This is a genomic window from Streptomyces sp. NPDC018000, from assembly GCF_044328025.1.
Taxonomy (GTDB): Bacteria; Actinomycetota; Actinomycetes; order Streptomycetales; family Streptomycetaceae; genus Streptomyces.
In genome coordinates this window covers 1-82,517 of record NZ_JBIRGM010000022.1, presented here as the reverse complement: position 1 = coordinate 82,517, position 82,517 = coordinate 1, and the positions used below count along the sequence as shown (strand labels likewise).

The 82,517-nt window shown below is 69.7% G+C and carries 72 protein-coding genes and 8 pseudogenes; 45 read left to right on the top strand and 35 right to left on the bottom strand.

All coding sequences use genetic code 11. From position 1 onward, the window contains the following. Positions 1-1,723: pseudogene (locus ACH4EW_RS28330) on the bottom strand (hypothetical protein); the annotation flags it as partial. A gap of 509 nt (positions 1,724-2,232) precedes the next feature. On the opposite strand from ACH4EW_RS28330, the gene ACH4EW_RS28325 reads away from it, so the two are divergent. From ACH4EW_RS28325 to ACH4EW_RS28270, 12 genes are all read left to right on the top strand, one after another. Then, on the top strand, positions 2,233-3,303 hold the full coding sequence (locus tag ACH4EW_RS28325; RefSeq protein WP_398261674.1) for an ABC transporter substrate-binding protein: 1,071 nt from the start codon (positions 2,233-2,235) through the stop codon (positions 3,301-3,303). A gap of 2 nt (positions 3,304-3,305) precedes the next feature. Next, the gene (locus ACH4EW_RS28320; RefSeq protein ID WP_398261671.1) at positions 3,306-4,388 is read left to right on the top strand and encodes a FecCD family ABC transporter permease; all 1,083 of its coding nucleotides are present in this window, start codon (positions 3,306-3,308) and stop codon (positions 4,386-4,388) included. Continuing rightward, on the top strand, positions 4,385-5,236 hold the full coding sequence (locus tag ACH4EW_RS28315) for an ABC transporter ATP-binding protein (RefSeq protein WP_398261669.1): 852 nt from the start codon (positions 4,385-4,387) through the stop codon (positions 5,234-5,236). Before ACH4EW_RS28320 ends, ACH4EW_RS28315 begins: the two co-directional genes overlap by 4 nt. Positions 5,237-5,323: 87 nt before the next feature. Further along, on the top strand, positions 5,324-6,769 hold the full coding sequence (locus tag ACH4EW_RS28310; protein WP_398261667.1) for an MFS transporter: 1,446 nt from the start codon (positions 5,324-5,326) through the stop codon (positions 6,767-6,769). Positions 6,770-6,842: 73 nt separating this feature from the next. Then, positions 6,843-8,669 carry an asparagine synthase (glutamine-hydrolyzing) gene (gene asnB, locus ACH4EW_RS28305; RefSeq protein ID WP_398261664.1) on the top strand — a complete coding sequence of 609 codons (1,827 nt, stop codon included), beginning with the start codon at positions 6,843-6,845 and terminating at the stop codon, positions 8,667-8,669. 13 nt (positions 8,670-8,682) lie between these two features. Then, entirely contained in the window at positions 8,683-9,957 is a 1,275-nt protein-coding gene (locus ACH4EW_RS28300; RefSeq protein ID WP_398261662.1) for a cytochrome P450, read from the top strand. A 275-nt stretch (positions 9,958-10,232) separates the two neighbouring features. Beyond that, entirely contained in the window at positions 10,233-11,171 is a 939-nt protein-coding gene (locus ACH4EW_RS28295; protein ID WP_398261660.1) for an L-tyrosine/L-tryptophan isonitrile synthase family protein, read from the top strand. Between the two features lie 105 nt (positions 11,172-11,276). Beyond that, positions 11,277-12,065 (top strand): hypothetical protein, encoded by a 789-nt coding sequence (locus ACH4EW_RS28290; protein ID WP_398261658.1) that lies wholly within the window; start codon positions 11,277-11,279, stop codon positions 12,063-12,065. 153 nt (positions 12,066-12,218) lie between these two features. Continuing rightward, the gene (locus ACH4EW_RS28285; protein WP_398261656.1) at positions 12,219-12,815 is read left to right on the top strand and encodes a sigma-70 family RNA polymerase sigma factor; all 597 of its coding nucleotides are present in this window, start codon (positions 12,219-12,221) and stop codon (positions 12,813-12,815) included. 279 nt (positions 12,816-13,094) lie between these two features. Beyond that, entirely contained in the window at positions 13,095-13,355 is a 261-nt protein-coding gene (locus ACH4EW_RS28280; protein WP_398261654.1) for a hypothetical protein, read from the top strand. Continuing rightward, positions 13,355-15,634 (top strand): heavy metal translocating P-type ATPase, encoded by a 2,280-nt coding sequence (locus ACH4EW_RS28275; protein ID WP_398261652.1) that lies wholly within the window; start codon positions 13,355-13,357, stop codon positions 15,632-15,634. Before ACH4EW_RS28280 ends, ACH4EW_RS28275 begins: the two co-directional genes overlap by 1 nt. A 70-nt stretch (positions 15,635-15,704) precedes the next feature. Beyond that, positions 15,705-16,217, top strand: a complete 513-nt coding sequence (locus tag ACH4EW_RS28270; protein ID WP_398261650.1) for a copper chaperone PCu(A)C — start codon at positions 15,705-15,707, stop codon at positions 16,215-16,217. A gap of 62 nt (positions 16,218-16,279) precedes the next feature. Here ACH4EW_RS28270 and ACH4EW_RS28265 read toward each other — a convergent pair whose 3' ends face one another. The 6 genes from ACH4EW_RS28265 to ACH4EW_RS28240 form a co-directional block, all read right to left on the bottom strand. Beyond that, positions 16,280-17,302, bottom strand: a complete 1,023-nt coding sequence (locus ACH4EW_RS28265; protein WP_398261648.1) for a proline racemase family protein — start codon at positions 17,300-17,302, stop codon at positions 16,280-16,282. 141 nt (positions 17,303-17,443) lie between these two features. Next, complete coding sequence (locus ACH4EW_RS28260; RefSeq protein WP_398261646.1) at positions 17,444-18,136, bottom strand: GntR family transcriptional regulator; 693 nt, start codon at positions 18,134-18,136, stop codon at positions 17,444-17,446. A 186-nt stretch (positions 18,137-18,322) separates the two neighbouring features. After that, entirely contained in the window at positions 18,323-19,504 is a 1,182-nt protein-coding gene (locus tag ACH4EW_RS28255; protein WP_398261644.1) for a cytochrome P450, read from the bottom strand. 31 nt (positions 19,505-19,535) lie between these two features. Further along, positions 19,536-20,906: an NAD(P)/FAD-dependent oxidoreductase gene (locus ACH4EW_RS28250; protein WP_398261642.1), complete on the bottom strand. Its 1,371-nt coding sequence runs from the start codon at positions 20,904-20,906 to the stop codon at positions 19,536-19,538. After that, on the bottom strand, positions 20,893-21,105 hold the full coding sequence (locus tag ACH4EW_RS28245; RefSeq protein WP_398261640.1) for a ferredoxin: 213 nt from the start codon (positions 21,103-21,105) through the stop codon (positions 20,893-20,895). The genes ACH4EW_RS28250 and ACH4EW_RS28245 overlap by 14 nt, the downstream gene beginning before the upstream one ends. A gap of 102 nt (positions 21,106-21,207) precedes the next feature. After that, positions 21,208-21,348, bottom strand: coding sequence for a hypothetical protein (locus ACH4EW_RS28240; RefSeq protein WP_398261638.1), 141 nt, complete (start codon positions 21,346-21,348; stop codon positions 21,208-21,210). Between the two features lie 113 nt (positions 21,349-21,461). On the opposite strand from ACH4EW_RS28240, the gene ACH4EW_RS28235 reads away from it, so the two are divergent. The 3 genes from ACH4EW_RS28235 to ACH4EW_RS28225 all read left to right on the top strand — a co-directional run bounded on the left by ACH4EW_RS28235 (position 21,462) and on the right by ACH4EW_RS28225 (position 25,256). Further along, entirely contained in the window at positions 21,462-23,309 is a 1,848-nt protein-coding gene (locus ACH4EW_RS28235; RefSeq protein ID WP_398261636.1) for a glycoside hydrolase family 15 protein, read from the top strand. Positions 23,310-23,383: 74 nt separating this feature from the next. Then, entirely contained in the window at positions 23,384-24,223 is an 840-nt protein-coding gene (locus ACH4EW_RS28230; RefSeq protein WP_398261634.1) for an SDR family oxidoreductase, read from the top strand. Between the two features lie 142 nt (positions 24,224-24,365). Next, positions 24,366-25,256: an NAD(P)H-binding protein gene (locus tag ACH4EW_RS28225; protein ID WP_398261632.1), complete on the top strand. Its 891-nt coding sequence runs from the start codon at positions 24,366-24,368 to the stop codon at positions 25,254-25,256. A gap of 198 nt (positions 25,257-25,454) precedes the next feature. On the opposite strand, the gene ACH4EW_RS28220 is transcribed toward ACH4EW_RS28225, so the two are convergent. Beyond that, positions 25,455-25,757, bottom strand: coding sequence for a hypothetical protein (locus ACH4EW_RS28220; RefSeq protein WP_398261682.1), 303 nt, complete (start codon positions 25,755-25,757; stop codon positions 25,455-25,457). A 357-nt stretch (positions 25,758-26,114) separates the two neighbouring features. Here ACH4EW_RS28220 and ACH4EW_RS28215 point away from each other — a divergent pair, with 357 nt between their 5' ends. The 4 genes from ACH4EW_RS28215 (at position 26,115) to ACH4EW_RS28200 (ending at position 31,048) form a co-directional block, all read left to right on the top strand. Then, entirely contained in the window at positions 26,115-27,611 is a 1,497-nt protein-coding gene (locus ACH4EW_RS28215) for a Y4yA family PLP-dependent enzyme (protein ID WP_398261630.1), read from the top strand. Then, the gene (locus ACH4EW_RS28210; RefSeq protein ID WP_398261628.1) at positions 27,608-28,945 is read left to right on the top strand and encodes a pyridoxal-phosphate dependent enzyme; all 1,338 of its coding nucleotides are present in this window, start codon (positions 27,608-27,610) and stop codon (positions 28,943-28,945) included. Before ACH4EW_RS28215 ends, ACH4EW_RS28210 begins: the two co-directional genes overlap by 4 nt. Beyond that, positions 28,942-30,168, top strand: a complete 1,227-nt coding sequence (locus ACH4EW_RS28205; protein WP_398261626.1) for an aminotransferase class V-fold PLP-dependent enzyme — start codon at positions 28,942-28,944, stop codon at positions 30,166-30,168. Before ACH4EW_RS28210 ends, ACH4EW_RS28205 begins: the two co-directional genes overlap by 4 nt. Before the next feature lie 79 nt (positions 30,169-30,247). After that, on the top strand, positions 30,248-31,048 hold the full coding sequence (locus tag ACH4EW_RS28200; protein ID WP_398261624.1) for a class I SAM-dependent methyltransferase: 801 nt from the start codon (positions 30,248-30,250) through the stop codon (positions 31,046-31,048). A 102-nt stretch (positions 31,049-31,150) separates the two neighbouring features. Here the strand turns inward: ACH4EW_RS28200 and ACH4EW_RS28195 are convergent, their stop codons facing one another. Then, positions 31,151-33,490: a collagenase gene (locus ACH4EW_RS28195; protein WP_398261622.1), complete on the bottom strand. Its 2,340-nt coding sequence runs from the start codon at positions 33,488-33,490 to the stop codon at positions 31,151-31,153. A gap of 347 nt (positions 33,491-33,837) precedes the next feature. On the opposite strand from ACH4EW_RS28195, the pseudogene ACH4EW_RS28190 reads away from it, so the two are divergent. Beyond that, positions 33,838-33,966, top strand: a pseudogene (locus ACH4EW_RS28190) (flavin reductase family protein); the annotation flags it as partial. A gap of 125 nt (positions 33,967-34,091) precedes the next feature. Here the strand turns inward: ACH4EW_RS28190 and ACH4EW_RS28185 are convergent. The 8 genes from ACH4EW_RS28185 to ACH4EW_RS28150 form a co-directional block, all read right to left on the bottom strand. Continuing rightward, positions 34,092-34,340, bottom strand: a complete 249-nt coding sequence (locus ACH4EW_RS28185; protein ID WP_398261620.1) for a hypothetical protein — start codon at positions 34,338-34,340, stop codon at positions 34,092-34,094. Positions 34,341-34,433: 93 nt separating this feature from the next. After that, on the bottom strand, positions 34,434-35,957 hold the full coding sequence (locus tag ACH4EW_RS28180; protein WP_398261618.1) for an aldehyde dehydrogenase family protein: 1,524 nt from the start codon (positions 35,955-35,957) through the stop codon (positions 34,434-34,436). A gap of 105 nt (positions 35,958-36,062) precedes the next feature. Next, on the bottom strand, positions 36,063-37,313 hold the full coding sequence (locus ACH4EW_RS28175; protein WP_398261616.1) for a GAF domain-containing protein: 1,251 nt from the start codon (positions 37,311-37,313) through the stop codon (positions 36,063-36,065). 105 nt (positions 37,314-37,418) lie between these two features. Further along, positions 37,419-38,012, bottom strand: a complete 594-nt coding sequence (locus ACH4EW_RS28170; RefSeq protein ID WP_398261614.1) for an N-acetylmuramoyl-L-alanine amidase — start codon at positions 38,010-38,012, stop codon at positions 37,419-37,421. A 24-nt stretch (positions 38,013-38,036) separates the two neighbouring features. Then, a complete protein-coding gene (locus ACH4EW_RS28165) occupies positions 38,037-38,231 on the bottom strand; it encodes a hypothetical protein (RefSeq protein WP_398261612.1) in 195 nt (64 codons plus the stop codon). Positions 38,232-38,463: 232 nt separating this feature from the next. Further along, positions 38,464-39,813, bottom strand: coding sequence for an esterase-like activity of phytase family protein (locus ACH4EW_RS28160; RefSeq protein WP_398261610.1), 1,350 nt, complete (start codon positions 39,811-39,813; stop codon positions 38,464-38,466). A gap of 188 nt (positions 39,814-40,001) precedes the next feature. Further along, positions 40,002-41,369, bottom strand: coding sequence for an SWF or SNF family helicase (locus ACH4EW_RS28155; RefSeq protein WP_398261608.1), 1,368 nt, complete (start codon positions 41,367-41,369; stop codon positions 40,002-40,004). Continuing rightward, positions 41,366-44,260 (bottom strand): DEAD/DEAH box helicase, encoded by a 2,895-nt coding sequence (locus tag ACH4EW_RS28150; RefSeq protein ID WP_398261606.1) that lies wholly within the window; start codon positions 44,258-44,260, stop codon positions 41,366-41,368. The genes ACH4EW_RS28155 and ACH4EW_RS28150 overlap by 4 nt, the downstream gene beginning before the upstream one ends. 354 nt (positions 44,261-44,614) lie before the next feature. Between ACH4EW_RS28150 and ACH4EW_RS28145 the strand changes: the two genes are divergently transcribed. Then, on the top strand, positions 44,615-45,517 hold the full coding sequence (locus tag ACH4EW_RS28145) for an oxygenase MpaB family protein (RefSeq protein ID WP_398261604.1): 903 nt from the start codon (positions 44,615-44,617) through the stop codon (positions 45,515-45,517). A gap of 24 nt (positions 45,518-45,541) precedes the next feature. Here the strand turns inward: ACH4EW_RS28145 and ACH4EW_RS28140 are convergent, their stop codons facing one another. Then, on the bottom strand, positions 45,542-45,733 hold the full coding sequence (locus tag ACH4EW_RS28140; protein WP_398261602.1) for a hypothetical protein: 192 nt from the start codon (positions 45,731-45,733) through the stop codon (positions 45,542-45,544). 106 nt (positions 45,734-45,839) lie between these two features. Between ACH4EW_RS28140 and ACH4EW_RS28135 the strand changes: the two genes are divergently transcribed. The 4 genes from ACH4EW_RS28135 to ACH4EW_RS28120 are packed head-to-tail and all read left to right on the top strand — an operon-like array spanning position 45,840 to position 50,221. Continuing rightward, positions 45,840-46,718, top strand: a complete 879-nt coding sequence (locus ACH4EW_RS28135) for an MHYT domain-containing protein (RefSeq protein ID WP_398261600.1) — start codon at positions 45,840-45,842, stop codon at positions 46,716-46,718. A gap of 56 nt (positions 46,719-46,774) precedes the next feature. Continuing rightward, on the top strand, positions 46,775-49,330 hold the full coding sequence (locus tag ACH4EW_RS28130; RefSeq protein WP_398261598.1) for a nitrate- and nitrite sensing domain-containing protein: 2,556 nt from the start codon (positions 46,775-46,777) through the stop codon (positions 49,328-49,330). Then, positions 49,327-49,764 (top strand): roadblock/LC7 domain-containing protein, encoded by a 438-nt coding sequence (locus ACH4EW_RS28125; RefSeq protein ID WP_398261596.1) that lies wholly within the window; start codon positions 49,327-49,329, stop codon positions 49,762-49,764. The genes ACH4EW_RS28130 and ACH4EW_RS28125 overlap by 4 nt, the downstream gene beginning before the upstream one ends. 22 nt (positions 49,765-49,786) lie before the next feature. Further along, positions 49,787-50,221 carry a DUF742 domain-containing protein gene (locus tag ACH4EW_RS28120; protein WP_398261680.1) on the top strand — a complete coding sequence of 145 codons (435 nt, stop codon included), beginning with the start codon at positions 49,787-49,789 and terminating at the stop codon, positions 50,219-50,221. Between the two features lie 276 nt (positions 50,222-50,497). On the opposite strand, the gene ACH4EW_RS28115 is transcribed toward ACH4EW_RS28120, so the two are convergent. Both ACH4EW_RS28115 and ACH4EW_RS28110 read right to left on the bottom strand, forming a co-directional pair. After that, on the bottom strand, positions 50,498-51,073 hold the full coding sequence (locus ACH4EW_RS28115) for a TerD family protein (protein ID WP_189280859.1): 576 nt from the start codon (positions 51,071-51,073) through the stop codon (positions 50,498-50,500). A 168-nt stretch (positions 51,074-51,241) separates the two neighbouring features. After that, positions 51,242-51,414: pseudogene (locus ACH4EW_RS28110) on the bottom strand (twin-arginine translocase TatA/TatE family subunit); the annotation flags it as partial. A gap of 250 nt (positions 51,415-51,664) precedes the next feature. Here ACH4EW_RS28110 and ACH4EW_RS28105 point away from each other — a divergent pair. Further along, the gene (locus tag ACH4EW_RS28105) at positions 51,665-53,092 is read left to right on the top strand and encodes an LCP family protein (RefSeq protein WP_398261593.1); all 1,428 of its coding nucleotides are present in this window, start codon (positions 51,665-51,667) and stop codon (positions 53,090-53,092) included. A 64-nt stretch (positions 53,093-53,156) separates the two neighbouring features. On the opposite strand, the gene mgtA is transcribed toward ACH4EW_RS28105, so the two are convergent. After that, positions 53,157-55,865 (bottom strand): magnesium-translocating P-type ATPase, encoded by a 2,709-nt coding sequence (gene mgtA / locus ACH4EW_RS28100; RefSeq protein ID WP_398261591.1) that lies wholly within the window; start codon positions 55,863-55,865, stop codon positions 53,157-53,159. Beyond that, positions 55,858-56,223 carry an ArsR/SmtB family transcription factor gene (locus ACH4EW_RS28095; protein ID WP_398261589.1) on the bottom strand — a complete coding sequence of 122 codons (366 nt, stop codon included), beginning with the start codon at positions 56,221-56,223 and terminating at the stop codon, positions 55,858-55,860. Before ACH4EW_RS28095 ends, mgtA begins: the two co-directional genes overlap by 8 nt. 347 nt (positions 56,224-56,570) lie before the next feature. Here ACH4EW_RS28095 and ACH4EW_RS28090 point away from each other — a divergent pair, with 347 nt between their 5' ends. The 4 genes from ACH4EW_RS28090 to ACH4EW_RS28075 all read left to right on the top strand — a co-directional run bounded on the left by ACH4EW_RS28090 (position 56,571) and on the right by ACH4EW_RS28075 (position 59,947). After that, positions 56,571-57,197 (top strand): GTP-binding protein, encoded by a 627-nt coding sequence (locus tag ACH4EW_RS28090; RefSeq protein WP_398261587.1) that lies wholly within the window; start codon positions 56,571-56,573, stop codon positions 57,195-57,197. A gap of 143 nt (positions 57,198-57,340) precedes the next feature. Next, positions 57,341-57,739 carry a roadblock/LC7 domain-containing protein gene (locus ACH4EW_RS28085; RefSeq protein WP_398261585.1) on the top strand — a complete coding sequence of 133 codons (399 nt, stop codon included), beginning with the start codon at positions 57,341-57,343 and terminating at the stop codon, positions 57,737-57,739. A gap of 311 nt (positions 57,740-58,050) precedes the next feature. Next, positions 58,051-58,539, top strand: coding sequence for a GNAT family N-acetyltransferase (locus ACH4EW_RS28080; RefSeq protein WP_398261583.1), 489 nt, complete (start codon positions 58,051-58,053; stop codon positions 58,537-58,539). Positions 58,540-58,873: 334 nt separating this feature from the next. Beyond that, positions 58,874-59,947, top strand: coding sequence for an enoyl-CoA hydratase/isomerase family protein (locus ACH4EW_RS28075; protein ID WP_398261581.1), 1,074 nt, complete (start codon positions 58,874-58,876; stop codon positions 59,945-59,947). A 47-nt stretch (positions 59,948-59,994) separates the two neighbouring features. Here ACH4EW_RS28075 and ACH4EW_RS28070 read toward each other — a convergent pair whose 3' ends face one another. Next, entirely contained in the window at positions 59,995-60,222 is a 228-nt protein-coding gene (locus ACH4EW_RS28070; protein WP_398261579.1) for a hypothetical protein, read from the bottom strand. 1 nt (position 60,223) lies between these two features. After that, on the bottom strand, positions 60,224-60,517 hold the full coding sequence (locus tag ACH4EW_RS28065; RefSeq protein WP_398261577.1) for a hypothetical protein: 294 nt from the start codon (positions 60,515-60,517) through the stop codon (positions 60,224-60,226). A 143-nt stretch (positions 60,518-60,660) separates the two neighbouring features. Between ACH4EW_RS28065 and ACH4EW_RS28060 the strand changes: the two genes are divergently transcribed. The 4 genes and pseudogenes from ACH4EW_RS28060 (at position 60,661) to adhP (ending at position 64,540) form a co-directional block, all read left to right on the top strand. Then, positions 60,661-61,506, top strand: a complete 846-nt coding sequence (locus ACH4EW_RS28060) for a pentapeptide repeat-containing protein (protein WP_398261575.1) — start codon at positions 60,661-60,663, stop codon at positions 61,504-61,506. 157 nt (positions 61,507-61,663) lie between these two features. Next, entirely contained in the window at positions 61,664-63,013 is a 1,350-nt protein-coding gene (locus ACH4EW_RS28055; protein WP_398261678.1) for a radical SAM protein, read from the top strand. 128 nt (positions 63,014-63,141) lie between these two features. After that, a pseudogene (locus ACH4EW_RS28050) lies at positions 63,142-63,333 on the top strand (muramidase); the annotation flags it as partial. A gap of 193 nt (positions 63,334-63,526) precedes the next feature. Next, entirely contained in the window at positions 63,527-64,540 is a 1,014-nt protein-coding gene (gene adhP / locus ACH4EW_RS28045) for an alcohol dehydrogenase AdhP (protein WP_398261573.1), read from the top strand. 143 nt (positions 64,541-64,683) lie between these two features. On the opposite strand, the gene ACH4EW_RS28040 is transcribed toward adhP, so the two are convergent. Then, positions 64,684-65,220, bottom strand: a complete 537-nt coding sequence (locus ACH4EW_RS28040) for a hypothetical protein (protein ID WP_398261571.1) — start codon at positions 65,218-65,220, stop codon at positions 64,684-64,686. Between the two features lie 1,254 nt (positions 65,221-66,474). Here ACH4EW_RS28040 and ACH4EW_RS28035 point away from each other — a divergent pair. The 4 genes and pseudogenes from ACH4EW_RS28035 to ACH4EW_RS28020 form a co-directional block, all read left to right on the top strand. Further along, the gene (locus ACH4EW_RS28035) at positions 66,475-66,636 is read left to right on the top strand and encodes a hypothetical protein (RefSeq protein ID WP_398261569.1); all 162 of its coding nucleotides are present in this window, start codon (positions 66,475-66,477) and stop codon (positions 66,634-66,636) included. 360 nt (positions 66,637-66,996) lie between these two features. Beyond that, positions 66,997-67,335: a TetR family transcriptional regulator gene (locus ACH4EW_RS28030; RefSeq protein ID WP_398261566.1), complete on the top strand. Its 339-nt coding sequence runs from the start codon at positions 66,997-66,999 to the stop codon at positions 67,333-67,335. Continuing rightward, positions 67,296-68,117: a BTAD domain-containing putative transcriptional regulator gene (locus ACH4EW_RS28025; protein ID WP_398261564.1), complete on the top strand. Its 822-nt coding sequence runs from the start codon at positions 67,296-67,298 to the stop codon at positions 68,115-68,117. Before ACH4EW_RS28030 ends, ACH4EW_RS28025 begins: the two co-directional genes overlap by 40 nt. Positions 68,118-68,135: 18 nt before the next feature. Continuing rightward, a pseudogene (locus ACH4EW_RS28020) lies at positions 68,136-68,675 on the top strand (ScbR family autoregulator-binding transcription factor); the annotation flags it as partial. Positions 68,676-69,051: 376 nt separating this feature from the next. Here the strand turns inward: ACH4EW_RS28020 and ACH4EW_RS28015 are convergent. Beyond that, positions 69,052-69,624 (bottom strand): signal peptidase I, encoded by a 573-nt coding sequence (locus tag ACH4EW_RS28015; protein ID WP_398261562.1) that lies wholly within the window; start codon positions 69,622-69,624, stop codon positions 69,052-69,054. Continuing rightward, positions 69,621-70,211, bottom strand: coding sequence for a hypothetical protein (locus ACH4EW_RS28010; RefSeq protein WP_398261560.1), 591 nt, complete (start codon positions 70,209-70,211; stop codon positions 69,621-69,623). Before ACH4EW_RS28010 ends, ACH4EW_RS28015 begins: the two co-directional genes overlap by 4 nt. A gap of 172 nt (positions 70,212-70,383) precedes the next feature. Between ACH4EW_RS28010 and ACH4EW_RS28005 the strand changes: the two genes are divergently transcribed. Next, positions 70,384-70,596, top strand: coding sequence for a hypothetical protein (locus ACH4EW_RS28005; RefSeq protein WP_398261558.1), 213 nt, complete (start codon positions 70,384-70,386; stop codon positions 70,594-70,596). 40 nt (positions 70,597-70,636) lie between these two features. Here ACH4EW_RS28005 and ACH4EW_RS28000 read toward each other — a convergent pair whose 3' ends face one another. Beyond that, positions 70,637-71,815, bottom strand: a complete 1,179-nt coding sequence (locus ACH4EW_RS28000; RefSeq protein WP_398261556.1) for a DUF418 domain-containing protein — start codon at positions 71,813-71,815, stop codon at positions 70,637-70,639. A gap of 448 nt (positions 71,816-72,263) precedes the next feature. Between ACH4EW_RS28000 and ACH4EW_RS27995 the strand changes: the two genes are divergently transcribed. Beyond that, complete coding sequence (locus tag ACH4EW_RS27995) at positions 72,264-73,544, top strand: peptide ligase PGM1-related protein (RefSeq protein WP_398261554.1); 1,281 nt, start codon at positions 72,264-72,266, stop codon at positions 73,542-73,544. 72 nt (positions 73,545-73,616) lie between these two features. On the opposite strand, the gene ACH4EW_RS27990 is transcribed toward ACH4EW_RS27995, so the two are convergent. Beyond that, positions 73,617-74,087 (bottom strand): heavy metal-responsive transcriptional regulator, encoded by a 471-nt coding sequence (locus ACH4EW_RS27990; protein ID WP_398261552.1) that lies wholly within the window; start codon positions 74,085-74,087, stop codon positions 73,617-73,619. A gap of 29 nt (positions 74,088-74,116) precedes the next feature. Here ACH4EW_RS27990 and ACH4EW_RS27985 point away from each other — a divergent pair, with 29 nt between their 5' ends. Then, positions 74,117-74,485, top strand: coding sequence for an alkylmercury lyase (locus tag ACH4EW_RS27985; RefSeq protein WP_398261550.1), 369 nt, complete (start codon positions 74,117-74,119; stop codon positions 74,483-74,485). Positions 74,486-74,487: 2 nt separating this feature from the next. After that, positions 74,488-74,670, top strand: a pseudogene (locus ACH4EW_RS27980) (IS30 family transposase); the annotation flags it as partial. Between the two features lie 57 nt (positions 74,671-74,727). Here the strand turns inward: ACH4EW_RS27980 and ACH4EW_RS27975 are convergent. Continuing rightward, positions 74,728-75,327, bottom strand: coding sequence for a helix-turn-helix domain-containing protein (locus tag ACH4EW_RS27975; RefSeq protein WP_398261548.1), 600 nt, complete (start codon positions 75,325-75,327; stop codon positions 74,728-74,730). Between the two features lie 92 nt (positions 75,328-75,419). Here ACH4EW_RS27975 and ACH4EW_RS27970 point away from each other — a divergent pair, with 92 nt between their 5' ends. Both ACH4EW_RS27970 and ACH4EW_RS27965 read left to right on the top strand, forming a co-directional pair. Continuing rightward, on the top strand, positions 75,420-76,457 hold the full coding sequence (locus tag ACH4EW_RS27970) for an NAD(P)/FAD-dependent oxidoreductase (RefSeq protein WP_398261546.1): 1,038 nt from the start codon (positions 75,420-75,422) through the stop codon (positions 76,455-76,457). A gap of 362 nt (positions 76,458-76,819) precedes the next feature. Next, positions 76,820-77,599 carry an SDR family NAD(P)-dependent oxidoreductase gene (locus ACH4EW_RS27965; protein WP_398261544.1) on the top strand — a complete coding sequence of 260 codons (780 nt, stop codon included), beginning with the start codon at positions 76,820-76,822 and terminating at the stop codon, positions 77,597-77,599. Positions 77,600-77,729: 130 nt separating this feature from the next. Here ACH4EW_RS27965 and ACH4EW_RS27960 read toward each other — a convergent pair whose 3' ends face one another. The 3 genes and pseudogenes from ACH4EW_RS27960 to ACH4EW_RS27950 form a co-directional block, all read right to left on the bottom strand. Continuing rightward, positions 77,730-78,608 carry a class I SAM-dependent methyltransferase gene (locus tag ACH4EW_RS27960; protein ID WP_398261542.1) on the bottom strand — a complete coding sequence of 293 codons (879 nt, stop codon included), beginning with the start codon at positions 78,606-78,608 and terminating at the stop codon, positions 77,730-77,732. Between the two features lie 162 nt (positions 78,609-78,770). Further along, positions 78,771-79,178: a hypothetical protein gene (locus tag ACH4EW_RS27955; protein WP_398261676.1), complete on the bottom strand. Its 408-nt coding sequence runs from the start codon at positions 79,176-79,178 to the stop codon at positions 78,771-78,773. A 12-nt stretch (positions 79,179-79,190) separates the two neighbouring features. Then, positions 79,191-79,301: pseudogene (locus ACH4EW_RS27950) on the bottom strand (helix-turn-helix domain-containing protein); the annotation flags it as partial. A 131-nt stretch (positions 79,302-79,432) separates the two neighbouring features. Here ACH4EW_RS27950 and ACH4EW_RS27945 point away from each other — a divergent pair. Beyond that, positions 79,433-79,764: pseudogene (locus ACH4EW_RS27945) on the top strand (response regulator transcription factor); the annotation flags it as partial. Here the strand turns inward: ACH4EW_RS27945 and ACH4EW_RS27940 are convergent. Together ACH4EW_RS27940 and ACH4EW_RS27935 are read right to left on the bottom strand one after the other, a co-directional pair. Then, on the bottom strand, positions 79,754-80,308 hold the full coding sequence (locus ACH4EW_RS27940; RefSeq protein ID WP_398261540.1) for a hypothetical protein: 555 nt from the start codon (positions 80,306-80,308) through the stop codon (positions 79,754-79,756). The pseudogene ACH4EW_RS27945 and the gene ACH4EW_RS27940 sit on opposite strands and share 11 nt — an antisense overlap. 786 nt (positions 80,309-81,094) lie before the next feature. Continuing rightward, a complete protein-coding gene (locus ACH4EW_RS27935) occupies positions 81,095-82,240 on the bottom strand; it encodes a PP2C family protein-serine/threonine phosphatase (RefSeq protein WP_398261538.1) in 1,146 nt (381 codons plus the stop codon). Between the last annotated feature and the right edge of the window lie 277 nt (positions 82,241-82,517).

The window sequence follows — 82,517 nt, the reverse complement described above, 5'->3', positions numbered from 1 at the left end:
GGAGCGGGGCCTGGTCGCAGAGCACCTCCAGGTCACCCATCGAGGCGCCCTTGCCGAACGCGGCGGCCTCCCCGGGTGGGTTGAGGCGCAGGCCGAACTTCGGGTCCTGCTTGCCATCACGCTGGAGGAACGACGTGCCGTACCCGAGGGCGGTGTGGTTGGGGTCGAAAGCGGAGGTCGCGATGGTGTTCTCGACCTTGGAGAGCGCCATGCCCGCGAACGCCGTGTTGCGGTGACCACCCCAGCTGGTGTCGAAGAACCGGGTGCCCCGAGGGGACAGCCCGCAGCCATTGTTGGTGTCCATCACATACATGCCGTCCACCGGGCACGCCTTGTTCAGGTCACCGCCCGACATGACGACGGCGGCGGAGCCGGGCGTGGGGCCTGCCGGCGCGCGGTCGCCGAAGCGGTCGCGGAACGCCAGCAGCATTGAACCGTCGGTCTCGAAGGCGATCTCGCCCAACTCCGGTTCGGGGTTGGCGATGGTGGAATTGCCGCACGGACGGCCGTTCTGCGAGACCGGGTAGGTGCTCGTCCACGGGAACCAGCCCGCGCCGTCGCACGGGCCACCGCCGACCGTCGAGCCGCGCGGGTAGTCCAGCGGCTGGTTCAGCACGGCCGTCTGGAAGGCGCCGGTGGCGAGGTCGAAGGGCATGACCACCGCGCGCAGGTCCGAGACCTTCCCGGTGGACTCGCCGGAGCACACCCCGCCGACGTAGCCGATGCCGTCGTGCAGGCCCAGGCCGAACGGGCGCCAGTCCACCGCTGCCGGACAGCCCGGGTCCGGGATGGCGGTGACTTCCTCGGGCGCCGCCGCGGTCGCCGCCGTGGCGTCATAACGGTAGAGCTTGCGGTTGTTGAGGTTGACGACGAACAGGTCCTTGCCGTCGTCGGTGATCTTGATGCCGCCCAGGCTCTCCTTGCCGGGCACGGCGAGGAAGGCGTCGTCAGTACCCGGGCCGTGCGCCGTTGTCCCCGCGTCCGGGACGGTGGTGAACCGGGTGGTCTTCTTCTGCGCGAGGTCGGTCACATAGATTCCGCCGGCGCCGCCCGGACCGTAGTCCGTGGTGCGCTTGGCCACCGCCGAGGAGAACACCCGCTTGTCGGCCTTGTTCCACGCGATGCCGTACAGCGTGCCGGTCTCAGTGTTGGTGGCGATGTTCGTGACGTTGACGTCGACGCCGTCCTGGCCGCGCGCGCTGTACGGGAAGGAGACCAGCGTCCGCTGGGTCCCGCCCTCGCGCGTGGCGGGCTGACAGGTCGTCACCAGTGTTGCGTTCTTCTGGCAGTAGTCACCCGGACTCCACAGCCCGGTGGTGTACGCCACGCTCTTCCCGTCGGAGAGGTCGACGAACTCCTCATTGCTGCTCAACTGGTTGGGGGCACCGTCCAGCCCCTGGCGCGAGGCGAAGGCCGGGAACAGCACACCCGGCTTCGGATTCACCACCTGCACGCGGTACTTGCCGTTGGTGGTCTCACCCGCCGTCGGGGTCAGTGTCACGGTGCCGTCGGCCGCCGTGACCCCCTCGACGCCCACACCGGCGTCGTCGGTGAGGGTCACCTTGACGCCCGCGATGCCCGGTTCCAGTGCGGGCGTCCACACGCCGCTGGTGTCCACGGCCCGGATCACCCGGACCGTCACCGATCCGTCTCCCGCCTGCGAGTACGCCGAAGGCGCCGCGGCTAACGAGCCACTGCCGATTCCCAAGGCGAGCGCGAGCACGCAGCCGACGGTGCGGCGACCGAGCACGCCCAAACCACGCTGACGCGGCTCGGGCGCGGCTCCCTTCGCTCTTTCATGTGTAGAAGTCATCCCCTGCTCTCAGCGTTCAAAAGGGCCTGAAGCCCTGCTCGTGAGGGAGTAGATAGAGATGCGGAGAACCGCCTTGTCAGCGATCTTAAAGGGGCTTTAGGCGAGATCGTGACGGAATGGCGAACTCGTCCTCCGCCAAACCCTTGTGCAACGGCCCCTGCGCGCATAGCGGTTGGGCTGGCGAGGCGGCTGGCGAGGCGCGCACGCCTGCCGTACTGGTCGCTGCAGACGCAAACGCCCTCCGGGTTCTGGTCGAACTCGACGACGACCTGTACCCCGCACGACCCGCCCACGTGTCCGACGGTTTCGCCCCGCCGATTTCTCGCGGGGCGGGAACTCGGGCCCCGTGCGCCGCGACTACTGGACCGGGTGGCAGACGGTCCACCCGTGCACCGAGTGAACATTCCGGGAGAGTGATGATGCGTTCTCGCATGTGGTGGGGCGGCACGACGGCTGTGGTGCTGTGCACCCTCCTGGTGGCGGGCTGCGGTGACGGCGACGGGGGTGGTGACGAGGCGAGCCCCGCCGGGAAGCCGGCCGCAGTCGACTACCCGGTCACCGTCACGGACTGCATGGGTGCCAGGACCACGTTCTCCGAGGCACCCGGGAAGATCGTCACGAGCAACGCCTCCAGCCTGGAAATGCTGCTCCGCCTCGGTGCCGGGGACAAGGTGATCGGCACCGGCTTCCCGCCCGGCAAGGGCAGCCTGCCCGGCGAACTCGACGCGCAGGCGCAGAAGGTGAAGGTGCTCAGCCAGTCCGTCATCCCGAAGGAGAAGCTCCTCGGCTCCGGCGCCGACCTGTACATCGACACCTTTGCTTCCATGAACATGGGCGGCGGCATGGGCGACGCGCCGACCGAGGAGGAGTTCAAGGCGGCCGGGATCAAGCACATCTACCTGAAGTCCACCGCCTGCGCCGCGCAGAGCGAGAGCCCGATGACCGACCTGTCCGCCGTGGAAGCCGACATCACCTCCCTCGGCGAGGTCACCGGCACCGACGCCGAGGCGAAGGAACTCGTCGACGGGATGAAGGAGAAGGTGGACGCCGTCCGGACGGCCGTTGGCGAGACGCCCGAGAGCGAACGCCCGACGTACTTCTTCTTCGACTACGATGCCGGCACCAAGCAGCCGACCGCCGTCTGCAACCGCCAGATTGCCAACGCGGTCATCACGCTGGCCGGGGCACGCAACGTTTTCGCCGACTGCGACGGCGACTACAAGCAGGTCGGCTGGGAGGACGTCATCTCCAGGAACCCGGACTGGATCCAGCTCGGTGTGCGCGACCGGGGCAGTGAGGCGGCCAACGACAAGGCGTTCGACGAGGCCCGGAAGTGGCTGGAGAACAACTCCGCCACCAAGGGCCTGAAGGCCGTGGAGGAAGGCCACTTCCTGCGCATCGGCTCCGAGCGGACCACCATCGCCGGTGTCGAGAACGCCGACACCGTCGAGGAGATCGCGAAGACCCTCTACCCGGGCAAGGTCGGCTGACCGTGCTCGACACACCGGTGAGCCGGAAGGGCACGGACGCCGCGACCGCGCGGGCGCGGCGTTCCGTACCCGCCGGCCCCCTGTCGCTGCTCCTCGCCGCCGTGCTCGTCGCGGCCGTCACGGCGGCGGTCGCCTGGGGCTCCACGCCGATCCCGCCGGGCGAGGTGTGGAGCGTGGTCTGGAACAGACTGAGCGGAGAGGCCCCGAAACCCGGCACCGACGACCTGATCGTGTGGCAACTGCGCCTGCCCCGGGCGCTGCTGGCAGCCCTGGTGGGCGCGGGACTCGGCCTGGTCGGCACGGCGGTGCAGGCCCTGGTCCGCAACCCGCTGGCCGACCCGTACCTCCTCGGTGTCTCCAACGGCGCCTCCCTCGGGGCCGTGGCCGCCATCGTGCTGGGGCTCGGCAGCGGGGGCGCGCTGGGCCTCGGCCTGTCAGGCGCCGCGTTCGCGGGCGCCCTGGCCACCTTCGCCCTTGTCTGGGCGGTCGCCCGGCGCGGCGGCGGCTTCGCCCCGCTCAGACTGGTGCTTGCCGGGGTGGCGATCGGGCAGTTCCTGTCCGGGTTCACCAGCTATCTGGTGCTGCAGGCCGGGGACGAACAGCAGACCCACAGCGTGCTGTTCTGGCTGATGGGCAGCCTCAGCGGCGCGAACTGGCCGCTGCTGGCCGCTCCCGCGGTGACGGTTCCGGCGGTCTGGCTGCTGCTACAGGCGCGGGCGCGGGGACTCAACGCCCTGCTGATGGGCGACGAGACCGCCGCCGGCCTCGGCATCGACGTCGTACGGCTGCGCCGGGAGCTGTTCGCGGTCACCAGCCTCCTCACCGGCGTCCTGGTCGCGGTCTCCGGCGCCATCGCCTTCGTCGCGCTCATGGTCCCGCACGTCTGCCGCCTCGTCGTCGGCGGCGACCACCGCCGCCTGCTGCCGGTGTCCGCGCTGTTCGGCGCGCTGCTGCTGGTGGTCGTCGACATCGTGTGCCGCACGGCCATGGACACACAGGAACTGCCGGTCGGTGTCGTGACCTCGCTGATCGGCGCGCCGGCACTGCTGTATCTGCTGGACAGACGCCTGGGGAGTGGCAGTTGAGGATCGACATCGAGAACCTGCACGTCGCCTACAGCGGACGCACGGTCGTGGCCGGCGCGCACCTGATCGCGGCCGAGGGTGAGATCACCGGCCTGGTCGGCCCCAACGGCAGCGGCAAGTCCACGCTGCTGCGGACCGTGTACCGGCATCTCAAGCCCGTCGCCGGGCGCGTCCTGCTCGACGGCACGGACCTGAGCGGGCTGCGCCCGGCGCGGTCCGCCCGGCACATCGCCGCCCTCCCGCAGGAGCGGGGCGGGGACTTCGAGCTGACGGTGCGTGAGGTCGTCACGATGGGCCGTACCCCCTACAAGCGGGCCTTCGCGGGCGAGGACGCCGACGACCGGGACATCGTGGCCCGGGTTCTCGCCGACGTCGGCATGACGGACCACGCCGAACGCCGCTTCACGGAACTGTCCGGCGGAGAGCGGCAACGCGTCCTGCTCGCCCGCGCGTTCGCCCAGCGGACGGACGTCCTGGTCCTGGACGAGCCGACCAACCACCTCGACATACGTCACCAGGTCGAGCTCCTCGCCCTGTTGCGCGGCCGGCACCGCACGACCCTGGTCTCCCTGCACGACCTCAACGCAGCCGCCTCCGTGTGCGAGCGGCTGCATGTCCTGCACGACGGCCGCGTGGTCGCCTCCGGCGCGCCCCGCGATGTCCTGACCCCCGGCCTGCTGGCCGAGGTGTTCGGCGTGCGCGCGGCGGTGACGGAGCATCCGCTGACCGGCGACCCGCTGATCGCCTTCGACCACCGCCGGCCGGCGGGACGGAAGGAACTCCGGGCGCCGGACACGGGCGAGGGGGAGCCGGCTCCCGGAGAGGCGAGCGTGTGTCCCGGCCCGTGATACAGGCCCCGGGAACTCACCCACCGACTTGCCCGACTTCTGATACGAGGCCGCTCACCGGTGGCCACCGAGTGGGGGAGGGAACGAGTGACGGACCATGGCTCCGGTTCGGAGCAGGCCGGGGACATACCCGAGGTGCGGGACCGCTGGCTGCTGGTGGCCGTGGCGGGCGTGCTGTCGTTCGTGGCGATGCTCGACATGAACATCGTGAACGTGGCCGTCGCGGACATTTCCGCGGGGCTGGGCGTGCCGGCCGAGACGGCCCAGTGGGCGGTACTCGGCTACCAGCTCCCGGTGGTCGCGCTCCTGCTTCCGGCCGGCCGGCGACTGGACGGAACGGACACCCGGACCGCGCTGCTGGTGGCCACCGGTGGCTTCGCGCTGTGCAGCGCGCTGGCCGCCGTCTCCCCGTGGATGTCCTGGCTAATCGCCGCCCGGATCGCGCAGGGTGCCTGCGGCGCCGTGCTGTTCGTCCTGATGCCGGTGCTGGCCGTCCGCTCGGTACGGCCCGAACTGCGAGGTCGGGCCATGAGCGTGCCCGCCACCCTCGGCCCGCTGGGCGCGGTCACCGGCCCGGCGGTCGGCGGACTGCTCCTCGACCACCTGGGCTGGCGCTGGATCTTCCTCGTCAAGGTCCCGTTCTGCCTGCTGGTCGTTCTGATCGTGGCGGTGCGGGTGCCCCGCGGCGGGACGGCGGGAGCCCGGCCGGCGCCGAGTCAGGGCAGCCGCGCGTCCACCGCCGGCCGGCGGGCGCTCGCCGACGCCGCGCTGGTCGCCGCCGGTGTGGCGGTCCTGCTGCTGTCGCTGACCCTGGCCGCCTACACCTCCGCGTGGCTGGCGCTCGCCCCGGCCGCCGCGGTGCCGCTGTGGTGGTGGCTGCGTGGGCCGGGCGGCCGACCCGTGGCCGGTGTGCTGCGGGCGGCGGGCCTGCTGCGCGCGCACGGCGCGGTGCTGGCACTGGCCGCGGGCTTCGCCGCCGCGCACTACGTGATCGCCCTGCACCTCCAGCGAGACGAGGGCGTCAGCGCGACCGCGACCGGCCTGGCGGTGCTCGCCTTCCCGCTCGGCATGGGCGTGGCAGGCCCCCTCGGCGGACGGCTCGCGGACCGGTACGGCGCCAGGCCCGTCGCCCTCACCGGCGCCGCGCTCACCGCCGCCGGCCTGCTGCTGCTCGTCCCGCTGGGCGACGGCTGGTCGCCGGCCGACGTGGCCTGGCGGCTGGCAGCGGCCGGCTTCGGCATGGGCCTGAACGGCGGCCCGGTCCAGGCCCTGGTCATGGGGGCCGCCCCGCCGGACCGGGCCGCCACGGTCGGCTCGACCGTCCAGCTCGCCCGCAGCCTCGGCTTCACGCTCGGACCGGCCCTGGCCACCGCCGCCTGGGGCCTGACCGGCCCGGACGGCGGCGCACGGGCGGGACTGGCCCTGGCAGCCACCGCCGCCTGTCTCGCCGTACCGCTGCTGGCCCTGCCCTCCCGGCGACCTGCAGCTCCGTCCGAGGAGACCACCGACGCGGCATCCGCCGCACCCCGTTGAGCCATCCCGACGCCATTCCCGCCGCACCCCCTTGAGCCACCGTGCTCCACCGCCACCCCGAGGAGTCCTACGCATGTGCGGAATCACCGGCTGGGCGTCCTTCCATCAGGACGCCCGCACCCAGGCCCCGGTCATCGAGGCCATGACCGCGACGCTCGCCCCGCGCGGCCCCGACGCCGGCGGCGTCTGGCTCGGCGAGCACGCGGCGATCGGCCACCGCCGCCTGGCGGTCATCGACCTGGCCGGCGGGGCCCAGCCGATGACGGACCGGCCCGACGTCCCGGCCACCGTGCTGACCTACAGCGGAGAGGTCTACAACCACCACGAACTCCGGGCCGAACTCCGGGGGCGGGGACATGAGTTCCGTACCCGCAGCGACACCGAGGTGGTGCTCCGCGCGTATGCCGAGTGGGGTGAGGCGGTGGCCGACCACCTGGACGGCATGTTCGCCTTCGCCGTCTGGGACGAGCGCGCCTCTCGGCTCCTGCTGGTCCGCGACCGGCTCGGCGTCAAGCCCCTGTTCTGGGCGCACGTCGACGGTGGCCTGGCCTTCGCCTCCGAGCCCAAGGCGCTGTTCGCCCACCCGGAGATCCGGCCCCGGGTTGACGCGGACGGGCTGCGCGAGGCGTACAGCCTGCTGTTCAATACCGGGCCGACCGTCTGGTCCGGGGTGCGCGAGGTCGAACCCGGCGGACTGCTGGTCCTGGACCGCGACGGCATCCGCGAACGCCGCTACTGGCAGCTGGAGGCCGGCCCGCACACCGACGATCAGGAGGAGACGGTCGCCCGCGTCCACCACCTGGTGAGCACCGCCGCGCGGAGCCAGCTCGAAGCGGACGTACCCCTGTGCTCCCTGCTGTCCGGCGGTATCGACTCCACCGTCCTGACCGCCCTGCTCGCCGACGAACTCCGCACGCGCGAAAACCCGGACGCCCGTATCCGCTCCTACGCGGTCGACTACAGCGACCAGGCCGAGCAGTTCACCGGCGATGTTCTGCGCACCGGCCACGACACCCCGTACGCCACCGAGGCGGGCGCCTTCATCGGGACCGACCACTCCACCGTCGTCCTCGACCCCCACGCGCTTCTCGACCCCGAACACCGCAAGGCCGTCGTCGCGGCCCGCGACTCACCGATCGGCGTCGGCGACATGGACACCTCCCTGTACCTCCTCTTCGGGGAGATACGGAAGCACTCCGCCGTGGCCCTGTCCGGCGAGGCCGCCGACGAGGTCTTCGGCGGCTACCCCTGGTTCCGCAACCCCAAGGCCCTCGCCGCACCCACCTTCCCCTGGCTGCTGGTCACCGGCGACGAGGCCGCCATGCCCCTCAATCCGGAACTGGACCTGCGCATCGGCGAGTTCCGCGACGACACCTACCGCGACGCCCTGGCCGCCGTACCGCACCTCGACGGCGAGACGCCCGCCGAGCACCGGCAGCGCGAGATGCAGCACCTGTCGCTGACCCGCTGGCTGCGCCAGCTCCTGCACCGCAAGGACCGCCTCAGCATGGCCCAGGGACTGGAGGTGCGCGTCCCGTACTGCGACCACCGGCTGGTCCAGTACGCCTTCGCCACTCCCTGGGCGCTGAAGAGCTTCGACGGCAGGGAGAAGAGCCTCCTGCGGGCGGCGGGCACGGGCCTGGCGCCCGACTCGGTGCTGCACCGCCCCAAGAACCACTACCCGGCCACCCACCACCCCGACTACAACCGCGGCCTGCAGGGCCTGGCCCGCGACGCGCTCGCCGACGAAACGGTCCGTTCCCTCGCCGACGAGACCCTGATCAAACCCTGCCTCGACACCGCCCCCGATCAGCTCCAGTGGGGCCACCGGCTGCGCCTCGAACGCGTCGTCGACCTCGCCCTCTGGCTCGACCACCACCAGCCCGACCTCGCCCTGTGAGGAGCACGCCTCCATGACCCTGCACGAGCGGCTGCCCGCCGCGGACACCGACAGCACGCACGAACCCCTGCCCGACCCGGTTCCGCTCATGGGCTGCCCGTACAAGGCCGACCCCTACCCGCTCTACGAGCGGATGCGCGAGGCCGGCCCGGTCCACCGCGTCCTCTTCCCCAGCGGCGTACAGGCGTGGCTCGTCACCGGCTACGCGGCCGCCCACTCCGCGCTGAACGACGACCGCCTCGGCAAGAACCACGACCGCGGCAACGACCGCTGGCGGGAGCGCGCCTCGATCATGCCCGAGCCGCAGCATTGCCGGCTCCAGGTGCACCTGCTGCACCAGGACCCGCCGAAGCACACGCGGATGCGGCGCTTCGTCACCGATGCGTTCACCCCGCGCCGTGTCGAGCGGCTGCGGCCCCGCTTCCAGGAACTGGCCGACGCCCTCGTCGACGCCCTCCCGGAGGCCGGCCCCGCCGACCTCGTGGCAGGGTTCGCCGCCCACTTCCCCTTCCAGGTCCTCGCCGAGGTCATCGGGCTCCCGGCGGAACTGGCGGCCCGCTTCGACCGGGACTGGGGCAAGGTCGTCCAGCCGGTCGGCCCCGCCGACCCCGGACGGCCGCAGTACGAGGCCCGGCTGCACGGCCTGCAGAGCTACATCGCCGACGTCGTCGCCCACAAACGCGACCACGAGGACGACGATCTGCTCAGCAGCCTGGTCGTGGCCCGCGACCGCCGCGAGTTGTCGCAGGAGGAGCTGGACTCGATGATCTTCCAGCTCCTCGTGGCCGGCCAGGAACCGGTCACCAACCAGATCACCACCGCCCTGATCACCCTCTTCCGCCACCCTGCCGACCTCGCCCGCCTGCGCGACGACCCGGACCTCATGCCCCGCGCGGTCGACGAACTCCTCCGCTACGACAGCGCCTTCGAGCTGACCACCTGGCGCTTCTTCGACCAGGACAGCGACCTGCAGGGCCGCGAGGTCCCCGCCGGCGACTCGGTGATCATCTCCCTGTGCGCCGCCAACCGCGACCCGCGCCGCTTCCCCGCCCCCGACACCCTCGACCTCGGCCGCACGCCCAACCCCCACCTGGCCTTCGGCCACGGCATCCACTTCTGCCCCGGCGCCGCCCTCGCCCGAACCGAACTCCAGATCGCCCTGGGCACCCTCTTGGCCCGCCTGCCCGGCCTGCGCCTCGCCATCGACGACGAGGACATCGAGTGGATCCCGGCCGTCCTCGGCCGAGGCACCGATCACCTGCCCGCCGACTACGACCGACGCCTCTGAGAACGGTCCGCCGCCGACGAGCTGAAGCCGGTTCGGCCCGCGCGAGGTCACCGGATCCGGCCCGCCGCCCGCCGGAGACCCTCCACCCGGCCCGACCTGTCCCGGACCGGAGAGCCGGACCGACCCGGCCCCATGCTTCACCCACGCGCGGAGCGCCCCTCCGGCCGGCCGCCCCACATCGACCCGCCGGCGCCTCCGGCATCCCACGCCGAGGCGCCATGCGGCCATGCCCGCGTGCCCGCGGCACGCAGACCCCTCAGGGAGGACCCCACACCATGCCGCTCACGACCGCACCGGACACCCGTTCTCCGGGCAGCACCAGCGCCGCCGTGTTCGACCTGCTCCTGCCCCACCACCGGAGCGCCGATCCCTCGCACGCCGCCCCGGAGACGTTCCGGCTCCCACTGCGCCGGATCACCGACTTCGTCCGCGCCGACGAACCCGTGGTCTTCACCCTGCCGGCCTTCCCGTGCAAATCCCCCAACGCCGCGAAGGTCCTGGGCCACCTCCCCGACCAGGGGGAACACCTCTCCCTCACCTTCCTCGACACCCTGTGCCGCGACATCGAACGGATCCACGCGCCCGGCGCCCGCGTGATCATCTGCTCCGACGGCCACGTCTTCGGCGACCTCATCCGGGTCCCCGACGAGCACATAGACGCCTACTCCGACCACCTCAGAAACTACATACGGGAGGCGAACCTGGACCGTCTTGCCGTTTTCGACCTGCGCGACGTGTTCGGAAACCTCCCGCACGACGACAAGCGCGCCCTGCTGCACGCGCGGTACGCCCCCACCCTGGAGGCACTGCGCGCGGAGGTCCACGCCGAGGACCACACCCTCGCCCTGTACCGGGGCATGACCCGCTTCCTCGTCGAGGACACCGCCGACTGGAACGGCACCCGCTCCGCCCTCCAGCGGGAGTGCCGCAGGCGTGCGTACGGCGTCATCCAGCGCAGCCGCGCCTGGGGCACCCTGGTGGCCGAGCACCATCCCCGGTCCGTACGGCTCTCCATCCACCCCCAGCCGGCGGACTCCGCCAAGTTCGGCATCCGGCTCCTGGACACTCCCGACGCCTGGACCACGCCCTGGCACTCCGTCGCCCTGCGCCGCGGCGACGGCACCTGGACGCTGATGCCCCGTGCCCGCGCCGAGCGGTACGGGCGCCTCGTCCACCGGCACGGCAGACCGAGCCACTTCGAGGAACGGGCGTGAGCGGGGCGGCATGCCCGTCGTACGACCCGTGCCGATCCGGCCGATCCGGAAGACGCCCGGCACCGGGGTGCCCGGCCCGTCCGGCGGGTGCCAGGATGGGGTGTCATGTCTGCCGGCGGATTCTTGCGCGCACTGCGGGCCGCGATGTTCGCGGCCGTCTGTGTCGTGCTCGCCGCCGTCGGCCACGTGCTGATGTCCGGGGCCGGTCTGCCCTGGTGGGTGCTGTTGTCCGGCACCGCCGCGGTCGGTGCCGTCGGCTGGGTCTTCGGCGGCCAGGAGCGCCGGCGCCGTACGGTGGCCGGTCTGACCGTCGCCGTACAGACGGTTCTGCACCTCGGTTTCACGCTCGCGCAGTCCGGCGGGCAGCAGCCCTCCACATCGGCGGCGCACGGCCCGCAGACCGTCCAGCAGTGGGACCCGTACCTGCTCTGCGGCGCGGACCCCACGCCGGCCGAGGCAGCCCGCGCCTATGACATCGCGGTGCGGGCCGGCATGACGCAGCATCCGCACCACGCGTCCGGGCCGGACACCGGCGCCATGACCTCCATGGGCCATGACATGGCCGCCATGACTGAAATGTCAGGGATGGCGGGTATGCACGACATGGGCCACACAGCGGGTACCGCCTACTGGGGCATGCTCGCTGCCCACCTGCTGGCCGCCGTCCTGAGTGGACTGTGGCTGGCCCAGGGGGAGCGCGCGGCCTTCGCGCTGGTGCGTGCCTGCGCGGACCGCGCGTTCGTACCACTGCGGCTCGTGCTCGCCGTACTCGTACCGCTGCCGCGTCCGCCCGCTTGTCGGCCCTCGCCGCGGTCCCGGCGGCGCTTGCGGCAGCTCGTGCTCGTCCACACCCTCACCACCCGGGGGCCTCCCGGGGCGATCGCTGTCGTCTGACAGCCGGATCACCGCCGTCGCGCTCGGCGCGGCGGCGGTCTCCCGTGCGCGCGTCCGCGCGGACGGATCTCCCCACCCGTACGGCGGCCGATGGTCTCCCGGACCCTCCTCGGTCCGGCCGTGCGGGATCTTCCGAGGAAGGACCACGGGACAATGAGCCCTGCCCTGCCTGCCGTGACCGACGAGACGGTCACCGCGTGGGCGCTCGCCGCCGCCGGCGGCGACAGCGAAGCGGTCGACAGCTTCGTGCGCGCCCTGCAACGCGACGTACGCCGCTATGTGGCGCACCTCGCGGATGACGCGCAGGCCGCCGACGACCTCACCCAGGACACGTTTTTGCGGGCACTGACGTCGCTGCACCGGTTCGAGGGCCGTTCCTCGGCCCGCGTCTGGCTGCTCTCCATTGCCCGCCGGGCGGTCGCCGACAGGCTGCGCCGTGCGGCCTGCCGCCCGAAGGCGGCCGACACGGTCGACTGGGAGGGTGCCGCAGAGCGCGCCCAGCCGAGCGGCCTGCCGGGTTTCGACGACGGTGTCGCCCTCATGCAGCTGGTCGACTCCCTGCCGCGCGACCGGCGTGAGGCGTTCATGCTCACGCAGGTGTACGGACTGCCGTACGCGGAGGCCGCGAAAGTGGCACGGTGTCCGGTCGGTACCGTGCGCTCCCGGGTCTCCCGGGCCCGGCTGAGCCTGGCCGAGATGATGGCGGACGAGGCCGGTACCACCTGCCGGGTCGAGGCCGTCGTGGCCTGACGGCACGACCGGGCCGCAGTTCCGGCCGGTGGCCGTCGCCCGGTGGCGCGGCTCCGGCCGGAACGGGCGGAGGGGTCCGCGCCCGCATGCGCTCCTTGGGGGCGCGCCCGACTGGACGGTCGCGGCGCTGGACTCTTCGGTCCCGTCGACATCCCCGAAGCACCCCTGTGACAGGGGTCACGTTTGGTGCCCGGAACTCGACCGTCGATCACCCCGACTCCTCTACTGCTACGGCTCGGTCTCGCGGAAGCCGTACCACGTGATCGGGAGACATGACAGATGCCGCAGACTCGGCGACCCGCTTCCCGTCCGGCGACCGCTCTGCTGCGCGGAGCTCTGCCGCCTCCCGCCCTGTGCGGATTCCTCCTGCTGCTGGTGCTGGTGTTCGCCGCCTCCTACGCCGTCGGGACCGGTGTGGGGCCCGTCGCGCCCGGTATGCACCGCACCGGGACCACCGATGGCGGCCCGTCAGGCGGCCACGACGGCGGCGGAATGGACATGGACATGGACATGGACATGCGCCACGGAAGCGGGGGCTGATGACCGCCGAACCAGCATCCGTGCAGGTCGTCACCGACATCGCCGTCGGCGGCATGACGTGCGCGGCCTGCGTCAAACGCGTCGAGAAGAAGCTGGCCGAACTCGACGGGGTCACGGCGAGCGTGAACCTCGCCACCGGCCGGGCCCGGGTGCACCACCCGTCGGCGACCAGCCCGGACCAACTCGTCGCGGCGGTGGAGCAGGCCGGCTACACCGCCGCGCTCCCCGAGCCGCCGCGGCGAGAAGCGGGTGAGGACGGGGATGAGGTGAAAGACACCGGCCAAGACCGCGACCGGCTGCTCATCACGGCCCTGCTCGCCGTCCCGGTCCTGGCCCTGTCGATGGTGCCCGCCTGGCAGTTCCGCAACTGGCAGTGGCTGTGCTTCGTCCTCGCCGCGCCCGTCGTCGTCTGGGGAGCCTGGCCCTTCCACCAGAGGGCGGCACGCGGGCTGCGGCACTCGGCGGCGACCATGGACACCCTGGTCTCCCTCGGCGTGGTCGCGTCCTTCGCGTGGTCCTCCTACGCCCTCTTCCTCGGTGGAGCCGGCGTTCCCGGCATGCGGATGCCGTTCAGCCTGGTGCCCTCCGCCTCGGAGGGCGCCGCCCACATCTACCTGGAAGCCGCGGTCGGTGTCCCGCTGTTCGTGCTGGCGGGCCGGTACCTGGAGGCGCGGGCCCGACGGGGCACCGGCGCGGCTCTGCGTTCACTGGCCCGACTGGCAGCCAAGGAGGTGGCCGTACGGGACGGCGGTGGTGAACGTCTCGTCCCGATCGAGGAACTGACCGTCGGCCAGGTCTTCGTCGTCCGGCCCGGAGAGCGCGTGGCCACCGACGGCACCGTCACGGACGGCAGCTCGGCCGTCGACCTCTCCCTGGTCACGGGCGAGAGCGAACCGGTCGAGGTCGGCCCCGGCTCACCCGTGATCGGCGGCGCCGTCAACGCCGGCGGCCTGCTCCTGGTCCGCGCGACCGCCGTCGGAGCCGACACCCAGCTGGCCCGCATCACTCGCCTGGTGACCGAGGCGCAGGCCGGCAAGGCACGCGCTCAGCGCCTCGCCGACAAAGTCGCCGGTGTCTTCGTACCGGTGGTGCTCACCCTGGCCGTCACGGTGCTCGGGTTCTGGCTCGGCGCCGGCGCCGACCCGCAGGCCGCGGTCACCGCGTGCGTGGCCGTCCTGGTCGTGGCCTGCCCGTGCGCGCTGGGACTGGCGACCCCCACCGCGCTGATGGCGGCGACCGGCCGGGGCGCCCAACTGGGCGTCCTGGTCAGTGGCCCGCAGGCGCTGGAAGGGCTCCAGCACATCGACGCCGTGGTGCTCGACAAGACCGGCACGCTCACGTCCGGGCACATGAGCGTCGCCCGGGTCACCGCCGTACCGGGCGGCCTGGGCGAGGACGAGGTGATCCGGCTGGCGGGCGCGGTCGAGCAGGGCTCGGAGCATCCGCTGGGACGCGCCGTCGCCGCCTACGCCCGGCGATCTTCCGCCCTCGAGGAGATCCCGGCCGTGACCGGCTTCGCCGCGCTGCATGGACGCGGCGTGCGCGGTCATGTGGAGGGTCGGCTCGTGGAGGTACTGGCCCCGGACGATGCGCTGCCCGCACTCCTGGCCGAGGCACTCCTGCCCGCCGACACGGCCGCCCACACGCCGGTCATGGTCCGCGTCGACGGCACGGTCGAGGCGCTGATCGAGGTCGGGGACGTACTGCGGCCGGGCAGCTACCGGGCTGTGGACCGGCTCAAACGCCTGGGCGTACGGCCGGTGCTCGCCACCGGCGACCGCGAGGCACCCGCCCGAGCCGTCGCGGCCGACCTCCGTATCGAGGACGTGCACGCGCGCCGCACCCCCGAGGGCAAGGCCGACCTCGTCCGTGAGCTGCGGGAACAGGGCTACCGGGTCGCCGTCGTCGGCGACGGGGTCAACGACGCGGCGGCCCTGGCCGGCGCCGACCTCGGCATCGCCATGGGCACCGGCACCGACGTGGCGATCGGCGCCGCCGACGTCACCCTGGTGCGCGGCGACATCGAGGCGCTGGCGGACGCTGTCCGCCTCTCCCGCAGCACGCTGGCGACGATCCGCGCCAACCTGCTGTGGGCCTTCGGCTACAACATCGTGACCGTCCCCCTGGCCATGGTCGGCCTGCTCAACCCGATGCTCGCCGCTGCCGCGATGTCCGTCAGCTCCCTGCTCGTGGTCGGCAACAGCCTGCGACTGCGCGTCTGGCAGCCGTCACCGACGGGACGACGATCCGCGCCTGCGTCCGGCCGGAGGCCATGGTGACGGGCGAAGCCGGCACCGCGCGGGCCGGCGACCCGCTTCTCGTACCCGACTCCGGCATGGAGCCCGCCCGATGACATCGCACGCCTGGATCCCCACCCGCCGTCGCCTCGCGGACACCGCGTCGGCCGCCCTCGCGCCGGTCTGTGCCTGCGTCCTGGCCCTGGGCGGCCTCGCCGTCTGGAGCGCAACGGGCAATGCGGGCAGTCCCGCGCGCATCAGCGTCACCGGCGCACGGCTGTACCTTCCCGCCGGGGGAGTGCCGGAGACGGCCGCGTTCTTCCGGATCGCCAACACCGGAGGGTCGGCCGACCGCCTGATCTCGGTGACGTCCTCGGCGGTCAGCGGGGACATCACCCTGAGCAGGCACCGGATGACCGCGGGCGGAGCGGCCTATCGGCAGGTCGCGGACTCCCTGGCCGTCCCGACGGGCGGCACCCTCGACATGTCCCCGTTCACCAGCGACGTGACCGTTCCGGCCACGCCACGCCGACGGGCCGGGGACCTGGTGCCCTTCACCCTTCACTTCGAACACAGCGGGCCGGTCAAGGCTCTCGCCGTGGTGGTCCGCCCCGGGACGGAGTGAGGGAAGGGACGGACCGCGGCAGCCACACCCCACAGCACCGTCCCGCCCACACGCCTCATGGCTCAGCGGTCGGCTGCGGTGGTGGGGAGCAGGAAACCGGTGGGAAGTTCGTCGCCGGGCTCGGCCACGAACGTGTTGTAGCCGGTGAGGTAGGCGGTTCCCGTAACCTCCGGGATGATCGCCGGACGCCCGGCGATGGTGGTGGTGCCGGCCGCACGGCCGGTGAAGACGGTGTCGATGATGCTGCGGTTGACCAGTTCTCCGGTGCCGAGTTCGCCGCGGCCGTGAAGGGTGGCGAGGCGGGCGCAGGTGCCGCTGCCACAGGGGGAGCGGTCGACCTGGCCGTCGGCGAAGACGGTTACGTTGCGCTCTTCGATCCGTCCGTCCTCGGTGGCGAGGCGGTCGTAGAAGATCACGCCGTAGAGGCCGTTGACACGGTCGTCCTCGGGGCTCGCGAGCTGATGCCGGGCCAAGATGTCGGCCTTGATCTGGGCGCTGAGTGTGATGAGGCCCGGCAGGTGGGCGGGGGTGACCTCCTGTCCGAGGCTGCCGGCCTCGACCATGGCGTAGAAGGCGCCGCCGTAGGCGATGTCGGCGTGCGTCGTGCCGTGTGTGGTGGAGACCTTGACATCCTTGGCGTGCAGGTAGGAGGGGATGTTGACGAAGCGCACGGAGGGGCGGCCGCCTACGTCGCTGATGTGGCAGGTCACGCGGCCGGAGGGCACGTCGAGGACGAGGGTGCCGTCCTCGCGCGGGGCGGCGTAGCCGGTGGTGCAGGCCCAGACGGCGGCAGCGATGGAGCCGTGGCCGCAGGCGGTGCTGAAGCCTTCGCGGTGGAAGAAGATCAGACCGAGGTCGGCGCCGTCGTCGTCGGGTTCGGTGACGAAGCAGCCGTACATGTCCGCGTGGCCGCGCGGCTCCAGGGTGAGCAGCTGGCGAACGTCGTCGAGGCGCGCGATGGCGTCGTCGCGCTTGTCGAGGATGGTGGCACCCTGCGGGGGACGGACACCGCCCAGCACGATCCGGAAGGGTTCGCCGGCCGTGTGGTAGTCGGCGGTACTGATCATCTTGGGCTGCCCGGTCATGGCCGTCTCCTTGTGCAGTGCGTCTCGCCGCAGATTGCTGCTCGGTTACCAGTGATTCAGGCTCTCTCACCGTCGAGGGTTAGGTGTAATACATTACCCATCGCCCGTCAATGCCGGTGCGACGCACATGGGTACTACATCTCAGGAGGCGGGCTCCGCGCGGCCGGCCCAGATGCCGCGACTGTGGGCGAGGTGCTTGCGCATCAGCTCAGCAGCGAGTTCGCCCTCCCCCGCCTCGATCGCCTCCACGAGCGTGATGTGCTCCTCGCCGGACTCGGTCAGCTCGCCCTGGTCCGCCAGCTTCTGCAGCCCCTGCATGCGGGCCTGGTCGCGCAGTTGGGCGACCATCGTCACCAGGCGGCCGTTGCCCAGCAGCTCCAGCAGGCCGAGGTGGAACTGCCGGTCCTTGTCCAGGTACGTGACCAGGTCCCCTTCCCGGGCCGCCGCGGCGATTTCCTCCGCGAGCTGCCGGAACTGCGGTACGGGTGCGCCGTCCAGGACCCGGACGACGTCAGTCATCGCCGGCGCTTCGAGCAGGGTGCGGATGAGGAAGATCTCGTCCAGGTCGTGCTCGGTCAGCACCGGCACCCGGAAGCCGCGGTTGCGCATGACCTCCACCATGCCGTGGTTGGCCAGATCGTTCACCGCCTCGCGTACCGGCGTGATGGAGACCCCGAGTTCTTCGGCGACACTGATGACGCTGCGCACCTCCCCGGGCTCGATCTGCCCGAGAACGATCTGGGTACGCACCGCCTCCCGCGCCTGCTCGCGCAGGCTCACCGCCTTCAGGCGGACGGTGGGCTTGCCGGCTGGGGTGGAGCGGGAAACAGTCACACGTCATGCATAACACAGAACCGCCCCGAGAAATGTAAGGTGTAATACCTTAAGCCGCGGTGACCGCTAGCCCGCCAAAGGTATCGATTCTGGCCAGGCCCGGTGCGTAACCATCGCGCAGCCTCGCCCGGGGCCGGCAGGGTGACCGCGTCGTGCTTGCCCGATCACATGGGCATCGGCCGGAACTCAGAGCTGAATGGGCAGGTGGCGGGGACCGCGAAGCATGGCGTTCTGCCGGTAGGGAGGCGGATCCTGGAGCAGGCGCGCCGTGCTCAGGTAGGGAAGCAGCGCGCCGAGTGCGGCCTGGGCCTCGATACGGGCCAGGGGACCGCCGTAGCACAGGTGAATACCGCTGCCGAAGCCGAGGTGCTGGTTGTCCTGGCGGGTGGGGTCGAACCGGTCGGGCTCGTGGAACCTCATCGGGTCGCGGCTGCCCGAGGCCAGCGCAAGGATCACGGATACGCCTGCGGGGATCGTGGTGCCGGCGATATCGATGTCGGTGTGGGGGATGCGTTCGCGCATGTGGACGGGGGGTTCGTAGCGCAGCAGTTCCTCCACGGCTCGCGGCAGCAGGCCGGGGTCGCGGCGCAGGTGGTCCAGGTGCTCGGGCTGGCGCAGCAGGGTGAGCACCCCGTTGGTGATCAGGTTGACGGTGGTCTCGTGTCCCGCGATGAGGAGCAGTACGGCCGTCTCTGCGAGTTCTTCCCGGGTGAGCCGCAGGGCAGGATCCGGCTCGTTGACGAAGGCGGAGAGCATGTCGTCGTCCGGACTGCCGCGGCGTTGTTCGGCGAGGTTGACCAGGTATCCGCCCATCTCGATCCGTGCCTGGTCGCCGGCCTTGAGCGTCTCGGTGTCCTGGCCGGGCCGGACGTCGGCGGCCGCGACCAGAGCGTCGGACCAGGCCCGGAACAGCGGCTCGTCCTCGTGGGGGACGCCGAGCAGGCGGCAGATCACTGTGACGGGCAGCGGGTAGGCGAAGTCGTCGACGATGTCGATCTGCCGCCCCGCCTCGAAGGATGCCAGCAATTCCTCGGTGATCCGGTCGATCTCGCCGCGCATGGCATCGACCCGGCCCGGACTGTGCGGCGGCCCGAAGGGCCGCATCGCCAGTGTGCGCAGCCTGTGGTGCTCCGGGTCGTCGAGCCGCAGGAACGGCGGCTTGTGTGTCACTTCGCCACGGGTGCGGGGGTCGACACTCATGCGAGGGTCGTGAAGCAGTGCGGCGATCTCGTGGTATGTGCCGATCAGGTAGCTGCCGTCCGCCTGCCGTACCACGGGACCGGCCGCGCGGAGCTCCGCATAGAGCGGGTAGGGGTTGGGGCGGCTGGCGTAGTCGGTTATCCGTGCCAGCAGAGTCTCGGAGGCCATGGTGGCTCCTCGTCGTGGGACGGGACGTGGATCAGCGCGGGGGCTGCACCACGGTCAGTCGGCGATCGGGCAGGTATCCGGTGAGCGCCACGGTGGGGCCGTGGGACAGCCCCTTCGGATCCGGTACGTCGGACGGAATCGTGACGTCGGCCGCGAACGCACGGTCCAGCGCGCCGGGCGGGGGCGGGAACGGGGCCGCGGTCTCGATCAGGTGCCGGTAGTAGTCGAGCGACTTCGCCATGTTGATGGTGACCGCGGCGGTGACCCGCCCCTGGTAGCCGTAGACCAGCGCCAGACGGCGCGCCTCCAGAGAGCCCTGGGCGATGACCACGTGGTCGGAGAAGATTGGTACGCCCACGGACTTGATGTTGAGCCCGAACTGGGTCGACCAGAATGTCGGTATGGCCAGGTGCGGGCGCTGCCTGGGCCCCGGGTTGATCATGTTGTGGGCTGCCACTTCGGCCTGCTCGACCGCGTTGCCCCAGTGCTCCAGGGAGAGCATCTGGTAGCCGAAGAGCGGGTGGGGGAAGCGGGAGACATCGCCGGCCACGAAGACGTCGTCGGTGACGATGCCGTACATGTTGAAGGCGCGGCACCCGGCGTCGCAGGCGATCCCGCGCGGGCCCGCCGCCAGTCCGGAGTCGGCCAGCCATTCGACGTTCCGGACCGCCCCCAGTGCCACGACGCACACGTCCGCGTCGACCCGCGTGCCGTCGGACAGGTCCGCGCCGGTGAAGCTGCCGTTCCCGCGCATGGCGGTGACGGTGACCCCGCAGCGCAGGTCCACGCCGTGGTTGCGCTGCATGACGGCCGCGAGTTTCGACAGGGTGCCGCCGAGTGCGCCCACCAGGGGCGCGGGGCCGCGTTCGGCAACCGTGACGTCCAGTCCGCGCTCCCTGCAGGCCGAGGCGATCTCCGAGCCGGCGAAACCGGCACCGATCACCAGCACCCGCTTAGGCCCGGCGTCCAGGCGCTCGGCCAGTCCTGCGGCATCCTCACGTGTGCGCAGCGTGAACACCCCGTCCAGGGCGCCCTCTGCCGCGTTGGGCCAGGGCCGCGCCCGGGTCCCTGTGGCGATCAGCAGCCGGTCGTACGGCAGCGACTCTCCGTCCGCCAGCAGCACCCGCTTCTCCAGAGGGTCCAGCCCGGTGGCGGCCGTTCCCAGCCGCCAGTCGGCGTCCGGGTCCCGGCGCATCGGCAGTTCGGTGGTGCCCGCCGTCGCCCGGCCGAGCAGTACCTGTTTGGACAGCGGCGGCCGGTCGTAGGGCGGATGGGGTTCGTCCCCGACCACCGTGAGGGAGCCGGTGAAGCCCTCCTCGCGCAGCGTCTCCGCGGCCCTCAGCCCAGCCAGGGACGCACCGACGATCACGATCCGGCCCTCCCGAAGATCACCGGCGGTCATCGGGGTTCACCTCTTCACCGACGAGGATGGCCTGGACCGGACAGGCCGCCGCAGCCTGGCGCACGTGCTCGGCCTGGTCGTCCGGGACGGCCGTGGCGTACAGCAGTCCTTCCTCGCCGTGCAGTTCGAACATCTTTGGTGCGAGGAACACGCACTGTGCATAACCCTGGCAGCGCGTGAGGTCCACAACGGTTCGCATCCGCACCACTTCCCTTGTCGCCACAGCCCCCTTTTCTTCCAGCATGAGCCGAGCACCGCCGACTCGCACGGCGACTGCTCACGGGGCGTTGCCGGTCAGTTGTCAGTCCGTGGCCCTGTCGCGGCCGAACCCGGCGCCGATGAGGCTCGGGTGTGCGAACGCCTGGGGGAATACGCTCAGTTGCTCTGCGGTGTGGCTGGTCTCTTCGGCGTACAGGCCGAGATGGATGGCGGAGGTGAGCATCTTCTCGAAGATCCTGAGCGCTGCCCGCGTACCCGGCCCGTGTGGTGCTCCCCTGGCGTCCCTGGCAGTCCAGGACGACAGTGGAAGAGGGGCTTCGGAAAGGCGACAGAACGATGGACCGGTACCCGCCCATCGCCGACCACGGCATCGTCGGCGACCTGGAGACCGCTGCCCTGGTTTCTTCGCAGGGGGTCATCGACTGGTTCGCGGCCCCCCGGTTCGACTCGCCCAGCATATTCGCCGCCCTGCTCGATCATGATCGCGGCGGCCATTTCCTGTTCGCTCCGGAGGCCAAGGGCGCCACGTGCAAGCAGCTTTACTATCCCGACACCGCGGTCCTGGTGACGCGTTTCCTGTCGCCCGACGGGGTTGGGGAGATATTCGACTGCATGCCGCCGGGCCGAACCGGCAGGGCCACCGACCGGCATACGCTGATCCGCGGAGTGCGGGCAGTACGTGGCACCATGCACTTCGTGTTGGAGTGCCGCCCGCGGTTCGACTACGGCCGGGCCGACCATGAACTCGACCTCCGGGACGGCACCGCCACCTTCCGGGCTCCGGGTCTCACCGCGTATGTGCAGAGCACGTTCCCCCTGCAGCAGGACGGCAGGGACGTGCGGGGCGCCGTCACTTTGAACGCGGGGGAGGTGGCCGCCGCGGTGTTCACCGTCGACACCGTGGACAGCCGGCCCCCGGTCCCCCCGACACCGGACGGCGTGATCGGGCAGTTCTGGGACGTGGTGGGATTCTGGCAGCGCTGGATCCGTGCCTCCCGGTACCGTGGGCGCTGGCCGGGAGTGGTGCACCGATCGGCCATCACTCTCAAACTGCTCACCTACGCTCCGACGGGCGCTCCGATCGCCGCAGCCACCATGGGTCTGCCCGAGCAGATCGGCGGGGAACGCAACTGGGACTACCGGTACACCTGGATCCGCGACGCCTCTTTGTCGGTGCGGGCCCTGCTCGACCTCGGGTACGTCGAAGAGGCGGCGGACTTCACCCACTGGCTGGGAGACCGCTTCCGAGCCCGTGAGGGCATCGGAGGTGAACCGCTGCAGACCATGTACCGCGTCGACGGAGATCCTCAGCTGCCGGAGGAGGAGCTCACACACTTCGAGGGCTATCGCGGCTCGTATCCGGTGAGATCCGGGAACGGCGCCGCCGATCAGTTGCAGCTGGATATTTACGGCGAGGCGCTTTACGCCCTGGCCGAGGGCGGCGATATCACCATGCGGGCCGGCTATCACGGCTGGAAGAACGTCGCCCGGACGCTGGACTGGCTTGCCGACTCCTGGGACCGGCCCGACGAGGGCATATGGGAAACCCGCGGCGGACGCAAGGACTTCACCTTCAGCCGAGTGATGTCCTGGGTGGCCTTCGACCGCGGGCTGCGCTTGGCGGCCGAGTACAGCCGTCCCGCCGACACCGTGCGGTGGACCGCCTCTCGTGACGCGATCCTCGAACAGGTGATGCAACGTGGCTGGAACGAGAAGGACCAGGCTCTCGTGCAGCACTACGGAGGCGAAGTCCTCGATGCCGCGCTGCTGCTCATCCCCCGGGTCGGCTTCATGACTCCGAAAACGGAGAGCTGGCTGTCCACGCTCGATGCCATGGAACGCACCCTCGTGTCGGACAGCCTTGTCTACCGCTATGACCCCGAGGCATCCCCCGACGGACTGCGCGGCTCCGAAGGCACCTTCAGCCTGTGCACCTTCTTCTATGTGGACGCCCTCGCCCGCGCTGGGCGCTTGCGCCCGGCGCGTTACGCCTTCGAGAAGATGCAGACCTACGCCAACCATGTCGGTCTTTTCGCCGAGGAGATAGGCCCCAGCGGTGAGCAACTGGGCAATTTCCCGCAGGCGTTCACTCATCTGTCGTTGATCATGGCCGCCACTACTTTGGACGATGCCCTCGACCGGCAGCGCCTGGAATCCTTCGATGCCCCCTTGGAAGAACGGTGAGCCACGGTGCCCCGTCTTGTGCCCGGCTCAGTCCTCGAAACCGCCAAGAGATCAGCACAGAGAGGGAGAAGCCGATGGGCAGCAGCGTCAGCGAAGGGGGCCGGAGCAGCTCGTATCCGCTGCTCAAGGGGCAGAAGGCGCTGGTCACCGGAGCGAACTCCGGCATTGGCAGGGCCACCGCCATCGGCCTGGGAAGAATGGGCGCCGATGTCGTGGTCAACTACGTCTCCGGCGGCGAAGCAGCCCAAGACGTAGTGCGGCAGATCGAGGATCTCCGCGTGCGGTCCTACGCGCACGAGGCGGACGTCTCCCAAGAGGACCAAGTGGTCGAGATGGTCTCCAGGATGGTCGACGAACTCGGCACGATCGACATCCTCGTGGCCAACGCCGGCTTGCAACGCGACGCCGCCGCGATCGACATGACCACGTCCCAGTGGCAGAAGGTTCTCGACGTCAACCTGACCGGCCAGTTCCTGTGCGCCCGCGAGGCGGCAAAGGAGTTCCTGCGCCGTGGCGTCGTACCAGAGGTGTCCAAGTCCGCAGGGAAGATCATCTGCATGAGCTCGGTCCATCAGATGATTCCCTGGGCCGGGCACGTCAACTACGCGGCATCCAAGGGCGGTGTCATGATGATGATGGAAACCCTGGCTCAGGAACTCGCACCCCACAAGATCAGGGTCAACGCCGTAGCTCCTGGGGCGATCCGCACCCCGATCAATCGCAGCGCCTGGGATTCTCCTGAGTCCGAAGCGGGCCTGCTCCGTTTCATCCCCTACAACCGCGTCGGCGACCCGGAGGACATTGCCACAGCCGTGGCGGCGCTGGCGTCCGACCTCTTCGACTACGTTGTGGGCGCGACGCTCTACGTCGATGGCGGCATGACGCTTTTTCCCGGCTTCGCCACGGGCGGGTGAGGCCGGTCTCGCGGTTGCCGACGCCCGACGGGTGGACGGCGTCCAGCAGGCCGTTCGCAGGGCTCCAGTTGCGCCGTAGCCGTGCGCATCGCAGGCTGCGACTATGAACCGCACCCGAGAAGCCGGCGTGCTGCCCATTCTGGTGACGGGCGCGGCGGGCAGTGTCGGCGCTGTCGGACGATCTGTGGTCGAAGGCCTTCGGCGACGGGACCTGCCCGTCCGGGCGATGGTGCGTCGAGACGACGAGCGGGCACAGGCGCTGCGCATGACCGGTGCCGAGGTCGTCGTCGGAGACCTGACGCGCGCGGGCGACATCGCCGATGCCCTGGCCGGCTGTGCACGCATGTACTTCGGCATGGGTGTGTCGGCGCAGTATCTGCAGGCTGCCTTGACGGCGGCGGCCGTCGCGCGTGCGTACGAAGGCCTGGAAGCATTCGTGAACATGTCGCAGTTGACTGTCTCCGAGATGGACCTCACCAGCACCTCCGAGTCCGTGCAGCAGCGGCAGCAGTGGCTGGTGGAGCAGGTCCTCGGCTGGTCGGGCCTGCCAGTTGTCCAGCTCAGGCCCACCGTGTTCATGGAAAACCCTCTGTTTCGTGCCGGCTTCTCCTCGATCGCGAAGGACGGAACCATCAGACTGCCCTTCGGCCAGGCGAAAACCTCCCCTGTGGCGGCCGGTGACGTCGCCGCGGTCGCGGAGGAGATCCTGGCCGACCCGGCCCCGCACATCGGCAGGATCTATGAGCTGACCGGCCCGCGTTCGGAGGACGTCGCCGCCATGGCGGCGGAGTTCTCCACAGTTCTGGGCCGACCGGTTGGGTACACCGACATTCCCCTGCAGGAATGGATCGACGACGACCTCAGGCCGCTGGGGCTGCCCGACCACGTCTTCCAGCACATCACCACCATGGCTCGCCTTCACGCGGAGAATCGATACGACCGCAAGGCAGAAGGGGTCGAGCAGGTCACCGGGCGATTTCCTTCAGGGGTGGCCGAATATGTCCTTAAGAATCCCAGCCTGTTCAGCCCCTGAAGCCGCTCAGGTCGGGCTCGGCGGGCCGCGGCTGCGGGGGCCGGGTGCAGATCGCCGAGGCCATCCAGTACCTGGGTTCCGACAAGGCGAGCTACCTCACCGGCCACCGTCGACGGTGGACTCACGCAGGCGGGCCTCTGCTCCCGAACTCGTGAACCGCGAACCCGGGTAGGCAGGTGATGATGATTTCCGGTTGCGTCAGTGGTCGTCCCAATGCCCCTCATGGGCGGCGTGGCGGTGGCCGTCGTGTACATAGTCGACGTGGTCCTCGTGGGGCACTGCAACGTGTCCGCACCCCTCGCCGTGCTGGTGGCCGTGACCCTCGTGGGTGGTGTGTCCGGCGGTCACGCACTCGTCGACGTGGCCATCGTGCGACTTGTGCAGATGCCCGTCGTGCACGTAGTCGGTGTGGTTGCCGTGCGGGACTGCGACGTGGCCGCAGTCCTTGCCGTGGGTGTGGTCATGGTTGCCGTGGGTGCGGTGTTCGGCGGCAGTGGTCATGTGCTGCTCCTGGGTGTGCCGTTCGGCGGTCTGCGGGCGGTGCTGACGCAGGCCGTCCATCGTGAAGTCAATATATGACAATTCGTGTATGTGTGAGGGGAATGTCGCGACAGCAAGCGCAGCTGGTGGGAGACGGCGGACCGCTCCATGGCGACGGCAGGGCCCGCCGTACGGCTCACGCACGGAACCGCACGGGTACACATCCGGGAGTTCGGCGCACCGGTTGTTCTGGCAGCAGAGCGCGATGGCGCTGTTCCGGCCATGGGCCGGTGAGGCTTAGCGGCGGGTGTAGCTGGAAACCAATATTTCCGAACGATTGTCGCAGCGACGGTCGGCCGACAGGGGGAGGGGTCTCACGTGGATGCGCCCTTGTATCTGAGGCCGCGGGTGGATCCGCCGCTCGCCTCGCTGCTGGGGGCCGCACCGTTGCTCCACTCGCTCGTCGACGCGCTGGGGTCTCCGCTCAACGTCCTGCTCCCCGAGATCATCGCCGAGAACGCCGCGCGCTTCCGTGCCGTCTACCGACGCCACCATCTCGCCGGGCGCGTGTACTTCGCGCACAAGGCGAACCGGTCCAGCGCGCTGGTGCGGAGACTGGCGGCAGAGGACGTGGCCGCCGTCGGTGTCGACGTCGCCTCGCTGGAGGAACTGCGGCACGCTCTGAGCTGCGGATTCACCGGTGACCGGGTCATGGCCACCGGCCCCAAGGACGCGGAGTTCCTGTGGCTGGCGGCACGGGTGGGAGCGACGGTGAACCTCGACTCGCTCAGCGAGCTGGAACAGCTTTCCAGCCTGGTGCGTACGCACGGTCTCGGCCGGGTCGCCGTACTGGTGCGCCTGTCCGGATTCGAGTCGGCCGCCGGTCACGGGGGAGCGGGCACACGGTTGCTCTCGCGCCGCAGTCGCTTCGGTACCCCGGCGCGGGACGCGGAGGTGCTGCTGTCGGCTCTCGAACGGAACGCGGACGCCGTCGAGATGACCGGTGTCGCCTACCACCTGGACACCACCGGTGTGGAGGAGAAGGTCCGGGCCCTGGAGCAGTGCGTGCTGTTCATGGACGAGTGCCGGGCGCGTGGCCTTGCACCACGTGCCGTCGACATCGGCGGTGGGTTCGGAATCGGATACGTCGCCGAGGCCGGGGAGTGGGAACGGTGGACCACCGCGCTGAGCGAGGCGGTCCTCGGTCGCCGCCCGCCGCTGACCTGGCGCGGTCATGGTTACGGGCTGCGCAACGAGGGCGGCACGGTGCGCGGAACCGCGGCGCTGTATCCCGGCCACCGTCCCACCGCCGGCCCCGGCTACCTCGATGAACTCCTCTCGCTGTCCGCACCGGTCCTGGGCCGGCCGCCGGCAACCCTCCTCCTGGAACACCTCCACGACCTGTACGTCGAACCCGGTCGTTCCCTGGTCGACCAGTGCGGACTGTCGCTGGCGCGGGTGCTGGACGTGCGGCCCGCGGATTCGGACTCCGGGCAGTACCTGGTACGCCTCGGCATGAACGCGGGGGACATGAGCCTCGAGGAGCACGGCGTACTCGTGGACCCCGTGCTGCTGCCGCGCGGGGAGCCGGGAAAGGGTGGGGAAGGACCGGTCGGCGTCTTTCTCGCCGGCAATCTGTGTCTGGAGGCCGATCTGATCACCCGCCGCCTGGTGCACCTTCCCGAGCTGCCGCGCACGGGCGATCTGCTGGCCTTCGCCAACACCGCCGGCTACGCGATGGATTTCCACGCGCACCGCGCGCAGCGACAGCCGCTCGCCAGAACGGTCGCGGTGGAGTGGCGAGGCGACTCCTGGCACTGGTGCCTGGACGAGGACTACTGGCCGATCACCTCCCCGAAGGGAATGCCCGCATGAGGTACGACAGCATCACGGAAGCCATCGGCAACACACCGCTGGTGCGCATCGACCCCGCCGTGCACGGGCTGCGCAACATAGACCTCTACGCGAAGCTGGAGATGCTCAACCCGTTCGGGTCCGTCAAGGACCGGCCCGCCTGGCACATGGCCCGCCCCCATTTGGAGGCCGCGGCCGACGGCGACGGGACGGTCGTGGAACTCTCCAGCGGCAACACGGCCAAGGCCCTCGCCCTGCTCGCCGGCATGCACGGGCTGAAGTTCAAGAGCGTCACCAACCGGATGCGTGTGCCCGAGATCAAGGAATTGCTCCTGCTCCTCGGCGCCGAGATCGAAGAGCTTCCGGGGCGCAGCGAGTGCCTCGACCCGACCGACACGGACGATCCGCTGACCCACTTCCACCAGGCGCTCTCCGACCCCGGCAGCACCTACCTGCACACCGATCAGTACTTCAATCCGCGCAACGTCGAGGCGCACGCGGCGGGCACCGGACCCGAAATAGTGAAGGACCTCGACGGGCGGGTGCCGGACTGGTTCATCGCCTGTGTGGGCACGGCCGGTTCGTCGACCGGTGTCGCCAGGGTCCTGCGCGAGCACGACCCGCAGGTGTGGGTCCTCGGCCTGGTCGCCCACAAGTCGGACTTCATACCCGGCATCCGCACGATCGACGAGGTCCACCAGGTCGGCCTGTTCGACCCGGCGACTTACGACACCATTGAGTCGGTGACCTCCAGCGAAGCCATCGACGGGATGATCACGCTCATCCGCCGCTGCGGACTGCTGTCGGGACCGACCGGAGGCGCCGCGTACCAAGGGGCGGTACGGCATCTGCGGCACGTCGACACCGAGTTGAAGGACACGGGGAGGCGCCGGACGGCGGTCTTCATCGTGTGCGACCGGGCCGAGAGCTACCTGAGTTACGTGCGCCGGCGCCGCCCGGAAATCCTGGGCCGGGCGGACCGGGGGCACTCCGCCTCGACTGTCACGGACACTGAGGCCCGCGCGTTGGCCCGCGTCATCGATGTCGGCGATGCCCGGCGCTGGGCGGCGGCGGGCGAGCCCCGGCCGCTCGTCGTCGACCTGCGGAGCCCGCACGCCTACGCCGCCCTGCACATCGAGGGTTCGGTCAATATCGTCGACGAACTGTTCGAGGACCTGCTCCGGGGCGGGCTCCCCTTCAGCAAGCGGACGCCCGTGCTGCTGGCCTGTCCCGTCGGCGAGAAGTCGCTGCGCTACGCCGCTGTGCTGACCCGGATGGGGCACCCGGACGTAAGGAGCCTGACCGGCGGAATAGTCGCCTGGCGGGACGCGGGCGCTCCGCTGGTGCGCGAATGAGCGCCGGGCAGCCGCTCCCTGGTACGGAGCGGGATACGGACACGCTCTGGCAACGGGAGTTGAGGGAACAGTTCCCGATCATCGGCGCTCATCCGGAGCTGGCATATCTCGACAGCGCGGCCACGTCCCAGAAGCCGCGAGCCGTACTGGAGGCCGTCCAGGCCTACCTGACGACGTCGAACGCCAACGCCGGCCGCGGAACCTATCCCTGGGCCAACCGGACCACGCAGCTGGTGGAATCGACCCGGGAACGGGTCAAGGAGTTCCTCCACGATCCCGATCCCGACCGCTCTGCCGTCCACTTCACCGGCGGAACCACCGAGGGACTGCGCACCATCGCCCGTGACTGGCTCGTCCCGTACCTCAGCGACGGAGACGAGATCCTCGTGCCGTTCGCCGACCACCGCGCAAACCTGGAACCCTGGCTCGAAGCCCGGCGGCTGCTGGTCGAGCGCGGTATCGACGTGCGCGTACGGGCACTGCCCTACCAGGAGATCTCCGGCGACTACGGCCACCGTGCCCTCGGGGACGTCGTGGGCCCACGAACGCGCTTCGTGGCCGCCACCCACGTCCACCACGTTTACGGCGGTGACATGAACGTGCACCGCATCCGCGCGGCGGTCGGTCCGCAGATTCCCATCTGCCTGGACGCCGCACAGAGCATCGGCCATCTGCCCGTTCACCTCGACGATCCCGCCCTCGACGTCGACTTCGTGGTCTTTTCGGGGCACAAGGCGATGGCCCTCCCCGGTACGGGGGTGGTGTGGGCCCGCAACGTGCGGGGACCGCTGTACCGGCCGGCCGGCTGGCAAGGTACGCCCAACACCGTGGGCATCGTGTCGCTGCGGGCGGCGCTCGACTGGCTGCACGCGGTCGGCACCGACCGAATCGCCCGCTGGACGGCCGGTCTGACGACCCGGCTGACCGACCGGCTGCGGCACCTCGGTCCGTACGAGATAGTCGGCTGCCCCTCAAGCCTGGCCGCCGACTCCGGGCTCCCGGTCTCCCAGCGCCGGCACGGCATCGTCACCTTCCGGCACCGTGACATCCCGTCCGACGACCTGGGATTCATCCTTTACAGCCACGGCTTCATGGTGCGGGCCGACAGCCTCTGCCAGGCCGGTGCGGGCAAGCAGGACGGATCGGTGCGGGTGAGCCTGCATGTGTACAACACGGCGGAGGAGATCGACCGCCTGCTGACCGTCCTCGCATCACTGACGTGAATGGCAGGTGATAACCGTTTCCACTTGTAGGTTCGTGGTGTCCACGGACAGGTGAGAGACGGAAGAGGTGGCGCCAGCGATGGGCGTGAGCATGGCGACGGCCAGGGCGTGGGTGGAGCGCTGGGAACGGCAGCAGAAGCGGTACGCGCTGGACCGCGAGGAGCGGTTCACCGTGATCGCCGATGTCGTCGAGCACGTCACGGCCGGCCTTTCCCGGCCGCTCCTGCTCGACCTGGGCTGTGGCCCTGGTTCCCTGGCCGCCAGACTCGCCGACCGTCTTCCGGACACGGAGATTGTCGCCGCTGACATGGACCCCCTGCTGCTGGAGCTGGGGCGGACCCATTACGCCGACGCCGCCCGCTATGTCGACACCGTCATCGGCGAAGAGGGCTGGGCCGAAGCCCTCGGGCTGGAACGTCCTCTGGACGCCGCCGTCTCGACGACCGCCCTGCACTACCTGCCCGAGCCCGTGCTGCTGTGTACGTACCGCCGTCTCGCCGCCCTGCTGCGCCCCGGCGGCGTTCTCGTCAACGGCGACCACTTCCCACCGGACGGAGCACCGTGCTCGGACATCACCGCGTACGTGGGCCGTCGGCGGGCAGAGCGGACGGGCGGCCACAACCACGAGGACTGGCGGTCCTGGTGGCGCGCGGCGGCCCGCGACCCGGAACTGGCCCACCTGTTCGACGAGCGCGAGCGGCGTCGGTCGGCCCGAGGTGGGGGCGGGGGCGGCGGCCACCTGAGCGCGGGCCGCCACGCCGAGTTGCTGCACCGGGCGGGCTTCAGTCATGTCACGCCGGTCTGGCAGTTCGGTGACAGCGCCGTGCTGGTGGCGGTCATGGGCGACGGGCCCGGAGCCGCTGCCGTCGGCCGGCCATGAGTCCGCGCGGCGGTCGGGCGGCCGCGCCGCGCCCCGCCGCCGGGCCTGGTGGGCTCGGGGGCGGGGCGCGGTGGTGGGCAGAGGGTTCTCCGGTGGAGCGGCCTACTGGTACTGCGTGGTGACGCTCACGCCGCCGAAGTCCTGCTGTCCGGCGGCGAGGCTGAAGTAGACCCAGCCGGAGGGCGGGTTGTTGATGGTCAGCGTCTCCTTGTTGCCGGCGTTGGTGGACTTCGCCTGGTACGAGGTGGTGGTGGCCCAGCTGGTGCCGCTGTAGTACAGGTCGGCGTTGCCGGTGCCGCCGGTGCTGGTGATGGTCAGTTGCTGGACGCCGGCCGGCAGGTACAGGAAGTGGTAGCTGTAGTTGCCGGTGGTGGCCGCGAGGTTGTCCCGGCGGCAGTTCTTGTCGAACTGGCGCGGGTCGGCGATGGTGCAGAGCGGAGTGGACGGGGCCTCCGGCAGGGGGCCGCAGTCGTCGGTCGCGCAGGTGGTCGTCAGCCAGGTGGCGAAGTCGGCGTCGTAGCTGGTGCCGATGGTCTGCTTCAGGAAGGTGCGGGCACCGTTCCAGTCACCGGTGCGGTACTTGCCGAGCACGGTCTCGACGTCCGCGGGGTGCGCCTGCAGCATGTAGCGGACCGCCAGGAAGCCCCACCGGTAGACCCTGGCCGAGTTGACGTCGGGGTCCTCGTCCTGCCCGTAGACGGTGTCGAACAACTCGCTGAGCTTGTAGGTCTTCTTGCCGGCCTCGGCGATAGCGCCGGCGTTGCGCTCCTGGCGGTAGCCGTACGAGACGTTCTCGGCGATGCCCTCGACCCACCAGATGGTCGGCGTGGTCTGGCTGGCCTCGAAGTCGCCGTACATGTTGTAGCGGCCGTCGAGGTAGTGGGTGTACTCGTGGTTGAGGTTCCAGATCTCGAACCTGGGGCGCAGCCAGGACGCCTCGTGGGCGATGAAGCGGGCCTGGTTGCCCGGCTTGGACGGGTCGCCCTCCTCGTACATGCCGCCGTTGTCGACGTCGATGTCGTAGATGGCCCAGGCGTACAGCGAGTACTGGGTGTAGTCGTCGAAGACGACGACCTCCAGGTTGGTGTTCACGTCACCGGCGATCGGGCCCTTGTCGCCGATCACCCGGTGGAAGTAGTTGTCCTGGTTGATCAGGCTGGTGCAGGTGGTGGCCAGCTGTCCGGGGGACATGTCCTGGGCGCGGATCTTCAGGTCCGGGGTGCAGGTGTGCTGGATCGGCAGGACCACCGGGAGTACGCGGCTGCCCAGGTCGCAGATGGCATAGGCCTGGCAGTTGCCCTTGTCGTACTGGCGCGTGGCCCAGCCCAGGTTCATGGTGATCGGGGCGGTGGGGCCGACGTTCGGGTAGCGGTTGATCAGGTCCTTCAGCAGCGGCCGGACCCGGTCCTTGAGCTCGGGGACATCGAGGGCGTAACCGAGGAAGCGGCCGATGTTGCTGACGGTGTCCCAGCGGTTCAGCTGCGCGTCGTTGCGGATGATGAAGTCGGCCCAGGTGTTGAGGATGGCGGGATCGGCCTTGAGCGCTGCCCGCCAGCCCCGGCCGTCGTTCTTGGCATTGAAGCCGTTCTCGACGACGCGCTCGGCGTTCTCGAGGGAGAGGGCCATCCGGCTCGGCCAGGTGGCGTCGTAGCCGGCGAGCAGCCACTTGACGACGCCGGCGTACCGGCCGGCCTCGTGGGTGCTGTCGATGAGCGTGACGACCTCGTTGAGGGTGTCGCCGTTGGCGTCGGTGATGTCCTTGCTGTGCGGGGCGGCGAAGAAGGCGTCCAGCGCGCCGCGGGCCGAGGTCTGCAGCGCCGTGCCGTAGTCGCCGACGACATCCCCGTGGTTGTCCTGCACGTAGTAGCCGGCGCGCAGGAACATCACCAACTGGCCCACGGAGGTGCTGTTGTCGCCCGGGTAGGTGGCGGAGGCGTCGCGCAGCGCGTTGGCGACGGTCACCATCTGGGGCTCGCGGAACGTCTTCCCGGCGTCGGCCCCGGTGAGGTTGAACAGCGGGTAGGTGCAGGTGACCCTGGGGAGGGCCTTGAGCTGCTGGATCAGCGCGCTGCCCGTGGCGTTGATCACTCCGGACAGGTCGCCGCATTCGTTCCCGTCGGCGGCGGCCGAGAACTGCTTGCCGGCCTTGCCGGCCTTGCCGGGTTCGGCGGTCGGGGCGGCGGCCGGGGCGGACTCTTCGAGGGAGTCCTGTGAGGAGATCTTGAAGCCGGAGCCGTCGGTCGTGGCGTCGGGCGACTTGGGGACCGGGATCGACCGCGGTGCCGGGGCCGCGGGTCCGGCGGCGTTGGTGCCGACCGGGGCCGCGGCGCCGGCGGGGGTGGCCTGGCTTTGCGGCGTGAACAGGCCGAGCGCGATGAAGAAGGCCGCGCCGAGCGCAGGGAGTCTGCGCGCGTTGGCCGTTGATATCCGGAATGGACGCATCTGCGGGGGCCTCCGGGGCCGTCGTGGCCGCACGTTGGGGCATGCGACCTACTGATGTGTGACATGTAAAATGGCACACGCTCCATCACGCGGGAAGATTCCGGATCGGATTGCCGCCCGTCGCAACCGAAACGTTGCGAGAGCGGCGGTGTGAGGGTTCGTAGTTGGTGCGCTACTGAGCTGGCGGTCGAACAGGTCAAGTCGTGGTCGCAGTGGGTGGCTGTCGGCAGGGAGCGGGGAGCCACGGTGCGTTCGAGCGCCATCGCGGCGAGGTGCTCGATCAGCTCGGCGACGCGCGGACCGGCCGGACGCACGTAGCAGTGACGGCTCTGCCGTTCCTCGGTTAGCTTGTCTACAATGTCCGCCACTACTTCGGACTTGGCCCGGAACTCGGCCATTCCTACCGCACCCAGACACCCCGCAGCTCGCAAAGGCCTGTCGCAGAGCCTGCGCTCGACGGCAACGCGCCCAACTGAGTTCAGGCGGCCTGGCCGAAGCCGGAGGTCAGGTCCCTGAGCGTGCGGTCCTCGCCGGTACGGTCGGGCGCCTGGGGATTCAGTGCGAAAACGCTGCTGTCCATGAGGGCCTCCTCCGTGTGTGCTCAGTCGGGCAGGAGGGTGGTGGGTGCGAAAGCCACGGGCAGTGCCACCGCGCAGGGGATGCCGCGTTCTTCCAGGTAGTCCGCCACTGGGAACGTCCTGTCCGGGCTGCGGGTGTCGGCGATGAGCAGTGCGCCCAGCGCCTCCTCCGTCATCTCTTCCATCACCGGGAGGAACCGCCCCTGTCCCGGCAACCCGAAAAGGTACAGAAAAATGCCATTGGTCGACAGGGCGATGCGGCCGGAATCCATCGCGACCGTGATGGTGCGCGGCGATCTCCGAGCGGGTTGAACGAAAGGCGCCTGACGGGTGAAAACCCAGGTCAGGCGCCTTCTTTCGTGCGTCTAGAAGAAGCCCAGCTTCTTCGGCGAATACGACACCAGCAGGTTCTTCGTCTGCTGATAGTGCTCCAGCATCATCCTGTGGTTCTCGCGGCCGATTCCTGACTGCTTGTATCCGCCGAAGGCGGCATGGGCCGGGTACGCGTGGTAGCAGTTCGTCCAGACTCTGCCCGCCTGGATGGCGCGGCCCGCCCGGTACGCGGTGTTGATGTCGCGGGTCCATACGCCCGCGCCGAGGCCGTACAGCGTGTCGTTCGCCGTTCCGATCGCGTCGTCGAAGTCCGAGAAGGGCGTCACCGCCACTACCGGGCCGAAGATCTCCTCCTGGAAGACCCGCATCCGGTTGTCGCCCTCGAGGATGGTCGGCTGGACGTAGTAGCCGCCTCCCAGTTCCCCGTCGTACTCGATCCTTTGACCGCCCGTGAGGACCTTCGCACCCTCCTGCTGGCCGATGTCCAAGTACGAAAGGATCTTCTGCAGCTGGTCGTCGGAGGCCTGGGCGCCGATCATCGTGTCCGTGTCCAGCGGGTGTCCCGGCACGATCTGTTCGGTGCGGGCGATGCCCGCCTCCAGGAATTCGCCGTAGTGCCCGCGCTGGATCAGTGCGCGCGACGGACAGGTGCAGACCTCGCCCTGGTTGAGGGCGAACATGGTGAAGCCTTCGAGGGCCTTGTCGCGGAAGTCATCGTCCGCGTTCCACACGTCGTCGAAGAAGATGTTCGGCGACTTGCCGCCCAGTTCGAGCGTCACCGGCTTGATGTTCTCGGAGGCGTACTGCATGATCAGCCGCCCTGTGGTGGTCTCGCCGGTGAAGGCGATCTTCGCGACGCGCGGGCTGGAGGCGAGGGGTTTGCCGGCCTCGGCGCCGAAGCCGTTGACGATGTTGACGACGCCGGGCGGAAGGAGGTCGGCCACCAGCTTCAGCCATACGTGGACGGAGGCCGGGGTCTGTTCGGCCGGCTTGAGCACCACCGCGTTGCCCGCCGCGAGCGCCGGGGCCAGCTTCCAGGTCGCCATCAGGATGGGGAAGTTCCACGGAATGATCTGCGCGACGACGCCCAGCGGCTCGTGAAAGTGGTACGCGATCGTGTCGTCGTCGATCTCGCTGAGCGATCCCTCCTGGGCGCGCAGCGCACCGGCGAAGTAGCGGAAATGGTCGATCGCCAGGGGGATGTCGGCGGCCAGGGTCTCGCGTACCGGCTTGCCGTTGTCCCAGCTCTCGGCGACCGCCAGTTCCTCCAGGTGCGCCTCCATCCGGTCGGCGATCCTGTTGAGGACAGAAGCGCGGTCGCCTGCCGCGGTGGCTCCCCATGCGGGGGCCGCTGCGTGTGCCGCATCCAGGGCACGTTCGACGTCCTCGGCACTGCCGCGGGCGATCTCGGTGAAGGGGCGGCCGTTGACGGGGCTGGGGTTCTCGAAGTACTGGCCACGGGCGGGCGGGACGTACGCGCCGCCGATCCAGTGGTCGTAGCGGGACTCGTACGAGACGATGGCGCCCTCGGTGCCCGGCGCAGCGTAACGGGTCATCTCTGTGGCCTCCCGGATCCGGTGCCGCCCGCCGTTGGACGGCCCTCGGTTCGAGAATACGCAGCGCCACGTTGCAACCCCGTTGCGTGGGCTTCGGGGGAGTGGCTAGCGCTGCTCGGCGTCCAGCGCCCGTGCCCTGGCGAGGAGCGCGGGTCGCTGTCCGGCGGGTACGGCCGCGGCGAGCGCCTGCCAGACCGGAAGATCGTCCTCGCCCCACGGGCTGTGGGCCCAGTCGGCCAGCAGCCCCGGGTCACCGCGTGCGATGAGCGCTGTCCGCAACTGCTCGTCGAGCCTGCGCCGCAGACGGATGACAGAGGGTGCCTGCGAGCCCGGCAGCAGCGGACCCGCGTAGGCCCTGAGTGCCGCAGCCACTGCGCCGGATGCCAGTCTGCGTGCCACCGTGTCGAAATCGGCGTCGACCGGCGCGGAGAGACGGTAGGGACGGGAAAGGAGGAGTTCGGGGCCGAGCAGTCGCCGCAGTCGGGAGAGCTCGGCCCGCAGAGTTACCGGGGTCACCGACTCGTCCTCGTACAGTTCGACAAGGAGTTCGTCGCCGCCGACGCCCTCGGGGCGGCGGGCCAGCGTCACCAGGATCTCGCTGTGCCGCCGGCTGAGCGGGATCTTGCGGCCTCGCGCGACGAGCAGGGCCTCGTCCCGGCCGAGCGCACTGAGCTGTACGGTCTCTCCGGCGGGCGAGGGCGCGAGGAGTGCGAGCTGCGACTCGGCGGCGCGTGCCACCGCCTGCACGAACGCCAGGCTGTGCGGATGCGCCAGCCGGTCCCCTCCGGTGATGTCCACGGCGCCCAGAACCCGTCCCGTGTGCGGGTCGTGGAGCGGCGCAGCCGCGCAGGTCCACTGCTGGACCGGCCGCAGGAAGTGCTCGGCGGCGAAGACCTGCACCGGCCGGTCCACGGCGATGGCCGTACCCGGCGCGTTCGTCCCGGCCACGGACTCGGCCCAGCAGGCGCCCTCCACGAAGTTCATCCGGCCCGCGGCCCGTCGGGTCGTCGCGTGTCCTTCGACCCACAGCAGTCTGCCGTGCGCGTCGCACACCGCGAGAAGATGTTCGCCGTCCGTCGCGTACGCGCTCATCAGCTCACGGATCAGCGGCATGGCAGGGGCCAGGGGGTGCCCGTCCCGGTAGGGCCCGAGGTCGTCCGTACACAGCTCGACCCTGGCCGCGCCGTCCGGGCTGACCCGGGCCCGGGCCGATCGCCGCCATGACTCGCCGACCACCGGACGCACCGGCCTCTCCAGCCGTCCGGCCGTGGTGAACACCTCGTGTGCGTGCAGCAGTTGGTCGAGTCTTTCACCGGGGTCCGTATCGGCTGCCAGGGCCACCCAGGGGTCCGTCAACTCGCCCTCCCGTCCAGAGGCTTCGTGCACACCCCATCGTGGCCGCAGTCGACGCCTGCGACAACACGGTGTGGAGAGCATTCGGGACGCGGCGGCGAAGGTGCGTCAGCCGGGTCCGTAGAGATTGACAAGACGGATGTAGCGCACCCAGTCCCAGTTCGGGCCGGGATCGGTGTGGTCGCTGCCCGGGACCTGGGCATGGCCGAGGATGTGCGCACGGTCCTTGGGGATGCTGTAACGGTCGCAGACCGAGGCGGTCAGCAGCGCCGACTTCTCGTACATGGCGTTGGTGAAGTACGAGGGCTGGTCCACCCAGCCCTCGTGCTCGATGCCGATGCTGCGCGTGTTGTAGTCCCAGTTGCCCGCATGCCAGGCGATGTTCCGTTCCCGGACGCACTGGGCGACATAGCCGTCCGTCGACCGCACCAGGTAGTGCGCGGAGACCTGTTTCGCGGGGTTCTGGAAGATCCCGATTGTGTCCGAAAACGTCTCCTGAGCGACATGGATGATCACGTACTGGACGGGATAGGCCGAAGGCCGGGTCGACGCCGTGTAGTTGGACGTGGAAGCGGGTGCCCAGTGGGCGAGCGGATAGTCCGTGTCGCCTGCCGTCGTGGCAGCTGCGGCGCGGGCCGAGGCGGGGAGCAGCGTGGTGACCGCCGTCGCGGCGGCGCCCTGAAGAATCCTTCTGCGGCGCATGAACACTCCTGTGGGGGGAGGGAGTCAGGGGCTGGACAGCAGTGTTGCGGTCTTCGGCAGATGGTGGTGGAGTCCGCGATGGGGATCACCTGCGGGCAGTCGCTCCTGCGGATCTTCGCCACAGGTGTAGTGGGTGTCGCACACATGGGCCCATGGCGCCTCGTCGGCCTGGCCGACCAGTTGATGGGCACCACCGGCCGTGGACGCGTGCCGAGCCACTGCGCGGCCGAGCGTGTCGCGCACCCCAGCGTACGGGCGTCGTGCGAGTGGCGGAATACGGCAGGAGCCCGAATTCGGGTCCGTGGCGGTGGAAGTCGCCGGATCACGGATGCGGATGACCCCGGCACAGGGACCGGGATGCGAGAGAAACCGGGTGCGGACCTCATGTACGGCGGCGTCGAATGGGAGCACACCGCTGAGACCGGGGGCGCTCCCGTGTGGGAGTACGGGGTCAGCCGTTGAGCGGGCGCGGCAGCTTCAGCAGCGTCACCGACGTCTCGATGCCGCTGTCGACGAGTCGGCCGTCCGCGTCGAACGCCTCGGCGCCATCGGTCATCCCGAAGTCGTTGTCGTTGATCAGGGCGAGTGTGTCCCGGCCCGTCACCGCCACGCCCTCGATCTTCCCGGGCACGCCGGCGACCTTGCCGAGGTCGACGACCAGACTCTTGCGGAGCACCGGCACGCCCGAGGCCGACGGGTCGGTGAGCTCCTCGTACGAGGGTGACGTCGCCGGGTCGTCCCATGTGGAGCCCAGGATGCCGGAGCCGCGCGGAAGCGTCACCCGGTGGAGTCGGGCCGCCTTGTCCGTACGCTCCTCGACCAGGATGCTGTCCCGGCCGACCGCGACGACCGAGGAGATCTTCAGCTCGGAGGTGTCGTCCTCGCTCGGGTCCACGACATCCACCGCGTCGGACCGGTAGGCATACTCCGCAGTGACCGCGCGTTTCTTCGTCGAGAAACGAAGCAGCCGCACATTGCGCGACGACTCGCCCGCGTCCTGGTCGGGTACAGAGAGCGGGCTCTGCACCGCAAGCACCAGATCGCCGCCCGGCAGCAGGGCCAGCCCCTCGAAACCGCGGTTGCTCTTTCGGTGCAGGAGTACGCCCGGCAGCGCCTCCACCACCGGATAGTCGGCGCCCGTCAGCCCGAGCCCCTGCGGGACGTATCGGGTCAGCACCCGGCCGCGGGCGGAGACGTGCACCAGCGAGGGGCCGTACTCGTCCACGAGCCAGAAGGTGCCGTCGGCGGCGCGGACGATGCCTTCGGTGTCCAGGCCGTTCGGGTCGTACGCGAGCGGCGACTTCGCGTCGTACGTGTACGGGGCCTCGTCGCGGCCCGGCTGGTTCGACAGGCCGGTGACGGCGGCGCCGGAGCGGGTGGTCAGGGGAATGGCCCTCAGTACCTGGATGTGCTTGCCGCTGACCCGTACCTTGACGATCGCCGGGTCGAAACCGGGGACCGGGAAGGTGCGCCGCTTCTTCCCGTCGATCTTGATCTGGCCGTTGGGGCCGCGGTCCGTCACCGTCCAGAACTCGCCCTTGCGGCCCGCCGGAAAGATGTCGCTGCCGATGCCGCCGAGCATCACACCGCGGTCGTCGGCAACCGTCCCCGGGAGCAGCCCGTTGCTGAACCCCGCCAGCGGAACGTCGCCGAGCACGGCGCTCCCGGTGACCCGCACGGTGCGTTCCGGACGCTCGTGCCGGTCCTGCGCGCCCGTTGCCGTTCCGGCGGCACACACCGTTCCGAGCAGGGCGAGCGGCAGGCCGACGGCAAGAGAGCGACGGACAACACGCTTGGACATGGGACCTCCTGAGACACAATCAGCTCGTACGGCCGCCAGGGTCCGTCCTCTTGTTCAATGCACGGTGACATCGAGTTGAACGCAAGGGCATAACACGACGACGGGCGAGGGGACTTACGACCTCGCCGTTCGCCGTTGAACGGCCCGACGACTACCTCAGTCGTCCGGCACGCCTGAGAGCCGGTCGGTCACCCGGCAGGCTCTGAACCTCCCAGCGCCGCCGCCGGATCGTCGTCCGCCGGACCTGCCGGAACCCAGCGCCCGCTCTCCTTGCGGTACGGCCACCAGCGTCCGTCCTGCCCGTACCGCAGCTGCACACCGTCTTCCACAGCGGTCCAGTGATTGCCCGCCGACCGCAGCCGGGGCTGCTCGCCCTTCTCCCACGCCTCGGCGAGCCGGGCACGGGCCCTGGCCAGGGACTCCGGATCCGGCGTCCACTCCTCATCCAGCACGGTGAGCGCAGCCGCCCCGCCGTACTGCCAGGCACGCACCGCCGCATCGAGTCCGGCTCGCGGCCGCCCCGATCCGGCTGCCAGCCGTGTCGCGATCCAGGGCTCGGGCCTGGCGTCCGCGACCAGCCGCACGGCATCCTGCTGCGGCGTCAAACCGGCCGGCACCGGCTGCTGTTCATGGCCGGGGCGGAGAGCGTCCGCCAGCATCCGGTGGGCGCGTGCCGCAGTGTCCGTCGCCAGCATCTCCAGTACCGCCGGATCGACGCCGCCTTCCGGTTGGGTCTCCGTGTCCAGCGAAGGCGCAGAACCGGGCTCCGCGGGCAGCGGCGGGGGAGCGGGCAGCGGGGGCAGGATGTCCCGCGCGGCGAACGCCTCGTCCGCCCGTACGCCGCGGTCCTTCGTCCGGGTGCCCGCGGCCCCGGGCCCGTCGGAGAGGGCGGCAGGGCCGAACGGCCCGTGCCCCTGCGCGCGGGCCGCGATGCGTACCTGGAGTTCATCCAGGAGGCGCCGCTCGCCGCGCCCCCGCATGAGCAGCAGGACGAACGGATCCTGGTCCAGCAGCCGCGCCACCTGGTAGCACAGGGCGGCGGTGTGCGGGCAGTGGTCCCACGCCTCGCAGGTGCACTCCGGGTCCAGATCGCCGATCCCGGGCAGCAGTTCCACACCTGCCGCCGCAGCGTCCTCCACCAGGTGCGGGGGCATCTCGCGGTCGAGAAGCGCCGCGATGTGTCCGGCTCTGTCGACGGCCATGTCCAGGAACCGTTCCCACTCCGCCTCGCTCAGCTCCTGGAGGAGTACATCACTGCGGTACGTGGACGAGTCCCGGTCCCGGACGACCGCGGTGATCCGGCCGGGCCGTACGGAAACCGCACCGACCCGGCCCTCGCGGGCGAATCCGCGCCCCTTCTTGAGCTGTTGGCCGTCCAGCGCGGTGTCCTCCAGGGCCTTCAGCCACGTCCGCCCCCACCAGGACTCCGCGAAGCTGCGGCCGTGCGCGGGCGGCAGCGCGGCGAAGGTACGTTCCTGCACCGGCGCCGGGGCGTCGCTTCCGCCGCCTTCGTTTCCTTCACGGTCGTCACTTCCGCTGTCGTATTCGTCGCTCATCGCGTGCCCCCTCGCAGCTCCACCAGATCGGCCAGTTCCGCATCCGTCAGTTCGGTCAGTGCCGCCTCGCCGGAGCCGAGCACCGCGTCCGCCAGTCCCTGCTTGCGGGCCAGCATGTCGGCAATCCGGTCCTCGACGGTGCCTTCGGCGATCAGTCGGTGCACCTGCACCGGCTGGGTCTGCCCGATCCGGTACGCGCGGTCGGTGGCCTGCGCCTCCACCGCCGGGTTCCACCACCGGTCGAAGTGCACGACATGGCCTGCCCGGGTGAGGTTGAGTCCGGTGCCCGCCGCCTTCAGCGACAACAGGAAGACCGGGGCCTCGCCCGCCTGGAACCGGTTCACCATCGCCTCGCGCTCCGCGACCGGCGTACCGCCGTGCAGGAGTTGCGTGCGCACCCCGCGCGCCGCCAGATGCTGTTCGAGCAGCCGGGCCATCTGCACGTACTGGGTGAACACGAGCACACCCGCGCCCTCCGCCAGGATCGTGTCGAGCAGTTCGTCCAGCAGTTCCACCTTTCCCGAACGGCCCTCGATCCGCGGATCCTTCTCCTTGAGGTACTGCGCCGGGTGGTTGCAGATCTGCTTCAGGGCCGTCAGCAGCTTCATGACCAGGCCGCGCCGGGCGAAGCCGTCGGCGCCGGAGACAGCGGCCAGCGTCTCCCGTACCACCGCTTCGTACAGCCCGGCCTGTTCCGGCGTCAGCGACACCGTGCGGTCGGTCTCGGTCTTCGGCGGCAGCTCGGGGGCGATGCCCGGATCCGATTTGCGTCGTCGTAGCAGAAACGGCCGCACCAGCGCGGCGAGCCGCTCGGCCGCCGCCGGGTCGCCGCCCTCGGCGGTCCGTGCATAGCGGGTACGGAAGGTGCCGAGCCGGCCCAGCAGACCGGGGGTCGTCCAGTCGAGGATCGCCCACAGCTCGGACAGGTTGTTCTCCACAGGAGTGCCGGTGAGCGCGACCCGTGCCTGTGCGCCGATCGTCCGCAGCTGCTTGGCCGTTGCCGAGTACGGGTTCTTGACGTGCTGCGCCTCGTCGGCGACCACCATGCCCCACCGGATGTCCGCGAGCTTCGCCGCATCGAGCCGCATCGTGCCGTATGTGGTGAGGACGAACTCGCCGTCCACCAGGCCGGCCAGGCTGCGCGTTCCACCGTGGAAGCGGCGTACCGGCGTACCGGGCGCGAACTTCTCGATCTCCCGCTGCCAGTTCCCCATGAGCGAGGCCGGGCAGACCACGAGCGTCGGCCCGGCGGCCGATTCGATGGTCCGGCGGTGCAGATGCAGCGCGATCAGTGTGATGGTCTTGCCGAGCCCCATGTCGTCGGCGAGACAGCCACCGAGGCCGAGCGAGGTCATGGTGTGCAGCCAGTTCAGGCCACGCAGCTGATAGTCGCGCAGCGTTGCGGCGAGCGCCGGGGGCTGCCCTGCCGTCTGCTGCTCACCCTGTTGCCCGCCGGACTCCGGGTCGGCCACCCGGCGGCGCAGCTGCTCCAGCCAGCCGCCGGCCCGGACGTCGACCCGGCGGCCGTCGACCTCGGTGGAACCGGTGAGTACCGCTCCGAGCGCATCGATCGCAGTGACCTTGCGGTCCTGGGTCTCGCGGGCGCGCCGTGCCTCCTCGGGGTCGATCAGCACCCACTGGTCGCGCAGCCGCACCACCGGCCGGTTGGCCTCGGCCAGGCGGTCCAGCTCGGCGCGGCTGAGCTTCTGGTCGCCCAGGGCGAACCACCAGTTGAACGTCAGCAGCGCATCGGCCGACAGGAGCGGCGGTGTTTCCGAGCCGGTGCGGTCGAACCCCTGGTGCTCCTGGCTCTCCCCGTCGTCGGGCAGACCGATCACCGCGCGTGCGGTGAGCTTGCGGGCCAGTTCCTTGGGCCAGTGGACCTGGACCCCGGTCGCGGCGAGTGCCCGTCCGGCGGTGCCGAGGAGTTCGCCGAGTTCCTCGTCGGCCGGTTCGATGGAGTCGGGCACTGCGGCCGACAACAACGGAGTCAGCGGTGGCCAGGCACGGGCGGCCCGGCGCAACGCCAGAAGGGTATCCATCCGAGCCCGGGGCCCGAAGGCGGCAGCGGTCGGCGCGGTGCCCGCCCAGACCTCGGCGGCATCGGCGACCAGTGCCGGATCACTGACGCTGTGGATCTGCAGGACAGCACGGAAGGACGGCCCGGCGGCCGGCTCACCGTCCTCGTCCTGGGCTGTCAGCCCCGACACCTCCATGCGCAGCGAGAGCCGGACACCCGCATCGTGCCCGGCCGCGACATCGGTGGCCCAGGCCCGTTGACCGGGCAGATGCTGTGGTGCGTCGACGGCGAACGCCGGGCCGCCGGTGGCGAAGGCCGCGGCGGGGGTGCGCGGCAGACCGTCCGCCACCGCGTCGAGGAACGCGCGCAGCAGCTGCTCGGGTTCGGGCAGCAGCAGGGGCTGCGCGGTTTTGTCGAGCGGCACCGCATGGGCCAGGGGCGGCATCGAGGCCGCGAGCGTCCGGATCCGCAACTGGTCGTCGGCGGTCAGCGGCCCGGCCCGCCAGGCATCGTGATCCGTCGCACTCAGCCCCGGCAACAGCAAGCCCCGGGCGGCGAGTTGCAGAGCAAGGAGCGCGGCGGCGCCCCAGAACGCGGCGGCGCCGGAGGCATGCGCCGAGGCCCGTGCCCGCGTCAGTACGGGCAGCGCGTCGCGGACCGGAAGCAGCAGCGCCGGTACGGCATACACCCGCGCGTCGGCGCCGACCACGGCCAACTCCTCGACGGAACCGGGAGCATCGGGCGGACTGCTGCCGTCCGGATACCAGAAGGCGATACGGCCGGTACGGGAAGGGTCCGCGGGCAGGAAGACCACGGAACAGCCGGAGAGTGCGGAGATCTCGGAGAGCGTTGCCGCAGGGAGCCTGTGCACAGCGATGCCGAATTCCTCAAATTTGACTAGTGGGGTCGGGTCGCCGAGGGTACCCCACCGATGCGTACCCCCGTGAGCGGAATCGCCGTGATCCAGCCCACTTTCAGGTGGCCCGGCCGGCCCACGCGACTGCTGGGCAGGACTGTGCGCCGCGCCCTGGGGTGTAGCCGGCCCCTGGGGGAGGGGGCTGACCCCCGATGCCCGATTCCGACGGCGACCGCTGGGGCCACCTCCAGCGCCAGGTCCTCACCCGGTCTTCCCTGAGAAGGCCGCGCGCCTTCCGGCCGGGACAGCTTTCCGCAGGCTGCCGTCAACGTAGAGTTGGGCCTTCGACCGAGGTAAGGGGGCGGCACGGTGAAGCGGTTCGACCGGCTGAAGGAGATTCAGCGTCTCGATCCGGAGCGGGACTTCTTCCGGATCTACCGGATCACGGCAACCTACGAGTTTCCCTGGGACATCACTCGCGCCCTCGAACTGGCCCTGTATCGCACCTATGCCGTCCCCAGCATCGGGCGACTCCTCGCAGAGACAGCGGAACTGACGGACCGTTCGCAGAAACGCTACGACGACACCGCACTCCTCCTCGACACCGTCGTGGAGCACGGCTTCGACAGTGCCCCGGGGCGCACGGCCATCCGCCGGATCAATCAGATGCACCGAAGCTACGACATCGGCAACGACGACATGCGCTATGTGCTGTGCACCTTCGTCGTCACCCCGAAGCGGTGGCTGGACAGCTACGGCTGGCGTCGGCTGTCAGACCATGAACTCCGGTCGTGCGCCGCCTATTACCGGACCCTGGGCGCCCATATGGGCATCAAGGACCTGCCGGAGACCTACGAGGATTTCGAGCGCACCCTGGACACCTACGAGGCCGAACACTTCGGCTGGGACGAAGGGGGACGCCGCGTCTCCGACGCCACGCTGGACCTGATGGGCTCCTGGTATCCGAGCCCCTTCGCCGCCGTTGCTCGGAAGGCCGCCCTAGCCCTCCTCGATGATTCGCTGCTGCGTGCATTCCGATACGAACGCCCGGGCGCCGCTTCCCGTAACCTCACCCGCGGCGCTCTGCGCCTGAGAGCACGGGCCGTGCGACTGCTGCCGCCGCGTACCACACCGCACTACGCCCGGCAGAACCCGGAGATCAAGGGCTACCCGGACGGCTATGAGGTTTCCGGCCTCGGCACGTTCCCCACCCCGGGCATGCGCGGCTGTCCGGTTCCGCACAAGCGGCGCCCCGACGCTCCGGCCGACTGAGCGGGAAGGGAGAGGGCTCGCGGGTCAGGGCGCCCGTACGGCAAGGGCGAGAAAGCGGCCGTCCTCAACTGTGTACGCGGCGGGCCGCCGGCCCGAACACTTCAGCGGCGGGCGGAGGCTGTGCTCGGCGCGCAGGCCGTCGACCGTGATCCGGCGGCCGTGGCACACGGCCGGGGCGGCCCGCCCGCAGAGTGAAACATCGGGAATGGGGTGCACGTTCGAGCACTGCCTGATCGGTCGGGAACATTTCTCTGTCATATTTCAGCAGCTTTCGAAATGAGCCCGGGGCGCGCGCCCCCAGCGCGACTAGCGTCCTCGATCCATGGGACACCTGGACCACGCCACCTTCGGCTGGCTGACACCTGCGCTGTCGTACGCGATGGCATGCATCGGCGCGGCACTCGGACTGCGCTGCACCGTGCGGGCACTCGACACGACCGGCCGTTCGCGCCGCAACTGGCTGATCACGGCCGCATCCGCCATCGGCTCGGGCATCTGGACGATGCACTTCATTGCCATGCTCGGCTTCGGCGTGACCGGAACCGACATCCGCTTCAACGTGCCGCTGACCCTGCTCAGCCTGCTCGGTGCCATGGTGGTGGTCGGCGGAGGCGTCTTCGCCGTCGGTTACAGCCGCGACCGGACCAGGGCGCTGTTGCTCGGTGGGCTTGCCACCGGACTCGGCGTCGCCAGCATGCACTACCTCGGCATGGCGGCACTCCGCCTGCACGGCACGATCCACTACGACCCGCTGCGGGTCGTACTCTCCGTCGTCATTGCTGTTGCAGCCGCTACGGTGGCGCTGTGGGCGGCGCTCAACATCAAGTCGCCCCGAGCAGTCGCGCTGGCCTCCCTCGTCATGGGCGCGGCGGTCAGCAGTATGCACTACACCGGAATGATGGCGGTCTCCGTGCAGGTTGCACCCTCCGGAAGGGAACTTTCAGGGGCCACGACCATGCAGTTCATCTTTCCCCTGGCTGTCGGCCTCGGCTCGTACCTCTTCCTGACCTCGGCGTTCGTGGCGCTCTCCCCGACGGCCGGCGAACGCGCCGCCTACGTCTTCGCCGAACGCACCGCAGGACCCACCGAAACGGGCTCATCCGCAGCCGCACCACCGGAATTCACCGAGCGCGGACCCGTCTTCCGGGCACGGCGTGGCGACATGGGTGACCACGACGTATCGCCCGTCACCACACCCTGACGCCGCTGCGCCCGGCACTGCGACACACCCAGCTCCACACCCGGAACGAGGAGGCCATGCGCCCACCCCGCACGACCCCGGAAACCGGTGCGGCGGCCGCCGCCCGGCCCCCCGCCCCAGCGGCACGCGGACGCCGCGCGCACGCAGGCCCGCCGGCCGACGAGAGCGCCGAGCACGACGTGACGCTGCCGACGCACCACACATCCGCGCCGCGCGAACGGTGGACGCTTCGTCCCAGGACCGTACGCGCGAAGATCATCTCGCTGCTGATGGTGCCGGTCGTCTCACTGCTCGCCCTGTGGGGTCTCGCCACGGTCACCACCGCCCAGGACGTGGCACGGCTACGCCAGTTGCAGCGGGTCGACGACGAGGTCCGGGCCCCGATATCCACCGCCGTCGCTGCACTCCAGAGCGAGCGCCGGGCGGCCATGCTCCAGTCCGAGGCCCCCAGCAGCGCCCAGGCCGCCGCACTGGAGCGCCGGACCGAGCGCACCGACACCGCGCTCGCCGCCCTGCTCCTCGACAGCGGTCACACCATCGCCGAAACCGGCAACTTTCCGCGCACCGTCGCCGACCGGCTCGACCGGTTCCTCGCCCTCACCCACCGACTGCGCGCCGACAGGAACGACACAGGCGACGAAAACGCCGTGTACGACCAGTACACCGCGGCCGTCTCCGCGGCCCTCGGCGTCTGTGGTGCCCTCACCGGAATTCAGGACGACGCACCCGGCTCCGACGCCCGAGTCCTGCTCGAACTCTCCCGCGCCGACGAGATGCTGGCCCGCGAGGATGCCCTGCTTGCCACGGCCGCTCGCACCGGAACGTTCAAGGCCGGCCAACTGCGACTGTTCACCGGAGCAGTGGATTCCCGAAGGGACCTCACGGAGACGGCGGGCGCAGATCTGCCTGCCGCCGAGCGGGTCACCTGGCAGCGTTTCACCGCCGGGGACGCCTACCGGAAGCTCCAGACCGCCGAGGACAAGGTGCTCGCCGCGCCTGCCGGACGCGAGGCCGTGAAGGCAGTGCCCGCCGCCGACTGGCAACGAGCAGTGGACCGCGTACGGAGCGAGCTGCGCACCATCGACACCATGCCCGGCAAACGCGCCGCCGACCGGGCCGGCCCGCTCGCCCGAGGCCTCTTCAGCCCGTCCGGAGCCGCTGTCCTCTTCGGCTTTGTCGCCGTCGCCGCCTCACTGGTGATCTCCGTACGCATCGGCCGCGGCCTCGTCGTCGAACTCGTCGATCTCCGCAACAGCGCCCTGGAGATCGCCCGCCGTAAACTGCCGCGGGCCATGCAACGGCTACGGGTGGGCGAGGAACTCGACATCGGGGCCGAGGCCCCGCAGGGCCCGGCCACCCACGACGAGATCGGCCAGGTCGGCGAGGCACTCGGCACAGTGCACCGGGCAGCCCTCAGCGCCGCCGTCGAACGGGCCGAACTCGCCGACGGCATTTCCGGAGTCTTCGTCAACCTCGCCCGTCGCAGCCAGGTGCTGGTGCACCGTCAGCTCAACCTCCTCGACAGCATGGAGCGCCGCGCCGACGACCCCGACGAGCTGAGCGATCTCTTCCGGCTGGACCATCTCACCACCCGGATGCGACGGCACGCCGAGAGCCTGATCATCCTGTCCGGCGCGGCGCCCGGACGGGCCTGGCGGATGCCCGTACCGCTGACCAACGTCGTACGTGCCGCCGTCTCCGAGATCGAGGACTACGCCCGCGTATCGGTACGGCAGCTGCCCGACGCCGCGGTGAAGGGCACGGCCGTCGCCGACCTCACCCACCTGCTGGCCGAACTCATCGAGAACGCCGCACAGTTCTCACCGCCACACACCAAGGTCCGCATCAGCGGCGAGCCCGTGGGCAACGGCTACGCCCTGGAGATCGAGGACCGCGGCCTGGGCATGGGCAACGAACTCCTCGGCGAGGCGAACCGGCGCATCGAGCAGGCGGAGCCCCTGGACCTCTTCGACAGCGACCGGCTCGGCCTCTTCGTCGTCAGCCGGCTCTCCGTGCGCCACCACATCAAGGTTCAGCTGCGCACCTCCGCGTACGGCGGGACAACCGCAGTGGTTCTGCTGCCAATGGCGCTGCTGCACAGTGCACTGCCGGCGGCCGGGACGCCGACTGCGCCGGAAAACACCTCGGTCGAGCGCCGGGACGACCGGGACCGCCCGCCCTTCGGACCCGGACCCCGTGCGGTGCGGCCGCGGACCACCCCTTGCCCGGCGCCGGTACCGGTAGCCGTGTTCGAGTCCCGTCCGGATCCCGCTGCCGCCGTCACCTCGCTGCGCGGGCGTCCGGGCGGAATGGATGACCGCAAGGTCCAGGCCCGCTCGGAAGAGCAGCCCGACGGCGGCACCCTGCCGCGCCGGGTACGGCAGGCCAGCCTCGTTCCACAACTGCGCGTGGAGACCCGCCCCGACGAACCGCCACGCGGCGACCCGAATGACACGGACCGCCCGCCCGAGCGCACCCCCGAGCAGGCCCGGGAACGCATGACCGCCTACCGCAACGGTTGGGTGCGCGGCGGCGGTGCCGCCCCCGGCGCACCATCGCCCCGATCGGGCACCTCAGACCCCCGTCCACGCAGCGAAGGAGACCATGCATGATCGCGAATGAGAGGGCCGGGGCACGCCAGGCCTCGGGTGAACTCGACTGGCTGCTGGACGATCTGGTGGCGCGGGTCGGCGAGGTCCGCCACGCCGTCGTGCTCTCCGGCGACGGACTCGCGGTGGGTGCCTCCAGCGCCCTGAGCCGTGAGGACTCCGAGCATCTGGCCGCCGTGGCCTCCGGATTCCACAGCCTGGCCAAGGGTGCGGGGCGCCATTTCCGGGCCGGGAACGTACGCCAGACCATGGTGGAGATGGACGAGGGCTTTCTGTTCGTCGCGGCAGCGGGCGACGGATCGTGCCTCGCCGTACTCAGCACGGCCTTCGCCGACATCGGACTGGTGGCCTACGAGATGGCTCGGCTCGTCAAACGTGTGGGTGAGCATCTTCGTACCCCGTCGCGGTTTGCCGCACCCCCGTCGGCTGTCGGCTGAGAGGGCGGAGACGGCTGTGTCCATGACCAACGAGGGGTCGGGAGGCATCCCGCGGACCTCGGGCCCGCACGTACGTCCGGGCAGCCATTGGTACGACGCCGAAGCCGGCCCGCTGGTCCGTCCGTACGCCGTGACGGGCGGCCGGACCGAACCGGGCCCCACCGGCGTCCAGTTCGATCTGATCGCTCTTGTCACCTTCGACGACAACGCACCGGACGGCTCCGGGGAATCCCTGCTCGGTCCCGAGCACCGAGCCCTGCTCACCCTCTGCCGGTCCGAGCCCCAGTCCGTCGCGGAGCTCTCCGCCGATGCCGACCTTCCGGTTGGAGTCGTACGCGTACTGCTCGGCGATCTGCTCGAAGCCGGCTGTGTACGCGTCAGCCGCCCCGTGCCGCCCGCACAGCTGCCGGACGAACGCCTCCTGCGCGAGGTGATCAACGGTCTACGGGCTCTGTAGGGGCACGTCGGCGACGTGGCCGGGCAGTACGCGGAGCACGCGGGCCTCTCTCCTGGCCTGAGCGGAGGGACGGGAGAGAGGCCCGCACTAACGACCTCGCCCACGATTGGCAGCGGCGTCGCGGCGTCTGGGACCTCCGCCTCCGGCGTTGTCGTCAGTCGCCGACGCGCCGCGTCGACTCCCTCCTCCGCCTTGGATCCGAAGGCCCCAGACGCCGCTCCTTCTCCCACTGCCAATCGCGGGCGAGGTCGTAATCGCCCGTACGGTTCCTCCGGGTCAGACATTGACCCCGTAGTCGGACGCGATGCCGGCCAGGCCCGAGGCATAACCCTGGCCGACCGCACGGAACTTCCACTCCGCGCCGTGCCGGTACAGCTCGCCGAAGACCATGGCGGTCTCGGTCGAGGCATCCTCGCTGAGGTCGTAACGGGCCAGTTCGACGCCGTTCGCCCGGTTCACCACGCGGATGAATGCGTTGCGGACCTGGCCGAAGCTCTGACCGCGGCTCTGCGCGTCATGAATGGAGACCGGAAAGACTATCTTGGCGACATCCGCCGGGACGGCCGCCAGGTCCACGTTGATGGACTCGTCGTCGCCCTCACCCTCGCCGGTCAGATTGTCGCCGGTGTGCTGGACCGAACCGTCCGGGCTCGTCAGGTTGTTGTAGAAGACGAAGTGCAGGTCGGAGAGGACCTTGCCGGCATCCGAACACAGCAACGCGCTCGCGTCCAGGTCGTGATCCGCGCCCGTCGTCGTCCTGACGTCCCAGCCCAGGCCGACCGTCACTGCGGTCAGACCGGGCGCCTCCTTCGACAAGGAGACGTTGCCGCCCTTGGCCAGGGTCACACCCATGAACTTCCTCCATTGGTTCAGTGGTTCGGTGATGCGGTGATCAACGCTTCTTCGGCCGTCGCCCGGGTCAACGACGATGCCTCGCCCTTGGTTCCCTTGATTGCGCAAACCCTGAAGTGATGGACGGGGAGGGTCGTGCGCTGGTGACCACGTGTCTCATGCGCGTGTGTCGGTGCTGGGGCTCGCATCGGTCTCCTTCATGGCCTTCGCCTCGCTCTTCAGGATCCGCACGGATTTACCAGGGCGCGGGCCGTGGCAGGCAGCTTTTCCGAGCCGAACAGTGCGATCGCCGCAATCGTCACGATCAACAGGTGCCAGGGTTCGAGGCCGTTGCGCACCATATGAGTGCCGCCCTTCCTTTCGGTGTCTTGGTCGGCGTTTCCGCTCGGCGTCCGCGGACAGTGCTTCAGGCTGGCTGTGGCAGGTCCGGTGATTCACTCGAACAGCGATACTTGCTACGTTGCGCAACTGTACAACCATAGGGCGGTGGAGCACGTCTTTCACCGTGGAAGCCGGACGGGGTGGCCGATGACAGGAAGTCACAAGTCAGCAGCGGGCGGGCGAAGGGGCAGCCGACTGAGACGAACAGCCATGTTCGGGCTGTCGTTCCTCGTGCTGCTCGTCGCGGGCGTCGGGTGGGTCTACCTCAAACTGAACGGCGGCATCGACACCTTCAGCGCGGACGGGATCTCGGGCGACCGGCCGCCCGGCTCGTCGAACGGTCAGAACGTCCTGGTCATCGGATCGGACACGCGCTCGGGCGACAACAGCAAGCTGGGCGGCGGCACGGGTGCGGTGGGACGCTCCGACACCGCATTCCTTCTCCATGTGTACGCCGACCACAAACACGCGGTCGCGGTGTCCGTTCCCCGTGACGCCCTGGTCGATATCCCGGCCTGCAAGATGCCGGGCGGTGAGTGGACCGCGCCGCAGCACGACGTGATGTTCAACGGCGCGTTCTCGGTCGGGGAGACGGCAGAGGGAAACCCCGCCTGCACCCAGAACACCGTCGAGCAGCTCACCGGCTTGCGTGTCGACCACACCGTCGTCATCGACTTCGCCGGATTCTCGGCACTGACCTCGGCCGTCGGGGGCGTTCCGGTGTGTCTGCCCCAGGACGTCTACCAGCGCGACCTCAGCCCGAAGCGGCCCACGCAGGGTGCCCGGATCTTCACGAGGGGCCCGCAGACCGTCTCCGGGCAGCGGGCACTCGACTACGTCCGACTCCGGCACGGCATCGGTGACGGCTCGGACATAGGGCGGATCAAGCGTCAGCAGGCGTTCGTGGCCTCCCTCATCAAGAAGGTCAAGTCCCAGGGGCTGAACCCCACCACACTGCTGCCCCTCGCCGACGCGGCTACCGACGCGATGACCGTCGACCCCGGGCTCGGGTCGGCCGACCGGCTGCTGTCGTTCGCCATGTCGATGAAGAACATCGACCTGCACAACACCAAGTTCGTCACTGTCCCCTGGCGTTACGAGGGCTCGCGCGTCGCGATAGTCGAACCGGACGCCGACGCGCTCTGGGCAGCGCTGAAGGCCGACCGTACGGTCGACGGCCAGGACGCCAGTGGCAGGGGACCGGCCAAGGGCAAGGGGGCGGCGAGCGACGGGGCATCACCCGCGGCCGCTGCCTCGGTCTCCGGCACGGGCATCAGCATCGGCGTCTACAACGGCACCACGGTCAGGGGGCTCGCGGCCCGGGCCACCGAACTCCTGCGCGCCCGAGGCTTCACCGTCACCACCACGGCCACCGCGAGCAGCCAGGACTACGCCTCGACCGTCATCGAGTACGGACCGGGCCAGCGGAACGAGGCAGAGACCACGGCACGGCTGTTCGCCGGAGCCCGGACGACCGCTTCCGACACCGCCGGAATCCAGGTGATCCTCGGCAGTTCCTACGCACAGAACCCTTCGTTCGCACCCGAGACTCCGGCCCCCTCCGCTGTGCCGTCCACCGTCGCCGACGGAGCGCGGTCGGCCGACGACGACCCATGCGCGGACCTCTCGTACGGCTGACTTTCCCCGCAGTGATGGGAAGGCGGCGCTGTGCCGGAGTCCGGGTGGTCGATGTGCGACGGGGTCACGAGAAACTCCACTTCCGTTCGTAGCGCGCACGGACCGCCCACAGTCCGTATGCGTAGAGGGCCAGTACCGTTGCAAGCAACAGGTAATAGAGCGGTGGCAGCGGACTCATGCCCAGCAGCGGACCGACCGGGGTGAGCGGCAGCAGCAGGCCGATCACCGCAAGACCGGACGCCGCCGCCGGCAACGGGCCGCCGCTGTGGCCCTCGGCAGTGCGGCGGCCCGTACGGAGCAGCAGTATCACCAGAGCCTGGGTGAGCAGGTTCTCGGTGAACCAGCCGGAGTGGAAGGACTCCTGCCCGCCCGATGTCGCCGAACCGTGCAATGCGCAGACCAGCACGGCGAACGTCGCCAGGTCCGCGGTGGCGTTCAGCAGACCGAAGCCCGTGATGAAGCGGAGGAAATCGCGCGGACGCAGCACCGTGGGCCGCCGCAGCACCGCGGGTGCGGGCTGGTCGAACGCGAAGGCGAGCTGTGCCACGTCGAAGCACAGGTTCTGTACCAGGACCTGTGCCGGAAGCATCGGCAGGAACGGCAGCATCAGCCCCGCGGCCAGCATCGCGATGACGTTGCCGAGGTTCGACGAGAGCGTGATGCGCAGATACGCGGCGATGTTCCCGCTGCAGTGCCGGCCGGCCGTGATCGCATGGTCGATGGCCGCGAGGTCCTTCTCGGCAAGCACCACATCGGCGGTTTCCCGCGCCACGTCGACCGCGTTCCGTGGGCAGATGCCGACATCGGACGCGTGCATTGCGGGCAGATCGTTGACGCCGTCACCGAGGAATCCGGTCGTGTGTCCGAAGGTACGCAGCGCGGAGACGATCCGGGCCTTGTGCTCGGGCGTGCAGCGGGCGAAGACAGTGGCCCGGTCGGCGGCCTCCGTGAGCTCCCGGTCCGACAGCGCGTCGATCCCTTCCGCGGAGACGACCTCGCCCGGATCGAGGCCCAGATCCCGGCAGGCACGGGTGACGGTTCCCGGATCGTCGCCGGTGAGGACCTTCACGGCGATGCCCCTGTGCTCCAGCACGTCCAGCGCTTGTGCGGCGCTCGGCGTGAGCGCGTCCCGCAGAGCGACGAACCCGATGAAGGTCAGCCCCCGTTCGTCGGCCGTCGTGTACGTACCGAGCCGGGCGGGCCGCTCGTTCCGGGCCACCGCGAGCAGCCGCAGACCGCTCGAGGCCTCACGGGCGGCCAGGGCCCTCAGCCGGTTCCGTTCGGCATCGTCCAGGGCACAGCGGTCGAGCACCGCTTCCACTGCCCCTTTCGTGACGATGGTGTGGTTGCCGAGCCTCCCGGGGCTGCGGACGACCGCGGTGGCGAGGCGCCGCACCGGATCGAACGGCAACGCGGCCACCCCGTCGTACGCGGACAGCGCCTCCTCCCGCTCCTCGGTTGCGTCCAGAACCGCCTCGTCGAGTGCGTCGGGGGCGGGCAGGTCAGCGAGTTGCAGCGACCACAGTGCGTTCACCGCGGCCCAGTGCAGCACCTCGGGATCGGACCGGCCCGCCCCGTTCAGCGACCGTTCGACGACCGGCCGGTCCTGGGTGAGGGTTCCGGTCTTGTCGAGACACAGCACATCGATCGCACCGAGATCGTGCAGAGCGGGCAGCCGTTTGACGATCAGCCCGTGGTTCCGGGCGAGCAGCGAAGCGCCCCTGGCCAGCGCCGTCGTGACGATCACCGGCAGCATCTCCGGCGTCAGCCCCACTGCCACTGCGACGGCGAACGGCAGCGTCTCCAGACCGCGACCGCGCAGTGCCGCATTGGCCATCAGCACCAAAGGCGGGGTGAGGAGCATGAACCGGATCAGCGTCCAGGAAATCCCCTGCACCGAACGGTCGAAGGCGCTGGTGCCCCGACGGCGTGCCGCAACGTCGTACGCGGCGGCGAACCGGGTATCCGCACCCGTGGCCGTCACCACCGCCGTGCCACTGCCCGACGCCACGCTGCTGCCCTGGAAACACAGCTCGGGCCGCGCGAACAGTCCGGCCTCGTGACCGGGTCCGGCGTCGGCGGTGCGGTGCCGGTCCGGAGCATCGACGGGCTGTTTGGCGACCGGCATCGACTCGCCCGTGAGGGCCGACTGATGCACGGTCAGGCCGCTCGCGCGCAGCAGCCGCACATCGGCAGGCACAAGATCTCCCGGACCGAGTCTGATGACATCGCCCGGCACCAGCTCCCCCACCGGCATCTCGCGCGCCTGTGGTGTGGCATCCGGGCCGGTGCGGCGCAGCACGGTCGCGGTGGTCGCCACGAGCTCCCGTAGCGCGGCCGTCGAACGGTCGGCCCGGTGCTCCTGCGCTGAGCGCAAGAGACAGCTGACGACCACGAGCGCGAGCGTCACGGATGCCGTACCCCATGAGGCCACCGCTGCCGAGACCAGACCCAGAGACAGAAGTACCGAGGTGAACGGATCGCGCAGGCTGCGGATGAAACGGTGGGGCCAGGAGACCGGACGCCAGGCGGGCAGGGTGTTCTCGCCGAACCGTGCCAGCCGTTCCTCTGCCTGTCCCTCCAGCAGCCCGCGCGGCCCGCTGTCCAGCGAGCGGAGAACCTGCAAGGAGGTTGCGGCAACCGGCGAAGCGGGCGGCGCGATGTCGGAGGCGGCGCTCCGGCCGATCGCCGCGCGCGTTATCGGTACCACGACGGCGGACGACCGGGCGGGATCGGTGCTGCCGGGACCTGCGGCGGCACTGCTCTCAGGCACCGAGCTCACTGAGGCGCACAGGGTGCGCGGGCGTGTGTCCGGCGCGTTCGGCGAGCTGGCCGACCATCAGCCGCACGACGGTCACCACGTCGGGGTCGTCGACCAGGTACACCTGCCGACGGCCTTCGCGGCGTGACCGTACGAGACCGGCCAGTTTCAGCTTGGTCAGATGCTGGCTCACCGAAGGAAGGGTGCCGCCCACCCGGTCCGCGAGGCCGGTCACATCGCTCTCGCCCTGGGACAGGGCCCACATGATGTGCAGCCGCGCAGGCGTCGCCAGCAGGCCGAAGGCGGAAGCCGCCTCCACCAGTACCTCCGCGGGCGGATCCTCGAAACCGCCGTCGGCAGCTGTCGACACTGTTGCTCTCCCTGTCCGCGTGGGCCATTCCTCGCACCCGAAGCACCCAGTGTAGGCGCCACACTGCTGCCGTCCGCGGGCCCGTGCGCTTGTGAGCGTTCCGTGCGCTCACGACCGGGAACGGCAGGCGCACCCAGTTCAGACGCATCGGATTGTGGACTCATCCGGGCTGTCAGTGAGCGGGAACGGTCACATCGCTAAAAAATCGATCCCGTCCCCCGGGGCAGGTTCTCGTTTGCCATGCTGTCGCCGTACTCATGCTGACGGTCCACGGAATCCGAGCCCTTCAAGACAACTCTGACCTGCGTATTCAGCGTCTTGGGACTCACTGGTGAGAGAAGTGATCGATGCCTTCCGAGCACGCTGACAACACCCACGGGAAGACGGCCGGGGAGGCCGCGGAGACCGATGCCCTCGCACTGAAGATTCTGGTCGCGGGAGGCTTCGGGGTCGGGAAGACGACGCTGGTCGGCGCGGTCAGTGAGATCCGGCCGCTGCGGACGGAGGAACTTCTCAGCGAGGCCGGGCAGTTCGTCGACGACACCGACGGGGTCGATCGGAAGACCACGACGACCGTGGCCATGGATTTTGGACGCATCACCATCCGCTCCGGTCTCTCGCTCTATCTGTTCGGCACACCTGGACAGGACCGCTTCTGGTTCCTGTGGGACGAGCTCTCCCAAGGGGCGCTCGGGGCCGTCGTCCTCGCAGACACCCGGCGCCTGGCGGACTGCTTCCCGGCCGTCGACTACTTCGAGCACCGCGGCATCCCCTTCGTCGTCGCGGTCAACTGCTTCGCGGGCGCTCGCGCCTACGGCGAACGCGAGGTTTCCCGTGCCCTCGATCTCGAACTCGGCACGCCTGTCGTGCTGTGTGACGCGCGCGACCGGGACTCCGGCAAGGAAGTCCTGATCCGCATGGTCGAATACGCCGGCCGGATGCACACCGCCCGGCTTCTCGACTCGGTGAGCTGACCCTCCCGGCCTACATCTGTTGCGCGCCAAGGGGCCAGGACCCAGCCACATGACCGCGGAGTGCTTGCCCGTACGTGACCAGTGCGCGAGGCTTACGCGAAACGTGGGACACAGGGAACGTATGAGCGGGGAGGAGCGGGAGAATGGCGCTGGACAGGGAACTCGACTGGCTACTTGACGATCTCACGAGCAGGGTCGAGCACATACGGCACGCGTTGGTGCTGTCGAACGACGGACTGGTGACCGGAGCGAGCACGGGCCTGGCGCGTGAGGACGCGGAGCATCTTGCCGCGGTCTCGTCCGGGCTGCACAGCCTCGCCCGTGGATCGGGACGCCACTTCCGGGCAGGGAAGGCCCGGCAGACCATGGTGGAATTCGATGAGGCACTGCTCTTTGTGACGGCCGCAGGGGACGGCAGCTGTCTGTGTGTGCTGAGCGCGGCCGAGGCCGACGTCGGCCAGGTCGCGTACGAAATGACGCTGCTCGTGAACAGAGTCGGAGAGCATCTCGGTGTCGCCGCGCGGCAGTCGGGAAGTGAATAAAACAAGCGGACCTGACCCGGCTGCGGGAGTTGTCCACAGGCCGGGCAAGCGATGTCTGTCCCGGGTTACGGTGTTCACAGCGAGTGATTGAATCTCACGGGGCAGAGCATCATGACTGTTACCGAAACTGTGTGTACGGAGACTGCAAGCACGATGGCTCTGAGCACGGCAGCCCAGGAACTTCAGCTGAAGCACGGCGGGTTCGCCATTGCCGTGCATGTGGGTCTCGTCCATGTACTGGATTCTGATTCCGTACGTGATCCGGCGCAAAGCACTCGCGCGGGGAGAACGGCACCGGCATCATGGCCCACATGCTGATCAGGGAAGCCACTGCTGAGGACTGGCCTGCCATCTGGCCGTTCTTCCACGAAATCGTTGCCGCGGGCGAGACCTTCACCTACCCGCCCGATCTCGGTGAGAGTGACGCCCGTTCCTGGTGGCTCCTCACGTCGCCGAACCGCACGGTCGTCGCAGTCGACGACGACGGGACCATCCTCGGCACGGCAAAGATGAACAACAATCACATGGGCAACGGCGCGCACATCGCCAGCGCCAGCTACATGGTCGACCCCAGGCGTTCCGGGCAGGGTGTGGGCCGGGCTCTGTGCACGTACACGCTGGAATGGGCTCGCTCATCGGGGTTCCGAGCCATGCAGTTCAATGCCGTCGTGGAGACGAACACCTACGCCGTCCGGCTGTACCGCGCGCTCGGCTTCGAAATTCTGGGAACCTTGCCCGAGGGGTTCAACCATCCCAAACTGGGATTCGTCGGACTCCACATCATGTACCGCCCTCTGTGACAGCCACCCTGCCCGCATTGTCTCAACCAGCGCTGATGTGGGGTCAGCTGTGACTTCGCGTGCTTCGTGGGGCGGGCGCACGCGTAGTCATGAGGGGCAGTACGGTGCGCCCCACCGCAATCGGGCGAGACGGGAGGCCTCGTCCGCCACCCGATCAGCGGTGGAGCGGCTGCGGTCGTGCTGCGGACACGCGGCAAAATCCGGGCCGAGGGCCGGTCCGGGTGGCCTCTGCACCCCTGCTGCCCGAGCCCGGGACCCGCCCCGCAGAATGGCAGGCGGAAGATCGTCCGCGATCGGCGGGCGATATGGCACAGGGGCTGACCGGAGCGCAATCATGAACCACGACGATCCCGTCCTGCTGCACACCGAGGGACGCATCCGGCACATCACGCTCAACCGCCCGCGCGCCCTGAACGCGCTGAACCACGCCATGGTGCTGCGCATCGACGCAGCACTCGCCGAAGCCGCGCTCGACGACACCGTCACCGCGGTCCTCATCACCGGTGCGGGGGAGCGCGGCCTCTGTGCAGGCGGCGACATCCGCTCGATCCACGAGGACGCCCGCGCGGGCGGCGGCGCATCGATGGACTTCTGGCGTGACGAGTACCGGCTCAACGCCCGTATCGCCCGATTCCCCAAGCCGTATGTTGCGATCATGGACGGCATCGTGATGGGCGGCGGCGTCGGTGTCTCGGCCCACGGAGACGTCCGTATCGTCACCGAACGCTCGCGCATCGCCATGCCCGAGACCGGCATCGGCTTCGTCCCCGATGTGGGCGGGACGTACCTGCTCGGTGCCGCGCCCGGTGAGCTCGGCACTCATCTGGCGCTCACCGCGGATGCGGTCGGCGCGAGTGATGCGCTGCTGTGCGGGCTGGCAGACCACTTCGTACCGTCGCAACTCCTTGCTGAGCTCACCACGGCCCTCGCCGCCTGTGGTACAGCTGCCGAGATCGAGGAGACGGTGCGGCGGTATGCCTCACCCCCGCCGAGCGGTGAACTGGCGGCGCACCGCGAGTGGATCGATGCGTGCTACCGGGCCGATTCCGTCGAGGAGATCCTCGACCGCCTCGACAACAGCGGTGTCCCCGCCGCAAAGCAGGCCGCCGAGACGATCCTGGCCAAGTCGCCCACCGCGCTCAAGGTGACACTCTCCGCCCTGCGCAGGGCCCGCAGGCTCGACGGTCTCGAGGCGGCGCTCGACCAGGAGTACCGCATTTCGTGCACCGCCTTCACCAGGCCCGACCTGGTGGAAGGCGTGCGTGCCCAGATCATCGACAAGGACCGCAATCCCCGGTGGAGCCCGGCTGACCTGGCCGGGGTCTCCGAGGCCGATGTGGCGCTCTTCTTCGCCCCGCTGGGCGACCGGGAGCTCGGCCTGGATCCCGGTTCCCGGACGACGGACTGAGCGGACGAAGACGGAACCGGGACGGACCGGGACTGTGGAGACCGGTTTCAGCGACCGTTGCCGGACATGCTCGGCTGAAGCGAGCGCACGAGATCGAAGAACCGGGACTCGTTGCCGCAGAGCCCCGCGCGCTCCAGAGCGCCATCGGCCTCCGCGATCGGGGAGGCGAGCAATGGCACATACAACGGGCCCTCGTCAGGTTCCGCGAGCGCGGCCCGGGTGGCCTCCAGCAGTCGGACATACGCCTGGGCCGCGGCGAGTTCGTCATTGCGCATCTCAGCATCTTCCGGTCAGAGGTGTCGGACCCACCAGCATCCCCCATGGGTCTGACAACGCACTCCCGCAGCGGCGCGAGGCCACCCACCAGCCACCGTTCGGCCGTCGGACACCGGCCTGTGTCGGCTCCGGACCGAGTTCCTGGTCGATCGCGGCATGGCTGCGGGTTGCGGCGTCGATGACCGCCTCCCAGCTGCCGTACTTGGCGAACTGCTGGTCGGCTGTCGGGCTCAGTCGGTTGCCGTACTTCGCCATGTCGCGTGCCTCAAGAGCCTGAACGGCCTCCGGGGACATGCCCGCGCGAGTGATGTCCTTGGCCTCGTGACGCTACGGTGGCCGGGACGTCCGGGAGCGATCAAGAAATCGGCGCGTACGGGTGACGGATCCCGATAGGGTCGACCGTCCGACAGCTCCGTACCCCAGAGGATCCACGCACTGTGCCCGATAATGTCCAAGGCCCCGGCACCGACCGCATCGACCGTGCCGAACTGCGCGCCGACTGCGCGAACTGTTTCGGACTGTGTTGCGTTGCACTGACCCTGGCCCGGTCCGCGGACTTCGCGATCAACAAGGATGCGGGTAAGCCCTGCCGCCATCTGCGGGAGGACTACCGCTGCGGCATTCACACCGAACTGCGGACCCAGGGCTTCCCCGGCTGCACCGTGTACGACTGCTTCGGAGCCGGCCAGAAGGTCTCCCGCGAGACCTTCGACGGGCAGGACTGGCGCCGGGCCCCGCAGACGGCCCATCAGATGTTCCAGGTGTTCCCGGTCATGCGACAGCTCCATGAACTCCTCTGGTACCTCACGGAAGCACTGTCCCTGGAACCGGCGCGCTCCCTCCACGCCGAGATACGTCGCAGCCTCGACGAGACGGAACGCCTCACCCACCTTCCGGCTGAGGCATTCACAGATCTGGACGTGGCCGCGCACCGAGACGACGTCGCCGCCCTCCTGCTCCGTACCAGCGAACTCGCACGAGCCGCGGCACCCCGTGGGAAGAAGCGCGACCACCGCGGCGCCGACCTCATCGGAGCCAGGCTCGAAGGCGCAGATCTGCGGGGTGCCGATCTGCGAGGTGCGTACCTCATCGCAGCGGACCTCAAGGGCGCCGATCTGCGCCTGGCCGACGTGATCGGGGCCGACTTCCGGGACGCCGACCTTTCCGGCGCCGATCTCACCGGAAGCCTCTTCCTCACCCAGGCGCAGCTCAATTCGGCCAGGGGCGACGCGGCGACGAGACTCCCGCCCCCGCTCAGCCGCCCCACACACTGGGGCCAGTGATTTCCGGCCCGGACAGTGATATTGACGGTCAGGACACCGCACACGCCACGCCTGAACGAGTAGGCCGGTGCGGCGGGGCACCGCCGAAACCCGTGGTTCGTTGCAGAGTGTGGCGTACCCGGAACGCCTTCGACGACCGGACCGAGGAGTCCCGCACATTCCCAGCAGTACCGACCGCAGCCGCACCGAGCAGAGCCGCACCCGCCTGATCGAACGGCTCATGGAGCAGTTCCCGCACGTGCCCAGGGAAGCCGTCATCAAGGAGGATCTCCTGCGCGGCGGCCTGGCGTTCGACGAGTCCGCCCTCAGCGACAACGAGGGCGGCGATGTCAAGCCGAAGTCGTACTTCATCTTCTCGTTCGACCACAGCACCCTCCCCGAGCTCGGCGCGGCCGCACTCCGCCGTCCGCCGGAGGAGATCGTGCTCACCAAAGGCCCGTACGAACTGCGCAGGACCGTGGTGTCGGTACGGGTCAACCCGGCATCCCCGTACCGCGTCGCGGCCGACGACGACGGAGTGCTCGGGCTGTATCTCGACGGCCGGCGGATCTCCGATGTCGGCCTTCCGCCGATGCCGGACTACTACCGGCACACCCTTGAGAACGGCAAGTCCGTGATGGAGGTCGCGCCCACCATCCAATGGGGCTACCTCGTCTATCTGACGGTCTTCCGTGTCTGCCAGTACTTCGGGGCGAAGGAGGAGTGCCAGTACTGCGACATCAACCACAACTGGCGCCAGCACAAGGCGGCGGGACGCCCGTACACCGGCGTGAAACCGGTCGAGGAGGTCCTGGAGGCACTCGCCGTCATCGACAAGTACGACACTGCGAAGGCATCCACCGCCTACACCCTCACCGGCGGTGCCATCACCTCCCACATCGGTGGCCGCGACGAGGCCGATTTCTACGGTCAGTACGCCAAGGCCATCGAGGAGCGCTTCCCCGGTCGCTGGATCGGCAAGGTCGTCGCCCAGGCCCTGCCCAAGGCCGATGTGCAGCGCTTCCACGACTACGGCATCCAGATCTACCACCCCAACTACGAGGTGTGGGACCGCCGGCTGTTCGAGCTCTACTGCCCTGGCAAGGAGCGCTACGTGGGCCGTGACGAGTGGCACCGCCGCATCCTGGACTCCGCCGAGGTCTTCGGCCCCCGCAATGTCATCCCCAACTTCGTGGCGGGCGTGGAGATGGCCGAGCCCTTCGGCTTCACCACGGTGAACGAGGCCATCGAATCGACCACCGAGGGCCTGCGGTTCTTCATGTCGCACGGCATCACCCCGCGATTCACCACCTGGTGCCCGGAGCCCACCACCCCGCTCGGAAAGACCAACCCGGATGGAGCGCCGCTGGAGTATCACATCCGCCTGTTGGACGCCTACCGCGCGACCATGGAGGAGTACGGGCTCAGCTCGCCCCCCGGCTACGGCCCGCCCGGCCCGGGGCGCGCCGTCTTCTCCGTCAGCTCGTTCATGGACAGTCTTCCGGCCCGTCCGGACGACGTTCTGTAGCGCCGAGCCGGTCGTCGGGCACCACCGGGGCGCCGGAAGTCAGTTCACTTACGACCCGGCCGAATCCCTGCACCAGGGACGTTGCCCGTGGCGTCGCCCCGGGCGAGCACGGTTTGCACTTCGTGGGCTGGCTGCATCACGACACCACGTCGTATGCGGGGGACGGTCTGTGGACAGCCGACTACGTGACCGCGGGCAAGCCCAGGATCAAGGCGCCCTGGTGCATTCATCATTACACCGACCGGCCGTTCGACAAGGACGTCGCTGATTTCTCCTCTTTCTCCTCGCGGACCGCCATGCGTGACTGGGCTTGCGGGTAGCCGCACGCGCGGGCCGTGAGGCCGGTGATCGGGCATCGGCGATCGGGCACGCAGCACAGAACATCGGGCGGGGGGCACACAAAAGCGAAATCCGGCCATCTGAAATAATCTGTTTCGGGGCTTCTGTCACCTCTGTAACACCGCAGGGTGGCCGATCAGCCGGACGTGCCCGATCGAAGCGGAGGAGTAATCCATGAAAGCCGCCGTTGTCCGCAGCTTCACCGAGCCGCTGGTGATCGAGGAGAGGGCCGTGCCAACGCCGGCCGGGCACCAGGTCCTGGTGCGGATGGAGACCTCCGGGCTGTGCCACACAGATATCCACGCTGCACACGGCGACTGGCCCGTCAAGCCCAGGCCGCCGTTCGTGCCGGGCCACGAGGGCATCGGCATCGTCGAAGCGGTCGGCGCACAGGTCACTCATATTGCGGTGGGGGACCGGGTCGCCATCCCCTGGCTCGGAGAGGCGTGCGGACACTGCGACCACTGCATCTCCGGCTGGGAGACGCTCTGCCTGAAGCAGCAGAACAGTGGTTACTCCGTGGACGGCAGCCATGCCGAGTACGCACTGGCGCACGGAACGTACGTGGTGCCGGTGCCCGACGGCATCGACCCGCTGGACGCGGCACCGCTGACCTGCGCGGGCGTCACCACGTACAAGGCCGTGAAACTGTCCGGCGCGCGCCCGGGCACGCGCGCCCTCGTCTCCGGTATCGGCGGCCTGGGCCATCTCGCCCTCCAGTACGCGCGGATCTTCGGCGCCGAGACGATCGCCGTCGACGTCACCGACGAGAAGCTGGCCCTCGCCCGCGAACTGGGCGCCGACCATGTCATCGATGCCCGGGTCCAGGATGTCGCCGAAGAGGCCAGCCGGCTCGGCGGGGCCGACGCGGCCATCTCGCTGGCCGTGAGCAACGCGTCGTTCAGCGCCGCCTACGGTGCGCTGCGCCGGGGCGGCACGCTCGTCCTGGTGGCGCTTCCCGCCGAGGGCAAGCTGGAACTGCCCGTATTCGACACGGTACTGAACGGCACGAAGATCGTCGGCTCGATCGTCGGAACCCGTGAGGATCTCGCCGAGGTGTTCCAGCTGCACAGGCTCGGCCGCACACGTGTCGTCCGCGAGAGCCGAGGTCTTGAGGACATCAACGCGTCGATCGACGAAGTACTGAAGGGCAAAGTGCCGGGTCGTCTCGTCTTCGACATGCGCTGAACCGCACGGTGCTGAGCCGGACGGCGCTCGCCTGAGATGGGGGTCGATGCGCGGACGGGCGCTGCCCGGGTCGGGCGGTGCGCAGACCGGAACCCCGGCCCGATTCCGGCGGGCCGGGGTTCCGTGTCATAGGAGAGTTTCGTTCACCGGTCCTCGTAGTAGCGCTCGAGCACCCGGAAGCTGGCCACGACTCCGTTGCGGACGAAGATGCCGCCTCGGACGTGGCCGGGGAATACGCCGGTGCTGGAGCTCCAGGGTCCGACGGTGGCGATGGGGGCGCCGTTGTCACAGGTGGCCCCGCGGAAGACCTCGATGGTCCGGCGGCTGTCGTTGCGGATGTTGAGGCTCTTGGAGCCGAGGCCGCTGACCACGGTGATGCAGCCGCCGGGCTCGTCGGCGTAGGTGCGCTCGTTGATGTGGATGCGGCCCTCGTAGTGGTCCCAGCCCTCGTAGTCCCGGTCGCCATAGTTCCGGTCGTCGTAGCCCCGGTTGTCGTTGCCCTTGCCTTCGTTGCCCTTGCCGGCGTCGCCGCCGTCGAGGGCCTCAACAGGGACGGCGGCCTGCTGGACGACAGGGGATGCCTGGGCCGGCTTGGTGGTCGAGGCGTAGGTGATGCCGGTGGCGGCCAGTGCCGCGGTGGCCGCGATGACGGTGGTAACGACGGCGGAACGGGTAACCATGTCACTTCTCCTGTCTCAGAGAGGTCGGCCGAGCAGACGGCCTGTGATCGAACGTACTGACGGCCCCCATAGCTGTCATATCGGACACGTTGAAGGGTTGGTGCCGGGGTGCCGATCGGGGTACGCGAGACACCTGTATGCGATTACCGGATAATCGAATTAGAGGTCAAGTGGCCTTATTTATTTATAAATTGATGCTCCATTAGCCTCTCTGGGCGACTTTTTGATGCCCACTCACTCCTGGTGGCGGCGTGTCATTGTTGACACGGTCCGGGTGGGAGGCGCAGACGCATTCTGAATGCCTGTCGTTCACGATCCCATCCATCCCAGACCTGCGGTGACGGCCCGTAGTGTCGCTGCCGGAGAGGACATGGCTCGGGATCTGGCACCGATCCGGCGGGCTTCGTCTTGCCGGCCCCATGTTCGACCGTCTTGTCCAGCTCGGTGAATGAGGAGACCTCGGGCAACAGGAACACAGTGGTTGCGGCGGACGTGCCCGATTCGGGTCTCGACTCCACCTCCCTCGAGGGCACCTTCGATGCCGGGTCGGCAGTAGAATCTCTCGATCTCTGTACACCGTGATTTCGCGAATTCCGAAAGGCGCTTGGGGCGAACCCGCGGATTCATGCGGGAAGTTGGCCTGCACGCGCGCTCCGGTTCAACGGGTGCGCGAGGCGTCTTCGGCGGCCGAGACGGCGACGGCGGTTGTGTAGTGGAGGCGGCAAGCTGGTCAACCTCCTCTGCCGGGCGAAATTGAGTGAATCCATGAGCGGCGACGTCTTGTCGGTCATCCCGCCCGATCCGCACCGGCAGCCCGACCGGGCTGCGGCTGACCGTGCCGGCCGCAGACGGCCGGGTAGGCCCAGGAACGGCCGTGCGGGCTCGGGCATGCGGGAACGAGGGATCTCGGGCCGTGTGGGAGCTCGCCCGGGAGCCCTTCGCACGCAGACGGACGGGCCGTGTCATCGCTGCTGAAGTCCGTCGTTTTGCGGACTGGCTGCCCCACCGGGTCAACTGCCCCACCGGGTCAACTGCCCCACCGGGTCAGCTGTCGCACCGTCGAGTGCTGATGAGTCAGCCCCGTCATGCCGCCTGCCCTGTTAAACGCGGACTTGGGGGTTTTGTCGGGCGGAACTGTTCTGCCGCGGTCCGACCTCCGGTCAACTCTTCGGCGTCGTGCCTGGAGCACGTATACTCAGCCTCCGCTTCCCCTAGCCGGTGGAAGACACCCGTACCCTCGACAGAAAGTTCAACATGAGTTCCGCAGACAGAGCCGAGGCACCGATCTACGCCAGGCTTGTGGAGGAGCACGGGGACGTTCTGGCCGAGACGCGCCGGGTGGCTGAGCAGACCTTGCGCGAGGCGGACCGCGCGATCGACTTCAGTGGTGTGGGCTCGCCGGTGGCATTCCGTTAGATCGGCGCGCGAATCCCTCGCCCAAGCCGAGGACCACGATGGGCCGCATGCACCATAGAGGCAGCGGCAGGCGCCAGTCCGCGCACTCGGAGAGCATGTCCAAGTGCGCGGAAGCTTATGCCGTGACTTCCAGCGTGGCCTTGTTCCGAGCCCGGACGAATCGGTAGGTCTTGAGGTGCACGCTGGTTGCGTGCCCCACCAGGTGAAGGTTCCGTCCGACTGCGCGGTCACGGCCGCCGTGGACGGGCCGACTCCCGAAGGGCAGGTGGCCGCCGCCGTTCCGGTCCCGACCAGCCAGCGCCCCTCACCCGGGACCATGTGGGTGTTTTTGGTTTTGGGGTGTGTTTGTGAGGGTGGGGGGTGGAGTTGTGGGTGGGTCAGTTTTTTGTGGGGTTGGGTTTTTATGGTGGTGGTGAAGACGAGTTCTCCGTCTTGGTGGGCGGTGCCGCCGCCGAAATGTTCGCGCGGGAGGCCTTCGCGCCCGCTTCGCTCACGGCGATCAGCCGTCGGGCCGGGGTGAGCAACGGTGCGTTGCACTTCCACTTCGAGAACAAGAAGGTGCTGGCCCGGGCCGTCGAGGAGGAAGCGATACGGACCGTGCGCGGTATCGCCAGGAAAGCGCTCGGCGGCCAGGACGGTGGTCTGCGGGTGCTCGTGGAGTGGGTGCGTTGGCCGTCCGTGTGGACGGGCTTTCGGTGACGCCGACGGCGCCGAAGCCGCGGCAGGTCCTGGCCCTGCTGGCTCTGCACGCCGACCAGGTCGTGCCCGTGGCCACACTGATCGAGGAGCTCTGGGGTGACCGGCCGCCGCGCAGCGCCCGCACGACGGTGCAGACGTACGTGCTGCAGCTGCGGGACCTGATCGCCGTCGCGCTGCGGGAGGGCCCGGAGCAAGCCGGGCCCCGGTCCGCCAAGGACGTGCTTGTCACCACGCCGGGCGGCTATCTGCTCAATACTTCCGGCGGTACCAGCGACGTCCGCGAGTTCGAGCGGCTGGCGGGGCTGGGGTACCGGGCGATGGACGCCAGTGACTTCCCGGGCGCGGCACGGCAGTTGAGTGACGCGCTCGCGCTGTGGACCGGTGCCGCGCTGGCCGATGTGCAGACCGGGACGCAGCTGGAGATGGAGACCCGGCGGCTGGACGAGACCCGGCTCTGCGCGCTCGATCAGCGCATCGAGGCCGATCTGCGGCTGGGCCGGCACCGGGAGCTGCTGGGCGAGCTGACCGTGCTGGTCAGCCGCTACCGCACGCACGAGAACCTGCACGGTCAGTTCATGCTGGCGCTGCACCGTTCCGGGCGCCGCAGCGAGGCGCTCGATGTGTACCAGCGGCTGCGCTCCGTCCTGGTACGGGAGCTGGGGTTCGAGCCGTCCGCCGGGCTGCGGCGGTTGCAGCGGTCGATCCTGATGTCCGGTCCGGAGGCCGCCCTCGATTCGGCCGCCGCCGGTGGCGGCCGCGAGCGCCTCAGCCGGGTCGGCTGAAGGGGGAGGGGAGCGAAGATGCAGGCCAGATCGCAGCGGACCCGCCAGAGGCTGGTTCACGCGGGCGCGGAGATGTTCCACCGCAACGGCTACGCCAACGGGACGCTGGGACAGATCGCCAAGGCCGCCCGAATGACGAAGGGGGCGCTGTACTTCCACTTCGCCTCCGAGGACGGGCTCGCGGACGCGGTGCAGGAGCGGGGCCGCGACATGCTGCAGGGCTTCATCCAGGAGCACGGGGAGGCGGGCGTACCGCCGGTTCAGGTGCTCATCGACATGACGCACTGGCTGGCCCGCACGTTCCACGACGACCCGGTCATTCGGGCCAGTTTCCGGATCACCAACGAGTGCACCGGGCGGCAGCCGCCCGTCACCGACTTCCACCAGGCGTGGATCACCGAGGTGTTGCGGCTCCTCGGTCAGGCCCGGCAGGCGGGCGCGTTGCTGGACCGCGAGGTGGGGGACGGGCCCCAAGTGCTGCTGTCCGCGACGGTGCGCGGCATCGGAGTACTGGCCGGCACCGGTACGCCGTACCCGCAACTCGGCGAGGGCATCGCGGCGTTGTGGAAGCCGCGCTGCCGGCGCTGGTGCCGCCCGGTGACGTGGCGCGCTACCGTACCCGTCCACCGTCGGCTGCCGAAAATCCCCGGCCGCAGGTCAACACAAGCTCCCGCGCCCCGGTGCCCGCGGGTCCCCACGCCCGGCAAAGCCCCCCCCCGCCCCCCCGGTCCGGCGGTTTCGCCCACAGTCCCGGCAGGGGAACGGTCGAGAACGCGTCCGGCCTCGCCTTCCCGGCGCCGCCGAAGCCGTTGCGCCCCGGCTCCGCCTTCAACCCGCCCTGGTCGACGCATCGACACTGCCTGCTGCGACGCCATGGCCCAGATCTGGATGGACCACTGGTCGCGCGGCAGGGTGACCCTGCTCGAGACGCGGGCTACCTGTGTTGGCTGCGGCTGCGGCTGTGCAGTGGCAGAGCGGCAAGCGCGAGCAGAATGGCAAGTCCGAGCAGCACGATCGCCTCGGGCACGGGCTGCTTGGCGCGCCAGAGCTGGACCGGCAGCCCGATCCAGGGTACGCGCAATCGTGCCACGCCTTGGAGTGCCGTGGGCCGTATCGGGGTGGAGTCCGGTGTGGAGTTGGCGTCACCTTTGGTGATCAGGTCGTTGTTGGGAAGTACCTGGTAGACCCGATGAGTGACCAGATGGCCGGGGCGGGTGGGGTCCTGGACCAGCACGATTTGACCCACCGCCGGTGTGCGGTCGCGCGGTGGCGGCTGGTAGAGAACGACATCGCCCGGCATGAGAGCGGGACGCATGGAGCCGGACTGCACCACGCCCGCTGTCCAGCCTAGCGCCACCACGGGCAATTGCGCCCACACCAGCAGCCCGACCATCGAGCCGAGCACGGTACGTGAGATGACCGAGGTGACCACACGGATCGGGTGTGGGGCGCCCTTGGCCGTGGGTTGGCGGGGCGCGCCGGCAGCTGGGTCACCTGGGAGAGTCACTTGTTGTGTTCCCGCGCTTCCCAGGTGAAGGACGCCTCGTTGGTGTTCACGCTTTGCGAGCTGTTGGGTGCGCTCGGGCTGAACCTCCACGCGAAGCGGAAGCTCAGCGAGTTGGGTGGCTTGCCGGGCAGGGTCCAGGGGCCCACGCCGGTGCGGAAGTCGGTGTGCAGGGCGATGAACTGGTCCAGGGTGCCGTCGAACGCAGTCTTGCGCGGAATGAAGCCTTTGCAGTCACCGAAGGTGCCGCCGCTGCCTACCTCGATTCTGAGGTTGATGAAGGACTGGAAGTTGCTGGGCCAGTTCGGTGAGTTGCTGTACAGCTTGAGCGCGGTGGGAAAGCTGGCGTTCGACTTGATCCTGATGCAGTTGGAGCCTCTGTCGCCGGGTCGCATGTTGTCGATGCGGAACATGGGCACCCTGCTGTCGTTGGCCAGCCCCAGTGAGCTGGAGGCCCACGTGTTGCCGCTGTTGCTGCTGGTCCCACTCCAGTCGGCGTTGGTGGCACCCCAGACCAGGGCACCGCTGAGCAGTAACCCGAGCGGAAGGGGCACCACCTGTGCCAGCACGTTCAGCCAGGGACGCCCCATCGCCCACTCCGTTCAGTTCCGTCGCTTCCGCAGCATATTGTCTCGCCCTGTCTCACCTGCGGCTGCGCCGCGCCGTGTCGCGATCCGGGTCTGAGCGGTAGCGCGGTGATCTCGGTCCCGGTTCGGTGACGGGGACGTTTCTGCTGGTCAGAGTAGCCTTAAGGTCCTCGGCATGCCCGTTGAGTACTTGTCTGTCGAGCAAGAAGCCCGCTGCGGCCGGTTCGCCACCGAGCCGTCGCCGGGCGAGCTGGAACAGTTCTTCCGCCTGGATACGAAGGCCCTGGAGCCGGTGCGTGCGAAGCGCCGTCCGCGACTACCGTCTCGCACCATCCAGGTGGACACGCAGCGCGTGGCGCACCGCAGCGGTCGGCGTCAGGGGCGTTGACCGTCGGGGGGCCGGTGTGACGGTCCGGCCGGCTCTGCGCTCAGCGGATGTAACGGGCCAGGTCCGTAGCCTTGGTCATCAGCCATTCCAGTGGTCCGCGCTGCTGGAAGCGCGACCAGACGGTCGCGAACACCATGGCGGCCGCGATGAAGCCAAGCAGGACATACAGGGGGGACCCGGGCAGCTCCTCGATGCCCAGGAACCGGATGGCGATGAGGTGGAAGACGTACGCGGTCAGCGACATGGAACCGACTGCGATGACCGGCCGGGCCAGGGACCGGAGCCGGGGGAGGGCGTCCGTCGCGGCCAGACACGCGGTCACGACCATGATCGCCACGCCGGTGTTGCCCAGGATCGACAGGGTGGTCTCACTGTGCGGGGAGGCAGCCAGCAGCCAGGCGGGAGCGTCACCGGACGGATATCCCGCGGTGTCGGACCACCACGCGCTCGCCGCACCCGCGCCGATGGCGTCGGCGGCGCCGGGAATGACGTGCAGCGCCAGCCAGGAGCCTCCGTAGCCGGTGATCATGAGGGCGGCGCCCGTGAGGGCCAGGCGTGTCCGGACAGCGGTGGCAGCCAGGTCCAGGCGGGCCACGGCCATGCCGGCGATCACGAACGGGATCCAGGTCAGGGCCGGGTAGGTGCCGGTGAAGAGCAGCGAGACGATGCCGTCGGGCTCACCGGGGGAGCGGACGCCACTGTCGCCGATCGCCTGCTGCACCACGTAGAGCACCTGGGGCAGGACGAGGGCCGTTCCCACGGCGATCGCCGCCAGGGGGCCGGCGCTGAGCCGGTACAGCGGCAGTACGAGCAGGAAGTACAGGCCGTAGAAGGCGAGGATCACGTCGACCGGGATGCCGCTCATGGTCAGCGCGGTGCCCAGGGCCAGCAGGATCACGGCCCGGATCACCACCTTGGCCACGGCCTGGCGCCCGGCCCGCCCCGTCTTCGGCGTCACGCGCCCGGTGATGAGGACAACGGCGAAGCCCGCCAGGAAGGCGAAGAGAGCGGAGGACCTGCCGTGGGCCAGCTCCATCAGGAAGCCGATCACACCGCCCTGGTCGGGGTCGGGCCCCACATGAGCCGCGTACATGCCGAATACCGCGAGTCCGCGGGCCAGGTCCAGCCCGATCAGCCGGCCCGCCGGTGCCTTTCCGCTGTTGCGCACGGGGGTCGGGGCGTCTGCCACAGGAGCTGCGACGTCTGAGTACTGTGTCATGCCTTCCAGATGTGAGAGTGGGCTGATCGCCGGGTATCCGGCAGATGTCCGGGCCGCCCCGCCATCCGGCGGAGGCCCACCTGCCGGGTGTCTGGAACCGCTGCTCGCGGAGCCTCCCCGGTCATCTGGGGTTTTGGGCTCGATGCAACAGGCGTGACAGCCATCGGCGCGTGTACTTCGAATGTACAGCCGACGGCCGGAGCGTGCGGTGAGGCGGAACACATGTGATCCGGCTCTCGGTGGGGGCCGGCCGGGACAAGGCCGAAAGGGATCACCGCTCGCCGCCGGCGTTCCTGGCCCTCGTACAGCAGCCGGGCCCGGCCGGTGGCGGCGGGGGAGCGAGTTCGAGCTTGCGGCGACCGGCGCGGCCGAGCCGGTCGAGTGACCTCTCCTGGCAGGGCGCCGGGGTATCCGGTAGAGGGGGGTGGGAAGCGGGAAGGGCTGGATCATGATTGCCGAGCATGATGACGACGCACCGCTGGTTCTTCTCGCGAACTTCGCTTCCCCGGTGCCGGCGCGCCTCGACGCGAGTGAGGCAGTGAGAGAGTGGTCGGCGCAGGCGCCCCGGAAGATCTGGCTGGCCCGGCCCGGTGACGTGCTGGTCAGCCCCGTCCCGCTCCCGGAAGATTTCCTGCGCTATGCCGGGCTGTTGCTCGGACTGCCTCACGACACCGTAGAAGTCGTCGTCGTTCCGGACCTTCCCGGTACGGGGATGCCGCAGGCCATCCGGCACCACGGACTCGGCGAGAATCTCATGAGCCTGGCCCGTCGGCACCCGGGGACGCGGCTGCTGCCCATCGTGCTGGACGGTGCGTCGGTCGCGCTCGCCGCCGAGCTCGGTATCCAGGTCTTTCCCTTCGCGTCCGGCCGTCCCGGTGCCGACGTGCTGAGCACAGTGGACCGGCTCAACACGAAGACCGGGTTCCGCGCCGTCGCGCAAGCACGGGGTATCCGCATGCCGGAGGGCCGGGTATGCCGGGGCGGTGAACTCCCCGATGCGGTGGCGCGGATGGTGTCCCGGTTCGGGCGGGTGGTGGTCAAGGCGGACCGCTCTGCGGGCGGTCTCGGTATGCGGTTCGTCTCCCGCCACGGCCCGGCCGTGGGAGCGGAACGGGACGGGACAGGGCTGTGGGTCGTGGAGCGGTGCGTCCGCCACACGAAGGAAGTCAGCGTGCAGTGCGTCGTCGAGGCCGCCGGGCCACAGGTCGTGTTCAGCGGCGAAATACTTACCCGCGACGGCTCGTTCACCGGCTACCGCTCACCCCTTCGCGATGTACCGCCCGGCACGATCGCGGAACTGGAGGGGTGGGGGCTCGCCTTGGGACAGCACCTCGCCGCCCACGGGTACGCCGGGCCGTACGGCATCGACGCGCTCCTGGGCGCCGACGGAACGCTGTACGCCACCGAGAGCAACGTACGGCGCACGGCGACCACCACACCGCAGGCCATGGTCACCCGCCTCAGCCACGCCGCCAAACGACCCACACCCGCCTGGCTCATCGCCAAACGGACGACCCGCGCCTCTCACACCTTCTCCCAGGCCGTACAGCGCCTCCACGCCACTGGACTGGCGTACGACCCCGCCCACGGAGAAGGCGTCGTCCTCTACACCGGCAGCGCCACCGGACCCGGCACCCACTGGCGCTACGCCGTCCTGGGACACGACCGCCCGCGTATCGAGGAACTGGAAAGCGAACTCGCCGCAGCGTTGGACCTGGTCGACCTCTGATGTCGACTCTCAGCGCCTCAAAAGCATTCCATTGCCCCCTTCGACGCGTCGACAATCCAGACGGCGACCCTTCTACCGCCGCCAGGTCGCGCAGGCCGACACGGAAGTCGAACGTTGTCCGACCGCAACACTTTCAGTGGGCTCGGGTGGTGTGAAGATGCGGCAGATGCTGTCGGCGTCGGTGCAGGACCGCGGGTCGGTCTCGGCGGCTCGCTGGGCGAGATCGCGGAGAATGGTGCGGGTCTTGCGGAGTTCGGCCATGCGGCGGTTGATCTCTTCGAGGTGCTGGTCGATGAGGTCGGTGACATGGCCGCAAGGGGCTTGGCCGCTGTCGCGGAGCACGAGGATGCTGCGGATCTCGGCGAGGGTGAGGCCGGCGTGCTGGGCGTCGCGGATGAACGCGAGCCGGCTGGCGGCCTCGGCCGGATAGTCGCGGTAGCCGCCCGGGGTCCGGGGCGGTTCGGGCATCAGGCCGGCCTGCTCGTAGTAGCGGATGGTCTTGGTCGTCAGTCTGCCGGCGGTGGCGAGGTCCCCGATACGCATGCTTCCAGGCTAGGTCTTGACCTTCCAGTGTGCTGGAAGGTCTAGTGTCGGTCGCGGAAGCGATGACCTGGGAGGACAACGCCATGCGGATCACGGTGCTGACGGTTCCGGACTGCCCCAACGGCCCGGTCGTGCAGGAACGGATCACGGCAGCGCTGGCCGGCCGGGCGGCCGAAGTGGACCTCGTCGAAGTCCACGACGAGGCGGAGGCCGCCCGGTGGGGCATGACCGGATCCCCGACAGTTCTGCTGGACGGTTTTGATCCGTTCGCGCGGGCCGGGACGGGACCGAGCGTGTCCTGCCGGATCTATCGCAGCGCGGACGGCGAGACCGAGGGCGCTCCGAGCGTGTCCTCCTTGCGTGAGGCGCTGGCCGCCGCGGGCCTGACGCTCAGTTGAAGATCGACACTGACATGGCCGTCTGCTTCGCCGCCCCGCACAGTCCCTGGCAACGGCGCACGAACGAGAACACGAACGGGTCGCTTCGGCAGTTCTTTCCCGAGGGCACTGACCTCTCCCGCCGGAGTGCCGGTGAACTCGGCGCCGTGGCCGGGGCCCTCAACGGCACTTCAAGGCCGGACTGATCGAACACCTAGGCCCATGGCGGGATGCTGACCAGGTCGAACGCGCCCTCCTTCCCGTCAAGGTGCCGACTCCGCCCGGGAGTGAGGCCTGGCGCGGATGTGCATGCGTTCTCCCTGGGGGCCGAACAGGTTGAGGACCTCCACGGGAGAGTCGCCCGTGGGGCCGAACCAGTGCGGCAGGCGGGTGTCGAACTCGGCGGCCTCACCCGGCCCCATGATCACGTCGTGGTCGGCCACGATGAGCCGCACACGTCCGGACAGGACGTACAGCCACTCGTGCCCCTCGTGCGTGACCGGATCAGGCCGGTTCTGCTCCGCCGGGATGATCGACTTCCAGGCTTGCAGAGACCCCGGCTGGGTGGTCAGGGAGATCACCGTCCGCCCGTTGCGGACGCGGGGTTTGCAGCGGATCCGCGGGTCGCCGACCTCCGGTGCCCCGACAAGTTCGTCCAGCGGCACCTGGTGGGCCTGCGCGATGGGCAGCAGGAGCTCCAGGCTCGGGCGGCGCTGGCCCGCCTCCAGCCTCGACAGCGTGCTCTTGGAGATGCCGGTGGCCTCGGCCAGCGCCGACAGGGTCACGCCGCGCTCGCTGCGAACGCGCCTGAGGCGGGAGCCGACCTGGGCCAGCGTGGCGGCGATCGGGGAGTACTCATCCATGCCCCCATTCCACCTCCCGCGTCCCAGAAATGGCAACAGAAGTTGTCAGCTCCTCACCAGGGGACGCACCATCGGGCCCGGAGGTGATCGTCATGACCAAGACGACGAACGACCAGAAAAACAGCGCCCAGCGCGCCACCGACGACCAGGTCCACGACGTGGTGGTGGTCGGCGCCGGAGCGGCCGGTCTCAACGCCGCACTGCTCCTGGGACGTGCCCGCCGCAAGGTAGTGGTGATCGACGCCGGCGAGCCGCGCAACGCGCCCGCCTCGCACATGCACGGCTTCCTGTCCCGCGACGGCCTGCCGCCCACGGCCCTGCTCGACCTCGGCCGCGCCGAGATCGCCCACTACGGCATCCCGGTCGTCCGCGGCCGGGTGGAACAGATCGACCACGGCTACGACATCCGGATGGTGGGCGGGGTGGTGCTCAAGGCCCGCCGCGTCCTGGTCGCGACCGGGCTGCGCGACGAACTGCCCGACATCCCCGGCGTCCGCGAACGGTGGGGCAAGGACCTGCTGCACTGCCCCTACTGCCACGCCTACGAAGTCCGCGACCAGCCCCTCGCCGTCCTCGGCACCCACCCGGGAGCGGTGCACCAGGCCCTGCTCCTGCGCCAGTGGAGCGACGACGTCGTCTTCTTCCCGCACACCCTGGCCCCGACAGCCGAGGAGCGGGAAAGGCTGGAAGCACGCGGCCTGCGCATCGCCGAGGGCCGGATCAAGCGACTCGTCGTCGACGACGACCGGCTGCGCGGCATCGAACTCACCGACGGCCGCGCCGTCCCCCGCGCCGCCGCCTTCCTCTTCCCCCGCCCCGTCCCGCACGATGCACTGCTGACCCACCTGGGCTGCGACAAGGACGCCAACGGCTGGGTCGCCACCGACCGCACCGGCCGCACAAGCGTCCCCGGCGTCTGGGCGGCCGGCAACGTCATCGACCCGCGCGCCCAGGTCGTCGCCGCCGCCGGCATGGGCTCCACCGCCGCCTTCGCCATCAACACCGACCTCCTGGACGAAGACGTCGATCACGCCGTCGAACAGCGCCGCGCCACGACCACCGCGGGTCGGTGCGGCGCCCAAGCACGCCCTGGGGCAGAAGCTCCCCTCGATCCTGCGGGCCGGGGGTGATGGCCGGTGAGCGCCGAAACCGAACAGGCCGCACCGCAGGTGCAAGCCACACACCTTCGCATTCCAACTCGGCATCGGCCTCGTCCCCGCACTCGCCGGCACCGCCCTCGACGCCGGTGAAGGCATCACCTCGGTCACCTGGATAGGTGCCGGCCTGGCCGCGGTCACCGTGCCGGCCATCCTTCTCGACCGAGCGATCACACGCCACCGCATCCAGGCAGATCAAGCATTGGCATGACGCAGGATCACCGCGCAGGAGGAACTGCGGCCGCCCGCAGTGGCGGCACCACAATCGTCTTGGACTTGGACATACGTTCCGCCCCGGGTGCTGTCGCCGTGGACGCGCCGCCTAGAGTGCGGGCATGACCTCGACCGGTTACCTTTCCGAACTGTTCTCGCTGGACGGCCGGGTCGCCGTGGTGACGGGCGGCAGTTCCGGTATCGGCCGAGCCATCGCCGGGGCCCTCGCGCGAGCGGGGGCGAGCGTGGTGATCGTGGCGCGCAAGGAGCCGGAACTGGCCGCCACGGTCGACGAGCTGGCGGCGGACGGCTGCCGGGCGGCCTGGGTGAGCGCCGACCTGAGCACCCGCGACGGGGTGCGCGCGGCGGCGGAGCAGGCCGCCGAGGTGTTCGGCGAGCCCGACATTCTCGTCAACAGCGCCGGGATCAACCTGCGGCCGCCGATGGGGGAGCTGGGCGAGGACGTGTGGGACACCACGATGGCGGTGAACCTGGAGGCACCCTACTTGTTGGGCCGGCGGTTCGGGCCCGGCATGGCCGAGCGGGGCTTCGGGCGGATCATCCACATCACCTCCCAGCAGGCGCACCGGGCGTTCGTCCAGAGCGGTGCCTACGGGGTCTCCAAGGGGGCGCTGGAGTCGCTGGCCCGCTCACAGGCTGAGGCGTGGTCGCCGCACGGCGTCACCTGCAACACGCTGGTGCCCGGCTTCGTCATGACCCCGCTCAATGCGCGGTTGTCGTCCGACCCGGAGAAGGTGGCGGCGCTGGCCGCGCGCACGATGGTCGGGCGCAACGGCCTGGCCGAGGACTTCGCCGGAGTGGCGGTGTTCCTGGCCGGCCGCGCCTCCGGCTACGTCACCGGGCAGGCGATCTTCGTCGACGGCGGGTTCTCCGTTCACTGAGCCCAACTCGCGGATCGGCACCAGGTCGAGCAGACCGCTGACTGCCCTTCCTGGCGGGCAGCGGTGGTCCTGGGCGTTGCACCGGTACGACGGGGCTGAAGTCAGGACAGGCGGTCGGCGGGCGTGGCGATCACGGGGCAGGCTTGCCGGCACGGACCATGACGTAGCCCATTTTGTCCCGGCACAGGCCGAGGACCAGCGGATAGGCCGAGTCCAGTTGCGTGGCGATGTCGGTGCCCAGGAGTTCCTCGATCTGCTGGCGACGTGCCGCGAAGATCTGGGGGATCAGGTGGTAGGTAGGTGCGAAGTCACCGGTCCTGTCACGTACGCGGTCGATGGTGAAGCCGGCCTGCCGGGCGAGGGCCGGGTAGTCGTCGAGGGAACCAGGCAGGCGAGCGAGCGCGAAGCCTGCGCGGAACAGCGCCACATCCTGGTCGGTGAACGGGACGTTTTCGAAGCAGTCCGCCAGGACGAGCCGGCCACCAGGGCGCAGAACGCGCCTGGCCTCGTGCAGAGCACGGGGGCGGTCGGCGAAGTGGGCGAACGACTCGATCGCCCACACGGCATCGAACGACGCGTCCTCGAACGGCAGGTTCATCGCGTCGGCCTGCAGGAACTCGGTGCGGTCGGCGACGCCGGCGCGGGCGGCGCGGTCGCGGGCCTGCTCGACCTGGGCGCTGCTGGCGGTGATACCGAGGACATGCCCGCCGGAGACGTGAGCCAGACGCACCGTGGGACGTCCGGTGCCGCAGCCCACGTCCAGCGCCCGTTGCCCGGGCCCGAGGGCGAGCTCGTCGATCAGTTCATCGGTCCACCGGTCCTGCGCAGCTGTCAGCTCCTGCCACGCCTCGTCCGCCGACAGCGTCCGCCCGGGCTTCGGGCGCACCCCGTCGTCCCACATGCCCAGGTGCATGCTGTCGCCCATCGTCAGGCTGTACAGCCCCCCCAGACGGTCGTACCACGCTCCGACCTCCTGCACGCAAGGCCCCTGATCCGCTGCCTGCTCCATGACGTCCTCCCTGCGCGGACCGGTCCGGGCCGATACGCCGCGCCCGGCTCCTTTCTGCCGTGCGCCCTTCAGCATGCGGGGCCGGTGAACCTGCGGGGAAGGGCGCGTGGGGCAGAACTCGGCGCGCCCCCCGCATCAGAAACCGCCGCCAGAACCAGCTGATCAACTCTCCGTCAAACCCAGTGCTTGACAGCCGTGCTCCGGTCGCGGGCGCAGTCCGTCGAGGATGATGCCGAGATAGCGGCGCCAGTTGGTGACGCCGGCCTGCACGACATGGCAGAGGCCGATGCAGAGCGGTGACACGTCCGCGACGGTCAGGTCCTTGCGCACCGAACCCTCGGCCTGGGCCCGCTCGAGCACCTTGCCGGTGAGCTCGTTGAGTTCCGCGATCGCCTTCGCGTCGAAGGTGCTGCCGCCGACCATCGCCGTGACCGTATCCGCGTAACCGCGGTCGTGCTCCTGCATGATTCCGCAGAACTCCAGGGAACGGGCAAGGCCCTTCCAGGGGTCCGGGTCGGGGAGCACCTCGTTTCTGAGGAAGTCCAGGGTCTGCTGGAAGCAGTGCTCCACGATCGCTTCCGCCAGTGACTCCTTGGTCGGGAAGTGCCGGTAGACGGTCCCGATACCCACCCCCGCCCTGCGGGTGATATCGCCCATCTGCGCATCCCGGCCGGACTCGGAGAGGGCGGCGCGTGCGGCGTCGAGGACCTTGAGCCGGTTACGTGCGGCGTCGGCACTGGCAGAAACCGCTGGCCACCCCGCACCGCACTATGTCCCGTCACGATGCCGCCAGCATCGCGATCGGACGCCGAGCCCTCGGACACCCGGTCCGGCAGATCGCGGAGGCGGTGCGGGTGGTGGCGGAGGGGAGGCGATCCTCTTCCCGGCGGCACTGCGCCAGATGGTCACCGCCCGCCCGCTGGGCTCCGCCGAGGCGTTGCCGAAGGCGGCACTGACGGGGCGCGAGGAGGCGGTGCTGCGGCTGATGGCCACCGGCCTGTCCAACCCGGAGATCGCCGAGGCGCTCACGGTCAGCCTGGAGACCGTGAAGACCCACGTCGGGAACGTGCTGACCAAGCTCGGCGCGCAGAACCGGACCCACGCGGTGGTGATCGCGTACGAATCCGGCCTGGTGGTGCCAGGATTCACCGGCTGACGTCAAGTTGTGGCCGTACGTGTACCGGGCGTGTGCCCCGCGCGGTAATCGACTGGGCGAGTCCATCCATCGTGCGCAGGAACGCAGCGTTCAGATCGATGTCGTACCGGTGCGCGAGGATCAGCACGGACCACAGGCAGTCCGCGAGTTCGTGCTCCAGAGCGGCACAGCCGCCCGGCATGTCACGGGCTCCTTCCTGTGCCATGACGATCTTTGCCAGATCGCCGACGTCCCCGACGAAGCCAAGCATGAACTCCTCACGTGTCCATGTCCGGCCGCGTTCTCTCAGGTTCAGCTCGTCGTAGAGGTCATGGATGTGCAGGGCGCGGCGCTGAAGTTCGTTGAGGTCCATGCCCCAGCCTTTCCCTGCCTCCCCCGGTGCAATCTTGGCCCTGATCGCGCCGTCCAGGACCAGGCCGTACGGCAACTGACTCGCGGCGGCAACGAGGTCGGGGAAGTGGCGCTGGATCAGCGAGCCGCGCCGCGACTGCAGCAGCGCCGGCCCGCCCGGCGCGGGCACCGTCTCACGGGCCGGGGCAAGCATCGGCTTCAAGCTGTGCCCGGACGAGGCGGCCGGCTGGCCGGGCCTGCACCAGCAGGTCGTGACAGAACTTGCGGTGCGCGGCCAGGTCGACGCCACCTCCATACCTGTGCTGCAGCAGGTAGCCGTCGACGCCGAGACGGTCGCCGCCATGGACCCCAACTCGCAGAGCCCGGCCCGCCTCGCACACACGGCGGCGCTACCACTGCTACAAGTTCTGGCCTTCGAACCAATCGCCCCCGGTGCCCCGCTCCCGCTGCTGCTGACACCCGACAGCGTCCTGGCGTCCCGGGCCGAGCGCATTGCCTTGGCGGCCACTGAGCCGGCTCTGGATGTCTCTGGACGGCGTGTGGATCTGGCCCAGCGACTGATCGAACAGGGCGCGCCGGCGGAGCTGATCGACCGAGCACGCACCGCCGCACGGGAGGACCAGGAACACGCACAGGACGCGGCGCGGCGCGCAGGCGCGAAAATCGCCCGACGGCGGGAGGAGGGCACGCGCATTTCCGCGGAGTTGGAGCGATGCCAGGGCCTTCCGCTCGCGATGCGACGGGCCGAGGACGCGGTGCGGCAACGCCTGCATGACCGTCTGCAGCGGTCTTCGCCGCCTACTCCGCCGGATGGACCGAGCCCGGGGAGCCCTTCGCCGGGGGCGCCAGGTCGGCCTCGGGGCGCAGGGTGCGGGCGTGGTCAGGGCGTGGTGCCGCCCGCGTTGGCCGTCCGGACGGCGGCGGCGATTTCGTCGGTGGGCACGTGGGCGCCGAGGATCCGACCGCTCGCCCCAGCCAGTCAGGCGTTGTCGTGGGTGGTATCCACTGCTGTGGGTGTTCGGCGGAGGGTGTGCTGGACGGCGATCACGGCGGCGTCGTCGGTCAGGTGGCCGCCGACGTGGGCGAGCAGGTCGGTGCGCAGGTGGTGGATCAGCGCGGAGGGGCTGAGGAGGGTCCAGGAGGCGGCGCGCTCGGTCAGCGGGTAGAACACGCCCAAGGGGTCCCGGGCCTCGATCACTCCGTCGGTGTGCAGCAGCAGCAGGTCTTCGGGCTCGAAGGGGAAGGTGTCGACGTGGTAGGCGGCAGCGGTCAGTTCGCCCAGGCCCAGGGGCGGGGCGGGGCGGGTGGCGTGCAGCGCGGAGGCATGCCGACCGCGCAGCAGCAAGGGGGGTGGGTGCCCGCAGCTGACCACGTGGATGAGCGGCAGCGCGTCGGGGATGTCGAGGAGTGCGGCGGTGATGAAGCACTCCCCGGCCTTCTCCGCCTCGGAAGGCTCGGCCAGGTTCCAGCACACGCTGTGGTCCAGGTAGGCCGCGAGCTCGGGCAGGTCGGCCTGGCGGTGCGCGGACTCCCGGAAGGCGCCCAGCAGCAGGGCGGCGTCACTGATCGCGGTCAGGCCCTTGCCCATTACATCGCCGATGATCAGCCGGGTGCCCGTGGCGGTGCGGATAGCCGCGTACAGGTCGCCGCCGATCATGGAATGCGACTGTGCCGCCAGGTACATGGATGCCACCCGCAGCGGGCCGATCCGCCGCGGCAGCGGCCGTAGCACCGCCCGCTGCGTGGCCTCCGAGACCATCCGCACCAGCGCCAGCTCACGGGCGCGCCGCTCACGCAGATAGCAGAAGACCGTCACGATCACCGACACCACCAGCAGGGCGACGAACTGCGAGTCGAAGTCCATCGTGCCGAGCAGGTGGGAGTCCAGGCCGATGAGGAGCATGCCCACCATCGCGACGGCGGCGATCGCCCCGGTGGCGAGGGTCGAGGCGAAGGACGCGGTGAGAGCAGGCGCCACGATCAGCAACGACGGCCCCAATGGCAAGCCGAGCGCCACTACGTCCACCAGCACGATGACCACGATCAGACCGAGCGGAAGCACCAGCAGGGCGTCACTGGCCTGCCGTGGGCGAAGACGGTGCGTGAACCGCTGCCGCAATCCCATGCCTTCTGCCTACACCCGACCGGGCAGCCGCGCAGATGTACGCACCACCACCCGCCAACAATCGAGCGTCAGCGCGAACGCAGGCAAACGTTCCCAGCAGGTCACCTTCCACCAAGCAACCCGCCTCATGGCATGACCGGATCAGGAACAGTCACTGAGCTTGTTCTTTATCTTCCGGCCTTGAACGATGCCTCGAACGGGGTCGCTCACCTGGGGATTCGCCGGACGTGGGGGCGGCCTTCGTCTGATCATTTGCTCCGACCAGGGTGCACGTGAC

Bases quoted from the DNA above. Each gene is read 5' to 3' on its own strand.
- ACH4EW_RS28325 (WP_398261674.1), top strand. From the start codon at position 2,233: ATGCGTTCTCGCATGTGGTGGGGCGGCACGACGGCTGTGGTGCTGTGC.
- asnB (WP_398261664.1), top strand. From the start codon at position 6,843: ATGTGCGGAATCACCGGCTGGGCGTCCTTCCATCAGGACGCCCGCACC.
- ACH4EW_RS28300 (WP_398261662.1), top strand. From the start codon at position 8,683: ATGACCCTGCACGAGCGGCTGCCCGCCGCGGACACCGACAGCACGCAC.
- ACH4EW_RS28295 (WP_398261660.1), top strand. From the start codon at position 10,233: ATGCCGCTCACGACCGCACCGGACACCCGTTCTCCGGGCAGCACCAGC.
- ACH4EW_RS28290 (WP_398261658.1), top strand. From the start codon at position 11,277: ATGTCTGCCGGCGGATTCTTGCGCGCACTGCGGGCCGCGATGTTCGCG.
- ACH4EW_RS28285 (WP_398261656.1), top strand. From the start codon at position 12,219: ATGAGCCCTGCCCTGCCTGCCGTGACCGACGAGACGGTCACCGCGTGG.
- ACH4EW_RS28280 (WP_398261654.1), top strand. From the start codon at position 13,095: ATGCCGCAGACTCGGCGACCCGCTTCCCGTCCGGCGACCGCTCTGCTG.
- ACH4EW_RS28275 (WP_398261652.1), top strand. From the start codon at position 13,355: ATGACCGCCGAACCAGCATCCGTGCAGGTCGTCACCGACATCGCCGTC.
- ACH4EW_RS28270 (WP_398261650.1), top strand. From the start codon at position 15,705: ATGACATCGCACGCCTGGATCCCCACCCGCCGTCGCCTCGCGGACACC.
- ACH4EW_RS28265 (WP_398261648.1), bottom strand. From the start codon at position 17,302: ATGACCGGGCAGCCCAAGATGATCAGTACCGCCGACTACCACACGGCC.
- ACH4EW_RS28255 (WP_398261644.1), bottom strand. From the start codon at position 19,504: ATGGCCTCCGAGACTCTGCTGGCACGGATAACCGACTACGCCAGCCGC.
- ACH4EW_RS28250 (WP_398261642.1), bottom strand. From the start codon at position 20,906: ATGACCGCCGGTGATCTTCGGGAGGGCCGGATCGTGATCGTCGGTGCG.
- ACH4EW_RS28245 (WP_398261640.1), bottom strand. From the start codon at position 21,105: ATGCGAACCGTTGTGGACCTCACGCGCTGCCAGGGTTATGCACAGTGC.
- ACH4EW_RS28240 (WP_398261638.1), bottom strand. From the start codon at position 21,348: ATGCTCACCTCCGCCATCCATCTCGGCCTGTACGCCGAAGAGACCAGC.
- ACH4EW_RS28235 (WP_398261636.1), top strand. From the start codon at position 21,462: ATGGACCGGTACCCGCCCATCGCCGACCACGGCATCGTCGGCGACCTG.
- ACH4EW_RS28230 (WP_398261634.1), top strand. From the start codon at position 23,384: ATGGGCAGCAGCGTCAGCGAAGGGGGCCGGAGCAGCTCGTATCCGCTG.
- ACH4EW_RS28220 (WP_398261682.1), bottom strand. From the start codon at position 25,757: ATGACCACTGCCGCCGAACACCGCACCCACGGCAACCATGACCACACC.
- ACH4EW_RS28210 (WP_398261628.1), top strand. From the start codon at position 27,608: ATGAGGTACGACAGCATCACGGAAGCCATCGGCAACACACCGCTGGTG.
- ACH4EW_RS28205 (WP_398261626.1), top strand. From the start codon at position 28,942: ATGAGCGCCGGGCAGCCGCTCCCTGGTACGGAGCGGGATACGGACACG.
- ACH4EW_RS28200 (WP_398261624.1), top strand. From the start codon at position 30,248: ATGGGCGTGAGCATGGCGACGGCCAGGGCGTGGGTGGAGCGCTGGGAA.
- ACH4EW_RS28195 (WP_398261622.1), bottom strand. From the start codon at position 33,490: ATGCGTCCATTCCGGATATCAACGGCCAACGCGCGCAGACTCCCTGCG.
- ACH4EW_RS28185 (WP_398261620.1), bottom strand. From the start codon at position 34,340: ATGGATTCCGGCCGCATCGCCCTGTCGACCAATGGCATTTTTCTGTAC.
- ACH4EW_RS28180 (WP_398261618.1), bottom strand. From the start codon at position 35,957: ATGACCCGTTACGCTGCGCCGGGCACCGAGGGCGCCATCGTCTCGTAC.
- ACH4EW_RS28170 (WP_398261614.1), bottom strand. From the start codon at position 38,012: ATGCGCCGCAGAAGGATTCTTCAGGGCGCCGCCGCGACGGCGGTCACC.
- ACH4EW_RS28160 (WP_398261610.1), bottom strand. From the start codon at position 39,813: ATGTCCAAGCGTGTTGTCCGTCGCTCTCTTGCCGTCGGCCTGCCGCTC.
- ACH4EW_RS28155 (WP_398261608.1), bottom strand. From the start codon at position 41,369: ATGAGCGACGAATACGACAGCGGAAGTGACGACCGTGAAGGAAACGAA.
- ACH4EW_RS28135 (WP_398261600.1), top strand. From the start codon at position 45,840: ATGGGACACCTGGACCACGCCACCTTCGGCTGGCTGACACCTGCGCTG.
- ACH4EW_RS28130 (WP_398261598.1), top strand. From the start codon at position 46,775: ATGCGCCCACCCCGCACGACCCCGGAAACCGGTGCGGCGGCCGCCGCC.
- ACH4EW_RS28125 (WP_398261596.1), top strand. From the start codon at position 49,327: ATGATCGCGAATGAGAGGGCCGGGGCACGCCAGGCCTCGGGTGAACTC.
- ACH4EW_RS28120 (WP_398261680.1), top strand. From the start codon at position 49,787: ATGACCAACGAGGGGTCGGGAGGCATCCCGCGGACCTCGGGCCCGCAC.
- ACH4EW_RS28115 (WP_189280859.1), bottom strand. From the start codon at position 51,073: ATGGGTGTGACCCTGGCCAAGGGCGGCAACGTCTCCTTGTCGAAGGAG.
- ACH4EW_RS28105 (WP_398261593.1), top strand. From the start codon at position 51,665: ATGTTCGGGCTGTCGTTCCTCGTGCTGCTCGTCGCGGGCGTCGGGTGG.
- ACH4EW_RS28090 (WP_398261587.1), top strand. From the start codon at position 56,571: ATGCCTTCCGAGCACGCTGACAACACCCACGGGAAGACGGCCGGGGAG.
- ACH4EW_RS28085 (WP_398261585.1), top strand. From the start codon at position 57,341: ATGGCGCTGGACAGGGAACTCGACTGGCTACTTGACGATCTCACGAGC.
- ACH4EW_RS28080 (WP_398261583.1), top strand. From the start codon at position 58,051: ATGCTGATCAGGGAAGCCACTGCTGAGGACTGGCCTGCCATCTGGCCG.
- ACH4EW_RS28075 (WP_398261581.1), top strand. From the start codon at position 58,874: ATGAACCACGACGATCCCGTCCTGCTGCACACCGAGGGACGCATCCGG.
- ACH4EW_RS28070 (WP_398261579.1), bottom strand. From the start codon at position 60,222: ATGCGCAATGACGAACTCGCCGCGGCCCAGGCGTATGTCCGACTGCTG.
- ACH4EW_RS28065 (WP_398261577.1), bottom strand. From the start codon at position 60,517: ATGTCCCCGGAGGCCGTTCAGGCTCTTGAGGCACGCGACATGGCGAAG.
- adhP (WP_398261573.1), top strand. From the start codon at position 63,527: ATGAAAGCCGCCGTTGTCCGCAGCTTCACCGAGCCGCTGGTGATCGAG.
- ACH4EW_RS28040 (WP_398261571.1), bottom strand. From the start codon at position 65,220: ATGGTTACCCGTTCCGCCGTCGTTACCACCGTCATCGCGGCCACCGCG.
- ACH4EW_RS28035 (WP_398261569.1), top strand. From the start codon at position 66,475: ATGAGTTCCGCAGACAGAGCCGAGGCACCGATCTACGCCAGGCTTGTG.
- ACH4EW_RS28010 (WP_398261560.1), bottom strand. From the start codon at position 70,211: ATGGGGCGTCCCTGGCTGAACGTGCTGGCACAGGTGGTGCCCCTTCCG.
- ACH4EW_RS28005 (WP_398261558.1), top strand. From the start codon at position 70,384: ATGCCCGTTGAGTACTTGTCTGTCGAGCAAGAAGCCCGCTGCGGCCGG.
- ACH4EW_RS28000 (WP_398261556.1), bottom strand. From the start codon at position 71,815: ATGACACAGTACTCAGACGTCGCAGCTCCTGTGGCAGACGCCCCGACC.
- ACH4EW_RS27995 (WP_398261554.1), top strand. From the start codon at position 72,264: ATGATTGCCGAGCATGATGACGACGCACCGCTGGTTCTTCTCGCGAAC.
- ACH4EW_RS27990 (WP_398261552.1), bottom strand. From the start codon at position 74,087: ATGCGTATCGGGGACCTCGCCACCGCCGGCAGACTGACGACCAAGACC.
- ACH4EW_RS27975 (WP_398261548.1), bottom strand. From the start codon at position 75,327: ATGGATGAGTACTCCCCGATCGCCGCCACGCTGGCCCAGGTCGGCTCC.
- ACH4EW_RS27970 (WP_398261546.1), top strand. From the start codon at position 75,420: ATGACCAAGACGACGAACGACCAGAAAAACAGCGCCCAGCGCGCCACC.
- ACH4EW_RS27965 (WP_398261544.1), top strand. From the start codon at position 76,820: ATGACCTCGACCGGTTACCTTTCCGAACTGTTCTCGCTGGACGGCCGG.
- ACH4EW_RS27960 (WP_398261542.1), bottom strand. From the start codon at position 78,608: ATGGAGCAGGCAGCGGATCAGGGGCCTTGCGTGCAGGAGGTCGGAGCG.
- ACH4EW_RS27940 (WP_398261540.1), bottom strand. From the start codon at position 80,308: ATGCTTGCCCCGGCCCGTGAGACGGTGCCCGCGCCGGGCGGGCCGGCG.
- ACH4EW_RS27935 (WP_398261538.1), bottom strand. From the start codon at position 82,240: ATGGGATTGCGGCAGCGGTTCACGCACCGTCTTCGCCCACGGCAGGCC.